Annotated in this window: 121 protein-coding genes (1 of these 121 only partly in view); 73 read left to right on the top strand and 48 right to left on the bottom strand. The window is 36.2% G+C overall.

From position 1 onward, the window contains the following. On the top strand, positions 1-536 hold the final stretch of the coding sequence (locus tag J2786_RS07535; protein WP_047429649.1) for an efflux RND transporter permease subunit. It extends 2,653 nt beyond the left edge of the window; only the last 536 of its 3,189 coding nucleotides appear in the window; the start codon falls outside the window, past its left edge; the stop codon is at positions 534-536. Between the two features lie 514 nt (positions 537-1,050). On the opposite strand, the gene J2786_RS07530 is transcribed toward J2786_RS07535, so the two are convergent. The 13 genes from J2786_RS07530 to J2786_RS07470 all read right to left on the bottom strand — a co-directional run bounded on the left by J2786_RS07530 (position 1,051) and on the right by J2786_RS07470 (position 10,121). After that, complete coding sequence (locus J2786_RS07530) at positions 1,051-1,497, bottom strand: KTSC domain-containing protein (RefSeq protein WP_047429652.1); 447 nt, start codon at positions 1,495-1,497, stop codon at positions 1,051-1,053. A 150-nt stretch (positions 1,498-1,647) separates the two neighbouring features. Then, positions 1,648-2,544, bottom strand: a complete 897-nt coding sequence (locus J2786_RS07525; protein WP_047429655.1) for a retropepsin-like aspartic protease — start codon at positions 2,542-2,544, stop codon at positions 1,648-1,650. A gap of 185 nt (positions 2,545-2,729) precedes the next feature. Next, positions 2,730-3,485: a hypothetical protein gene (locus J2786_RS07520; protein ID WP_310024488.1), complete on the bottom strand. Its 756-nt coding sequence runs from the start codon at positions 3,483-3,485 to the stop codon at positions 2,730-2,732. A 582-nt stretch (positions 3,486-4,067) separates the two neighbouring features. Next, entirely contained in the window at positions 4,068-4,745 is a 678-nt protein-coding gene (locus J2786_RS07515; RefSeq protein ID WP_047429659.1) for a DUF2306 domain-containing protein, read from the bottom strand. Positions 4,746-4,761: 16 nt separating this feature from the next. Further along, entirely contained in the window at positions 4,762-5,220 is a 459-nt protein-coding gene (locus J2786_RS07510) for a DUF2750 domain-containing protein (RefSeq protein ID WP_047429662.1), read from the bottom strand. Positions 5,221-5,285: 65 nt separating this feature from the next. After that, the gene (locus J2786_RS07505) at positions 5,286-5,660 is read right to left on the bottom strand and encodes a hypothetical protein (RefSeq protein WP_156121402.1); all 375 of its coding nucleotides are present in this window, start codon (positions 5,658-5,660) and stop codon (positions 5,286-5,288) included. A gap of 102 nt (positions 5,661-5,762) precedes the next feature. Beyond that, positions 5,763-6,344 carry a GDP-mannose pyrophosphatase NudK gene (gene nudK / locus J2786_RS07500; RefSeq protein ID WP_047429665.1) on the bottom strand — a complete coding sequence of 194 codons (582 nt, stop codon included), beginning with the start codon at positions 6,342-6,344 and terminating at the stop codon, positions 5,763-5,765. Next, the gene (locus J2786_RS07495; RefSeq protein WP_047374310.1) at positions 6,331-6,690 is read right to left on the bottom strand and encodes an NUDIX hydrolase; all 360 of its coding nucleotides are present in this window, start codon (positions 6,688-6,690) and stop codon (positions 6,331-6,333) included. The genes nudK and J2786_RS07495 overlap by 14 nt, the downstream gene beginning before the upstream one ends. A gap of 54 nt (positions 6,691-6,744) precedes the next feature. Then, positions 6,745-7,335, bottom strand: a complete 591-nt coding sequence (locus J2786_RS07490; protein WP_047429667.1) for a Crp/Fnr family transcriptional regulator — start codon at positions 7,333-7,335, stop codon at positions 6,745-6,747. Between the two features lie 4 nt (positions 7,336-7,339). Next, positions 7,340-8,248, bottom strand: a complete 909-nt coding sequence (locus J2786_RS07485) for a TIGR01777 family oxidoreductase (RefSeq protein WP_310024481.1) — start codon at positions 8,246-8,248, stop codon at positions 7,340-7,342. A gap of 22 nt (positions 8,249-8,270) precedes the next feature. Next, the gene (locus J2786_RS07480; RefSeq protein WP_047429670.1) at positions 8,271-8,615 is read right to left on the bottom strand and encodes a DUF2116 family Zn-ribbon domain-containing protein; all 345 of its coding nucleotides are present in this window, start codon (positions 8,613-8,615) and stop codon (positions 8,271-8,273) included. A 5-nt stretch (positions 8,616-8,620) separates the two neighbouring features. Next, a complete protein-coding gene (locus tag J2786_RS07475) occupies positions 8,621-9,214 on the bottom strand; it encodes an HPP family protein (RefSeq protein ID WP_047429677.1) in 594 nt (197 codons plus the stop codon). Between the two features lie 76 nt (positions 9,215-9,290). Then, complete coding sequence (locus J2786_RS07470) at positions 9,291-10,121, bottom strand: arginase family protein (RefSeq protein WP_310024477.1); 831 nt, start codon at positions 10,119-10,121, stop codon at positions 9,291-9,293. A 319-nt stretch (positions 10,122-10,440) separates the two neighbouring features. Between J2786_RS07470 and J2786_RS07465 the strand changes: the two genes are divergently transcribed. After that, entirely contained in the window at positions 10,441-11,232 is a 792-nt protein-coding gene (locus J2786_RS07465) for a phage tail-like protein (RefSeq protein ID WP_052186941.1), read from the top strand. A 173-nt stretch (positions 11,233-11,405) separates the two neighbouring features. Continuing rightward, entirely contained in the window at positions 11,406-11,576 is a 171-nt protein-coding gene (locus tag J2786_RS07460) for a hypothetical protein (RefSeq protein ID WP_156121404.1), read from the top strand. A gap of 167 nt (positions 11,577-11,743) precedes the next feature. Here J2786_RS07460 and J2786_RS07455 read toward each other — a convergent pair whose 3' ends face one another. Beyond that, positions 11,744-12,118 carry a helix-turn-helix domain-containing protein gene (locus tag J2786_RS07455; protein WP_047433211.1) on the bottom strand — a complete coding sequence of 125 codons (375 nt, stop codon included), beginning with the start codon at positions 12,116-12,118 and terminating at the stop codon, positions 11,744-11,746. A 349-nt stretch (positions 12,119-12,467) separates the two neighbouring features. On the opposite strand from J2786_RS07455, the gene J2786_RS07450 reads away from it, so the two are divergent. The 8 genes from J2786_RS07450 (at position 12,468) to J2786_RS07415 (ending at position 18,790) form a co-directional block, all read left to right on the top strand. Continuing rightward, complete coding sequence (locus J2786_RS07450) at positions 12,468-12,800, top strand: single-stranded DNA-binding protein (protein ID WP_047429680.1); 333 nt, start codon at positions 12,468-12,470, stop codon at positions 12,798-12,800. An 11-nt stretch (positions 12,801-12,811) separates the two neighbouring features. Continuing rightward, on the top strand, positions 12,812-13,267 hold the full coding sequence (locus J2786_RS07445; protein WP_310024472.1) for an HRDC domain-containing protein: 456 nt from the start codon (positions 12,812-12,814) through the stop codon (positions 13,265-13,267). Between the two features lie 120 nt (positions 13,268-13,387). Continuing rightward, complete coding sequence (gene hisS, locus J2786_RS07440) at positions 13,388-14,758, top strand: histidine--tRNA ligase (RefSeq protein ID WP_047429684.1); 1,371 nt, start codon at positions 13,388-13,390, stop codon at positions 14,756-14,758. A gap of 191 nt (positions 14,759-14,949) precedes the next feature. Further along, entirely contained in the window at positions 14,950-15,813 is an 864-nt protein-coding gene (locus J2786_RS07435) for a PH domain-containing protein (protein WP_082001936.1), read from the top strand. 11 nt (positions 15,814-15,824) lie between these two features. Then, positions 15,825-16,673, top strand: coding sequence for a PH domain-containing protein (locus J2786_RS07430; protein WP_082001937.1), 849 nt, complete (start codon positions 15,825-15,827; stop codon positions 16,671-16,673). Between the two features lie 17 nt (positions 16,674-16,690). Then, positions 16,691-17,338 (top strand): GNAT family N-acetyltransferase, encoded by a 648-nt coding sequence (locus J2786_RS07425; protein ID WP_047429697.1) that lies wholly within the window; start codon positions 16,691-16,693, stop codon positions 17,336-17,338. A gap of 63 nt (positions 17,339-17,401) precedes the next feature. Further along, positions 17,402-17,938, top strand: coding sequence for a PH domain-containing protein (locus J2786_RS07420; protein ID WP_047429698.1), 537 nt, complete (start codon positions 17,402-17,404; stop codon positions 17,936-17,938). 60 nt (positions 17,939-17,998) lie between these two features. Further along, entirely contained in the window at positions 17,999-18,790 is a 792-nt protein-coding gene (locus J2786_RS07415; RefSeq protein ID WP_310024465.1) for a class I SAM-dependent methyltransferase, read from the top strand. A 97-nt stretch (positions 18,791-18,887) separates the two neighbouring features. Here the strand turns inward: J2786_RS07415 and J2786_RS07410 are convergent, their stop codons facing one another. The 3 genes from J2786_RS07410 to J2786_RS07400 all read right to left on the bottom strand — a co-directional run bounded on the left by J2786_RS07410 (position 18,888) and on the right by J2786_RS07400 (position 21,241). Then, the gene (locus J2786_RS07410; protein WP_047429702.1) at positions 18,888-19,124 is read right to left on the bottom strand and encodes a YtxH domain-containing protein; all 237 of its coding nucleotides are present in this window, start codon (positions 19,122-19,124) and stop codon (positions 18,888-18,890) included. 99 nt (positions 19,125-19,223) lie between these two features. Beyond that, positions 19,224-20,066 (bottom strand): isoaspartyl peptidase/L-asparaginase, encoded by an 843-nt coding sequence (locus J2786_RS07405; protein ID WP_047429704.1) that lies wholly within the window; start codon positions 20,064-20,066, stop codon positions 19,224-19,226. Between the two features lie 287 nt (positions 20,067-20,353). After that, positions 20,354-21,241 carry a cyanophycinase gene (locus J2786_RS07400; protein ID WP_002979057.1) on the bottom strand — a complete coding sequence of 296 codons (888 nt, stop codon included), beginning with the start codon at positions 21,239-21,241 and terminating at the stop codon, positions 20,354-20,356. Positions 21,242-21,442: 201 nt separating this feature from the next. Here J2786_RS07400 and cphA point away from each other — a divergent pair, with 201 nt between their 5' ends. After that, on the top strand, positions 21,443-24,073 hold the full coding sequence (cphA, locus tag J2786_RS07395) for a cyanophycin synthetase (protein ID WP_047429705.1): 2,631 nt from the start codon (positions 21,443-21,445) through the stop codon (positions 24,071-24,073). A gap of 272 nt (positions 24,074-24,345) precedes the next feature. Here the strand turns inward: cphA and J2786_RS07390 are convergent, their stop codons facing one another. Next, complete coding sequence (locus J2786_RS07390) at positions 24,346-24,555, bottom strand: hypothetical protein (protein WP_142016607.1); 210 nt, start codon at positions 24,553-24,555, stop codon at positions 24,346-24,348. A gap of 21 nt (positions 24,556-24,576) precedes the next feature. Beyond that, entirely contained in the window at positions 24,577-24,705 is a 129-nt protein-coding gene (locus J2786_RS07385) for a hypothetical protein (protein ID WP_310024458.1), read from the bottom strand. A gap of 121 nt (positions 24,706-24,826) precedes the next feature. Between J2786_RS07385 and J2786_RS07380 the strand changes: the two genes are divergently transcribed. Together J2786_RS07380 and J2786_RS07375 are read left to right on the top strand one after the other, a co-directional pair. Then, positions 24,827-24,976, top strand: a complete 150-nt coding sequence (locus tag J2786_RS07380) for a bacteriocin-like protein (protein WP_167497831.1) — start codon at positions 24,827-24,829, stop codon at positions 24,974-24,976. A 191-nt stretch (positions 24,977-25,167) separates the two neighbouring features. Continuing rightward, complete coding sequence (locus J2786_RS07375; protein WP_047429708.1) at positions 25,168-25,587, top strand: N-acetylmuramoyl-L-alanine amidase; 420 nt, start codon at positions 25,168-25,170, stop codon at positions 25,585-25,587. Between the two features lie 231 nt (positions 25,588-25,818). Here J2786_RS07375 and J2786_RS07370 read toward each other — a convergent pair whose 3' ends face one another. The 9 genes from J2786_RS07370 to J2786_RS07330 all read right to left on the bottom strand — a co-directional run bounded on the left by J2786_RS07370 (position 25,819) and on the right by J2786_RS07330 (position 35,535). Then, positions 25,819-26,277, bottom strand: coding sequence for a hypothetical protein (locus J2786_RS07370; protein WP_047429711.1), 459 nt, complete (start codon positions 26,275-26,277; stop codon positions 25,819-25,821). Between the two features lie 23 nt (positions 26,278-26,300). Continuing rightward, on the bottom strand, positions 26,301-27,479 hold the full coding sequence (locus J2786_RS07365) for a hypothetical protein (protein ID WP_047429714.1): 1,179 nt from the start codon (positions 27,477-27,479) through the stop codon (positions 26,301-26,303). A gap of 225 nt (positions 27,480-27,704) precedes the next feature. Continuing rightward, entirely contained in the window at positions 27,705-28,538 is an 834-nt protein-coding gene (locus J2786_RS07360) for a type 1 glutamine amidotransferase (protein WP_047429717.1), read from the bottom strand. A gap of 33 nt (positions 28,539-28,571) precedes the next feature. Continuing rightward, positions 28,572-29,693 carry a carboxylate-amine ligase gene (locus J2786_RS07355; protein ID WP_047429720.1) on the bottom strand — a complete coding sequence of 374 codons (1,122 nt, stop codon included), beginning with the start codon at positions 29,691-29,693 and terminating at the stop codon, positions 28,572-28,574. 31 nt (positions 29,694-29,724) lie between these two features. Next, the gene (locus tag J2786_RS07350; RefSeq protein ID WP_047429723.1) at positions 29,725-30,678 is read right to left on the bottom strand and encodes an ATP-grasp domain-containing protein; all 954 of its coding nucleotides are present in this window, start codon (positions 30,676-30,678) and stop codon (positions 29,725-29,727) included. A 52-nt stretch (positions 30,679-30,730) separates the two neighbouring features. Then, the gene (locus J2786_RS07345; RefSeq protein ID WP_047429725.1) at positions 30,731-31,444 is read right to left on the bottom strand and encodes an alpha/beta hydrolase-fold protein; all 714 of its coding nucleotides are present in this window, start codon (positions 31,442-31,444) and stop codon (positions 30,731-30,733) included. Between the two features lie 110 nt (positions 31,445-31,554). After that, positions 31,555-32,769 (bottom strand): ATP-grasp domain-containing protein, encoded by a 1,215-nt coding sequence (locus J2786_RS07340; RefSeq protein WP_047429728.1) that lies wholly within the window; start codon positions 32,767-32,769, stop codon positions 31,555-31,557. Positions 32,770-32,910: 141 nt separating this feature from the next. Beyond that, on the bottom strand, positions 32,911-34,326 hold the full coding sequence (locus tag J2786_RS07335) for a leucyl aminopeptidase family protein (RefSeq protein ID WP_047429731.1): 1,416 nt from the start codon (positions 34,324-34,326) through the stop codon (positions 32,911-32,913). Between the two features lie 87 nt (positions 34,327-34,413). Further along, entirely contained in the window at positions 34,414-35,535 is a 1,122-nt protein-coding gene (locus J2786_RS07330) for an alpha/beta hydrolase (protein WP_047429734.1), read from the bottom strand. A gap of 199 nt (positions 35,536-35,734) precedes the next feature. Between J2786_RS07330 and glgB the strand changes: the two genes are divergently transcribed. From glgB to J2786_RS07310, 4 genes are read left to right on the top strand one after another with little or no spacing between them, the layout of a single operon-like run. Further along, positions 35,735-37,681, top strand: a complete 1,947-nt coding sequence (glgB, locus tag J2786_RS07325) for a 1,4-alpha-glucan branching protein GlgB (RefSeq protein WP_047429737.1) — start codon at positions 35,735-35,737, stop codon at positions 37,679-37,681. Positions 37,682-37,684: 3 nt separating this feature from the next. Then, positions 37,685-39,091: a glycogen synthase gene (locus J2786_RS07320; protein WP_047429740.1), complete on the top strand. Its 1,407-nt coding sequence runs from the start codon at positions 37,685-37,687 to the stop codon at positions 39,089-39,091. 4 nt (positions 39,092-39,095) lie between these two features. After that, on the top strand, positions 39,096-39,632 hold the full coding sequence (locus J2786_RS07315) for an FEKKY domain-containing protein (RefSeq protein WP_156121410.1): 537 nt from the start codon (positions 39,096-39,098) through the stop codon (positions 39,630-39,632). 14 nt (positions 39,633-39,646) lie between these two features. Beyond that, entirely contained in the window at positions 39,647-40,915 is a 1,269-nt protein-coding gene (locus tag J2786_RS07310; RefSeq protein ID WP_047429746.1) for a glucose-1-phosphate adenylyltransferase, read from the top strand. A 111-nt stretch (positions 40,916-41,026) separates the two neighbouring features. On the opposite strand, the gene J2786_RS07305 is transcribed toward J2786_RS07310, so the two are convergent. Then, complete coding sequence (locus tag J2786_RS07305; protein ID WP_047429749.1) at positions 41,027-42,487, bottom strand: S41 family peptidase; 1,461 nt, start codon at positions 42,485-42,487, stop codon at positions 41,027-41,029. A gap of 157 nt (positions 42,488-42,644) precedes the next feature. On the opposite strand from J2786_RS07305, the gene J2786_RS07300 reads away from it, so the two are divergent. From J2786_RS07300 to apaG, 4 genes are all read left to right on the top strand, one after another. Beyond that, positions 42,645-43,685, top strand: a complete 1,041-nt coding sequence (locus tag J2786_RS07300; protein WP_047429752.1) for an SRPBCC domain-containing protein — start codon at positions 42,645-42,647, stop codon at positions 43,683-43,685. A gap of 125 nt (positions 43,686-43,810) precedes the next feature. Then, on the top strand, positions 43,811-46,627 hold the full coding sequence (locus J2786_RS07295) for a 2-oxoglutarate dehydrogenase E1 component (RefSeq protein WP_047429755.1): 2,817 nt from the start codon (positions 43,811-43,813) through the stop codon (positions 46,625-46,627). A gap of 40 nt (positions 46,628-46,667) precedes the next feature. Then, positions 46,668-47,921, top strand: a complete 1,254-nt coding sequence (odhB, locus tag J2786_RS07290) for a 2-oxoglutarate dehydrogenase complex dihydrolipoyllysine-residue succinyltransferase (protein ID WP_142016573.1) — start codon at positions 46,668-46,670, stop codon at positions 47,919-47,921. Positions 47,922-48,001: 80 nt separating this feature from the next. Further along, positions 48,002-48,391 (top strand): Co2+/Mg2+ efflux facilitator ApaG/CorD, encoded by a 390-nt coding sequence (gene apaG / locus J2786_RS07285; RefSeq protein WP_047429760.1) that lies wholly within the window; start codon positions 48,002-48,004, stop codon positions 48,389-48,391. A 73-nt stretch (positions 48,392-48,464) separates the two neighbouring features. Here the strand turns inward: apaG and J2786_RS07280 are convergent, their stop codons facing one another. The 3 genes from J2786_RS07280 to J2786_RS07270 all read right to left on the bottom strand — a co-directional run bounded on the left by J2786_RS07280 (position 48,465) and on the right by J2786_RS07270 (position 51,103). Then, positions 48,465-49,019 carry a 3'-5' exonuclease gene (locus tag J2786_RS07280; RefSeq protein WP_047429762.1) on the bottom strand — a complete coding sequence of 185 codons (555 nt, stop codon included), beginning with the start codon at positions 49,017-49,019 and terminating at the stop codon, positions 48,465-48,467. 215 nt (positions 49,020-49,234) lie between these two features. Then, positions 49,235-50,212, bottom strand: a complete 978-nt coding sequence (locus tag J2786_RS07275; RefSeq protein WP_047429765.1) for a glycosyltransferase family 2 protein — start codon at positions 50,210-50,212, stop codon at positions 49,235-49,237. Between the two features lie 6 nt (positions 50,213-50,218). Beyond that, positions 50,219-51,103 carry a lysophospholipid acyltransferase family protein gene (locus tag J2786_RS07270; RefSeq protein ID WP_047429770.1) on the bottom strand — a complete coding sequence of 295 codons (885 nt, stop codon included), beginning with the start codon at positions 51,101-51,103 and terminating at the stop codon, positions 50,219-50,221. Positions 51,104-51,184: 81 nt separating this feature from the next. On the opposite strand from J2786_RS07270, the gene J2786_RS07265 reads away from it, so the two are divergent. Next, positions 51,185-51,757, top strand: a complete 573-nt coding sequence (locus J2786_RS07265) for a thioredoxin family protein (RefSeq protein WP_310024447.1) — start codon at positions 51,185-51,187, stop codon at positions 51,755-51,757. Positions 51,758-51,864: 107 nt separating this feature from the next. Here J2786_RS07265 and J2786_RS07260 read toward each other — a convergent pair whose 3' ends face one another. Further along, entirely contained in the window at positions 51,865-53,226 is a 1,362-nt protein-coding gene (locus J2786_RS07260) for an aldehyde dehydrogenase (protein WP_047429775.1), read from the bottom strand. A gap of 437 nt (positions 53,227-53,663) precedes the next feature. Beyond that, positions 53,664-55,226, bottom strand: a complete 1,563-nt coding sequence (locus tag J2786_RS07255) for an MFS transporter (RefSeq protein ID WP_156121412.1) — start codon at positions 55,224-55,226, stop codon at positions 53,664-53,666. 39 nt (positions 55,227-55,265) lie between these two features. Here J2786_RS07255 and J2786_RS07250 point away from each other — a divergent pair, with 39 nt between their 5' ends. Beyond that, complete coding sequence (locus J2786_RS07250) at positions 55,266-55,415, top strand: hypothetical protein (protein WP_156121414.1); 150 nt, start codon at positions 55,266-55,268, stop codon at positions 55,413-55,415. A gap of 95 nt (positions 55,416-55,510) precedes the next feature. On the opposite strand, the gene J2786_RS07245 is transcribed toward J2786_RS07250, so the two are convergent. Both J2786_RS07245 and J2786_RS07240 read right to left on the bottom strand, forming a co-directional pair. Further along, positions 55,511-56,557, bottom strand: coding sequence for an HlyD family secretion protein (locus tag J2786_RS07245; RefSeq protein ID WP_047429780.1), 1,047 nt, complete (start codon positions 56,555-56,557; stop codon positions 55,511-55,513). A 5-nt stretch (positions 56,558-56,562) separates the two neighbouring features. Next, on the bottom strand, positions 56,563-57,897 hold the full coding sequence (locus J2786_RS07240) for a TolC family protein (protein ID WP_310024441.1): 1,335 nt from the start codon (positions 57,895-57,897) through the stop codon (positions 56,563-56,565). 136 nt (positions 57,898-58,033) lie between these two features. On the opposite strand from J2786_RS07240, the gene J2786_RS07235 reads away from it, so the two are divergent. Next, a complete protein-coding gene (locus tag J2786_RS07235) occupies positions 58,034-58,837 on the top strand; it encodes a helix-turn-helix domain-containing protein (protein WP_047429785.1) in 804 nt (267 codons plus the stop codon). 296 nt (positions 58,838-59,133) lie between these two features. Here J2786_RS07235 and rplI read toward each other — a convergent pair whose 3' ends face one another. The 7 genes from rplI to J2786_RS07200 form a co-directional block, all read right to left on the bottom strand. Further along, on the bottom strand, positions 59,134-59,631 hold the full coding sequence (gene rplI / locus J2786_RS07230; protein WP_047429787.1) for a 50S ribosomal protein L9: 498 nt from the start codon (positions 59,629-59,631) through the stop codon (positions 59,134-59,136). A gap of 110 nt (positions 59,632-59,741) precedes the next feature. Continuing rightward, positions 59,742-60,044, bottom strand: coding sequence for a 30S ribosomal protein S18 (gene rpsR, locus J2786_RS07225; protein WP_002979091.1), 303 nt, complete (start codon positions 60,042-60,044; stop codon positions 59,742-59,744). Positions 60,045-60,076: 32 nt separating this feature from the next. Continuing rightward, entirely contained in the window at positions 60,077-60,418 is a 342-nt protein-coding gene (gene rpsF / locus J2786_RS07220; RefSeq protein WP_047429790.1) for a 30S ribosomal protein S6, read from the bottom strand. Between the two features lie 102 nt (positions 60,419-60,520). Continuing rightward, positions 60,521-61,906, bottom strand: coding sequence for a chloride channel protein (locus J2786_RS07215; protein WP_047429792.1), 1,386 nt, complete (start codon positions 61,904-61,906; stop codon positions 60,521-60,523). A gap of 41 nt (positions 61,907-61,947) precedes the next feature. Further along, on the bottom strand, positions 61,948-62,571 hold the full coding sequence (locus J2786_RS07210) for a hypothetical protein (RefSeq protein WP_047429795.1): 624 nt from the start codon (positions 62,569-62,571) through the stop codon (positions 61,948-61,950). A 263-nt stretch (positions 62,572-62,834) separates the two neighbouring features. Further along, positions 62,835-64,142 carry a dihydrolipoamide acetyltransferase family protein gene (locus tag J2786_RS07205; RefSeq protein ID WP_047429798.1) on the bottom strand — a complete coding sequence of 436 codons (1,308 nt, stop codon included), beginning with the start codon at positions 64,140-64,142 and terminating at the stop codon, positions 62,835-62,837. A 63-nt stretch (positions 64,143-64,205) separates the two neighbouring features. Next, positions 64,206-65,033, bottom strand: a complete 828-nt coding sequence (locus tag J2786_RS07200; RefSeq protein ID WP_047429800.1) for an SAM hydrolase/SAM-dependent halogenase family protein — start codon at positions 65,031-65,033, stop codon at positions 64,206-64,208. A 133-nt stretch (positions 65,034-65,166) separates the two neighbouring features. On the opposite strand from J2786_RS07200, the gene J2786_RS07195 reads away from it, so the two are divergent. The 6 genes from J2786_RS07195 to J2786_RS07170 all read left to right on the top strand — a co-directional run bounded on the left by J2786_RS07195 (position 65,167) and on the right by J2786_RS07170 (position 70,105). Continuing rightward, the gene (locus J2786_RS07195) at positions 65,167-66,126 is read left to right on the top strand and encodes a PhoH family protein (protein WP_002979097.1); all 960 of its coding nucleotides are present in this window, start codon (positions 65,167-65,169) and stop codon (positions 66,124-66,126) included. 119 nt (positions 66,127-66,245) lie between these two features. After that, positions 66,246-66,908, top strand: a complete 663-nt coding sequence (locus tag J2786_RS07190; RefSeq protein WP_047429803.1) for a porin family protein — start codon at positions 66,246-66,248, stop codon at positions 66,906-66,908. 132 nt (positions 66,909-67,040) lie between these two features. Next, complete coding sequence (locus J2786_RS07185; protein WP_047429806.1) at positions 67,041-67,538, top strand: hypothetical protein; 498 nt, start codon at positions 67,041-67,043, stop codon at positions 67,536-67,538. Between the two features lie 458 nt (positions 67,539-67,996). Further along, entirely contained in the window at positions 67,997-68,641 is a 645-nt protein-coding gene (locus J2786_RS07180) for an outer membrane beta-barrel protein (RefSeq protein ID WP_047429809.1), read from the top strand. Between the two features lie 75 nt (positions 68,642-68,716). Next, a complete protein-coding gene (locus J2786_RS07175) occupies positions 68,717-69,379 on the top strand; it encodes an outer membrane beta-barrel protein (protein WP_047429812.1) in 663 nt (220 codons plus the stop codon). A gap of 72 nt (positions 69,380-69,451) precedes the next feature. Continuing rightward, a complete protein-coding gene (locus J2786_RS07170) occupies positions 69,452-70,105 on the top strand; it encodes a porin family protein (protein ID WP_047429815.1) in 654 nt (217 codons plus the stop codon). Positions 70,106-70,177: 72 nt separating this feature from the next. Here J2786_RS07170 and ffh read toward each other — a convergent pair whose 3' ends face one another. After that, on the bottom strand, positions 70,178-71,539 hold the full coding sequence (gene ffh / locus J2786_RS07165) for a signal recognition particle protein (protein ID WP_034695428.1): 1,362 nt from the start codon (positions 71,537-71,539) through the stop codon (positions 70,178-70,180). A 176-nt stretch (positions 71,540-71,715) separates the two neighbouring features. Here ffh and J2786_RS07160 point away from each other — a divergent pair, with 176 nt between their 5' ends. The 31 genes from J2786_RS07160 (at position 71,716) to J2786_RS07010 (ending at position 100,406) form a co-directional block, all read left to right on the top strand. Next, a complete protein-coding gene (locus J2786_RS07160; RefSeq protein WP_047429818.1) occupies positions 71,716-72,087 on the top strand; it encodes a hypothetical protein in 372 nt (123 codons plus the stop codon). Between the two features lie 59 nt (positions 72,088-72,146). Then, complete coding sequence (atpB, locus tag J2786_RS07155; protein ID WP_047429822.1) at positions 72,147-73,244, top strand: F0F1 ATP synthase subunit A; 1,098 nt, start codon at positions 72,147-72,149, stop codon at positions 73,242-73,244. Positions 73,245-73,291: 47 nt separating this feature from the next. Further along, positions 73,292-73,486: an ATP synthase F0 subunit C gene (atpE, locus tag J2786_RS07150; protein WP_002979108.1), complete on the top strand. Its 195-nt coding sequence runs from the start codon at positions 73,292-73,294 to the stop codon at positions 73,484-73,486. A gap of 83 nt (positions 73,487-73,569) precedes the next feature. Beyond that, a complete protein-coding gene (locus J2786_RS07145) occupies positions 73,570-74,067 on the top strand; it encodes a F0F1 ATP synthase subunit B (protein ID WP_047429825.1) in 498 nt (165 codons plus the stop codon). A gap of 2 nt (positions 74,068-74,069) precedes the next feature. After that, positions 74,070-74,609 (top strand): ATP synthase F1 subunit delta, encoded by a 540-nt coding sequence (atpH, locus tag J2786_RS07140; protein WP_047429828.1) that lies wholly within the window; start codon positions 74,070-74,072, stop codon positions 74,607-74,609. A gap of 16 nt (positions 74,610-74,625) precedes the next feature. After that, a complete protein-coding gene (atpA, locus tag J2786_RS07135) occupies positions 74,626-76,203 on the top strand; it encodes a F0F1 ATP synthase subunit alpha (protein WP_047429832.1) in 1,578 nt (525 codons plus the stop codon). A 76-nt stretch (positions 76,204-76,279) separates the two neighbouring features. Then, positions 76,280-77,143: an ATP synthase F1 subunit gamma gene (gene atpG, locus J2786_RS07130; protein WP_047429835.1), complete on the top strand. Its 864-nt coding sequence runs from the start codon at positions 76,280-76,282 to the stop codon at positions 77,141-77,143. A gap of 268 nt (positions 77,144-77,411) precedes the next feature. After that, positions 77,412-78,770, top strand: a complete 1,359-nt coding sequence (locus J2786_RS07125) for a hemolysin family protein (protein WP_047429837.1) — start codon at positions 77,412-77,414, stop codon at positions 78,768-78,770. Between the two features lie 10 nt (positions 78,771-78,780). Beyond that, positions 78,781-79,086, top strand: a complete 306-nt coding sequence (locus J2786_RS07120; RefSeq protein WP_099049883.1) for an ATP-dependent Clp protease adaptor ClpS — start codon at positions 78,781-78,783, stop codon at positions 79,084-79,086. A gap of 211 nt (positions 79,087-79,297) precedes the next feature. After that, positions 79,298-79,912: a uridine kinase gene (udk, locus tag J2786_RS07115; RefSeq protein ID WP_034697618.1), complete on the top strand. Its 615-nt coding sequence runs from the start codon at positions 79,298-79,300 to the stop codon at positions 79,910-79,912. Between the two features lie 4 nt (positions 79,913-79,916). After that, entirely contained in the window at positions 79,917-80,273 is a 357-nt protein-coding gene (locus J2786_RS07110; protein ID WP_034697620.1) for an FtsB family cell division protein, read from the top strand. 102 nt (positions 80,274-80,375) lie between these two features. Next, positions 80,376-81,539, top strand: a complete 1,164-nt coding sequence (locus J2786_RS07105; RefSeq protein ID WP_047429844.1) for a methylmalonyl-CoA mutase family protein — start codon at positions 80,376-80,378, stop codon at positions 81,537-81,539. Next, complete coding sequence (locus J2786_RS07100; protein ID WP_047429847.1) at positions 81,539-81,979, top strand: DinB family protein; 441 nt, start codon at positions 81,539-81,541, stop codon at positions 81,977-81,979. The genes J2786_RS07105 and J2786_RS07100 overlap by 1 nt, the downstream gene beginning before the upstream one ends. 57 nt (positions 81,980-82,036) lie before the next feature. Further along, positions 82,037-82,420: a GxxExxY protein gene (locus tag J2786_RS07095; RefSeq protein ID WP_047429850.1), complete on the top strand. Its 384-nt coding sequence runs from the start codon at positions 82,037-82,039 to the stop codon at positions 82,418-82,420. 210 nt (positions 82,421-82,630) lie between these two features. Beyond that, on the top strand, positions 82,631-83,776 hold the full coding sequence (locus J2786_RS07090; protein WP_047429853.1) for a class I SAM-dependent methyltransferase: 1,146 nt from the start codon (positions 82,631-82,633) through the stop codon (positions 83,774-83,776). A 139-nt stretch (positions 83,777-83,915) separates the two neighbouring features. Next, positions 83,916-84,188 carry a hypothetical protein gene (locus tag J2786_RS07085; RefSeq protein WP_047429856.1) on the top strand — a complete coding sequence of 91 codons (273 nt, stop codon included), beginning with the start codon at positions 83,916-83,918 and terminating at the stop codon, positions 84,186-84,188. A 158-nt stretch (positions 84,189-84,346) separates the two neighbouring features. After that, positions 84,347-85,726 carry a dipeptidase gene (locus tag J2786_RS07080; protein ID WP_310024426.1) on the top strand — a complete coding sequence of 460 codons (1,380 nt, stop codon included), beginning with the start codon at positions 84,347-84,349 and terminating at the stop codon, positions 85,724-85,726. A 200-nt stretch (positions 85,727-85,926) separates the two neighbouring features. After that, positions 85,927-86,847: a T9SS type A sorting domain-containing protein gene (locus tag J2786_RS07075; protein WP_047429860.1), complete on the top strand. Its 921-nt coding sequence runs from the start codon at positions 85,927-85,929 to the stop codon at positions 86,845-86,847. 211 nt (positions 86,848-87,058) lie between these two features. Next, entirely contained in the window at positions 87,059-87,982 is a 924-nt protein-coding gene (locus J2786_RS07070; protein ID WP_047429862.1) for a T9SS type A sorting domain-containing protein, read from the top strand. Positions 87,983-88,062: 80 nt separating this feature from the next. Then, positions 88,063-88,767 (top strand): SDR family oxidoreductase, encoded by a 705-nt coding sequence (locus J2786_RS07065; RefSeq protein ID WP_047429864.1) that lies wholly within the window; start codon positions 88,063-88,065, stop codon positions 88,765-88,767. A gap of 202 nt (positions 88,768-88,969) precedes the next feature. After that, positions 88,970-89,716 (top strand): electron transfer flavoprotein subunit beta/FixA family protein, encoded by a 747-nt coding sequence (locus tag J2786_RS07060; RefSeq protein WP_047429867.1) that lies wholly within the window; start codon positions 88,970-88,972, stop codon positions 89,714-89,716. Positions 89,717-89,832: 116 nt separating this feature from the next. Next, positions 89,833-90,780 (top strand): electron transfer flavoprotein subunit alpha/FixB family protein, encoded by a 948-nt coding sequence (locus tag J2786_RS07055; protein WP_047429869.1) that lies wholly within the window; start codon positions 89,833-89,835, stop codon positions 90,778-90,780. A gap of 189 nt (positions 90,781-90,969) precedes the next feature. After that, positions 90,970-91,569, top strand: coding sequence for a bifunctional nuclease family protein (locus tag J2786_RS07050; protein ID WP_047429872.1), 600 nt, complete (start codon positions 90,970-90,972; stop codon positions 91,567-91,569). 22 nt (positions 91,570-91,591) lie between these two features. Further along, positions 91,592-92,974 carry a nucleoside permease gene (locus J2786_RS07045; protein WP_047429875.1) on the top strand — a complete coding sequence of 461 codons (1,383 nt, stop codon included), beginning with the start codon at positions 91,592-91,594 and terminating at the stop codon, positions 92,972-92,974. Between the two features lie 298 nt (positions 92,975-93,272). Next, positions 93,273-93,677: a hypothetical protein gene (locus tag J2786_RS07040; RefSeq protein ID WP_047429877.1), complete on the top strand. Its 405-nt coding sequence runs from the start codon at positions 93,273-93,275 to the stop codon at positions 93,675-93,677. Positions 93,678-93,679: 2 nt separating this feature from the next. Further along, complete coding sequence (locus J2786_RS07035) at positions 93,680-94,090, top strand: hypothetical protein (protein WP_047429880.1); 411 nt, start codon at positions 93,680-93,682, stop codon at positions 94,088-94,090. 57 nt (positions 94,091-94,147) lie between these two features. Further along, positions 94,148-95,326, top strand: a complete 1,179-nt coding sequence (locus J2786_RS07030) for an acetyl-CoA C-acyltransferase (protein WP_047429882.1) — start codon at positions 94,148-94,150, stop codon at positions 95,324-95,326. A gap of 290 nt (positions 95,327-95,616) precedes the next feature. Then, complete coding sequence (locus J2786_RS07025) at positions 95,617-97,107, top strand: MFS transporter (protein ID WP_047429885.1); 1,491 nt, start codon at positions 95,617-95,619, stop codon at positions 97,105-97,107. 202 nt (positions 97,108-97,309) lie between these two features. Then, positions 97,310-98,236 carry a mevalonate kinase family protein gene (locus J2786_RS07020; RefSeq protein WP_047429887.1) on the top strand — a complete coding sequence of 309 codons (927 nt, stop codon included), beginning with the start codon at positions 97,310-97,312 and terminating at the stop codon, positions 98,234-98,236. Between the two features lie 10 nt (positions 98,237-98,246). After that, entirely contained in the window at positions 98,247-99,176 is a 930-nt protein-coding gene (locus J2786_RS07015) for a UbiA family prenyltransferase (protein WP_047429889.1), read from the top strand. A gap of 63 nt (positions 99,177-99,239) precedes the next feature. Next, positions 99,240-100,406: a proline dehydrogenase family protein gene (locus J2786_RS07010; RefSeq protein WP_047429892.1), complete on the top strand. Its 1,167-nt coding sequence runs from the start codon at positions 99,240-99,242 to the stop codon at positions 100,404-100,406. A gap of 437 nt (positions 100,407-100,843) precedes the next feature. Here J2786_RS07010 and J2786_RS07005 read toward each other — a convergent pair whose 3' ends face one another. Next, positions 100,844-101,380: a helix-turn-helix domain-containing protein gene (locus tag J2786_RS07005; RefSeq protein ID WP_047429895.1), complete on the bottom strand. Its 537-nt coding sequence runs from the start codon at positions 101,378-101,380 to the stop codon at positions 100,844-100,846. Positions 101,381-102,341: 961 nt separating this feature from the next. Between J2786_RS07005 and J2786_RS07000 the strand changes: the two genes are divergently transcribed. After that, positions 102,342-103,451, top strand: a complete 1,110-nt coding sequence (locus J2786_RS07000; RefSeq protein ID WP_047429896.1) for a M14 family zinc carboxypeptidase — start codon at positions 102,342-102,344, stop codon at positions 103,449-103,451. Positions 103,452-103,656: 205 nt separating this feature from the next. Here J2786_RS07000 and J2786_RS06995 read toward each other — a convergent pair whose 3' ends face one another. Beyond that, entirely contained in the window at positions 103,657-104,154 is a 498-nt protein-coding gene (locus tag J2786_RS06995; RefSeq protein ID WP_047429898.1) for a DUF4920 domain-containing protein, read from the bottom strand. Positions 104,155-104,296: 142 nt separating this feature from the next. On the opposite strand from J2786_RS06995, the gene J2786_RS06990 reads away from it, so the two are divergent. The 6 genes from J2786_RS06990 to J2786_RS06965 all read left to right on the top strand — a co-directional run bounded on the left by J2786_RS06990 (position 104,297) and on the right by J2786_RS06965 (position 112,472). Next, positions 104,297-105,709 (top strand): APC family permease, encoded by a 1,413-nt coding sequence (locus tag J2786_RS06990; RefSeq protein WP_047429900.1) that lies wholly within the window; start codon positions 104,297-104,299, stop codon positions 105,707-105,709. Between the two features lie 152 nt (positions 105,710-105,861). Further along, positions 105,862-106,302, top strand: a complete 441-nt coding sequence (locus tag J2786_RS06985; protein ID WP_002979175.1) for a GPW/gp25 family protein — start codon at positions 105,862-105,864, stop codon at positions 106,300-106,302. A 24-nt stretch (positions 106,303-106,326) separates the two neighbouring features. After that, positions 106,327-108,210, top strand: coding sequence for a type VI secretion system baseplate subunit TssF (locus J2786_RS06980; protein WP_047429902.1), 1,884 nt, complete (start codon positions 106,327-106,329; stop codon positions 108,208-108,210). Positions 108,211-108,717: 507 nt separating this feature from the next. Then, positions 108,718-111,549 (top strand): excinuclease ABC subunit UvrA, encoded by a 2,832-nt coding sequence (gene uvrA / locus J2786_RS06975; RefSeq protein WP_047429904.1) that lies wholly within the window; start codon positions 108,718-108,720, stop codon positions 111,547-111,549. A gap of 269 nt (positions 111,550-111,818) precedes the next feature. Beyond that, a complete protein-coding gene (locus J2786_RS06970; protein WP_047429906.1) occupies positions 111,819-112,223 on the top strand; it encodes a hypothetical protein in 405 nt (134 codons plus the stop codon). Positions 112,224-112,337: 114 nt separating this feature from the next. Then, the gene (locus J2786_RS06965) at positions 112,338-112,472 is read left to right on the top strand and encodes a bacteriocin-like protein (protein WP_079241841.1); all 135 of its coding nucleotides are present in this window, start codon (positions 112,338-112,340) and stop codon (positions 112,470-112,472) included. A gap of 31 nt (positions 112,473-112,503) precedes the next feature. Here the strand turns inward: J2786_RS06965 and J2786_RS06960 are convergent, their stop codons facing one another. Continuing rightward, positions 112,504-113,049, bottom strand: a complete 546-nt coding sequence (locus J2786_RS06960; RefSeq protein WP_047429909.1) for a hypothetical protein — start codon at positions 113,047-113,049, stop codon at positions 112,504-112,506. A 119-nt stretch (positions 113,050-113,168) separates the two neighbouring features. Here J2786_RS06960 and J2786_RS06955 point away from each other — a divergent pair, with 119 nt between their 5' ends. The 4 genes from J2786_RS06955 to J2786_RS06940 all read left to right on the top strand — a co-directional run bounded on the left by J2786_RS06955 (position 113,169) and on the right by J2786_RS06940 (position 114,886). Then, positions 113,169-113,681, top strand: a complete 513-nt coding sequence (locus J2786_RS06955; protein ID WP_047429912.1) for a DUF421 domain-containing protein — start codon at positions 113,169-113,171, stop codon at positions 113,679-113,681. Between the two features lie 5 nt (positions 113,682-113,686). Then, positions 113,687-114,178 (top strand): GNAT family N-acetyltransferase, encoded by a 492-nt coding sequence (locus J2786_RS06950; RefSeq protein ID WP_047429915.1) that lies wholly within the window; start codon positions 113,687-113,689, stop codon positions 114,176-114,178. A gap of 186 nt (positions 114,179-114,364) precedes the next feature. Next, entirely contained in the window at positions 114,365-114,544 is a 180-nt protein-coding gene (locus tag J2786_RS06945; RefSeq protein ID WP_047429919.1) for a hypothetical protein, read from the top strand. Between the two features lie 114 nt (positions 114,545-114,658). Beyond that, complete coding sequence (locus J2786_RS06940; RefSeq protein ID WP_047433213.1) at positions 114,659-114,886, top strand: hypothetical protein; 228 nt, start codon at positions 114,659-114,661, stop codon at positions 114,884-114,886. Between the two features lie 42 nt (positions 114,887-114,928). On the opposite strand, the gene J2786_RS06935 is transcribed toward J2786_RS06940, so the two are convergent. Next, the gene (locus J2786_RS06935) at positions 114,929-115,243 is read right to left on the bottom strand and encodes a DUF4286 family protein (RefSeq protein WP_047429921.1); all 315 of its coding nucleotides are present in this window, start codon (positions 115,241-115,243) and stop codon (positions 114,929-114,931) included. Positions 115,244-115,343 lie beyond the last annotated feature (100 nt).

The following is a 115,343-nucleotide window of genomic DNA, read 5'->3' as shown; positions in this document are numbered from 1 at the left end:
TATATGACAGTTTTGTATATCCTTTCGTGGTATTGTTCTCAATTCCGTTAGCAATGATCGGGGTAATGGTTATCCTTGCCTTAACTGCCAACTCTTTAAACATCTTCACGATGTTAGGGATGATCATGTTGATTGGTCTGGTAGCGAAGAATGCGATCCTTATCGTTGACTTTACGAATGCCAGAAAGGCAGCAGGTGCCAATACTCACGATGCCCTGGTACAGGCGAACCACGCACGTCTTCGTCCGATCCTGATGACTACCATTGCGATGATCTTCGGTATGTTACCGATCGCATTGGCAACAGGTGCCGGAGCTGAAATGAACAAAGGTCTTGCATGGGTAGTAATTGGTGGTCTGACATCATCACTATTCCTTACATTGATCATTGTACCGGTAGTATACTCTCTATTTGACTCTGTTCTGAGAAGAATGGGTAAAGATACCAAAGTAGACTACGAAGCTGAAATGAAAGCAGATTACGTACATAGAGAACTGAATGAAGACGGATTTACTCCGAAGCATTTAGATAATTAAAAATTAAGCCTTTAATTAACCGAAAGCGCCTCAGATCTTCTGAGGCGCTTTTTTGTTGATATTTGATGATTTAAAATTGGATTATATAGGTTTTGGCTAAAGCCGTTGAATGGTTTTTATTATTTAAATGGGCTAAAGCCCATTTCTATTGATCATTAATTATATCGCAATAATTGCCGGATCATATTTGTTAAGAGAAAATAAGTTGTTTGGAAGTTGAATTATCGGTTTGTGTCATTCTGAACACAGACTGAAAGTCTGCGAACGTAGTTCATCAATGTAGTGAAGAATCTCATGGGTTTGATTACAACAGAGATTCTTCCTTCGTCAGAATGACAAACGTAAACTGTTAATTCAATAGGAGCGGGCTCTAATCCTGAGCTTAGACGAAGGAAGCCCGCTTATCTCTGTAGCATTCATTATTCGGCTTTAGCCTAAACATTAGATTCGGTTTCCAGCAATAAAAAAAGCTCCCAGTAAAACTGGAAGCTCTTCTATATTGTAGTAGAAAAAATTAATCTGCCATAGCCTCTCCGGACTTTCTGTAAACGAAGTTTCCGTAGATATGTCTTCTTGCAAAACGGCTCGGTGAATCAGCGTTGATCATTTTGATATAGGTATTTCTTGGAACTCCCATATATTCATACATATTTCCGTTCAGGTGCTGAACCGTTAAAATTGATTTCTCCAGATAAAAATCCTGAATATTAGATTTCGTAATGGTTTCAGTATATTCTTCCTTGTATTTTTCCTGTGTTTCAGGATTGATACTTACCAAAAAATGGTAGGCTTCAATCACAGATTTGCTTTTTTCTTCTGCTTCCTGCTTTCCTGCTTCATCATTAATGAATTTATCAGGATGGGTATCTTTCATTACATTTCTGTAAATCGTCTTTAATTCTCTTAATGTAACGTTTTTATCAACTCCAAGAAGTGTTCTGTGCTCACCAATTTTTTTCATATCTCTAATTCTTATTTTCGGGGTGCAAAATTACGGATTTAAATCTGATAAACCATAACTTATTCATTATTAATTTATTTGAATAATTTTTGGCCTGTATAACCGATTGTAGAAAAAAGCAGATCGAATATGTAAAATTAACTTTCACAGCTATTTAAACTCCGAATACAAGTTTTTATTCAGTTTAAAATAAATAAACCCGTTTTTGAAATCAATCACTGTATTGAACCTTTTTAAAAACTGATTACCAAAAAATCCCGCCATTTTTTCTGTAGAATCAATTCCCTCCGTAGAACCGGAAAGCGTAATCGGGAGATTATAAAGATATTTCTGAGCGAATTTTACAGCCGGGCAAAGAACCAAAGGCATTTCATACACAGAACCATCGGAACCTTGCGCTGTAGCTTTGCCAATTGTTTTCATAGTTTTTACCAGGGTATTCTTGTTAGCAAAAGGAGAAGCTATTGTAAGCACATCATCCGCTCCGCTGTCGAGTCCAAAGAATCCAGAATATTCTTTACCATTCACCAGGATACTGCTTTCTACAGCAGGGTAGTTGTCGATCATATGGAGTTTTACCTTTTCATATCCTGCCCAATCAACAAGTGGATCATTCTCTTCATAAAACCGGATCTCATTTCTATGATAATCAATTTCAATGAGTTGCCCCTTCATCAGGTCTGTTCCGAAGACCCCATCAAAATGGGCTGATTCATAAGGAATAAGTGTAAATCGTATTTCTTTTTTCTCAATATTTCCAAACTGTACTGTATTGTGGCTGCTGTAATCTACAGTATTTACTCCGTTGGAACCTTTGTTCTCAGATTTTCCATCAATTTTCAGTGGGATCTTTTTCTTTGAGTTGCTATTAATGACAGAACCATCTGCACCTGTATCAAAAAGAAACTTAATACTATCTGTTTTATTGACTTTACAATATACGTACACGGAATTGTTTTCCAGAAAAAAAGGAAGAATAGAAGTTGTTTTTTGCGCTGATATTGCGCTGCAAAATAACAATGTCAGAAACGTAAGAATGTATTTCATGGAATAGTTTTAGAAGTACGAAAGTAGAAGTATTAAGTGCTTTCACAAATAAATAATAAGCCATTAACCCACTTTTAACCGTTCCTTAACCGTTTTCTACAAACTTTACCAAATAAAAAACAGCACCCAATATGAGTACTGCTATGATATTTTTAAATAATTAAATGCTTCAATCTTTAATAAATCTATGGCTGATCACAAGTTTTCTTCAGCTTGGTGAAAATCTTATCAAAATCCTTGTAAGTGGTCTCTTCATTATCACGCTTTTGTCTGAAGCTGCTGTTGGCACAGTTGTGAAAACCCAGACCAATCATATCGATTAATGCATAATCTTCTTTTTGAGGATCATTCATTTTGGCATCAAATCTTGCCATTACACCCTTTGGGTCAGCATTATTTTTACTTTTAAGTTCAGTATATGCTCTCCATGCTGCAAACATCTTTTCTCTGTCGGGAGAGGAAATTGCATCAATCTGTTCTCTGCAGGTATCGTAATATTTGCTGTTTTTCAGCGTGAAAGGATCAGAATATGCAAGGATTTCTTCTTTATTAAGCTGGTATTCATTTTCAAAAGAATCAATGGTTTCTTCCATTAATTTTTTCCATTTCGGAAGATCTATCACTTTAAGGCTGTATAATTCTTTTTTCTTTTCGTTATACTGCTTTTCCAGCTCCTGTAAATAAGCTTCTCTGTTATTACGGATTTCTTCAAGCTGTGCAATTTTAAAAACAGGCTGGGTGTCAAATACAACCCCATTGAATTGGTACAAAAGTTTATTGATCCCGTCTATTTCTTCTTTTTTATATTTAGCCGGGTCAAAATACCCTTTATTGTCACAGTTAAAAGTCTGATAGCTGTAAGGGGTCAGATTGTTGGCTTTTGCGGGAGTTTTTTGCCCCCAAATAGTAATGGATAAGGCTAAAGCAAGCCCAATCATCATTTTTTTCATGTACATAACCTGTTGAAAGAATCCGAATTTTCTGAATTTCTATGCAAAATTAAGGCTTTAAATTCGAAATATAAAGGATTAAATAGATTTTCTCAATGGTTTTTGCAAATTTTATATGAATTTTATACTAACTACTTTATGTTTTAAAAATTATAAGCCCTTAAATCCTGAAAAAAGGATAGTAATAAACTGATACAGAGTTGTTTTTGTTAATAATAATTACTTACTTCAATAAGATTCTGATCCGGATCTCGGAAGTAAACTGATTTGATTTTTCATACAGTCCTGATTCTCTCTACAACCCATTCAATGATTTCTGCATCTCTTCCATTACCTCATGAATATTGGTCTCTGACTATTGTCCTGTACTTGATTGTTTTTTTAGATTTAAAACAATAGATTTACATCAATTAACACGAAGCCATGATATATTATTTTTTTCTTCTTTTTATTATTGCCATTTTTGGAGGAATCTCTTATCTGATTATGCGTTTTTTCAGTAAATGGACCAGAAATAGTGACTACAAAGCAATTTTTAATACTCTAATATTTATTGCAGCCTTTTTTCTGATATCATTTATCGGTATCTATATTTTCCTTTCCAGTCTTGATTTTTCCCGTTAACAAACGATCTTTTTTGAGGATCACATAAGCAATGGTCAAGTTGATTAAAAGGGCAGCCCAGACATTCAACCCATAAAAAAGTTCGTAATCATGCTGTATTTCGTTATAAAAGAGGTTCTTAATGATTCTGAAAGTAAGAGCTGTGGTGGTGACCGCATAGCTTAAGATCATATAAATCCTGTGTCTGTTCACGTTTTCTTTTCTGATAAAAAGTACAGCCGCGACAGTAAAATAAGCCCAAAGTACATCTTGAATCAGAAATCCGGTAATTCCGATAAGTCCGCCATTTGAAAAAAGTCCCAGTACAAAGCATGCGGGAGCATTGATCACAAGAATATTGTAAACATATATTTTACCAATAATTTTATGAAGATTTCTGTTTTCTGTCAGAAACCGATTTGAAAATTGCGTCAGACCCGCCAGAAGGCAAAGCGTTATAGAAAAGATGTGAATATAGAAAAAAGCCATCCAGTACGGATTACTGACTACCTGCTGCTTAAAGGCCAGAAATCCGATGTTTTTATCAAAAGAAGTATACTGGGAAATGGTTTTCAGCATCAGAATACTGAAAACAAGAACCAAAAATAAAGCACTTACTTTAATGATCTTTATTCCCAAAGACTTCATGGAGTATAATAACCAATTAATCTGCCAACACTTCTCTGATCTGGTTTTCCAAATCGTCAATGCTTTCAAACTTCTTTAGCTCCAATGATTTTCCTGAAGCTTTAAGTTCTTCAATAATATCAAGGATTAATTCTAAAGGCTCAGCTTCGTAACCCAACAGATTGCTGTCAAAATCAGTTCCCACCAACAATCCGTCAATATTCATCCCAAGGCACCAGTTTTCCACAAACTCATTGAGTGGAATAGAAGAAGGCTCATAATGATTCCACTCATTTTCTATGCATGATTTTGCTCTGGCAGTGTCCGACCAGAAACAAATGATCTGCACTTCATCACCGTTTTCATATTCTTTCTCGTTGGAGTAGGAGGTTGCATATCCTTTGCCATCTTTTAAAGCATATACTGTTTCTGACTCAGTGATTTTTTTAATAAAATCTTTGTGACGGTTTTCCACCGTAATATGATCTTGAAACATTTTTATTTAATTAAGAATTGTGAATTGATTGCTGTACCGGTAAACCGTAAATCTGATATTATGTTTTATGAAACTTTACTGCTGTTGATATGAATAATTTCCGGATTTTGACCATCTGAATCTCTTTTAGACCTACCGTAAAGTCCTATTTCAAGATCATTTGGGGACTCACTGTCCAGTTCAGAGGGATGTACATACGTATACATGCCATATCCATGCCCGGAAACCAGCCATCCTTCAGTAAGGCTTAAATGAATTACACTGAAATCTCCGGCGGGACCTCCGGCAGAAACCGGACCGAATTCTTTCATTAATTGTAATGCTTCCTCTTTTACATCTTCAATTGTACTGATGTCGTCAAAAATAATATAAGTACCATTTTCAAAAAGAACCCAATCCTGAAATTTCGGATTAATGGCAAGCTTCACATGTTCAAGCATATGTTAATAGTTTAAATAAGAGTTATAAGTTAATGTTTTTATTTCAATGGCCCATTTTCTTGTATCAATTATCATCAATCCATCATCATTTATAGGGTGATTTTACAGTATCCCTTTGATCCTCAAATGCTGCAGAAGCATAATGGTTTTTGCATCTTTGATTTCTCCGGTATCAATCATTTTCAGGCTTTCTTCAAACGATAATTCCAGGACCTCTATGTTTTCACCTTCTTCTTCGAGGCCGCCGCCATCTGTAATTTTCATTTCATCGGAATATTCTGCAATGAAGAAGTAAAGAATTTCCGTCACAGATCCAGGCGACATATAAGCTTCAAATATTTTTTCAACTTTGGAGATTTTATAGCCGGTTTCTTCTTCGGTTTCCCTTTTTATACAGTCTTCCGGATTATCATTATCCAAAAGTCCGGCACAGGCTTCTATTAGCATTCCTGTAGCATTTCCGTTGATATAAGTTGGTAATCTGAATTGCCTGGTGAGAATAACGGTGTTAGAGACTGTACTGTAAAGAAGAATTACAGCTCCGTTTCCGCGGTCATAGGCTTCTCTGCTTTGGGTTTCTGTGGTTCCGTTCTTTTTCAAAACAGAATAGGTAACTTTGTTTAAAGTATACCAGTTGTCTGAAAGGATTTCTGTCTGAAGGATTTTGATATCAGGATTTTGCATAAGGAATATCTTCTATGGTATAATAAATGGTAAGACCTCTTTCTTTGGCTATTCTTACATCTTCATCAGCTCCCTTTGATGCTCCTTCTATACGCAGCACTGCATCACATTTTTCCAGAAGGGCATGAGCTACGGGATACTGTATTTCCTGCCATGCTTCATCACCTATTTGGGTAGATCCGGCAAGGTGGATCAATGGCAATGCAACCCATTCTCCGATAATAGGGATGTGTCCCTTTCTGAAAATAGGAAGAGCAACAGCCTCAAGATTGTGAAGATTCTGCTGAATAAGCTGCGGATCATCATTTGTTCCGCTACGGTAAGGGCCTGCGATAAGTATAAACATATTTTTTTTTTGAGTAAAATAACAGAACTTTCAGAATAAAAAAAATAATATAGCTTAAGAGAAACTGTTTTTTTGTTTGGATTTTATAAGGCTTAAAAATTCAGGAGTGATCCCTAAATAAGAAGCTATTTGTTTTTGCCTGATACGTTTTACTGCTTCAGGATATTTCTGTAGAAAGTTATAATAACGTTCTTCTGCCGGTAAAGAAAGATTTTCAATCGTTCGGAGCTGTTCTCTGATGTAAGCGTTTTGCATCATGATCCGGAAAAACCGTTCAAATTTGGGGACTTTGTGATAAAGATCATCCAGATGATGTTTTTGAAGCTGCAAAACAGAGCTGTCTTCCAATGCTTCAATATTCAGCATGGCAGGCTTCTGATTGATGAAACAATACATATCAGTGATCCACCAGTCAGAAACCGCGAACATAATCGTAGATTCTTTTCCTGTGGCATCCATATGAAAAGCTCTCAAAATTCCTGTCTGAACAAAATTAATCTCTTTACAGGCTTGTTGCTGCTGTAAAATCAATTCTTTCTTAGCAACCTTTTTCTCTTTTAATAGAGAGAGAAAATAAGATTTCTCTTGATTGGTAAGTGAAATATGCCTGGAAATATTTTTTAGGATTAAAAGTTCTTCCCCCATTCTGTTATTGCTTCTTTAATAGATCTTCTAAAGCCTCATTCAGATCCGGAAACTTAAAGCGAAACCCTGCATCCTGAAGTTTCTGTGAAGAAGCTCTGGAACCTTCCAGTATAGCCGTAGCGAGCTCTCCGAAGATTAGTTTCAGGACAAATCCAGGGACATTAGGCATGAATAAAGGTTTTCCAAGTACTTTGGCAATCTTTTTTGTCAAATCTTTATTGGTGGCATGCTGTGGAGATACAGCATTATAAGCGCCGTCTATTGCTGGGTTTTTTAAAGCAAATTCATAAATAGAACAGATGTCCTCAACATGAATCCACGGCATGTACTGTTTGCCACTCCCCAGTGGAGAGCCAATATAATATTGAACAGGAGGGATCATTTTCTTTAATGCTCCGTCTTTTTCAGAAAGAACAACAGCGGTACGTATTTTGACAACTCTTTCAGCCAGATCTTGTTCCTTAAAATCGTCAGCAGCCCTTTCCCATAAAACAACCACCTCACTGAGAAAATCGTTGCCCGGAGGATCGGTTTCCGTGTAAATTTTTTCTGACGTTTCCGTACCATAAAAATTAATCCCCGAAGCTGAAATAAAAGATTTTAGCTTGATCTTGTTTTTTCTTAAAGTTGTTCGAAGAAGTTCTGCAGAATCTATACGGCTGGCAATCAGTTCTCTTTTTCTTTCCGGTGTCCAGCGCTTTTCTGAAATATTGGCACCCGCAAGATGAACGATGTGGGAAACATTGTTAAATGCGGTTTCATCAATACTTCCTGTTTTGATGTTCCACTCATATTCATGATCTTGTACTTTTTTTCGGGTCAGAAATCTGATCTCATATTCATCACCTATTTTTTTGGCCAGTTCTTTGGCAATCATGCCGCTGGCACCAGTGATCAGGACAACTTCTTTCATAGTATTATTTTTGTGGTGGTTGTTATGCCTGATTTTTTACAATCAGTACAAAATCATCTTCCAGAAGTTTATAACCGTAATCATAAATGAACTTGTATTCAGAGCCGTTTTTATAAACTTTCAGATTGGTGAAGTAATCAAAATCAAAACCTAAGCCATCCAGTCTGGATACGGGGACTTTTGTTTTACCATCGGTATTGATTTCCATCAGAATGCGGTAGTTTTTACGGAGTTTGTTATTAACATTCCGCATCAGGTTATTAGAATCCTTATTCTGCTTATTGTTATAGGCGTTCCGGCAGGCATCGTTGCAGAATTTTTTATCAGACCTTCCGATGATTTTTTCGCCACATTCCAGGCAATTCATGATCTTTATTTTAAGTGGTGTTTGTGTCTTTTTTTCAACAGTTTTTTGAACATACTGTGAGTAGGATAGCTCCTGTTGGGGGTAATATTATTAAAAAATAAGGCAACAATCAAAAGAATAATGCATCCGGAAAGAACAGGGGAGAGAACATACCAATATCCCAATTCCGGAATTTTTCCTGTAGAGCTTACCGCAATCAGCGCTGTAGCTCCACCCGGTGGATGTAAAGTCTTTGTATACTGCATCAGCACAATAGAAAATGCGACTGCCAGAGGTGCTGAAAGCCAGATGATATCCGGAACAAACTGATAGACAGTAACGCCCACCAATGCCGAGAGTACATGCCCTCCGATAAGATTTCTGGGCTGAGCCAAAGGACTTTGTATTGCTCCATAAATAAGAACACTTGATGCCCCAAAAGAACCAATCAGGAATATATTCTCCGTTTCTGTGAGTGAATGAGACTGAATAAATGCAATAATCCCAATCCCAAAAAATGCTCCCAAAAATGACCAGAAATGTTCCTTGTAATCAACGAGTGTCTCTTTATAGATTACATATTTTGAAACCCTGAATGTTCTTTTAATGCTCTTCTTCATTTACTCTTCTTTATTTTTTATAATTTGAATTAAGTTATCTACAAATGGCTGGGTATATATTCCGTTTTCATCATAATCAGGATCTAAAATGGTAATCTCTATTCCAAAAACACAAAGGGTTTCCGAACAAAGGTTCCAGCATTTCCCTGAGATCATCATAGCTGATGCCATCTTCCATTCTGCTGTCTACGGCAGGCATGATCTCATCTTTTAAAATATCGACATCAAAATGAATGAAAAATCCATCCAGACCTTTACTATTTACCATTGTCAGAAAGTCTTCAGCCGTTTTTCTGAAACCATTTTCTCTGAGCTGATAAAGATCAAAATAATGAATCCCGGAATTGATAATCTGATTAACATACTCTTCATCATCAGTTTCTGCATTTCCACAACAGTAGATGTTTTCTTCAGCCAGATAAGGTTTCAATCCATTGATATCAGTCAGTTTGTGATGTCCGGTACCCGTAATAATGGCGAGATCCATTCCCGCAGCGCCTCCGGTTTCAGAAAGTTCCGGTGGGATAAAATCTGTATGTCCGTCAAGATAAAAAAGTGCAAAATTTCCCAGGTTTTTCAGAGCAATGGCATTTCCTATGAGAATACTGCAGTCACCTCCCAGAATAATATTGAATGAATTTTTCTCGTAATGATGGAGAATACAGTCAGCCTGTTTTTTAGCATATTCAACAATCTGGCCTGCATTTCTGACCTTTGATTCTTTATCAAAATCCAAAGAATAGTCAGGGGCTTCCAGTCTGATAACATTTGTCGGATTAATTCTGCTATGAAAACCAAATTTTCTGAGCCAGTCCGGAAGTTTACGAACTCCGGGTTCTGTCTCATGTTCCTTTTTGGTAAGTCCCAAATTGAGAGGAAACTCAAAAATATTGATGCTCCTTTTCATAGATGAATTTTCACAAAGATAAGGAATTATCCGTTTGTAAATGGATAATTAGAAAAGCACTCATCACTATTACAACATATTTTATGAAAATAAGGGATTTTTATTGATGGGATCAATTTTTTAGAACATTTAAATTTTTTTTTGTAATTCTCTACATTTTGAATAATGTAATATTCATCAGTGTTTTAATGTAAATATTTACACATAAATCTATATTGTTATGTATAACAGTCTTATTTTCAGTAAATAAATTTAAAATTTATTTCACTGTATTGTGTTTTTTTGTAATTTTGATATCAAACATTCAAAAAAACAAACCATGAAAAAATCCAATTTATTACTCAGTATTCTGTGTTCTTCATTTATGCTTGGACAGGTAGGGATTAACACCACTTCTCCTCAGGGAGTTCTGGATGTCACCTCAGCTAATTCAGCAGTTGTACTCTCCAGAAATGCCAATCCTCCGGCCAACGTAACAACGCCTGCTGCGGGAATGATCATCTACGATTCTACCAATAAAACCTTAAGGTATTATAATGGAACCCAGTGGAGTACCGTAATTTCCTCCCAGACGCTTACAACGGCCAATGAAGGTGTTGTTAAGCTCAATAGTGGAGCAGGAGTGAAACCCACATTTGCATTCAAATCTTCAGGAGGGGTGCCTTTAATGACGTATCAGAATATTGTTTATCAGACACCGATGAATATTGTGACAGACTTTGCGGCTCCTCCTACCACCACATGGCCGGAAAATATTACCAACCCGGTACCCGCAGATATATATGATCCGTCAACAAACCGGTTTTTAGAAAACCCTATTGCTGGACAGGTTCATATGTGGAGGGTCATTGTGAGCTACAGTAATAAGAATAACGGTTCTGTAGCATTTGTGACTGTAAATCTTTCCAACCCACTTCCTCCTTCAACATTTTCCATAGATCAGACCGCTGTTGCTCCCAATGGGGTAACTTCAGGAGATCTGGTTTTTTATCTTGTGAGTGTTGCGGATCCTTTATCCATAGGAAGCGGATATCTTATTAAAATAAAATCTGATACCTCACTAGATGCTACTATTAACAGTATCACAAGGATTTCACAGGCAAAAGATTAACTCATTATTAAAGCTTATTTTCAAATTGACCAATGTCAGACAAGAACAAACTGATAAGGTTTGTTCTTGTTTTCAAGCTCAGTATGCAGATTTTCTGGTCTCCGGAAAACTATTCATCATGCCGTTATCCCTGATGAGTATTAAATATACCACACATTGCCAAACTTCTTGATATGGTTATGCTGGTCTGCCTTACCGGAAAAGAAAGAACTTTAAGTGAGTTTAAGATGAGCATTGAAAAAGCAGGATTAAAGTTTACCCAGCCTATTCCTATTGAAACAGAAGCAAAAGCATTGTTGAATGTGAAAAAATATAAGTTTCAATTTTTATTTTTAGTTGCATGATTAAGTAGGAGGCGCTCAACAATTTTGTTGAGCGCTTTTTTTATTTCAATCCAGATGCAAATATTCTGCTTTAATTTTGGGTATTTCCCGATTTATATATGCTGTCTCAATAATTTATTTATTTTCTCAAAATTTATAATTTGATATCATTATATTTTTGATGCTTTCTATTTTTTAAGCCTTTCGATTTCTTCTTTAAGCAAAACAATATATTCCTGCATCGTTTTTATAATTTCTATGCTTAATTCATTTGTGATATATCCCATATTATTGGCTGAAAAACCACTATTACCAACATTTGAACCAGGGCTGTCATTAAAAACAGGATTTTCAATAACAATTTTAGCTTCCTCTTCTTCGTAGATTTCTTCAACAGGAACCTCTAAATACTGGGCAAGCTTGTTCCATTCTGCCTGTGTTATAGATACAGCACCGCTTTCTTTTCTGCTATAATTGGAGACGTCAGTAGGAATCACTTCAGCCATTTGCTGTTGAGTGAAGCCTTTCATCTTTCTTACTGTACGGAGTTTTTCTTTTTGCATATCAGACATTTTTACAAATTTGCAAAAAAAAATTAAATTAAAGAGAAAAAAAACCTTGTAATACATCTATTTTTCAATGTTTTTAGAAATAGAAAATATTTTAGGATATGGGGTTTCCATCATGTAATTTTTACTTTAAAAATGATAATTAATGCTTTTAAAGCTTTATAAATATTGTTTTCTACAGAATTCTGTTTATTTTATTATTCGTTTTCAAACGACTACAAACGGATTTAAATAGTTTATAACCGACTGTGGTATCGGAACATCGCAATCTTTGCAACAGAGATTTGAGAAAAACAGTGAACGTCTCTTATCTGAATTTATTAATCTTTAAAATCTAAAAGTTATGTCACTAAGAAACAAAGTAACATTAATTGGTTACACAGGTAAAGAAGTTGAAATGGTAAACTTCGACAATGGAAATGTAAAAGCAAGTGTATCCTTAGCCACCAGTGATCACTACACGAATGCTAAAGGAGAAAAGGTAGAAGAAACACAATGGCACAACCTGATCGCCTTTGGGAAAACAGCAGAAATCTTTGAAAAGTATGTCTCTAAAGGAAAGGAAATTGCCATAGAAGGAAAAATCACTTACAGATCATATGATGATAAAGATGGGGTAAAACGGTATATCACAGAAATTCGTGTAGACGAGATTCTTTTATTAGGAGGTAAATAATAAAAACACAAATGATGAAAGTAAAAGTTTTTAAAATCAGACTTCCGGAAGAATTTCTGTACAGAGATCAGAAAATGCTGGATGATTTTCTTGAAGCCAATGAGATTATGAAAGTAGAAACAGCTTTTGTGAATGAGGAACGTTATTGGTCTGTTATATTGTATTTTGAAGAATTAAAGCTTACAAAAAGTACAGTAAAAGAACCAAAGGCAGTAAAATATTCTGCAGAAAATGATCTTTTGAATACAGATGAAGAAAAAATTCTGGACGCTCTGAAACTCTGGAGATCAGAAAAAGCCAGAGAACAAAATCTGCCCACTTATTTCATCGCCAGCAATAAAGAACTGATATCTGTGGCTAAGTATAAACCTGCTAAGAAAGAAGAATTGCTGGAAATCAAAGGATTTGGAAAACATAAGATTGAAAATTATGGTGAAGAGATTCTTGAAATCCTTGAAAGCGTATGATTTCTGAATAATTGATGCTGCAACAAGAAAAGCTGAGGAAAGACTTTCTTCAGCTTTTTATACTATGTAAAATTCCTTTCAATTCCTTACTTTTGCATTTATCAAAATGACATACAACAAATGAAGCCAAGTTTAGCAAAAGGGACGAGAGATTTTACGGCACAGGAAGTTTCCAGAAGAAAATATATCATCAGTATTTTACAGAATAATTTTGAATTATTCGGGTTTCAGCCATTGGAAACACCAAGTTTCGAAAATCTTTCTACGTTGACAGGAAAATACGGAGAAGAAGGTGACCGCTTGATTTTTAAAATTTTAAATTCAAGCATCAACGAAGCGAAAGTAGAGAAAAAAACTCAGATGCTTCATGACTTTCAAAAAGCGTTGGAAAAACCATTCAGTGCAGAGAGCCTTACTGATAAAGCGCTTCGTTATGACCTAACTGTACCTTTTGCAAGATTTGTAGCAATGAATCATGGGAAACTGACATTTCCGTTCAAACGTTCTCAGATCCAGCCGGTTTGGAGGGCAGACAGACCTCAGAAAGGAAGATACAGAGAATTTTATCAGTGCGATGCCGATGTAGTAGGAAGTGAAAGTTTACTACAGGAAGTAGAGCTGGTTCAGTTGTATCTTAAATCTTTTGCAGATCTGAAAGTTCCGGTAACCATTCATATGAACAACAGAAAGATTCTATCCGGATTGGCAGAATATGCAGGAATCACAGATAAGTTGATTGATTTTACTGTAGCACTGGACAAACTGGATAAAATTGGTAAAGACGGAGTTGTAAAAGAATTGTTGGAAAGAGAAATTTCTCAGGAATCTATTGATAAGCTGGATTTCTTGTTCAGTCAGTCAGATGATGCGTTGGAAAATCTTCTTCAGCTGAAAGAAAAATTTGCAGGAAACGAAATTGGTTTGAAAGGAGTAGAAGAGCTGGAATTTGTTCTTACACAATCTTTGAACCTTGGTGTTGATATTCAAAATCTGGTATTTAATATTACTTTGGCAAGAGGACTGGATTATTATACCGGAGCTATTTTCGAAGTGAAAGCAGATGAAGTTGCAATGGGATCCATCGGAGGTGGTGGAAGATATGATAACCTTACTGAAGTCTTTGGCGTTAAAAACATTCCTGGAATAGGAATCTCATTCGGATTAGACAGAATTTATCTTGTGATGGAAGAACTTAACCTGTTCCCTGAAGAAGCATCAGCCAAAATAGAATATCTGTTTGCTAACTTTGGAGGTGAAGGAATTACAGAAGCATTGAAACTGATCATGAAGCTGAGAACCAAAGGAATTTCAGCAGAATTATATCCTGAGAATGCAAAGATCAACAAGCAGTTTACCTATGCTGAAAAGAAAGGCATAAAGAATCTTGTTTTCCTGGGTGAAGAAGAAATTAAAAATAATACAGTTACTTTTAAAGATCTTGAAGCGGGAGAGCAGAAAACTGTTTCTTTAGAAGAGTTTTTAGGAGAATAACATTATAGATATTTAAAAAAACAAATCAACCACAAAATTACTTTTGTGGTTGTTTTGTTTGATGGGTGCTAAGATTTAAATATTTTTAACCTTTACAATCGGTTCAGAATTTGTAATTTGGATCCGATATTATAAAACAGGGTCAATGGAGGTCCCTGTATCTACAAAAAACTTTTAAACATAAAAACCAAATGAATACTATTTGCGCATTGTGCGGTACACCGCTGACGGCTACAGATATGTCCGTAGGTAAAAATAAACTTGCTGACGGTGGTTATTTGTGCGCAGCCTGTTTTACTAAAGCTATTACGATCAACAGAGATCTCATTAATAATCTTGATCAGTTTTATTTTGCAGAAATTACAGGAATGATTTTGAAAAGTAAAATTGATGCCAGTCAGAATCCGGGAGGATCTCAATCTATGGCTAACAGCCGCTACGAATATGATGCACCCACAAGACTGGATGAAATAAAAGATCAGATCGTTGCATTGAACGCAAGATTGAGTGTTCTGGCTAATGAAGAAGTGAATGAACTGGCTAATGTTCTGGATAGAGATGAAAAACTGCTGGCCATTGCAGAAGGAATAGATCTTCAAAGTAACAGAGAAGGAATCATATTTTCAACCCAGAAAAGAATTGCTTTTATTGATAAGAAATTTCTGGGTGGAGTTGTAAAAAACGAATTCCTCATTCAAGATGTCTCTTCCATTGATCTTGATGAAACCCTTTTGTACTCCATACTTAAAATCAATACTTACCGAGGTTCAGCGCAGTTTAAATTACATAATAAAAATGATGGAAGGGCATTTTCCAATGCTCAACGCAGAAGTACTACTCATACTGAAAATGAATTCATGCAAAATTCGAGTCCATTTCAGGCATTTACTCAAACCATTCCTGATCTGGTGCAGGAAAATGTCTATTCTACGGATCAGGTTGATTCAGGTGCAATTTTTGAGCAGCTGGAAAAATTGGGAAAACTGAGAGAGATTGAAGTTCTAACTGAGGAGGAATTTGCAGAACAAAAGAAAAAACTGCTTGATAAATTATAAAAGAAAAAGGAATGAGCGATAATTGTGCATTGTGCAATACAGAATTAACATCTATGGACACACTTTTGGGAGCTAATAAGCTTTCAGACGGTACTATTTTATGCAATAAATGTTTAAATAAAGTAAGCGATATCAATGATGAGCTGCTTTACAATCTTAATGCATTCAGCATTAATGATATCAATAAAATGCTGAGTACAGAAAATACTGAAGCAGCTCAGGCAGTCATGATGGTAGAAAAGACTCTTCCTGCAGCCACAGATTACGGTTCTCATCACATCTCAAAAGAGGTTTATAGGCGAAGACACCAAAAAATAAAGAATGAACTGGAAAGGCTTCATGCCAATCTCTCGGTCTTTACCAAAGGAGAAATCAAAGAACTTCCGTATCTGATTTCAGAAGATGAACAGATTATCGCAATTACAGATGCTCAGTTTGTCAACACACTGGATGCCGGAGTATTGGTAGCAACACCATTGAGGTTGATTTCTGTATCAAAAGGCATGTTTGGTGCCGCAAAGATCAATATTTATCCTAATGAAACCATAGAGCAGCTGAGCTTTGTTACCCATCCGAGATCTCCCTTCATTCAGCTGCATCTTGAAGAAAGAACAGTTGAGTTTGAATGCTACATGGATAAGGAAGATGCCGAAAAGTTCTATGATACAATAAAAAACATTTATAATAATCCAAAGGAACAATCTTTAAAACAAATTACTTCAGCAAACAAAAGTGTTTCAGTTTCATCAGAAGAAATTTTTAATCAGCTTGAAAAATTAGGAAAACTGAGAGAAAGTGGAATCTTAACCGATGCAGAATTTGCAGAGCAAAAAAAGAAACTGTTGGAGCAACTAAAATAAAATATTTAAACCCAATCATGAAGAATAAAGTATCTTCAAAAATAGTAGAGAGCTGGCTTAAAGGATGGTGCCTTTCAAGAGAAACACCTTTTCCTGTTCCCCATAAATCCGGATTCTATGTGAACGTAGGAGATGAAAAACAAAAAGAACGTTTTGTGTTTCCTGAGCTTAATGATGATTTTTTCCAACTTGCCAATTCAATTGATGAGCCCTGGATTTACCTGAAAGTATCCACTTCTCCTGATGAATTTATAGAAAAAATTCCTGAAAGATGGAAACTGCAGTCACAGGGATATATGATGACCTGTTTTCATCCGATGCAATTTCCGGAAACCAGTCTTGCAGAAGGATATCACCTTGAATTTTCTGAATATAATACCACCTTTGTGGTCAGAATTGTAGCAGAAAATGGTGAGCAGGCTTCCATAGGCCGCATCTCTCTTATAGATGATTGTGCTATTTATGACAGGATTATTACCGAGAAAAATCATCAAAGGAAAGGGCTTGCCCGTTTTTTACTGAAAGAACTGGAGACGATCGCTTTATCCAAAGGATTTTCAAATAATCTTTTAGTAGCCACGGAAGAAGGAAAACTACTGTATGAAACCTTGGGCTGGAAACTATACTGTCTGCATACTTCCATTGTGATACCATCAGAAGATTAGATATTTTTATTGAATTAAAAATTATTACTAATAAACAGTAATTTAGCCCCATAAACTAATGCTATGAGTGAAAAATCAAGACTTGACGAAATAAGAGAAGAACTTAAAAAGCTGGATATCAGCCCTACCATATTTGCCCGAAAAGAAATTCATGAATTGCCGGATATCCTTTCAGCAGATGAAAAAATTGTCTCTCTCGTAGAGGGCCGAAACAAATTAAACAACCATCATATTATTTTAGTTGCCACCGACAGAAGACTGATTTTTGTGGATAAGGAATTCATGTATGGATTGAAAGTAGAAGACTTTTCTTACAGTAAGATAAGCTCCATACAATATGAAACAGCATTTTTACTGGCTTCCATAGATATTCAGGTTACAGATGACGTTGTAGAAATTGATGGAGTAGGAAAGTATCATGCTGAACTGTTCTGCGAAAAAGTAAGAGAATTCATGTCCCGTCCGGAAACACATTTCCAGAGTAAGCCTGAACCAAGTGTGTTAGATCAGCTGGAGCAGTTGGGAAGATTAAAAGAAACGGGGGTTTTAAGTGATGAGGAGTTTCTTGAGCAAAAGAAAAAATTGATAGAGAAATTATAACCGTTGTATACTGTTAACACAGTACTTTACGGGTATAACTAACACTTTTAAACTAAAACAATGGAAAACTATTTAGAAATTAATAAAAAATCATGGAATGCCAAAGTAGAACCTCATCTGAAATCGGATTTTTATTTTGTAGATGAATTTGTAAATGGCAGAACTTCCCTGAACTCAATAGAATTAGATCTTCTTGGAGAAATAAAAGGGAAAACCATTCTGCATTTGCAGTGCCATTTCGGCCAGGATTCTATTTCCTTGTCAAGAATGGGAGCTAAGGTTACAGGAATAGACCTTTCTGACAAAGCGATTGATACTGCGAGAGAGCTTGCACAGCAGTGTAATACAAATACGGAATTTATCTGTTCAGATGTGTATAATCTGCCAAATATTCTGGATCAGAAATTTGATATCGTTTATACAAGCTATGGTACAATAGGATGGCTTCCTGACCTTGAAAAATGGGCAGATATTATCAATCATTTTCTAAAACCAGAAGGGCAATTTATTATGGCAGAATTTCACCCTGTTGTCTGGATGTTTGATGATGATTTTACGAAGGTAGCGTATAACTATTTCAATGAAAAACCTATTGTAGAAACCTACGAAGGGACGTATGCAGATCAATCTGCATCTATCGTACAGGAATATGTCATGTGGAATCACTCCTTAGCGGAAGTTCTTGATAATTTGATTAAAAAAGATTTACAGCTGAATACGTTCCGGGAGTTTGATTGGTCACATTATCCCTGTTTCAGGCATGTAGATGAATTCGAAACAGGAAAATGGAGAATTCCACAGTTTGGAAATAAAATACCTCTTGTCTATGCGCTTATAGCACAGAAAAAATAAAAAATTAAGGGTCGTATTAAAATAAAAAGTCATCGTAAGATTGATTACGATGACTTTTTTCCTATATATGAATGTTAAAAAAACTGCTCTGTGTTGGTTAGCTCAGGGAGTCCTCAGCATTTGTTTTTACTTCATCTACCTTATTCTGGACCTGGGAAGCAACATCATTGGCTTTGCTTTTAAGGTCATTTCCCCACTTATTAAGATTGTCCTTTGCAGTATTGATTTTATCTTTTACAGCTTGTTGATCTTCAGGGCTTGAATTCTTATATTTCCAATAAGCTAATGCACCTAATCCTAGTAAAGCTAATAAACCTTTTGTCTTGTTTCCCATGATTTCTATTTTTTTAAGTATTAATATTAAAATTTGTTGTTATGAATAATGTAAAATACGTGCCAAAAAAATAAATGGACTTATAAAAAAATGTTAAATTTAGGAAAACACTTCAAGTTTTTCACCATCAAAACTGGCGAAAACCATAGTAGGATACGAATCCTGATGATAGATATTTCCATCTTTATCAATAGCGATGGCACCAGCAAACCCATCTATGACTGCAAGTTCATCAAATGTCTTACTGAAAGCCTGTTTAAGGCTCATTCCATCTGTAACTCTCGTTACAATTTTTGCTGCAGTAGCATTACTGACAATATCTTCACCTACACCCGTACAGCTTACCGCACAGAAAGCATTGGCATAATTTCCAGCCACCGTCGCGGAATCTGAAATCCTCCCTGGAATTTCAAAACCCTTTCCTCCGGTAGAGGTGGCAACAGCCAGTTTTCCTTCATGATCAATGGCTACGCAGCCTACAGTTCCTTTCCCTCCATTGGCCAGTTTGGCTTCGTATTCTTTTCTTCTCTGAGGAATTTCCGTAGAAAAATTTTCAAAACCATTTTCTGTAGCATATATTTTAGCGCCATTTCCTCCTAAAACTCTGTCATCTTCATTGATGAGGTCTTTAGCAACAAAAATAGGGTTCTGCACATTTTCAATATTAATTACACCACTTAGCTTTTGAGTGTTTCCGTTCATAATGGCAGCACTCATACGGATCACACCATCACTCTGGATCTGAGAACCGATTCCTGCGTTGTATAACGGATCGTTTTCCAGTAAAGAAACAGCATAGGCAACAGTATCAAAAGCCGAATGTGTTTTAAGATAGTCGAATGCCTTCTGAGCGATTTCTTTTAACGACTCCTGTTTTGCCGTTTTTACTTCGTGGCTTTGATCGCTTTCAGAGAAAAAACCTCCGTGGATAATTACTTTCATAGGTAGATATAGGTTTCGTGTTCCGGAGTTCCGTATTTATTTAAATTAATAATACAACCGGGCATTAATGAAGAAAGATAAGCATTTTATTTAAATACTGTGTTAATACGAGTTTCGAGTTCCGGGATCTGTGATTTCGGGTTTATTGCCCTTGAAAAAGAGATCGTGGTTAATTATATACCTCGAATCCCGAACCCCGTATTGATACGAGTTCCGGGATTATTTTCTTTTACAAAACGAATCTCGGTTATTTATATATCTCGAACCCCAAAACCCCGCATCCCGCACTATTTATCCTGTGGTATCGGATTAAATTGAGAATTTTCGATCGTTAATGTTTTTGTCGTAAGATCATAATGATCATTCATAGACATCACATGTACAGTTAAATTATCAATAGAAATCGGCTCTCCAAGGTTGATATTGGTAAGGTTGGTATCTTTTATAAACCTTCCGTCTACGAGAATAACAAGTCCTGAACCTACAGCAGTCATCACATCATTATGAATGAAAAGCCCGGTATCTTCACCCAATCCGATTCCCAGCGTTCTCGGATTGTTGACTACCGCCTGGAAAAGACGCCCGATTCTTCCCCGCTGTACAAAGTGAGTATCAATAATAACATTATCGATTAACCCCAATCCCTGAGTGGTTTTGATTTCTCCTTTCAATAAGGCTTCAGAACTGCTTCCCTGATAGATCATATTTTCAGAAGCTGCGGCGGCACCTGCAGAAGTTCCGGAATAGATAAAATCCTGCTCCTGATATTTTAACAGAACCGTATCATGAAATCTTGTTCCGCCAAGAATAGAGGTCAGTCTCAGCTGATCTCCTCCGGTGAACATCATGACATCGGCAGCATTTGCTCTTGCCACCATCGCATCAGAATTAGCTTCCTCACGGTTGTGGATGTCCAGAACATTTACATTTTTAGCCCCAAGAAATTCAAATGCTTTTTTGTATTCAGAACCTACTATCTGAGGGATTTGAGAGGCAGTTGTTACAATTTCAATGACAGAATTTTCTTTTAGTTTCGATTCGTTGATAATCTTTCTTAAGATCCCACGCTCAAAAAAATTAAGATTCTTTTCTATATTCTGATCATAATCGGTTTCAGCAAAACTTCCTTTGTTTACAGCACCTCCGATAACTATTAATTTTCCAACAGGTTTCATCATTGTACAAAATTAAAAAATAATTCACATTCTTTGGCTAATTTCATGCCATCTTTAGTTGATTTTTAATGTTTTAGAAATGTTAATTAAAATTAATTTTTTTTTAATGAATCTTTAAATGTGGTATAGTTTCGTTTAGGGTTTTGCATTATCTTTGGCTATGAAAGGAGTTATTGTTAACTGTTAAAATGCCAATAGACTATGAAAATCGAAAAGATTCAGGCACTAAGAGGTCCTAACATCTGGAGCATCAGAAGAAAGAAGCTGATACAGATGAGGTTGGACTTAGAAGAAATGGAGAATTATCCTACCAATAAAATCGAAGGATTCCGGGAAAGGATTGAAAAATTAATCCCATCATTAATTACACACCGATGCTCAGAAGGAGTAGAGGGAGGTTTTTTCCATAGAGTGGAAACGGGAACCTGGATGGGACACGTCATTGAGCATATTGCTTTGGAAATACAGACTCTGGCAGGAATGGATGTAGGGTTTGGAAGAACCCGTGAAACAAAAACTCCGGGAGTATATAATGTCGTATTTAATTATATCGAAGAAAATGCAGGAATCTTTGCTGCAGAAGAAGCTGTAAAAATTGCAGAAGCACTGGTTGAAAGCAAAGACTATGATTTGAATGCGTGTATTCATAGGTTAAAAGAAATCAGGGAGCGTGTTCGTCTTGGACCTTCTACCGGAAGTATTGTAGAAGAAGCTGCGTCCAGAAGAATTCCATGGATAAGACTGGGAACAAACTCATTGGTTCAGCTTGGTTATGGAGTGAACCAACAAAGATTTCAGGCTACGATTACCGGAAAAACAAGTTCTATTGCTGTAGATATTGCCTGTAATAAAGAGCTGACCAAAAGAATGCTTCACGATGCAGCGATTCCGGTGCCCATTGGAGATCTGGTAGTGGATGAAGAAGGGTTGAACGCTGTAATCAGAAAAATAGGGTATCCTATTGTAATCAAACCGTTGGATGGAAACCATGGAAAAGGATCTTCCATTAACGTCAACGACTGGGATGCTGCTAAGGTAGGTCTTGAACATGCTCAGAAATATTCAAGAAAAGTAATTGTTGAGAAATATATCACAGGATATGATTTCCGTGTACTGGTGATCAATAATAAAATGGTGGCTGCTGCAAGGAGAGTTCCGGCTCATGTTATAGGAGATGGAGAGCTGAACCTGCAACAGCTTATTGAAAAAGAAAACAAAGATCCAAGAAGAGGTTATGGCCATGAAAATGTTCTTACCGAAATTGAAGTTGATAAAGACACTTTAGAATTACTTGATAAACTTCAATATACTTTGGAAACAATTCCTCAAAGGGGAGAAGTGGTTTATCTTAAATCAACGGCCAATCTTTCAACGGGAGGAACATCCATTGATGTCACTGATATGGTACATCCGGAAAATATCACAATGGCAGAAAGAATTTCTAAAATTATCGGATTGGATGTTTGCGGTATTGATGTGATGGCAGAGAACCTTACCCAGCCTTTAAAAGAAAGTGGTGGTGCCATTATTGAAGTCAATGCAGCACCTGGATTCAGAATGCATCTTGCCCCAAGTGAAGGCTTACCAAGAAACGTGGCTGCTCCGGTAGTTGATATGCTGTATCCTCAGGGGAAACCTTTTACCATTCCAATCATTGCGGTAACAGGAACCAATGGAAAAACCACCACAACAAGACTTATTTCTCATATTGTAAAAAGTAACGGTTACAGAGTAGGATTTACCACTTCGGACGGAATTTATATTCAAAATACCATGCTCTCAAAAGGAGATACTACAGGACCGCTTTCTGCAGAATTTATTCTGAAAGACCCTACTGTAGAATTTGCAGTGCTGGAAACAGCAAGAGGAGGAATTTTACGTTCCGGACTAGGTTTTTCTCAATGCGATATCGGGGTTCTTACCAATATTGAAGAAGATCATTTGGGAATGAATGATATTCACAGTCTGAAAGATCTTACCAAAGTAAAGCGTGTGGTACTGGATAGCGTGAAAAAGAGCGGCTGGAGTGTTTTGAATGCCGACAATGAATACTCCATGAAGATTGTGAATGACCTCGATTCAAATGTAGCTATTTTCAGTATGGATGAAAACAATCCTCATATCGTAAAATTTGCTAAAGAAGGAAAAATAACCTGTGTTTATGAAGAAGGTTTTGTAACCATCAAAAAAGGAGACTGGAAGATCAGAATAGGAAAAGCCAAAGACTTCCCGATTACGATGGAAGGAAAGGCCAGATTTATGATTGAAAACGTATTGGCAGCCAGTTTGGCAAGTTATCTTTATGGATTCGGAATTGAGGATATTTCCAATTCTTTGAGAACTTTTATTCCTAGTGCTCAGCTGACACCGGGACGACTGAACGTCTTTAAATTCAAAAACTTTAAGGTACTGATTGACTTTGCCCATAATCCTTCAGGATATGAAGCCATTGAAGATTATCTGAAAAACGTAGAATCCACCAAGAAAATCGGTATTATTTCTGGTGTTGGAGACCGAAGAGACAACGATATCAGAGAGTGCGGAAAGATTGCCGGAAGAATGTTTGATTATATTATCATCCGAAATGAAAAACACCTTCGCGGAAGAACGGAAGATGAAATCAACGGATTGATCATTGATGGGATTAATTCTACAGGCAGAGACGTTAGTTATGAGATTATTCCTAAAGAAATTGAAGCATTGAAACATGCGATAGGAATGGCAGAAGAAGGAACTTTTATCACGGCTTTAAGTGATGTTATTTCCAATGCCATTGATCTGGTTCAGGAATACCAGGCCAAGGAATTACTGGAAGACGATAAAAACCTGTAAATACATCTTTATAGAACTTATTACAATTGCAATACGGAATAGAAAACGTATTGCAATTTTTGTATCTATTGTACTGGCGCTGTCGATTTCAAAGGAGGCCAACAATTTAATTTCAATCATTACGGTTTCCCGTAGGGTTGCCAATACATTCTCTACTTATATTTACGCAGTTTGAATAAACTAAAAGTACAAGAAGTTTTTTTAATGCCTTCCCTTATGGGGAGGTTTTTGTTTTGGTACAGTACAAAATATCCTTGTGTATTGTAACAGCTTTATTTTGGCAGCGTAATTCGGGTAGTATTTAGAGGTTTAAGATAAGCGATCTTTTTCTCAGCTACCATTTTATCGAATAATTTGTTTCTCTCAAGGATGGGTAAATTAATGATTTGATCCAGTTCATTAATATCTGAACCGTTCCACCCTCCATTTTTCTTATGGTCTTCTCGTATTTTCTCTATTATTTTAGCTTCTATTTCTTCCATGTTTTCCATGGTTCAAATATACTACTTAATAAACATTTCATACACTAAAACGATCCATCCGATTGCACATGTCCAGGTAATACATCCAATCAACCTTACTTGCCAGTCCGGGCTTTGAAATAAAAGACAGTCTTTAATAAATTCTTTCATCTTTCTAAGATACTTTTATTGAATGTTTTTTGTTTACGGAAATCCGTAACGATTATTTTTTTATGTTAAATCTCTAATTGGAGAATAATATTTATATTTGACTCCTAACTAAATCAAAATCATGAAAAATTTAAAGAAAATCTCTAAGGAGAAGTTAAGAAGTATCACTGGAAAAGGAGGATGTCCTCCAGGCTGGCATGATTGTCCTTTGCCATGGAATGAAAAAGTGTGTATTCCACATGACAACGAGATGGCATGTCCGGATTTATAAAAAAAATTATCCCTCACCGTGAGGGATTTTTTGTTGCTGTTCTTCAGTTTTTATGAGTTTCATCATTTTAATACAACGCAAGAATAAACTTAAAAAGAAAGTAATCACAACAATGTAAATAGGGTGTTTTTCCTTCACTATTTTGGGAGTTACAGGTTTAATTTTGCTCAATAATAATTAAATTGAAATCTATGAGAACAATCAATTACATCGTTATACATTGTACAGCAACGCAGCCAGACGTTAAAATAGAGACTATTAAAAGGTATTGGAAAGAGAACCTGAAATGGAAAAATCCCGGGTATCACTATATGATAAAAGCTGATGGACAAATAGTCAACACTTTGCCTATTGATCAGGTATCCAATGGAGTTGCAGGATGGAATTCTCAGATTATCAATATATCATACATCGGAGGCATTGATAAAAGCAACCATCCAAAAGATACAAGAACGGAAGAGCAAAAAAAATCTATTGTCAAGCTGTTAAGAGAATTAAAATCAAAATTCCCTAATGCTAAAATTCAAGGACATAGAGATTTTCCCAATGTCCATAAAGCTTGCCCTAGCTTTGATGCGAAGAAAGAGTATGCTGGGTTATTAATAATCTGAAGTGCTGGAAGATCGTTAAAAAAGCGTTATGAAAACCTAATATACAAATAATAACTCACGTCTTACGGTTTCCCGTAGTGTACGCCTACACCATCTCCTTATATTTACAATGTTTGTGAAAACACAGCGTACATGTCAATTTTTTTATCCTCCTTTGTTGGGGGATTTTTTATGATTGATGAGGTCTTCAGGAATAAAAAATAAAACCTCCGAAATTTCGGAGGTTTGTTTCTATAAGTTTTCCCAGGATTTCTTTATGTTCTGCATTTTTTTAAGATAAAAATACAAAGGAATCAATTCTAATCTGAGCGTAAAGCTAATTGTTGGATATACAAACGGGATAATGGCCATCATAATGAGGCAAATAGCAATACCTATAACAGCATCAGCTATTGCGGTCTGTACTGCCCATTTTTGCTCAAACCAAAGTCCGTAGGCAACGATCCCTTTAAATAAAAACAAGACACAGATCAAAAGTCCTGTCATTGAATAAGGATGGTTGGCATCCATCCCATATAAAGATAAAGAGACATGAGTCATCATAGAGCCTGCTATCAAAAAAATAGCAGCGAGCGCTCCTCCGATTAAAAAGATCCACAAGAAAACTTTAATCCACGTGGGTAATAGGCTTCTTCTTCGTGTTAAAAGGTTGTTGTCAAATTCTGCGAAAGGTGTTGATCTTTCTTCCATGTAGTATTAGTTTTTATCAGTTTTTATCCGAAAAAAGCATTGGAACTACCGATCCAGATGGCATCTTTTTTATTGAAGTCTACATTCACCATTGCGGCTTTAGTCATTCTTCCGAGATTTTCCAGTAGGATAGGGCGTTCGTCGTTTTCCCGCCAAATATACAACAAACGGATCTCTGCTTTTGAAAAATCTCCGTTGATATCTTCAAAAATAGGTTCATAGAACACTTTTCTCTGCAAAATATAGTTTTCCTTATCCTGAATAGAGTCGGTAATTTCTTTCGTAGGATTCAGATTAACTCCGCTTCCGGCAAATGAAAATAATGGTTTCAATACAAAGTCTTCAAGGTTTTCATTGTCCGGAAATTCATGCAGAAAATAACTCTTTGGAACAAACTGATGTTGTAATAAAGGTAAAAGGAACTTTGAAATTTTGAAGAACCAATTCGGGTGGGTGATCCATTTGACATCCACTTCCTCACGGAAATCAAATTCTGTATGCAGATCCGGAATATTATCCAGCTCGTCAAATATAACACGGTTGTAGATTCTTTTGATTTCGGTTAGCTTACCATTATTTTCATAATACAGCTTTCGCCCTTCCTTCTTTACTTTCGTCAGGCATACGGTTTTGATACCTATTAATTTTTCTGTGAGAGCAAAATCAATAGCGGTTTTCTGTCTTTCTGGGAAAATTTCGAGAAGGATTACATTTTCAGGATTTTCATCTCCTACAATCAGTTCTTTTAAGTAGTTTTTAAAGGTTTCATGCGGCATAAGATTTCTGATCTCCGAAAGAAAAGGGTAGACTTCACAATACGTTTCCTCATATACTTTCTGAAAAGCATACAAAGAAGGAAATGCCTGAAGTTCGATAAGCTGAGGTTCTATTGTCCCGTTTTCACTTTTGCAGACTCCAAAATCTATAGTAAAAAAATGGGGCTGGCTGGTATCATTGGGAACTCTGCAGTGATCAGGAATAGCCTTTTGAAGGAGTTCTGCCGGAATTGCTTTGATCTGGCTGATAATACTTTCGCTGGCATCGAGAAGCTTATTCTCAAATTCTTTGGTCAAAAAAATCGGACTTTCTGAAACTCTGAAAGCGGGTGCTGTACCTCCTTTTTCTGCCAATATATTTTTGAGTTGATTATATTTTTCATCCGAAAACTCCTGGTTGTACTGTTTTCTGTATTTTGGGATCATATTTTTTTTCTTTTGTGATGGTAAAAAATCGGACGTTTCTGCCCAATTTGATTTTACCACAAAAGGCACAAAAGTTTTAGAATATAAAATTTTACAATACACTTTTATAAAATACCTATTTAATTGGGAAATCTTTGATTTTCAAGAAAGCTTATGTGCTCTTTCCAACAGCTTTTATGATTGTAATACCCCAATCCCTTTTGTGACTTTTGTGGTTTGTATTGATTAAGCCAAAGTTTCAGCTTCTTTCAAAATGTTTTTTTTTGCGAACTGAAGAAATCTCGGAAGAATCTGATGTCTGGTCAGAATAATTTTATCTTCATCGTCTATTCTGTCTATCGTTTCAAGATATTTTTCCATCCCGAAGTTTTCGATCATGGCTTCTTTGTTTTTTTCATCTTTCAGGTTTTCGATCAAAGATTCAGGATTGGCTTCCGGGTGAAACTGTGTTCCGAATATTTCCTCTGAAAAACGAACAGCCATTACCGCTCTCTCAAGATTGATGTGAGGACGGAATTTTTCAATGGCCATGATGGTCATTCCCAATTCTTCAAAACGGTCATGATCCGGTTCAATAAACTGATAAGCTCTGGAATCTACTGCATAAAAAGGATCCTGAAGATTTTTAAACAGGAATTCCTCCTTACCTTCATCTGTTTTATGAACAGGCATTACGCCAAAGGAATAAGATTTTCTTTTACATATATTACCAAGATTCCAATGAATACTTGCCAACTGGAATGAATGGCAGATCAGGAAAAGATATTTTTTATCTTCATGGTATTTATTATGTTCTAAAACCGAGGTTAAAAAATCAGCATATCGGTCTTCCCAGGCAAAACCTTCACGATGTGGGTTTCCTGGTCCGCCGGAAGAAATGAAAATATCAAAATCACTAATCTCTGGTATTTCATTTTTAAACCTTACGTCAAATGTCTTGATCACAACATTTTCTTCAGAGTTCTGCTGAAAAGATTCAGAAATTTCTTTAATGTTTCTAAAACCTTGATTCACATGATTGTTGTTCATGTCCAACAGCGCAATTCGAATATCTTTCATTACATCATATTTTTTGTAAAGTTACCAAAAATATTATGAAGCAGGTTCGCCATGGGTTATGCCATATTCCGTTTCAGAGATCATATAATCAACGACTTTCGTCAGATCACCTGTTTCCTTAAAGATCTGAAGTTGTCGGTCTGCACCGGTACCGTATTCCAGAATTTTCCAGGCATATTCCACTTCATGGCGGCATCCCAAATCGTCTACCACATCATCAATAAACTCTAAAAGTTCTTTCAATAAATGAGGATAAGGAACGGATTCTTCTTTCCCAAAATCGATCAGATGGGCTTCGATACCACTTTTGGAGGCACGCCATTTATTTTCGTTCAATAACAGTCTTCTGTAACTTCTGAAGCTTAGATTCTGTTGGTGAAGCTTATAAATTTTAGCAACAAGGCACTGCATAATGGCTGCAAGACATACCGTTTCATCAATTCTTAGCGGCATATCACAGATTCTGAATTCGATGGTTGGATAAAAAGGATGTACCCGCAAATCCCACCAGATTTTCTTGGCATTGTCGATGGTTCCTGTTTTCACCAGAAGATCTACATAACTGTCGAACTCTGCCAGAGAGTTGAAGTAACTCGGAATACCGGTTCTTGGGAATTTTACGAAGATTTCCTGCCTGTACGATTTAAAACCTGTATATCTTCCAATCCAGAAAGGTGAATTGGTTGAAAGAGCATACACGTGCGGAAGGAAATATCTCATCACATTCTGAATTCTTACGCCTTCTTCACGATTAGGAATTCCAATATGAACATGCAGTCCGAAAATAAGATTTTCACGAGCCACATCTCCCATATCATCAACAATTTTAATGTATCTTTCTCCCTGGGTGATATTGTTTTCAGACCAATGAGAGAATGGGTGAGTACCTCCTCCGGAAACACGCAGTCCCTGCTCATGGGCGATATTGATGAGGTGACGTCTCAAATTCGTCAATTCTGCCCTGGCTTCCTGAATATTCTGACAAATTCCCGTTTCCATTTCAATCATGGATTCGTGCATTTCATGCTTTAAATTTTCACTTAAAACCGCTTTGCCGCCTTCAATGATTTTTGAAACGTGAGAAACCAGATCTCTGCTTTCCACATCGATGATCTGATATTCTTCTTCAATTCCAATAGTAAACTGATGATGCATTTATTTTGTGTTTTTTAATTTTTTTTCAATATTATTTTATGGAATCTTTCACGAAGGTTCCCCAGGCAATATTGGGTTTCCCCTGAACATACTCTTTAGCTTTTTCTATAGCCAGTTTGGCAGCATGCTCTATAATCCATGCAAAATTTTCTTCTCCTACAGAATTCCGGTCTGCGTCAGGAGCCGGGTTGCAGAAATCGATGGCATAAGGAATACCGTCTCTTACAGCAAATTCCACGGTGTTGAAATCGTATCCTAAAGCCTGATTCATTTTAATCGTATAATCATGAATGGTCTTCAGTAATTTTTCAAGTTCTTCACCTTGTGTCTGATGAGTGGTAGCATATCTTAAATGAGGCGCATTTCTCGGCTCATAAGGCATGATGTGGACATATTTTTGGCCCAGGCAGTACACTCTGTAGTAATCATCGAAAATAATTTCCTCCTGTACCATCATCACCAGCTGCCCGGTTTCTCCCAGTTTGTTCCAAAGATCATCCGGATTTTCCACTCTGTAAACATTTTTCCAGCCGCCGCCGTCATGAGGCTTCATGTATGCGGGAAATTCTACATAATTAAAGATATATTCCCAGTCATGCGGAAATTTAAGGTTTCTGAATGATGTTTCTGAAGTATTGTCCGGTCTTTCATGGGATGGAAGCAGAACGGTTTTAGGAAGTGGAATACCCAGTTTGGACATCAGGGCATTGTTGAAAAACTTCTCATCAGCACTCCACCAGAATGGATTATTGATGACATAAGTGCCGTTAAGGGCTGCATTTTTTAAATAGGCTCTGTAAAAGGGAACGTCCTGTGAAATTCTGTCGATGATTACTGCATAGCCATAATCTGCTCCCTGTTCTAATTTATCAATAGTAACGGGTTCAGCTATGATATTTCCACCTCCCAGTTCATTTACTTTGTCTATAAATGCCCAGGGAAAAGTGTCTTCCATACCGAAAAGAATTCCTACTTTTTTTGTCATAATTTTTGTTTTTAAGGTGGGGTATATTTTTTCTATTTGTCTTTTTATTGTTTTAAGAGAAAAATGCTCCTATAAAGGTTGGGAAGACCATTCTCCATAACGGCCAGTCGTGGCCTATCCATTTTCTTTCATCATACCAGAATTCTATGCCTTTTATTCTCAGAATTTCAGCCATTTCCATATTTTTATCCTTGCAGATATCCTGATCAGAAGTACTCAATACAATATGCATATGTTTGTACTTCCAGGCTTCATCATTTCGTACAAATTCCCTCGGGCAGTTGAAGTATACAAGATCATCAGAATAGCCGTCCATAAAATTCCTTATGCTGAAGGCTCCCGAAAGGCAAAACAGATGAGAAACCACATCCGGAAATCTGAAAGCGAAATTAGCAGCATGATAGCCTCCGAAACTGGCTCCTGCTAAGGCCACACGATGGGTTTTATGAAGTTTTTGGATATAAGGAACAAATTCCTTGATCAGAAACTGTACATACCGTTCGTAGTTCCTTATTCTTTGCTGAGGGGAGATTTTTTCATCATAAAAACTCCAGCTGTCGATGGTCTGTACATTATAAAGCTTTACTTTTCCCTGCTCTATAAACCAGTTGATGCTTCCATTGAGATGAAAATCATGATTCTGGGTATACTGTCCCTGGGAAGTTGGAAACATAATGATAGGATGTCCGTAATGCCCGGTCACTTCTACCTTGAGACTTGTTCCCAATATATTTGAATAATACTCTGTATGTTCTATGTGAGGCATTTTTCCTTGTTTAGTTTATCTTTCTAAATTACATTTTAGTAGAGAATCTTGGATCAGATTATATATTATGAATTCAATAACATTTTGAATATCAATGTCACGCGTTATTTTTAAGAACTCAATTTATTACTTTTCGGAGGTAGAATATTCAGCATGTCAGTATGGATTATTTCTGCTGCAGCATCCAGTCTGTCCTGTACAACGGAGGCATCTCCGGATTTGTAAACAATTCCAACATGATAATCTATGGGTAGAAATTTGACCACCTCTTCACATTCAAAAGTACTGTAATTCGGTTCTTTATCTTTAATCAGGGCAACAATCATACCTGAATAATAGCCTGTAGGCGGAGAAACACTATAATCGTGCCCTCTTAAAAGAGCATCTTCAATTTTTGCCCATTCCCTCCAGATATTGATACCGCTTGAGGCCTCAACGAGGTCGGGAATATGAGCTCCCCCAACTCTGGATGACGTTTCAAGGAAATACCATTTTCCATCTTCTTTTCCCCGGATGAATTCTGTATGGGTAGCTCCGTTGACAAGTCCGAAATTGGAAAGAACTCTGGCATTTATTTCTTCCAATGCTTTAAACTCCTCGGAATATCTTCCTAAAGTCTTGGATCTGAAAACACCGCCTTCATGAGAAACCTGCATAGGAGGTGCAAGATATTTTGAGGCAGAAGTAAACACTATTTTCTTGTTAAAAGTAAGGCTGTCCACATGGTAAACATCTCCGGGTTTAAAACTCTCCAGTAAAAAAAGATGACGTTCTTCTCCCAAAGTTTCCAGGGCTTCATGAAGCTGTTCTTTGGAGGTGATCTTTTTGATTCCTGATGCTGATGCTTCAGACCGGGGTTTCAGTACCCATGGGGCAGGAACGCGGTCTGTAAATTCATCCACTTCATGATCATTGAATACAGCAGTAAATTCAGGGACGCTAATCCCGGAATCTTTTGCTTTCTGCCGCATAGCAAGTTTATCTCTGAAATATCGGTGGGTAGTCTGTCCCATTCCCGGAATACGGAATGTTTCCCTGATTAATGCAGCTTTTTCAACATCATAATCATCCAAAGCCACTACAGCATCTACTTTTCTGGTTTTCATCAGGTGGGAAAATCCCTGAATAAGGTGTTCCAGATTCCATACGGATGGCTTTAGCTCAGGCATATAGAATGTTTCATCAATAGCATGCCACGGCCAGTTTTTTTCTTTGAGGTTTTCGGAGGTTACAAGGATGATTTTATTGCCGAGCTTTTTCATTTCGTCCATAAAATCGTAGCCTTTGTAATAGCACGAAATACACACAATGGTTTTCTTCTCCATATAATGTTTTTTAAGAATTAGTGAATTTTCAAAAATAAAAGCATTTATATGTTATTTTATTAATATTAAAAAATAAAATATCGTGCATTTTTGAAAATTCACTAATCAATTATACAGAGTTTTTTTGTAAAAAACTAATTTTTAGTGATAATTTTCGATTAAATTCACAAGGAGTTGAACTCCAAAACCAGTGGCTGCTTTTTCTTTGGCATAACCCACACTTCCAAAGGCTACCCCTGCAATATCTAAATGTGCCCATTTAGGGTGATTTTCAATGAATTGCTCCAGGAATTTTGCGGCAATAATACAGTCTCCCACAGGCTTTAGAGAGATGTTTTTCATGTCTGCTACATCAGACTGGATATCATCTTTCCAGACGTCCCATAAAGGAAGATTCCAAACCCTCTGATTGGTCTGATCTCCGGTTTTAATCAGTTTGTTTTTAAGTTCTTCATTATTGGAGAACATCGCAGCGCAGGTGTCTCCGAACATTCTTACCGAGCTTCCTGTTAAAGTAGCCAGGTCAATAAGGAAATCGGTTTTGTAGTTTTTAGCAAGATAAGATAATCCGTCTGCAAGAATCAGCCTGCCTTCAGCATCAGTATCAAGCACTTCAATGGTTTTTTTGTTGTAGGCTGTGATGACGTCACTTGGAAGAAGCGCCTTTTCAGAAACAGCATTATCTGTAATAGGCAGAACGGCAATAATATTGACCGGAAGCTGCATTTCAGCGGCATAGATTAACGTTCCCAAAACAGCAGTAGCTCCACCCATATCAGATTTCATATAGTGCAGATTGGCAGAGCTTTTTATTGATATTCCTCCCGTATCAAACAAAATACATTTTCCTACCAATCCGAAAGTTTTGGCATTTTTTACAGTCGTTTTATATTCTAAAATAGTGAACGCTGCATCATAAGCACTGCCTTGGTTCACAGAAAGATAAGCGCCTAATCCAAGCTCTTCACATTTTTTTCTGTTAAAAGCAGAGTATTTTAAGTCATATTTTTTAGCCAGATTTTTAAGGTATGTGCTTAAGATATCCGGTTTTTTAAGATTGGCTGGTTTATTGAGCCAGTCCTGGCAGGCAGACTGTCCGTTAATCAGAGCTTCTGCTTTCTGGCTGATATGATCAAGCTTTTTCTGGCTTAAATTTTCAAAATGCAATTCAAATTTGGCATTCCAAAACGCATGTTTTTTATCAAAAGGATAGTTGTAAGTTCCTGTTAAAAGTCCTTTTACAAATTCTTCAAACTGCTTTTCATTCATGAAATCAGCAAGTGCTAATGTAGGTACAGCCTGAAGTTTTTCTTTTTGAGACTGTGAAAACCTCGCTGCCACCTGTTGGATTTCAAAATTTTGTAAGGTAGATTTTCCTAATCCAATGAAATATGTAATCCCTTCTTCATGGGCATTGACAAAGACTTCATATTTCTTTCCTGTGAAAAAAGTGGAAATGTTTTTATTGAAATTTTTACCGGTTTTTGTCCATTCTTCCTCAGTAAAGAGGTGAAAAACCTGAGTGTAATTTTTGTTTTTTTTATTGATTAGTTTCATAAATAGATGTTATATTGTCTAAATTCATTTTTACCGCTGCCTTCATTTGTTCTTGACTGCCTGAATTTTCTGCAACGGTTTATAGATTTAGTTTTTAATGCTTTGTTGTTGTGGTTTTACTTCTACAGGATTTTCTGTATTATCATAGAACAGCCATTCAATAGCTCTTGGGAATTCCTGTGACCAATAAAATTCATTGTGAGTGCCTTCAGGATTGATGTTGGTTTTAAATTCAAAATCAAAAAGTTTTTTTTCTTCCCATCTTTTCAGATATTCTTCAAAAATATGAATTCTTTTGACCATTTTAGAGCCTTCCTGACCTCCGCCGTAAAGATAAATTTTAGTTTTAAACGGAACCCGGAAATTCATCATCGGAAAGTTGTTATTCGGTTCTACCCAAAGCGAAGGCGAGAATATCAAAAGTTTGGAATACACTTCAGGGTAAAGAAATCCACTGTATATACTGATAAGCGCCCCCAATGAGCTGCCCCCGATTCCGGTATTGTCGCGGTCTTTTTTTGTTCTGTAATTTTCGTCCACAAAAGGCTTTAAAGTATCTGCAATAAAGCGGATGTATTTTTTTCCTTCAGAACCGTTGGCTACACGATCATTATCAAAAATATATTCTTTAATTCTTTCCTCGCTGCCATGTTCTATCGCAATGATGATAAGATCACCACGGCCGTATTCTGCAAGGATGGATAGTTTTTTGTCAATTTCCCAATTTCCGAAACCGCTTCCTTCATTGAACAGATTTTGTGCGTCCTGAAGGTATAAAACAGGATATCGTTTATCCGTGTTGTGATAGTCGTAGGGAAGGAGTGCCCAAACCTTACGGTAACGGTCAAGCTGTGGAATGTAAAAATTTTCGGAAATAACTTCTGCTATTGGATAATATTCTTCTTTGAACGGACCCCAGTTCAGTCTCCATTTTTCTACAGAGTCAGCTGTTTTACCTGCAGATTTTTTTACTTTGCGGTTGGGTGTGATATTGCCATACTGGTCCAGTTCTACATTTTCCCAACCTCCCTTTGTGAATTTATATTCAATATCATCAGGAAGAACCTGATCTTCAATTTCTATACAATAATTGGATGTGTCAGTTTGTTTAAGCTGAAAATTATAATCTTTAGGATTCCAGCTGTTGAAATTTCCGGTAATAAATACCGGTCTGTCGTCTATTTCTGCTGTATAAAGTTCAAACCTCATCGTTGTGTTTAATAAAATATTGATGTTAAATTTATAAAAAAAGATTGTTTTGAAATCATAAAAATGTGAGTTAAAAAATGATATATTTGATAGATAGACAAAACACGGAATGATCTTGACAATTATTTGATGAATAATTCATCGCTATTGTCAGTATTTTTCGTAGTTTCAGGGAAAATATAAATACAAACTGATCTTGATGAATTCTGTTAAGACCTACACGCTTTTCACCGATCATGATGTGTACCTTTTCAAAGAAGGTAGACATTATAAGCTGTATGGCAAATTTGGGGCGCATTCTGCTGAAAAAGATGGCGTAAAGGGCGTATATTTTTCTGTTTGGGCACCCAATGCAAAGAAAGTTTCTGTGATTGGAAACTTTAACAACTGGAATCACAAAGATCATATTTTGTTTCCAAGATGGGATGAGTCAGGGATTTGGGAAGGATTTATTGAAGGATTAACCTGGGGAACATTATACAAATATGCTATTGAAACACAAGGAGGCGAAATTCTGGAAAAAAGTGATCCTTATGCGGTAAGCTGGGAACAGAATATTCAGGCAGCTTCCCTGGTTTCTACCACATGGTATGAGTGGAATGACCAGGAGTGGATGGATAACCGATGGAAAACAAACAGGCTGGAAGCCCCGATATCCGTATATGAACTGCATTTGGGCTCCTGGGTAAGAGAAGATGATCAGCCTCAACGTTTTTTAAACTATAGAGATATTGCCAAAAAACTGGTTCCCTATATAAAAGAAATGGGATTTACCCATGTGGAATTTATGCCCGTAATGGAATATCCTTACGAACCCAGCTGGGGATATCAGATCACCGGTTTTTATGCAGCAACCTCTCGCTTTGGTTCACCGCAGGATCTGATGTTTCTTATTGATGAACTTCATAAAAATAGTATAGGCGTTATTCTGGATTGGGTTCCGTCCCATTTTCCGGGAGATGCCAATGGTCTTCATCGCTTTGACGGATCTTATCTGTACGAACACGAAGATCCGCGAAAAGGGTTTCATCCGGATTGGAAGTCCCATATTTTCAATTACGGAAGAAATGAAGTGAAATCTTTTCTGATCTCCAATGCAATGTTCTGGCTGGACCGTTATCATGCAGACGGATTGCGTGTGGATGCCGTAACCTCAATGCTTCATCTTGATTATTCAAGAAACGAAGGGGAATGGGAACCTAATATATATGGAACCAATGTAAATCTGGAGGCTAAAACTTTCCTACAGGAATTTAATACAGCTGTTTATAAAGAATTTGGAGATAATATCATCACTATAGCGGAAGAAAGTTCAGATTTTCCCATGCTTACAAAACCTGTTCATGACGGTGGCGTAGGATTTGGAATGAAATGGATGATGGGATGGATGCATGATACACTGGACTATTTCAAAGAAGATTTTGTTAACCGTAAATTCCATCATCATAAGCTGACTTTTGCTTCCATGTATATGTATAATGAAAATTATATGATGCCTTTGTCACACGATGAAGTAGTACACGGAAAAGCAAGTCTTATCTATAAAATGAAAGGCGATGAATGGCAGAAATTTGCTAATCTCCGTACCTTATATGTTTATATGTACACCCATCCCGGAGCTAAACTGCTTTTTATGGGGGATGAGTTCGGGCAGACCAGTGAATGGAATTTTACCCGAAGCCTGGACTGGCATTTGCTGAAATATCCTGTTCACAAAGGAATGCAGGATATAGTAAAAGAACTGAATCATCTGTACAGATCAGAAACTGCTTTTTATGAAAATCAGTTTGATAAACACGGTTTTGAATGGGTAGAAGCAGATGATCTGGAAAACTCGGTCTATGTATACCTCAGAAAAGGAAAAAAGAAAGATGATGTCCTGATGGTTGCTTTAAACCTGGCACCAAAAGTACTGGATTATAAAATCGGGATTCCTGCAGGTACCCACTGGGAAGTTATTTTAAATTCGGATGATGAAAAATACAGTGGAAGTGGCGTAGAGCCTGAAATCCTGGACGAGAAGTTTGAAGAATGGAGAGGGTACACCAAAACAATAACCGTGAAACTCCCGCCTCTGGCAGGAATTGTTTTACGTCAGAAGAAAGATAAAAAGTATAAATTACACAGAATTAAACATAAGAGATAAAGAATGGTTATTTATCATTTAAGTACAGAATGTTATCCCGTAGCAAAAGTAGGCGGTCTGGCAGATGTGGTGGGAGCGTTACCAAAATATCAGAATAAAATAAAAGGAGTAGAGGCAAAAGTAGTGATGCCATGGTACAACAAATCCTTTGTATATGATCATGAATTTGATCTGGTCTTTGACGGCTTTATTCATCAGGGAGCTAATATGCTGCAGGTTCAGGTATTGAAAGAGAAGACAAATGTTTTGGGATTTGAGCTATATATGGTAAGAATTCCCGGATTATTGGACAGGGACAATCCTTATGGGTACCAGGATGAAAGCTTTCAGTTTCTGGCGTTCCAGCATGGAGTATTACATTGGCTGTCTGCGATGAAAATCCGTCCTGATGTACTGCATTGCCATGATTATCATACCGGTCTGGTTCCTTTTATGGTTCAAAACTGCCATGAATTTGAATTCTTAAAAGGAGTAAAAACAGTAGGAACGATTCATAATGGCGAATATCAGGGCATGATGAGCTGGACAATGGCACAGTATATGCCTTCTTTCGATACCTACAAATGGGGACTGATGGATTGGAACGGACTGATGAATCCTCTGGCCAGTATGATCAAATGTGCCGATGCTTTTACCACCGTTTCGGAAGGATATCTTGAAGAGCTTTTTATCAGCTTCCGCGGACTCGAAAGCCTGGTTCGTCAGGAATTCGGAAAAGCATATGGAATTATTAATGGTATTGATACAGAAGTCTGGAATCCGGAAACCGATCCGATGCTGGATTTTAATTTTAACAGTACAAATGCAGTCGCTCAAAAGAAAAAAAATAAAGAAAACCTCTGTAAAGAATATGGGTTGAAACCCGAACTTCCTTTATTTGCTTTTATCGGAAGATTCGCCACAGAGAAAGGAGCAGATCTGCTGCCTGATGTGGTATGGAGAAGTATCAAGCAGAGTTATGGTGCTTTAAATATTATGATTCTTGGTTCAGGGAATACCTATATCGAGAATAAACTGAAAGAATACGACTATACGTATACCAATTTTGCATTGGATCTCGGATATAAAGAACATCTTTCCCATAAGATCTATGCATCGGCAGATTTTCTTCTGATGCCTTCAAGAGTAGAACCCTGCGGACTGAACCAAATGTACTCCATGAGATATGGAACCGTTCCCGTAGTAAGATTTACGGGCGGTCTGAGAGATACCGTGGAAGATATTTCAACCGGTGGCGCAGGACTGAACTTTACGTATCCCGGAGTAGATGACGTTGTACATGCGATGAACAGAGCAATGGCAATTTATAATCAAAAGGGAGTGATGGAAGATCTTATCCATGCCAATATGAATTTTGATTTTGCATGGGAGAAATCTGCAGAAAAATACATAGCTTTATATAATAGCTGATAGAGTGAAGATTTTCGGATTTCTTTCTGTGATGATATTGATGTTGTTTTCCTGTAAAGAAGACAGAGGAAGCTATCATGGAGGGTATTATTGGATCTATAGCTACGGTCTTCCGGCAACGGAAAGGCATGAAGCAATGGCTGGTATTTCCGAAAAATGGAAAATAAAGCATTACTCTGTCGGTGATTGTCTGGTAGAACCTGACGAGATGAAAAGAATAGACGCTCTTAATAAAAGGACTTATGCTGCAATAGAAAGAAAATATGGACAAGGCTGGAGAGAAAAGTATCGTAAAGATGTCGATGGTTTTGTCATAAAGAGCGCTGATGTAATGGATGTGCTTATTACAAATCCGTTCTTCAGGAATGAGCTTAAAAAATATAATATTGAAATCTATAACCTGGATAAAGAGGTTTTAGTACTGAATGATAAAGATGATTTTCGGGTGACTGTTTATAAAAACGAACTCCAATATGAAAACAAACAATGCTTTAAAGTAGCAGTAAACACTAAGAACAGAACAGTAAACTTAATAAAATAAAACGCAAGATATTTATGAATCGAAATGTAATCTCTATTGTTTTAGGAGGAGGCAGAGGAACAAGATTATTCCCGTTAACGTATACCAGATCAAAACCGGCTGTTCCTATTGCAGGAAAATACAGACTGGTAGATATTCCTATCTCAAACTGCTTGAATTCAGGATTGAATAAAATTCTGGTGTTAACGCAGTTTAATTCTGCTTCCCTCAATTCACATATTAAGAATTCTTATCACTTTGATATCTTCAGCAAAGGCTTCGTTGATATTCTTGCAGCCGAGCAGAATGTAGAAAATGACAGCTGGTATCAGGGAACAGCAGATGCCGTACGCCAGTCGATGAAGCACCTTGAAAAATATGATTATGACTATATTCTTATTCTTTCAGGAGATCAGTTGTATCAGATGGATTTCAGGGAAATGCTCGACTTCCATATTGAAAACGGAGGCGATCTTACCATTGCTACTATTCCGGTCAATGCAAAAGATGCCACAGGTTTTGGAATCTTAAAATCTGATGATGAAGGAAATATTACCTCTTTTCATGAAAAACCCGGTTATGATATGCTGGAAGGTATGAAATCTGAAGTTTCAGAAGAGAATAAACATACCGGAAAAGAGTTTCTGGCTTCCATGGGAATTTATATTTTCACCAAGAATATCCTTAAAAAGATGTTTGATGAAGGAGCAGGTGATGATTTCGGAAAAGATATCATTCCAAGTTCCATCGGAAAATACAAAACATTAAGCTATCAATATGAAGGCTACTGGACAGATATCGGAACCATAGAATCTTTCTACGAAGCCAATCTTGACCTTTGTCTGGACCTGCCGCAGTTTAATCTGTTTTCATCCTCTCCAATCTATACCAGAGCAAGAATGCTTCCGCCTTCAAAAATCAACGGATCATACGTCAGTAAGGCTGTTTTTGGAGATGGATGCATCATTATGGCAGATAAAATTGAAAATTCCGTGATTGGAAACAGAACCAGAATTGACAAAGGAAGTACCATCGTGAATTCCTATGTGATGGGAGCTGATTTCTACCAGAATACAAAGGAAATTGTCATCAACGACAGAGGAGGACGTCCGAATATGGGAATTGGAAAATACTGCTATATAGAAAAAGCAATCCTTGATAAAAACTGTTACATCGGAGACAATGTGAAAATCATCGGCGGAAAACATATTCCGGATGGAGATTATGGAACCTATTCTGTTCAGGATGGGATTGTGGTAGTGAAGAAAGGCGCTGTGATTGCACCGGGAACACATATAGGATAAGAATCGTGAATATAAGAGTACAAATATACATTTCTCTTTAAATCATACACTTTATAATAAGTATATAAAAAAGAAACCTAAACAGGTTTCTTTTTTTTGTTTATCATGATTTTATTTGGAAAATAAGGTCAATGAATATTCCAGTTCCGGATCTTTGTGTTCTTTTAATGCCTGTAAGAAAAATTGGGTGTTCACCGTTTGATCAGGAATTACACCCTTACAGTTGGCAACATTCTCCTTATCATCACTGTTGAAGAATATTTCTGTTCTAGGAATAGAAATAGTGGACTTGGTATGAGGAAGTCTGTACGTAAGAAACCATGCTGCAGTCGTAAAATTGCTGCAGGATCCCGTTTCCTTTCCTACAATTGAGCCTCTTTTTTCACTTTGAAATAAAGAAGCAAAATAAGTGGCCGCAGAAAAAGTACGGTTATTGATCAATAATACAGTTTTTCCGTCAAAAAATGCACCATCTCTGGGATAGCTTTTTATATACGTATTATCCAGTCTTGAGTTTCCAAAATAATAATCTCCTTTTTCTGCTTTATCAAACCGCTGTCTCATGAAATTATTCTGGTCGGCAATATCCTTATCAGAATAATAACGGTTGGTCTGGGGATCTACCAGATAATTGTTGTAGTTAATGTCAACAACCTTAGTTCCGTATTTGTATTCATTATTGAATGTTTTATCTTTAGCAATGAAAGAATACAGCAGGGGAACATTGCTGATGGCTCCTCCCGGGTTGTTGCGGATATCCAGAATAAGTTTTTTAATTTTCAGATCTTTTATTTCCTGGAAATATTTCTTTAACCTTTCATAAAAAAAGCTTTCATCATAAGAAAACGATTTTACAGATAAGTAGTAAGTATCAGAATCAATTGTATACCCATAAATTCCAGCGTTTTCTGAAATCAGATCAACCGGCAATACAGAATGCCTGCTTTCATAATAGAATCTGGGATATTTAATACCCTTCACTTTCAGGGTTTTCTGTTCCCCGTTAGATGTTTTGTATCGTAAGGAGAAATCATTCGTACGGTTTTTTAAAATAAAAGGAATATAAAAAGACACATCTATATCTTCCACTTTTATATTTCCGTCTGCGGCTTTAGGAACAGCCTGTAAAAGTTCTTTAGAACTTATACCGTTAATCTCCGTAATCTCATTGCCCACTTCAATAGCATAAGGATTTGATCCGTTCACAAATAGCTGCCCATTCTGTACATAAGTCTGCAAAGGGAAAAAATAGAGAGAACTTAAAATACTTTCAAAATAATTGGAATCTGCACTGAAAGAACTGTGTCCGTCCCCAATTATTCTCGTAGGATTGTTCATAAGAAGGCTGATATAGCCTGGATCTTTTTTAACAATATTACGGAGAGAATCTATTTTTTTGGCAATAATTTCCTTGCTGTGGAATCTGTAAGGATTTGGATGCTGTTTCTGAATGATGTCAACTGCAATATCAAAGTCTTTCAGGTATCCATCCTGTGGGATTTCAGAAATTGAGTATTGGGAAAATACAACTGATGATAACAAAACCAATGGAAATGTACATAACTTCTTCATAAAAATAAAATTAAGTCGTTCCAAAAAACAATATGCATACCATACATACCACAGATTATTTGATATTAATCATTAAATCAATATTTTTTAATGCATTATTTTTTTTCAAAACAATCTGTATATTGTTCACTCTTTTTATTTGTATTATTTTTGTGCGATGCGTATTTTTAAAATCTTAGCGGTAATCATTATTCTTTTGGGGGGAGCTTATGCTGCTTCCATGTATTATTTTGTGGATGAAAGTAAAAACTTTACGATTGAAAAAGAGATCGACTATCCCGTGGATAAGGTTTTTACCCAGTTTAATAATCTTCAGAATTTTACAAGATGGAATAATTTTTTTACCAGCTCACCGTCTATAGATATTGATTATTATACGCCTTACGAGGGGCAGGGAAGTGCGATCAGCTATGTGGATCCTAAAAATGATACTGATGGAGAAATGTTTATCAGGTATGAAAACCTTAATAAAACATTGAAATATCAGCTTTTTGAGGATGAAAACGAAAATCCGACATTGGTTGACGTTAAATTCAAACCTGTTTCCGCAGAAAAAACAAAAATTATCTGGTACGTACACACTCCGAAACTGCCTGTCTGGAAAAGAGTGGAGAACTTCTGGACGGAGGACCGTTTCGCTGAAAATATCAACAAAAGTATGGTGAATCTTAAAAACTCTTTAGGAAATAAAGTGGAAAAAGATAACCAGATGGCAGCCATCAAATATGACAGTCTGATGGTGGAAAATGAAGAAGACAAATTGTTGTTGGGAATCAATGTAAGTACATCAAATAAAAAAGATGCGCTGTACAAAAATATCGTGATGAATTATAACAAAGTCTATAACTTCGTAACGATGGATCTTGGCAAAAGAGATGATGAATTCGGATACCCGATTCTGATTACTGACGCTGATAATTACAAAGACAAAGAGGTTTCTTATTTCCTCGGAATTCCACTTTCTAAGAAAATCGGAGTTTCTGATAATAATTTCAATTTTAGGTCCGTAAATCCGTCTCAAAACTATGTAATTTACTACAAAGGGAACTACGAGGGACGAATTCGGGCAATTCAGCAGCTTATTCAGAAAGCCAAAAAAGACGAGATGCGCTTCGGAGATATCCGCCAGACCTTTATTGAACGTCCTATGGAAGGTCAGGAGGTAAATGTTAAGCTCTCATTATCAGTGTATAAGTAATTTTTTTTTAATTTATTTTTTCTTAAGTTTTTTTAACGGTTTCAGACTGTTCTAACTCGGTTTTTTTTATTAAATTTGAAGATTAATTCTACAAATAAATTTTAATAAATAGATAAACTGTAATAATGGACAGATTTTCATTCCTAAACGCAGCTCATTCTCAGTTAATTGAGGATTTATACCAACAGTACTTAAAATTCCCGGACTCTCTAGAACCATCATGGAAAGCTTTCTTTCAAGGCTTCGATTTTGCTTTGGAGAACTACGGAGATGACGATAACACCCAGTTTATTCAGGCTTCAGCCAACGCTGCCCCGGCAGTACAACAACAGATTTCTCAGGCAGTATCAAATGGAGAAGTTCCTGAGCATATCAAGAAAGAATTTAAAGTAGTAAACCTTATTGAGGCTTACAGAACAAGAGGACACCTTTTTACAAAGACTAACCCGGTTAGAGAAAGAAGACATTATACCCCTACTTTAGACATCGAAAATTTCGGTCTTTCTAAAGAAGATTTAAATACAAAATTCAATTGTGCTGTAGAAACAGGAATGAAGGAGCCTGCTACTTTGGCAGACCTTATCAAGCACCTTGAAAGCATCTATTGTGATTCTATCGGAGTAGAATACATGCACATCAACAATGTTGAGGAAAAAGATTTCATCAAAAGATGGCTTCAGGTAAACGAAAACCATCCAAGTCTTTCTGCAAACGAAAAAACAGAAATCTTATTAAAATTAAATCAGGCGGTTGCTTTTGAAAACTACCTTCACACAAAATTTGTAGGACAAAAAAGATTCTCATTAGAAGGAGGTGAAACCTTAATCCCGGCTTTAGATCAACTGATCTCAAGATCTTCTCAGTTAGGAGTAGATGAAGTGGTGTTAGGAATGGCTCACAGAGGTAGACTGAATGTTCTTACAAACATTTTCGGAAAATCTTACAAGCAGATCTTCTCAGAATTTGAAGGAAAAGAATTTGAAGAAGATGTATTCTCAGGTGACGTTAAATATCACTTAGGATCATCTAAAAAGATCAAAACAGCTTCCGGAGAAGAAGTATGTATCAACCTTACTCCGAACCCGTCTCACCTTGAAACAGTTGCTGCTTTGGTAGAAGGTATCTGCCGTGCAAAAGTAGACGACAAATACAAAGACTATTCTAAAGTATTGCCAATCATCATCCATGGTGACGGGGCTATCGCCGGACAGGGTATTGCTTACGAAGTGGCTCAGATGATGACTTTAGAAGGATACAGAACAGGAGGAACAGTTCATATCGTTGTGAATAACCAGGTTTCATTTACAACCAACTATATGGATGCAAGATCTTCAACATACTGTACAGACATTGCAAAAGTTACAGAATCTCCTGTAATGCACGTAAATGCTGACGATGCTGAAGCCGTTGTTCATGCCATCCACTTTGCTGCTGACTTTAGAGCAAAATTCGGAAAAGATGTTTATATCGACCTTTTAGGATATAGAAAATATGGTCACAACGAAGGGGACGAGCCAAGATTTACTCAGCCTAACCTTTATAAAACCATTTCAAAACACCCGAATCCAAGAGAAATTTATAAAGATAAATTATTGAAAGACAGCGTTACTTCTAACGATGTAATTGCTAAAATGGAAACGGAATTCAAAGCGCTGTTAGATAAAGATTTCGATGCTTCTAAAGAGATCGAGAAAAATGTAATGGACGTCTTCATGGCTGAAGACTGGGTAAACTATCCGATTGGTAAGAGAGGAGCAGTTCAGTTACCGGTAGATACAAAATATGACTTGGAGAAGCTGAAAGAACTGGCGATTAAAATGTCAACACTTCCGGCAGACAAAAAGTTTATCAATAAAATTACAAGACTTTTCGATAACCGTATCAAAGCGATTGAAGGAAATTCATTAGACTGGGCACTGGGAGAGTGGTTAGCTTATGCAACGCTTCTTGTAGAAGGTCACAATGTAAGAATCTCAGGAGAAGATGTGGAAAGAGGAACATTCTCTCACAGACATGCAGTGGTAAAAACTGAAGATACAGAAGAAGAGTATATCCCATTAAGACATGTTTCTGAGAACAGATTTGATGTATTCAACTCTCACCTTTCAGAATATGGTGTTCTAGGTTTCGATTACGGATATGCAATGGCGTCTCCAAATACATTAACCATCTGGGAAGCTCAGTTCGGAGATTTCGTGAACGGTGCTCAGATTATCGTTGACCAGTATTTAGCTGCTGCAGAAGAAAAATGGAAAATTCAGGACGGATTGGTAATGTTATTGCCTCACGGTTCAGAAGGACAGGGAGCTGAGCACTCTTCAGCAAGATTGGAGAGATTCCTTACTCTTTGTGCTAACGAAAACATGGTAGTAGCCAACATTACTTCACCTGCCAACTACTTCCACTTATTGAGAAGACAGTTGAAATGGGCGTTCAGAAAACCATTGATCGTAATGAGCCCTAAATCTTTATTGAGACACCCTAAAGTGGTTTCTCCACTTGAAGATTTTGCAACAGGTTCATTCCAGCCAATCCTAGACGATCCTGCAGCGGATCCTAAAAAAGTAGAAAAAGTAGTTCTTTGTTCAGGTAAACTGTACTTCGAGTTATTAGCGAAGAAAGAAGAACTGAACTGTGAAAATATTGCTTTAGTAAGATTTGAGCAGTTGTATCCTCTTCAGGCAGATGCTATAGAAGCGATCTTCAATAAGTATGAAAACAGAAAGCAATTAGTGTGGGCTCAGGAAGAACCTGAAAACATGGGGGCTTGGTCTTATATCCTGAGAAACTTCAGAGATACAGGAATCCAGGTAGTAGCTCCGGTACCAAGCGGTGCTCCGGCTCCAGGTAGCCACAAGATGTTTGAGAAAAATCAAAATGCAGTGATCAACAGAGTTTTCGACAGAGATGATGCTCCTGCAAAAAGACCCGTTACAGCTTAATTTAAAATAATAATCAATTAAAAAATAAAAAATACTCGATATGTCAGTTTTAGAAATGAAAGTTCCTTCACCGGGCGAATCAATTACAGAAGTTGAAATTGCAACTTGGCTTGTAAAAGATGGTGATTATGTAGAAAAAGATCAACCTATCGCCGAAGTGGATTCAGATAAAGCAACTCTTGAATTGCCTGCAGAACAAAGTGGAATTATCACTTTAAAAGCAGAAGAAGGTGATGTAGTACAAGTAGGTCAGGTAGTTTGTTTAATTGATATGGATGCTAAAAAACCAGAAGGTGCTGCACCTGCTGCTGAAGCTCCAAAACAGGAAGAAGCTCCGAAAGCTGCTGAACCTGCTAAACAAGAAGCTCCAAAACCAGCTGCTCCGGTAGCTGCTCCACAAACTTATGCAACAGGAGCTCCATCTCCGGCTGCTAAGAAAATCCTTGACGAAAAAGGAATGGATGCTGCTCAGGTTTCAGGAACAGGAAGAGACGGAAGAATCACTAAAACTGATGCTGAATTAGCGGCAGTTCCTGCATTAGGAGGAAGCCCTATGACTGCTACAGGTGCAAGAACTACCACTACCACTAAACTTTCAGTTTTAAGAAGAAAAATCGCTCAGAGATTGGTTTCTGTGAAGAACGAAACAGCAATGTTGACGACTTTCAACGAAGTGGATATGTCTGAAATCTTCAGATTAAGAAAACAATATAAAGAGGAATTTGCTCAAAAACACGGAGTAGGACTTGGTTTCATGTCTTTCTTTACAAAAGCAGTGACAAGAGCATTACAAATGTATCCGGATGTTAACGCTTCTATTGACGGAGATTTCAAAGTAAATTATGATTTCTGCGATATTTCAATTGCCGTTTCAGGTCCTAAAGGATTAATGGTTCCAGTATTGAGAAACGCTGAAAATATGTCTTTTGCAGGGGTTGAAGCAAACATTAAAGATCTTGCTGTAAAAGTAAGAGACGGTAAAATTACTGTTGACGAAATGACTGGTGGTACTTTCACTATTACAAACGGTGGTACTTTCGGATCAATGATGTCTACACCAATCATCAACCCTCCACAATCTGCAATCTTAGGAATGCACAACATCATCCAGAGACCGGTAGCTGTTGACGGACAGGTAGTAATCAGACCAATGATGTATGTAGCTATGTCTTATGACCACAGAATTATCGATGGTAAAGAATCTGTAGGATTCCTTGTTGCGGTAAAAGAAGGTATCGACAACCCTGTTGAAATTCTAATGGGAGGTGACGAAAGAAAAGGCCTTGGATTATAGTTTTTAATAAAATTATAACATAATATACAATCTCGCCTTAAAAAAGGCGAGATTTTTGTATTTATTAAGAAAATGCTACAATGATGTTTTCAAAAATGACTTCCAATATCAAAGTTTCAGTTATACCTGAATATGATAGTAAAAACAGTTATCCTTCCGAAAACCGTTACGTTTTTAAATACAATATCACGATAGAAAATGACGGAAGCTTTCCTATCAAAGTATTGAAAAGAAAATGGTTGATTTTTGATGTCGGATTCGGATACACAGAAATTATAGGCGACGGGGTGATCGGATTGACTCCCGAGATAGGAACCAGTGAAAATTTTGCTTATTTTTCCAATGTTATGCTTCGTTCCGGAGTAGGTAATATGAGCGGAAAATATCTGGTTAAAAACATGGAGACACAGGAAACTTTTGAAGTTGATATTCCAAAATTCAATCTGTTGTCTGAAGTGTTGAGTAATTAATAATTGATGTCCTGTAAAATGTACAGATTTTCACAGATAAAAAGAACCCGGGTTTTATTTGTTTGTAGAATTACTAAAGCCTTTTAATTTTTGCTTTCATATAATCATTTACTTCATCATTACTGGTGAGGAAGAGTTTTTCAAATGCCAGTAAAGAAATCTTGGCACATACTTCAGCATCAGCTCCTGCTCTGTGGTGGGTAAAATCAATTTTATGGTATTCCGCCAATGGTTTCAAGCCATACTTTGGAAGGTAGTTCCATGACTTCTTTGCAAGCTGTATGCTGCACAGATAGTTGAGTTGGGGAGTAAACATTCCATAATGCTGCAGACAACCTCTTAAAACAGAAGCATCAAATCCTGCATTATGAGCGATCATAAGACTGCCGTACATCATGTCCTGCGCTTCATACCATATTTCATCAAAAGTAGGTGCATCCTTCACATCTTGCGGTTGAATCCCATGAACTGCAATATTAAATTTACTGAAATAAGGAAAACTTGGTGGTTTAATCAGCCAGGTTTTTGTTTCCACAATTTGAGAATCCTGTACCACGCAAATTCCCATCTCACAAGCTGAACTTTTCTCGTGGGTAGCCGTTTCAAAATCTATTGCACAGAAATCCATTGTTTTAAAAATTATAAGTTGTTGATAGTTCCTTGGTTGTTTCTATTACTGGTTCTCTGGTTTAAAGTTTAATGTTGGAGGTTAAAGTTTAAAGTTTAAAGTGTTGAACTTAGGCTAATTGAAGTTATAAATTTTTACTCTATAAATAAGTTGTAATTTTCAACTAATCCCTAATCCCTAATCCCTGCAACCTATAACCTGTCATCTGCCACCTATCACTTTCCTCCCAAAAAATGTTTAAAAATCAGCCATTTTGATTGATAAAAATGATGTTTCTGATGTTTCTGGCGAAGTTTCCATGTTCCGGGAAGCTGAGCATAAAATCCAAAATGAGCTCTCAGAACAGCCCACAAATGTGGAAAACCTTGCTTTAAGCAAAAATAAATTCCTGCAATACCATCCAGACATAATCTGAAAAAAATTACCCGGATCAATAGAGGAAAAGGAAGATTCTTAAGCATCATAGAAAGATTATTTCTCATATTTAAATAAGTCTTCTGTGTACTCTGTTTATTGAGCGTTCCGCCCCCTACATGATAAACTTTGGATTTTCCGGTATAATAAATCTTTTTTCCAGAATTAATAAGTCTCCAGCAAAGATCAATCTCCTCCTGATGAGCGAAAAACCTGGCATCAAAACCACCCTGTTCCCAGAAGTCTTTTGCACGAATGAAAAAACAGCATCCTGATGCCCAGAAGATTTCTGCTTCGTCATTATACTGACCTTTATCTTCTTCGAGATCATCAAAAACTCTTCCCCTGCAATATGGATATCCGAGATTATCTATCAAACCACCGGCAGCACCTGCAAATTCGAAATAACTTCTGTTGTGATAAGACAAAATCTTTGGTTGTACTGCAGATATATCAGCGTTGTTTTCCAGCAATTCCAGTACAGGTTCTATCCAGTTTTCTGTAACTTCTACGTCAGAATTAAGAAGGCAGTAATATTCATGTTGAATGGATTTTAATCCTTCATTATAGCCCCCTGCGAACCCATAGTTCTGATCATTTTTAATAATATGGACTGTAGGGAAATTCTTCTGTAGAAACTCAATGGAATCATCCGTAGAAAGATTGTCTATTACAAAAATATCCGCATTCTGAGAAAATTGTACTACACCCGGAAGAAATTTCTCAAGCCAATTCCTGCCATTCCAGTTTAAGATGGCAACTGCCAGTTTTTTCTGCATGTCAACCTATTTTTTTTCGGAATCAAAATTTTTGATAGAGTCCTGATATTTCCATTTTCTGTGTGACCAAAGGTAGTTGTCAGGATATTTGTGTAAAGTATTCTCCAATAATTTATGGAATTTTCTCACTACTTCATTTTCTGTAAATTTGTCACCATCCGGATATATTCTGTGATAATTAACCTGATAATAACCGCGTTTTACCTTTTTCATCTCACAATAGATGAAAACAAGATCCATCCTTGTAGCAAGCCTGTCATAGCCTATGAAAGCAGGAGTACGCTGATTCAAAAATTCCAGTCCGTAAGTGACATGAGCGTGGTGAGGCGTTTGATCAGCTACAAACATGTAAGCTGAATCTCCGTTATTTCTAGATCTGAAAATATTCAGAATAACTTCATTGGCTTCCAGTGCTTCGTTTCCAAATTTATTCCGGACTTTTTTCATCTGATTTTCCCAAAAATCACTGTTTACCTTTCTATACACAGGGTGACAGTGTGCCTGGGGAACAATCTTTGCCAATGCATTGATCCATTCCCAATTGAAGACATGCCCTGCCAGAAGGATAATATTTTTACCTTCCTTTTTAGCTTCATGAAATAGTTCCTGATTGATGTGCTGCATTCTCACCCTGGCCTCTGTCTCAGAAATGCTGAAAGACTTGATGGTTTCTACCAGATAATCTGAAAAATTAAGGTAGAACTTCTTTCGGATTTCTTTTATTTCCTTTTCGGACTTTTCAGGGAAAGACTTTCTAAGATTTTGAGTGATAACCTCTTTTCTGTATCCTACCAGATAATAATTTAGGAAGAAGATGACATCCGAAAAAATATATAATATTTTAAGCGGAAGCTTAGAGACTAAGTATAATATTTTGATTAAGAAATTCATAAAACACGCAAATTTAGTGATAATAAAATTATGGTTCTATTTTTGCAGAGGGATATATGTTATTTTTTTTACTTTTATATTATGAAAAGATTGATAATATTCGCTTCCGTGGGATTAAGTGCTTTCGCTTTTTCGCAAGATGTAAAGAATTCGCCCGATAAAGGAAAACAAAAAACAGCGCTTATAGTGCCTGCAGAGCAGGCTAAACTAGAAGCTCAGAAAAAGGCTGCAGAAGAAAAAGCTAAGCTTCCTAAACCTTATGATCCAAAAGCTGATGCCCAGGCAGATATTAATAAACTTGTTGCTCAGGCTAAGAAAGAAGGCAAGAATGTCATGATACAGGCTGGTGGAAACTGGTGTATCTGGTGTCTGCGTTTTAATAATTACGTACAGACTACTCCTGAACTGAAGGAAATTGTAGATAAAAACTATGTCTACTATCATTTGAACTTTTCTCCTGATAACAAGAATGAAAAAGTTTTTGCCCAGTATGGCAATCCAGGTGATAAATTCGGTTATCCGGTTTTTATTATTTTAGATAAAGACGGGAAAATGATCAAAGTTCAGCAAAGTGATGTTTTAGAAGAAGGGAAAGGGTATAGTAAAGAAAAAGTAAAAGAATTCTTTACGACCTGGGCTCCTAAAAAAGGATAAAATGTAAAAACTGCTTCAGAAATGAGGCAGTTTTTTATTTCTATTGAGTTGATTTAACAGATCCGTAGTACAATTAGCATATCTGTAGAAAAAGAAGACTTTTAGGATCACATTAATTTTTTGATCCAGCTTAATTTTTTCTCAGAATATGGCGGATATTTAATGTTTGGTTCTCCCCAGGTTGCTTTTTCAAGAATTGCTTTTGGGTGTGAAAAGGTTTCGAAACCATATTTCCCATGATAATTTCCCATACCGGAACTTCCCACTCCTCCGAACGGAAGATGATCATTGCTTAAATGCATCACAGTATCATTGATACAGCCTCCTCCGAACGACAGTTTTCGGGTAAAGTTTTCTTTTTCTTCCGAATCATTGGTAAAAAGATAAGCTGCCAGCGGTTTTTCAAGTTCTGAAATGGAGTTTAGTGCAGCATTGTAATTTTTAAAACTGATGACAGGCAACAACGGACCGAAAATTTCTTCCTGCATAATGTCATCATTCCAGTCTATATGATTCAGAATAGTGGGTTCGATATAGAGTTTTTCCTCATCAAAATTTCCTCCCGAGTAGATTTTTTCTTTATTGATAAGGTGGATAAGGCGCTGGAAATTCCTTTGGTTGATAATTCTTGTGTATTGTTCAGAATCCTGACTATATTTGAATTCTTTGATGTATTTTCTCAACATTTCCAGAAACTGTTCCTGAATAGTTTCTTCCACCAACAGATAATCGGGAGCTACACAGGTTTGTCCTGCATTGAGGAATTTTCCCCACACAATTCTTTTGGCAGACACTTCGAGATTGGCATTTTTAGTGACAATTGCCGGAGATTTTCCACCCAGTTCCAGCGTTACAGGAGTTAAATGTTCTGCGGCCGCTTTATAAACAATCTTTCCAACCTTTGTACTTCCCGTAAAAAATATTTTGTCAAATTTTAATCTTAAAAGAGCTGTTGTTTCTTCAATTCCTCCTTCATACACATAAAGATATTCTGGTGGAAAGTTTTCATTGATAATAGATGCCATAGTTTTCATGGTATTTTCTGCTATTTCGCTGGGCTTAAGAATACAGCAGTTTCCGGCAGCCATTGCCGCAATAATAGGAGAAAGTGACAGCTGGTAAGGATAATTCCAGGCCCCGATGACGAGTACACAGCCAAGCGGATCAGCATAAACTTTACTGTTTCCGAGCTGATTGACAAGGTTGGTGCTTACTTTTTTAGGTTTTGAAAGTGATTTTAAGTTTTTGATATAGTAATTAATATCATTCAGAATGAAAGACAGCTCTGTGGTGAAGGTATCAAATTTTGATTTCCCAAAATCATTATGAATCGCTTCACACAGCATATCTTGATTAGCAATAATAAGATTTTTAAGCTTTTCAAGATACATTTTCCGGAAAGCAAGGTTTTTGGTTTGCTGTGTTGTGAAAAAATCTCTTTGTTTCAGTAAAATACTTTCAATTTCCATTGGTAAGCTTTTGTATTAAACGTATTGGTTTAAGCAATATTTGCTGCTGGAAAAATACGAACAATAAACCGGCCAAAGTGGATGAGAAATGGAGATAGAAAATTGAAGATAACAGTTAGAACAGAAAACTTCTTTTGAAATTTGAGAAATACTGTTTGTTTATTGAGAACTTCATTATAGCTTTAGTTAAAGAGCCCTTTAGCTATTACTTAATTTAAATGTAAGATTTGACTGAAAAATGAGAAATTCTGTTCACAAAGGCGTTGACACTTAGCAGAGTTAATTCATTATGGGCGTAGCTGAATGAAATGCCTTTTCGGACGGAAAGTATTCATATCATTTTATATTTCCTTAGCGTATTCCTGGCGTTAAAAATAAGGAAATTACCTTAATCAAATTTACTTGCTATTTAAGCTTTCTTCTCCAGCTTTCTTCCTTTACATTATATTTCGCACTGCTATTTTTACCGGATGATAAATCAACAAACAAAGAGCAGTAATGAATGCAAGCCAGAAAAGTCCGGTAAAAATTTCCATATTGGAAAGGAGAATTGACTGTGCTGTAATTTTAGCTTTAAAAGCTCCTGCTGTCATAGTTAAAGAATCATTAATCGATAGTTTGGAAATATTGGCTCCAAAGATTTGATTCCACTGATTATAGAAGACAGGATTCGTATCTGTGAGATTAGCGCTAAGAGTGTCGGAATGTTTTAAGGTTAAAAATAACATCAGATTCTGCATCAAAGCATAACCGATAGCGGTTGTCCAGAAACGGGTTGTTGTTCCTAACGCCGTGGCATTGGCAACATATTCTTCCGGTGTTCCTGAAATTAAAAAGAAAACAAGCGGCGTAAATAATAATCCCTGAGCAACTCCCTGCAGGAATAAGGGCGGACAGATTGTCGAAAGGGTAGTATCGGGATAAAAAGTATAGGTAAACCATGCGCAATCTATGGCTAACAGCAGAAATCCCGTAAAGAAAACAATCCTTGAGGAAATTCCCCGAACCAAACAGATTCCGGATAATAAAATACCCAAAAGAGTTCCAGCCACATTCCAGTACTGGATGTTTACAATATAATCCCAGGGCCATTTCCATACGGTAGCCATGATGCTGTAGACATTATTCAGTCCGGAGCGGATCAGATAAAATATGAAAAACAGAATCATTCCTGCAATCACATTTTTGGAACTGAAAACTTCAAAATGGAACAACGGTCTCTTAGAATTTCTTTGCTTAAGCATAAATAAACCTCCGGAAAGAAGGAATATAAACAGACACATGATAATGGTATCAGATTCGAACCACATCAGTCTCTTTCCATAAATAATGGCATAACCGCCGGCCTGCAGACATACCCAAAGCAAAAACCAGCTTGTAATATCCAATTGATATAAAGGTTTCTTGGGAAAGAATCTGTTTCTGTTGAAGAGAGCAATACCGATGATCAGTACAAATACATGGAAATAAACCATCATCAGAACCATATGCTGGAAATCATAATCTTCAATACTTGATTTTAGCAGGGAAGTCGTAATAGTTCCTCCGGTCAGCATAATGGTATACATAAAAAGATATGCTAAAACTTTGGCGTGTTTTGTTTTTAATTCTGCAATAATTAAAGGCAGAAAAATGGCACCTTCCAGCAAACCGAAAATCCCCTCCAAGAAGCGGATGACCAAAATAACATGATAATCATTGGTGACTGACAAAATGTAAAGAATAATTACCGAAATTGATGCCATCAGCAGAACATAATATTTCACGCTGAAATAAGCCATAAACCTCTGTAATACTAAAAGGGTAACCACAAATGTCCCGTACATCAAAATCATTAAATACTGGATGTCATCTGAATCTACATCCATAAAAGAAGATGTGAAGGCGCTGTTCGAATGTAAAAGCGACAACAACATCAGGTGGGGAAACAATGCCAGTATAAGAAGAGGCAGTTTCAGCCATTGTGGTACCCATTTATGATAAACTGTATTATGTTGCATAATTTGTAAGCATTAAGCTCAGAAAAAAGGAGAGGTCAAATGAACAAATTTGTCATTGAACCGGATTTAAAAATGCGAAAAGACAAAGGGCAAAAGGGTGTAAAAGTAAAAGGTAAAACGGCAAATATGCGTAAAGAAAAAATTTGCAGATTTGCTATGTTGCCGTTTGCCTTTTCGCTAAAAAAGTAATTTAATTTGAAAATTTGAAAATGAGAGAATTTGAAAATTAAATTAAAACAGAATATTTTATCCTCTAATACTCTCAAACACTCCCACTTTCAAACTTAAATCTTCTTCGCGCTCACCAGAACATTCATTCCGGAAAGCAGCTTTTCATTGTCTTTATTGTTGTCAAGAATAATTTTAACAGGAAATCGCTGTTCTATTTTTACGAAATTTCCGGTGGCATTGTCAGGTTTTACCAAAGAAAATTGGGACCCTGATGCAGGAGAAACGGAAAGTATTCTTCCTTTAAACTCAACATCGGGATAAGCATCCGCAGTAATAATTACTTCCTTGCTCTGATCAATCTGTCCCAGCTGTGTTTCCTTATAATTGGCGATGATCCATTTCTCTTTGCTGACCATCTGCACCAAAGCCTGACCTTCTTTAATCAACTGTCCTTCCTGAATAGTCTTTTTTCCAACCCATCCGTCATAAGGAGCAGTAATTACCGTATAAGACAGATAAAGCTTCGCATTGTTAAGACTGGCAGAACTCTGCTGGATCTGGCTTTTTACGGGAGCAACTTTGGTCTGCTGTTCACTGGCTCCGGCTCTTACTGCATTTTTCTGCTGTTCCAGCGCTAAAAGATTGGCTTTTGACTGTTCATAAGAAGCTTTTACATTTTCAAATTCCTGTTCTGTAGCGGCATCTTCTGCCAACAGGTTTTTATATCTTTTAAAATCCTGTTCCGTTCTCCAGATATCAATTCTGGTGGAAGCAATTTTAGCATCAATGATTTTCGTGTCACTTTCTTTGGTGCTGACACCGCTTTCAATGGTGCTGATGGTGGCGGCATTAGCATGAAGATTAGCTTCAGCCATGTGTACCTGATTCACAAACTCTCTGTTGTCAATGATGATTAATGTATCACCTTTATGCACAAACTGATTTTCGTTAAACTTTATCGTTTTAATGAAACCTGACACCTTACTGGATACAGGCGTAATATATTGCTCAATCTGCGCATCATTCGTTGTCACATTCTTTCTCGAAAAAAGATAAAAGCTGATCATTCCCGTGATTCCGCTGATGATCAGAATCCAGGCCAGTAAAGTAATGGACTTGTTGATTCTTTTTTCCTTTTGTGTCAGTTGTTTCTGTGCCATAGTTTTTATAAGTTTCCAATCGTATATTGGAGTTGGTAATATTTAAGTTGTCTGTTAATTTTTACGGAAATAAGATTAGATTCAGCTTCCAGATAAGTATTGTCTGCGTCTATCAGTTCAGTGATAAGACTTAGTTTGTTTGCGTATTTTGTTCTTACAATACGATAGTTTTCTTTTGCCTGATTAATTGCTTCTTCAGCAATTTTTACCTTCTGGCTGGTTTCTTCAAACTTTTTGTACGCTTCGTACACCTGATGTCTGATTTTTTCTTCGTTTTCTTCAATCTGAAGCTTGGCAAGATCAATGTTTTCTCTTGCTTCCTGCATTTTATATTTATTTTTATACAGGCTTTCAATAGGATAGGTAAGATTTACTCCTATCATCCCGAGGCGGTAAGCATAAGGTTCCGGCGGAAAGAACATCATATTCGGATACTTTAAAAAATATTCTCCGCCCGCCATAACTTTAGGCAAATAGTTTGCTTTGGTGATTTTTTGATCCAGCTCCTTCAACGAAAGATTCTTATGAGTAATTTCAACAGATTCATTCTTGTTTAAAGCCGTTTCTGTAAGCTCATCAACATACGGAATGACAGCATTGTCCGAAATAAGATCTTCCGTATTCACGTGCATTTCCTGATTTTCCGGAAGGGCAAGAATCGTTTTCAGCTTGTGCTCTGCAATCTGGATATCGTTATCGAGTTCCGTCCAGCTAATGGTATGATTGGACAACTGCAGCGAAGTTCTTAATACTTCATTTACCGTTACAACCCCATTAGCTTTCAAAGCTTTCACCTGCCTGATGTTTACGGAATCCTCCTTCATTTTATCATTAATAAGGCTCTGTTGCTCTTTTAAGTGATGGATCTGTAGAAAAGCGGTGATGATTTCCATTTTCAGCTGTCTCTCGTCCAGATGCGTTTTTAAAGTAGAAATTTCCGTATCAATAGCCGCTTTTCTCTCTGTATTCCTGATTTTTCCGCCCATGTAAACCGGGATGGAAGCAGACAATGTAAAGTCATACATTCCATTGATTACATCATACTTGGTGGCTTTATTAAATACGCCATTCTGATGCTGGAACAGGTTGGTTACCTGATTATAGCTTGTATGAAATTCAATGTCCGGAAGTTTCTCCATTTTGAGATCTTTCTCTTTGGTCACGGACATTTCCTGTTTCAGATGACTGATCTGTATGTTTTTGTTGTTTTTCGAACCAATCTCTATAGCTTGCTGTAAGCCGAGGTTCTGGTAATCTATCATCTGTGAATGTAAAAAACTGCTCAATAATAAGCACAACGCAATGCACATATACCGGCATGCGTTAAATATGATATTCATAAATTAATTAAAGTATTTTTGCTAAAATGATTTTGATGCAGCAAAGTTACGACGACAAGCATAGTACCCGATTTGTGAAAACAGAAAAAGATTTGCTCATTTACGCCAATTTGAAAATTCTTCATACCTTTATCCTATGAACAACAGCCATTTTAAAGCGGTAGAAGAAGATGATGCCGAATTCTACATCTATCATGTCCTCACAGGAAATGTCACCACGGAGATTCATTATCACAGTTCAGCACAGTTAGTCTATGCAGAAGGCGGTATCGTACATGTTTTCACAGATCAGAAACACTGGTATCTTCCTGCCAGATGCTTTATGTGGATTCCTGCCGGGACACCGCATTATATTTTTTCTACCAGTCCAAAGGTTGATTTGTATAACTTTTATTTTAAAAAGGAAGAAATTGAAAGTGGCTTTTTTGATGAAATCAATATTTATTCTGTCAATAATCTCCTCCGGGAAATGATTTTTTATACTAAAGACTGGGATGGGAAAATCACAAAAAATGATACCTCAAAATATTATTTTCTCAAAGCTCTCAAAGGAGTTTTACAGGAAAAGAAACATAAACATCTGGCATTTCCGATTCAGCATCCTTTTCCAAAAGATGAAACACTGCTGAAGATTGCAAGATATATTCATGCAAACCTTGAGAAGCCCCTTACGATTGAATCTACAGCAAAAGAATTCGGAATGAGCACAAGAACCCTTTCAAGGAAATTTAAAGAGATTCTGGGCATGAATTACATTCGTTTTCTAAGAGCTTTGAGAATTACCCGTTCTCTTGAACTGATGCTTGAAGGAAAATACAATATGTATGAAATTGCTATGATGGTAGGATACAACAGTCTCTCGTCTTTCAGTAATATCTTCAAAAAGGTAATCGGAATGGCTCCAACGGAATATCAGCATAAATTGAGAGGGGATAAGTAGTGAGTGGGAGGGTTTGAGGGTTTGAGTGTTTGAGTTTCGTCATTCGGGTTACGAGGTAGCAGGGTTTATAATGCTGGATTAGATTTTCTTGGCTGTTCTTACGTGTAATGTTTAAAAAAACTAATTTAACGAGTAATAACAGTTAAGATCCTACATTCCCCTTCTCTGAAGGGGTGGATTTTTGCAAAGCAAAAAGACGGGGTAGTTAAGAATCTATACGTCCCATATCACACAAACAAAAAACCACCTCAATAAATTGAAGTGGTCTTGTATTGTGAGAAATTCTCAGTTGCTTATTAAGCTTCTTCAGTTTTAGCTTCTTCTTTTTTAGGAGCTGCTTCAACCGGAGCATCAGATACGATGTCAAACTCGTAGTTGTACTCAACATTTCTGTGAAGTCTGATAAGAGCTGCGAATTTACCAGTTCTCTTGATTGTGTTACCAGGAATCTTGATGTATTTTTTCTCTACAGAAACACCAGCTTTTTCTAAAGCAGCAGATAGATCAGCATTGTTGATAGATCCGAATAATTTGTCACCAGCACCTACTTTTGCAGGGATTGTGATAGAAGTTTTCTTCAATTGCTCAACTACAGCGTTAGCAGCAGCGATTAATTTAGCTTCTTCTTCTTTTCTAGCTTCTAATGTAGCTTCTAAAGCAGCTTTGTTTTTAGGAGTAGCTAAAAGCGCAATTCCTTGAGGAATTAAGAAGTTTCTAGCATAACCTGGCTTTACGTTTACTGTATCAAACTCAAGTCCTAAGTTTTCTACGTCTTTTTTTAGGATAATTTCCATTGTTGTTGTCCTTTTTTAGATTTTAGGTTGTATCTAAAATCAAGTTAGAATTAATGATGTATTCAGCAACAAAAGAAGAGGAAAAACCTCTTCTTTTATTTATTTTTGTCTTATTTCAATAAGTCAGCTACGTATGGTAGTAATGCAAGGTGTCTTGCTCTTTTGATAGCAGCAGAAACTTTTCTTTGGTATTTTAAAGAAGTTCCAGTGTATCTTCTTGGTAAAATTTTACCTTGCTCGTTTACGAATTGTAATAAGAAATCAGCATCTTTGTAATCAACGTGCTTAATTCCGTATTTTTTGAATCTACAATATTTCTTTTCAGATTTTGTATTGATATCAAGCGGAGTAAGGAATTTTACTTCTGATTCTCCTCCAGCTGAGGCTTGTTTAGCCATTTCATCTATTGCCATGTCTTGTCTTTTTTAAAAAATAGGGTTAATAATTAAGCTTTAGCTGCTTTTACTTTAGTTCTTCTAGTTACAGCGTACTCAACAGCATGTTTGTCAAGTTTTGTAGTAAGGTAACGGATTACTCTCTCGTCACGCTTAAATGCTAATTCTAGATCAGCTACCACAGTACCTTCTCCTTTGAATTCAATTAGAGTATAGAACCCGTTCTTTTTCAATTGGATAGGATAAGCTAATTTTTTTAATCCCCAGTTTTCTTTAGCAACGATTTCGCAGTTCTTTTCTTTGATAAGATCTACATACTTGTTCACTGCTTCCTCTACCTGTGACTCAGATAGAACGGGAGTTAAAATGAAAACAGTTTCGTAATTGTTCATAATGTTAAATGAATTTGTTAATTATTTCGAGGTGCAAAAGTATAGAATATATTTCTTATATGCAAGAGGATTGGTGAAATAGTTAAGACTTCCTGAGAATATTTATTCACCTTTGTTATGGGTTTCAGGATTCTGTTCATTTTTGGATCTGATTTCAGCCAGAAAATTCACCTTCAAAACATCGTACAAAGAATGTCTGCTTACCAGGATTGAAGCAATGGAAGAAACCATTCCCGCCAGCATCAGGTGAAAGATCAGAGAATGCCTGTCGGTCATTTCCAGCACAATAATGGCTGAAGTAAAAGGTGCTCTTGTAATACCGGTAAGAAAAGCGACCATTCCGGCCAGAATAACGACATTGGTTTCGTTGGGGGTTAAATGGATAATTCCTGAAATAACAGAACCTATACTTGCACCCGCAGTAAGAGCCGGAGCAAAAATCCCACCGGCACCTCCTGATGTAAAGGAAAGGGCAGGCCCCAGCATTCTCAAAATAGGAACATACCAGTCTTCGTGCTTATCTTTGGTAAAAAGAACACGCTCCATAATTTCTTTTCCTGAGCCCAGTACTTCTCTGTTGATGAAATAAGCAATGGAAGCGATAATTAACGCGCAAACGATCAGAAAAATCACATTCGCTTTATCTGTTTTCAGTTTTTTCTTCTTCCAGCTATTGATTTTAAGCATGATAACAGATAACTGGCTTGCCATAATACCGGCAGTGGCTGCAACCAATATAATAGGAAACATGACCATTAAAGAAACATCATTGGTTTTCGGATATCCAAGATATAAATAAGATCCGGCCAATGTCTGAGCTGTTAAGCCTGCAATAATTACTGCCGTAAACAAAGCTGTTTTAAAGTAATTGATGTGTGTTTTTGACAATTCTTCCACAGCGAAAACAATTCCGCCAAGGGGAGTGTTGAACGCTGCAGCAAGTCCGGCCGCTGCTCCCGTCATAATCATATTTTTCTTGGAAATCTTTGGCCACCAATCAGGAAGATACTCATTCACTTTTCTGAAAACTGAACCTGCAATCTGAATAGTAGGGCCTTCACGTCCCACAGCACCTCCTCCGATAACAAGAATGACAGAAGACAGGATTTTGAAAAAAATAATTTTAATACTTAACAGATTCCGGATTTTCCTATGTTCTTTCGGATTGGCGAGCTCTACTGCGGCCATTACCTGTGGAATACCGCTTCCTTTGGCATTGGGTGCAAATTCTTTCACCAGCCACCATGATAATACAAATCCTATAGGAGCAATAATGAAAATCATCCATGCATGCCAGTCGAAAATAAAATTCATAAGATGTTCACCCCAGGCAAATACCTGTGCATACATCACCGCAAAGAAACCTGTAATAACAGATCCTATCCAAAAGGGAATGGCCTGAAGCAGATTGTGCTTCAGCTGTTCGTTCCGGATATTGTCGAAAGAATTTTTGAGGGATCTTTTGATGAGGGTGAAAATTTTCAGCATTTGCAGGTTTTGAGGGATGAAATTACGGTAAAATCTGGAATTTATATTTCATTTAGGAACTTTGAAATAATTTCAGCATTTCCTGTCGTCAGTATTTCGGGTAAACCGAAACTTAAAATAGTATTTCTTACTTCAAGTTTAAAGTTTTCATTGGGAAAAGATTGTATTGTTTCTTTTCTCTTTGAGTTTAAAAAATTCATGGCTTTATATTGATCACTTCCTAAAACATAGAAATCTTTAAAATCATGATCTTTAAAATTGATATTAAAACTAGTGAAGATTCCTGCAATCTTATCCATCAATCTTTTCTTGTTAATGGAAATATACCCAAAATCTTGTTCAAGTTTTTTTAATCCCCAAAGTTGTACAGTATCATATTTTCGTCCCAGGCGCCCGCCTCTGGAAGCCATACCGACTTTACTGACAATATAAAGGTAGAAAGGGTTGTCTTTATTGCGATCCTTTAAAGAATAGCAGATCTTCGGGATAAATATCGGATACAGATCGTGAGAACTGAATTGTTCATAAGGAGAATCTTGAATGTCAATTACCGAAATGTCATAGGAGTCTGAAAGCTGATCATAAACTTCAGTGATTAATTTTTCATCTTCCTCGGTGAAATCAGAAAATCTGGTCATGTCATGCTTTCTGTAATCAAGATCCATTATTGAATATTTATTTGCTTAAAAATAATGTTAATAAATCTAATTTACAAATAACTTCTGATATTGTAGATTTGAATTTGTTTTATTAGTGATTTGATAATAAAAAAGTCATTTGTTTGAATATTTGCAACATGTCTTTTAGGTTGTTTAATCTTTTTATATTTTATTGAGTTTAACTGATAAAACCAAAAAAAACCTCCGATTGAATCGAAGGTTTACTATTTACAATCAGCAAAAATTACTTATTGCCAATTACTCATTACTTATATTTCAGTGTTCAGATCCCAGTTTTCAAGGTAGTCGTGAACGTGCTTCAGCATCATTCCACCTAAAGATCCGTCTACTACTCTGTGGTCATAAGAGTGAGACATGAACATTAAGTTTCTGATAGCAATTACATCGCCGTCAGCTGTTTCAAGAACTGCAGGCTTCTTAACAATCGCTCCGATTGCCAAAATAGCTACCTGAGGCTGAGGAATGATCGGTGTTCCCATAAGGTTTCCGAAGCTTCCTACGTTAGAAATTGTATACGTTGCTCCCTGAGTATCTTCCGGTCTTAATTTCTTGTTTCTTGCTCTGTAAGCTAAATCGTTGATTGCTTTTGCAAGACCTGAAAGTGATAACTGATCTGCATTTTTGATGACAGGAACAATAAGGTTTCCGTCCGGAAGGGCAGTCGCCATACCAATGTTGATGTTTTTCTTTTTGATGATGTTCTCACCATTGATAGAAACATTGATCATCGGGAAATCCTGAATAGCTTTTACTACAGCTTTAACGAAAATAGGCATGAACGTCAGTTTTTCACCTTCACGTTTTTCGAATACCGCTTTGTTTTTATTTCTCCATTTTACAACGTTGGTAACGTCTGTTTCAATGAAAGAAGTAACGTGTGGAGCAATTTGTTTTGCTTTCACCATGTTTTCAGCGATGATCTTTCTCATTCTGTCCATTGGAATGATCTCATCACCTGCACTTACCGGAATGGTAGCTGCCGGAGCAGATGCTGCTTGTTGTGGAGCAGAAGTAGCCTGTACCGGAGCTGCCTGTTGAACCGGCTTGCTTCCTCTGTTAGCAACATATGCTAATATATCTTCTTTGGTAATTCTTCCTTCTAAACCGCTTCCTTTGATAGATTTCAGTTCAGTTTCAGAAATATTTTCCTGTTGTGCGATAGATTTTACAAGTGGAGACAGATAAAGGTCTCCTGAGAATTCTACGTTTGAAGCAGCCACTGTTTGTAAAGGCTCTTCAATCGCTTTTAAAGTGTCAGCATCCGGAGTAGCTGCCGGAGTTTCATTTTTTACTTCTTCTGAAGCAGTGCCTTCTCCTTCAATTTCTAAAATAGCAATGGCTTCACCTACTTTTGCAACTTCATCTTTTTGCTTTAAAATTTTTACAATTTTCCCCGAAACTGGTGTCGGTACGTCTGAATCTACTTTATCTGTTGCAATTTCTACTACGGAGTCATCCTCCTTTACGTTATCACCTTCATTGAATAACCAAGTGATAATTGTCGCTTCCATAACACCTTCTCCCATGGAAGGAAGCAATAATTTGTATTCTGCCATTTTTGATTTTTAGATTTTGACAAATATATAAAAAAAATCGGTTTTTTTAAGAAATATATAATCTTAGCTAAATTCAATATAGATATTTTCACCTACATTCAGTCCAAACAGGCTTTTAGCGCCGTTTTTCTTACTTCCTTTGTAGATGGTAAGCTCCAATAACTGACTATCATTGAAGATAGCTGCAGACTGTCCGTGGAATTCGGTCTCCCTTTTCCAGTCCGAAACCACTTCTGTGTGGCTTGAAAATATTCTTGAAAGGCTTAAATTTCTGAATTTTATAGTAAAACTGCTGTAGCCTTTACTGATGTTTTCAAAAAAATCTTTATTGATATTTGATATTATATTTCCGAAATTATCAATGTAAGTAACTTCACCAATAATCATCCCTTCCGATTCATTATAAACCGCCCGTGGGAACATCAGCTGTTTTGCTGTGCTTATTTTTCTTCCTATGACTTCAGGAAGTCCGCCATTGGCGAGATGCACTGCTGCAGGAACAAAAATGTCCGTAGATGTGAAGTTGATAACATCATCAAAACGGTTATTCAGCGTAAGCTCGTAGATGGCTTCCGGTTTTATATCAAAAAATATGAGGCTTAAAAGGCCATTGTCTGCCGCCAGGAAGTATGATCCGTCTGCTTTATAGAGGATATTCTTTCTTGATTTGCTGTAAAAACTGTCTACAGAAAGAATGTGAATGCTTCCTTTAGGAAAATATTTATAAGCATTTCTTACAATATACGAAGTTTGTATAAGGTTGAATGCCTGGATTTCGTGGGTGATATCAATAATATTAACCTCAGGGTTTAGAGACAGAATTTTGCCTTTCACAGCGGCAACTCTGTAATCTAAATTTCCGAAATCCGAAGTAAGGGTAATAATTGACATGAGCAATTTATAGAATAGTGTAGTATTGCAAAGTTATTTAAAATAAAAAGAAAGCCCGAAAGATTGTTGAAAAGAATTTGATATAAATTTGAAAAAAAGCTTTAATTTTAAAATCTAAAAATAAAAATACTGCATGTTTGAATTAACATATGATTTGGAAGATATCGATGCGAAAATCTTCTATGGAGTTAATAACCAATATTTCAACTTAATAAAATCAAGCTTTCCAACCATTAAAATTACAGGAAGAGATCATTTCATCTTTGCCATGGGAAATCAGGAAGCTTTAGACATACTGAAACAAAAACTGGATGATATTGTCAGTTTTATCTCCAAAAACAATTCAATAGGGCTGAAAGATGTTGAAAATATATTGAATATTAAAGATGAAAATGAGAAACAACTGGTATTTGACCAGGATATCATTGTAAAAGGAGTAAACGGAAAAGTAATTAAAGCTAAGACGACCAATCTTAAAAAGCTGGTAAAAGAAACGGAGAAAAAGGACATGGTTTTTGCCATTGGTCCTGCAGGTACCGGAAAAACATATACCAGTGTAGCATTGGCAGCAAGAGCTTTGAGAGATAAAGAAGTAAAAAGAATTATCCTGACAAGACCAGCTGTAGAAGCGGGAGAAAGTCTGGGATTTCTTCCTGGGGATCTTAAAGAAAAGCTTGATCCGTATTTACAGCCTTTATATGATGCGCTTCGTGATATGATTCCGCATGAGAAACTGGAAGGCTTCATGGAAAAGAAAGTCATTGAAGTAGCTCCATTGGCTTTCATGAGAGGACGTACGCTTGATGATGCGTTTGTGATTCTAGATGAAGCGCAGAATACCACTCATGCACAGATGAAAATGTTCCTTACCAGAATGGGGATGAATGCCAAGTTCATTATCACAGGTGATCCCAGTCAGATTGACCTTCCTAAAAACCAGCAGTCCGGACTGAAAGAGGCCATGAGAATCTTAAATGGAGTAAAAGAGATCGGATTTGTACATCTTACGGAAGAAGACGTGGTAAGACATCCGGTGGTAAGAAAGATTATTCTGGCTTATAACGATGAAGAGAAAAGACTAAGAAACGACTAATGGAAATGAGTAAAAGTTTCCGTTAACCTTTTATTAACCTTAAATTGGTTAGTTAAAATTTGTTAATTTGAAAAAAATAATTAGTTTTGCAGACCTTAAAATGTAAAAACTAATTAAACATGAAAAAACTTTTACTTGTTGCAGCGGTCGCTGCTATGGGAATTTGTGCCAACGCACAAGAATTTCGATTTGGTCCAAAAGCCGGTTTCGCAATGTCTACGATTAAACTGGACGATAAGCAGGATGATCTTGAGGGGAGAAAAATGTCTCCGAAATACACCTTCTATATCGGTGGGATGGCTGAGTACAAATTCAATGATAACTTTGCTGTTCAGGGGGAAGTTTTATACTCACCACTGGGAGCTAAAGAAAAAATAGATGGAGTAAATGCCGGAGGGATGTATTTTGGTGAATCAACAAAAGTGACTTTTGGAACTCTTTTGGTTCCGGTTTCTGCAAAATACTTCATTACAGAAGGTTTCTCAGTAGCAGCCGGTCTAAACGTGGGAATCATTCTTACGGCTAAACAAAAATCTGTAATTGGTTCAGACTTCCTTGATGTGGAAGTGGAAGGTGAAGGCGGTGATGTAGATATTAAAAAAGATATCAAATCATTAAACCTTGCTCCGTTCTTAGGCGTTGAATATATGTTGGAAAACGGACTTTTCTTTGATGCAAGATACAGCTTAGGGGTATCAAACCTATCTAACGACAATAGCGGAGGTACTGTAAAGAACAGTTTTGCCCAGGTGGGTGTAGGTTTCAAATTCGGAGGAAACTAATTCTTAAATTTTTTAATATCAAATAATATAATGCAGGACAAAATTTGTCCTGCTTTTCCCGTTATAGTATGATTTATTCTAATAATAAAAATAATTAGTACTTTTGCAAGGTAATTCAAAGCTACTAAAAAAATGAAAAAACTATTATTACTAGGTGCTTTTGCACTTTTAGGAGGTGCTGCTCAAGCGCAGGAAGGTTTTAAAATCGGTGGACATATTGGTGTTCCTGTATCTGATGCAAGTGATGTATCTTCGTTTACATTAGGAGTGGATGCAGCTTATATGTGGAATATTGCCAAAGGTTTCGACCTTGGGGTAACCACAGGATATTCTCATTTCTTCGGAAAAGATCACTTTGACGATTTCGGATTTGTTCCTGTAGCTGTTTCCGGGAAATATAAATTTAAAGGAGCTCCTGTTTTTGTAGGATTAGACCTTGGATATGGTATTTCTACAAAGGATGGGGTAGATGGCGGTTTCTATGCACAGCCTAAATTTGGATACCAGATGTCCAAAGGAGAGTTGTATATCGGATATCAGTCTATCAGTAACAGACGTGATTATGGTTGGTACAAACATAATTGGAACGTAGGAGCTGTAAACTTAGGATTTAATTTCTTCTTGAAATAACAAAAAGCAATTGCATATGAGAACTCCGGCCGAAGGCCGGAGTTCTTTTGTTACTTATATAAAGGCTGTACGGATTCCTGATCTTAAATTTTTAGTAGAGTGGATCTATAGCGGTTAAGAAAGTAAAAAGAATCTTAAATAATAAACAATTGTTTAAATTTTAAGAGTTAATAACTTTTAAATTAACAGTTTAGGTTAATTAATTTTAGCATTTTTCCAGAATTCATGGGGATTTAGAAAAAAAAGCAAAATTTAAAAAAACAAATATATTCAGCTCTTGTTGAAAAAAAGTGATTTTTTTATTCATAAAATTGTGAAAAACTTAATAACATCTCTTAACTAGGATTTATTTTTATAAAACATTAAATTTTAACAATGATATTAATCACATTAACAAATTTTAATATTAGTGGGGACCACTGTAAATTTGCCCTCAGAAAGTATTAAAATTTTTTAAAATGAAAAAAATATTATTAGCGGGTGCTGTTGCACTTTTCGGTTTATCAAACGCTCAGATTGCTAAAGGAACTACATATTTATCAGGATCTGTTGGTTATTCTCAAGTAGAATCTAACAACGGTAACGATAAAAAAGAAAACTTCAACGTATTACCTACAGTTGGATATTTCGTAAACACTAACTTAGCAATCGGATTAGGAGTTGGTTACCAAACTGAAAAAAACACCCTAACTACTACTCTTGGTAACACAGTAGGAGAAAGCATTACTAAGCAGCCAGCTTTTGTTGTTGCTCCATTCGTAAGAAAATACTGGACTTTATCTGACAAATTATATTTCTTCGGACAATTGGCAGTGCCAATGCAGTTCGGAAAAACTGAAACTGAAACTAACTCACAAACTACAGTAGGAAACTCTACAGTTTATACTTCTACTTCTACTGAAGCTAAATACACTAAAATTGGTGTAACTGTTAAGCCAGGTTTAGATTATTTCTTAAACAAGAACTGGTCTATCGAAGCTACTATCGGTGAGTTTGGTTATAGCAACTACAAGCCAAAAGATGGTGATGCTACAAACAACTACAACTTCGGATTGAATTTATCTTCTGTAACTTTCGGAGTTAAATATGTATTTGCAAAATAATAAACAAAGCATATAGCAAGAAAGCCCTGAGAAAATCTTAGGGCTTTTTTTCTATACAAAACTAATATAATAATCATGAAAAAAATCGTATTGATGGGTGCTGTTGCACTTTTCGGTTTATCAAATGCACAGATTGCAAAAGGAACTTCTTATCTTTCAGGTCAGGTAGGATATTATCACAGTGAAAAGGACGAATTCAACACTAACAGAAAGGATGATGTGATCAGAATCCTTCCTACAGCGGGATATTTCGTTACTAATAACCTGGCTGTGGGACTTGGTTTAGGTTATAAAAGTGCTGTTACAAAATACAGATTGGGCAATCCTGCCATCAGTAATGTATTTGAAGTTAAATATACAGATAATGCCTTTGTGGTAGCTCCATTCGTGAGAAAATACTGGACTTTATCTGATAAATTATATATCTTCGGACAGTTACAGGTTCCATTGGAGTTCGGCAAGGAAAAAATGAATGCAAACAGTAATATTAACGATGCGGATCCTTTGCTTACAGCTGCATTGAACAGAGAAAATAACTATACTAATATCGGAGTGAATATCAAACCAGGGCTGGATTATTTCGTGACTAAAAACTGGTCTATTGAAGCTACAATTGGGGAATTCGGATACAATACTTACAAAAGAGACATTGACGGGGCAAAAAGAGCTGATGATTACAAATTTGGTATCAGTTTAACTTCCGTGACTTTTGGTGTTAAATATGTATTTGCAAAATAAAAAATAAAATAGATATATTTGCCCTGAGATAGCTATCTTAGGGCTTCTTTACTATAAAACTATTTAATAATCATGAAAAAAATCTTATTAGCATCTGCCATTGCTTTATTTGCAGGGTTGAATGCACAAACTACATTCGGACTAAAAGCGGGGTATGCTTTATCAACATTAAATTCTGATGCTAACAGTGTCGATTTTGGCGGAATAGGAGCAAGCCTTGAGTCTAAATCCGGTTTTTATATCGGAGGTTTGGTTGAGCATAAACTGAACAATAAATTTGCGTTACAGGGAGAAGTGGAATATGCTAACCTGGGAGGAAAAGCAGTGGTAAAAGCTTCCGGAGTTACCGTAACGGAAAAACTGCATTTTAACAGAATTGTTATTCCTGTATCTGCAAGGTATTATGCAACTCCTGAACTGGGACTTTATGCAGGTCCGTATGTAAGTTTCAGAACCAATACAAAAGCTAAAATTGAAGTGAGTGGAGCTCAGTCGAATCCAGGCGCTATCAGCGAAGGTGAAAAATATCTTGAAAACTATTTTGATGATGGGCTGAAGTCCACAGAATTTGGTTTGTTTTTAGGGGCTGATTATAATCTGTACAAAGGATTATTCGTGGATGCACGTTACAGCTTTGGTCTTACCAATATGATCAAAAATCCTGTAGATGGAGAAAAACTAAAAATGAATTTCTTCCAGTTAGGAATAGGATACAAGTTTAAATAAACAGATCCTGATATAAAAAACAAAAAACTCTCAGAAATTCTGAGAGTTTTTTTATGAATGATTTTATCTATCTTATTTTCCAAACATTCCACCCATTCCAGGCATATTTGGCATTTTGCTCATCATCTGCATCATTTGCTTCCCTTGAGGCCCCTGCATCATCTTCATCATTTTACCCATCTGATCGAACTGTTTCATCAATTGATTCACGTCTTCGATTTTTCTACCGGCACCTTTGGCAATTCTGCCTTTTCTCTGTGTATTGATGATAGAAGGTCTTCTTCTTTCTTCAGGAGTCATAGAGTAAATGATGGCTTCAATGTGCTTAAACGCATCATCACTGATTTCTACGTCTTTGATTGCTTTTCCAACTCCGGGAATCATTCCCATCAAATCCTTCATATTACCCATCTTCTTGATCTGATTGATCTGCTTAAGGAAATCGTCAAAACCAAATTCGTTTTTGGCAATTTTTTTATGAAGTTTTTTAGCTTCTTCTTCGTCAAACTGCTCCTGAGCTCTTTCTACTAAGGAAACAACGTCTCCCATTCCCAGGATTCTGTCTGCCATTCTTTCCGGGTAGAAAAGATCCAAAGCTTCCATTTTTTCTCCTGTAGAGATAAATTTAATTGGCTTTTCAACAACAGAACGGATTGTTAATGCAGCTCCACCTCTGGTATCACCATCTAGTTTGGTTAAAACAACTCCGTCAAAGTTCAAAGCATCGTTGAATGCTTTTGCTGTATTCACGGCATCCTGACCTGTCATTGAGTCAACAACAAATAGTGTTTCATTGGGTTTAATGAAGTAATGAACAGATTTAATCTCGTTCATCATCTGCTCATCAATTGCCAAACGACCTGCCGTATCCACGATCACAACATCATGACCGTTTGATTTTGCAAAATTGATGGCGTTTTCAGCAATCGTAGAAGGGTTTGTAGAGCCTTCTTCAGTAAAAACAGGAACATTGATCTGTCCTCCCAATACTTTCAGCTGGTCAATTGCTGCAGGACGGTATACGTCACAGGCTACCAGTAAAGGTTTTTTATTTCTTTTTGTCTGTAAATAATTAGCAAGCTTTCCCGAGAAAGTTGTTTTACCAGATCCCTGAAGACCTGCAATAAGAATTACAGTAGGTTTTCCTGAAAGATTAATTCCTTCCTGAGAGCCTCCCATCAGATCTACCAGTTCATCATGAACAATTTTTGTCATCAACTGTCCCGGAGTAAGGGAAGTAAGAACGTTTTCTCCTAATGCTTTATCCTGAACTCTCTTTGTAAGATCTTTCGCAACTTTATAGTTAACGTCGGCATCTACCAACGCTCTACGGATTTCCTTTACGGTTTCCGCAACATTGATTTCAGTAATTTTTCCTCTTCCGGAAATATTGTGTAATGCCTTGTCTAATTTATCCTGTAAACTATTAAACATATTGATTGTAAATTATAGGTTTGCAAAAATAAGGAATTTTTAGCATATGCAAAGTGTTTGAATGCGTAATATTATATATATACGTAATATTATTAATAGACAAGAAAAATGATAAATATCAAATCATAGTATAATCCGATAGAAAAAGTCTATTTTTGCGATCAATTAAATATAGAATGAAAATCAATCCCAATATTCTTGTTGTCATTTTATTCTTTCTGACTTTCCTGGTACATTTTTCCCTTTGGAAATTTGTTTTTCACCTGGATGAAATTGTGATCATCAAATTTTATCTTTTTCTAAGCGTCATGTTTATGATGATGATCACGCTTGTAATTTTAATTAATAGAGTAGCACCACAATTTTTAGGATTGTCTGTTATTGGTTTGATCCTTTTAAAATTTGGTTTAATGTACTTAATCAGAAAAAAACTGAACTTTGAAGTGATTCCTGGCTATAAATTTCATTTTATTATGCCCTATTTTGTCCTGACAGCACTGCTTACATACTATGCAATCAAGCTGATTAATCATGATAAAAAACAGTAAAATAATTTATTGAAACTAGAAAAAATATCATATTTTTGCACAACGAAAAAAACCTATCAATGTTTAAGAAATTCGCAGTTTTATTCTACAGTATTTTTGTATTAAACTTAGTGTCTGCACAGCACGGTGAGGCTACTGCTGGGGCAGCTCCTGCTCAAGAGCTTTCAGAGAAAGACAAAGTAAGCAAAGAAAACAAAGAGTTCATCGATCATCACTTATTAGATGCACATGATTTCACATTGATGGTTGATAAAGAAGGTCACCATATTGGTTTCCCTCTTCCTGTTATTATATATGATAATGGTTTCCACTCTTTCATGAGTAACAAAGAAGGGTTCATGCATGGAGAGCCTACTGAAGTAGACGGTTCTTTTTATGTATTGCACCATGAGAAAATCTATAAGACTGATGCAGCTGGAACTTTAACACTTGGTGAAGATGGTCATCCTACCAATGTGAAGCCTTTAGATCTTTCTATTACAAAAAGTGTATTGATCATTTTATTAGTGTCAATCTTTATGTTTGTATTATTTGTTGGTATGGCTAAATCTTATAAGAAATCAGCAATTCCTACAGGGGTGGCAAGATTCTTAGAGCCACTAATTATCTTTGTAAGAGACGAAGTTGCTATTCCAAATATCGGACACAAGTATAAGAGATTTATGGGTTATTTATTAACGGTATTCTTCTTTATTCTTTTCCTTAACGTTCTTGGATTAATGCCTTTCGGAATCAATGTTACAGGTAATATTACAATGACATTCTTCCTTGCGATCCTTACGTATTTGATTACAACATTTTCAGCTAACAAAGATTACTGGAAACATATCTTCTGGATGCCAGGAGTACCAGTTCCAATGAAACTGATCATGCTTCCAATCGAATTATTAGGAACAATCACTAAACCATTCGCTTTGATGATCCGACTTTTTGCAAACATGACTGCAGGGCACATCGTAGTAATGAGTTTGATCGGGTTGATCTATGTATTTAAGAATTTTATCGCAGGTGTTGCATTCCCTTTCCTTACATTGGTAATTTATTTACTTGAAGTATTGGTAGCATTCCTACAGGCTTATATCTTTACAATGTTATCAGCACTGTTTATCGGAATGGCAGTAGAAGAGCACGAGCACGAACATCATGCAGCTCACTAATTGGAATTATAAATTAAAGTAAAACAAATTTTTTAAAATTATATATTATGGAAATCCCTAAAATTGTAGGTGCTGGTATCGTAGTACTAGGTGTAGGTATCGGTCTTGGTAAAATCGGAGCTGCTGCTCTTGAAGCTATCGCTAGACAACCTGAGCAATCTGGAAAAATCCAAACAGCTATGCTTATCGCAGCTGCACTTGTAGAAGGTGTTGCGTTTGCTGCTCTATTCGCAGTAAACTAATTAAATTCAAACCATTATCTGTGACGGTTGGTTACAGATAATGGTTCTTTAAAAAAAGTAATAATTATTTATACATTTATATAATGGAATTAATTCATCAGTTTTCATCAGGACTATTTATTATCCAGTCTGTTATTTTTCTAGCATTATTATTTTTGTTAGGTAAATTCGCTTGGAAGCCTATTTTAAATTCTATCAATGACAGAGAAACATCTATTGTTGACGCTCTTAATCAAGCTAAATTAGCAAGAAAAGAAATGGAAACTTTAAAAGAGGATAACGAAAGAATCATTCGTGAAGCTAAAATCGAAAGAGATGCTATCCTTAAAGAAGCCAGAGAAATTAAAGACAGAATCGTAGGAGAAGCTAAAGATGCTGCTAAAGCTGAAGGAGACAAAATGATCGAAGCTGCTAAGCAGACTATCAACGCTGAGAAAAATGCTGCAATGGCAGACATCAAAACTCAAATTGGTACTTTATCTGTAAACATTGCTGAGTCTATCCTGAAGCAAAAGCTAGACAACAGCGAAGCTCAAAACGAATTAGTTCAAAATTATTTAAACAAATCAAACCTTAACTAAGAATGCTTACATCTAAAGTAGCTAAAAGATACGCACAAGGTTTACTTGACTTCACCAACGAATCAGGGCAAACGGCTACTGTATTTTCTGAAATGAAAGATGTAGTAAAGGTAATGACTGAATCTAAAGATTTAAACAAGTTTTTCCTTACTCCTTACATCGATTCTAAAAAGAAAATAGAAGTAGCAAACGAAATATTCAAAGGTTTATCTGTTTCTTCTCAAAACCTGATCAGATTGGTCATTAAGCATGGACGTGAAAACCAATTGAAAAATATTGCTCAGGAATTTATCAACAAAGTAGAAGACCTTAGTGGTGTACAGAGAGTAACGCTTACTACAGCAACTCCGCTTTCAAAAGAGAATCTTGACCAGATTTTAAGATCTACAAATCTTGTAAATGCTGATTCAAACTTTGATCTGAAAGTAAATGTGAAACCTGAAATTCTTGGAGGATATGTTCTGAGAGTAGGTGACCAGCAGGTAGATGCGTCTGTGAAGACAAAATTGAACCAAGTTAAAAAAGATTTCCAATTAAATTAAGAAAAACAACCATACAATGGCAGAAATAAATCCGGCAGAAGTATCTGCGATCTTAAAACAGCAATTGGCCAACTTCGATACTCAATCAAACGTTGAGGAAGTAGGTACAGTTTTAACCATCGGTGATGGTATTGCTCGTGTATACGGGTTAGAAAACGTACAATACGGAGAGTTGGTGAAATTTTCTAGTGATGTAGAAGGTATTGTACTTAACCTTGAAGAAGACAACGTGGGGGTTGCTCTACTAGGTGAAAGTAAATTAGTAAAAGAAGGTGATACAGTAAGAAGAACAAACAGAATCTCTTCTATCAAAGTAGGAGAAGGTATGTTAGGAAGAGTAGTAGATACTCTTGGTAACCCAATCGATGGTAAAGGTCCTATTACTGGGGATTTATACGAAATGCCATTGGAAAGAAAGGCTCCTGGAGTTATCTTCAGACAGCCGGTAACTGAGCCTTTACAGTCTGGTATCGTTGCAATTGATGCGATGATCCCTGTAGGAAGAGGTCAGAGAGAGCTTATCATTGGTGACAGACAAACAGGTAAAACTACTGTTGCGATTGATACGATCATCAACCAAAAAGAATTCTTTGATGCTGGTAAGCCAGTATATTGTATATATGTTGCTATCGGTCAGAAAGCTTCTACTGTAGCACAAATCGTTAAAACTCTTTCTGATAAAGGAGCTTTAGCTTATACGGTAATCGTTGCAGCTAACGCATCAGATCCGGTTCCAATGCAGGTATATTCTGCAATGGCAGGAGCTTCTATCGGTGAGTTCTTCAGAGACACTGGTAGACCAGCACTTATCGTTTATGATGATTTATCTAAACAAGCTGTTGCTTACCGTGAGCTTTCTCTACTATTGAGAAGACCACCGGGCCGTGAAGCTTATCCTGGAGACGTTTTCTACCTTCACTCAAGACTATTGGAAAGAGCTGCAAAAGTAATCGCTGATGACGAAATTGCTAAGCAAATGAATGATTTGCCAGAGTCTCTTAAGCCAATCGTAAAAGGTGGTGGTTCATTAACAGCCCTTCCAATTATCGAAACTCAGGCTGGTGACGTTTCTGCATATATCCCTACAAACGTAATCTCTATTACAGACGGACAGATCTTCCTGGAGTCTGATCTATTCAACTCAGGGGTTCGTCCTGCGATCAACGTAGGTATCTCTGTATCAAGGGTAGGAGGTAACGCTCAGATCAAATCAATGAAAAAAGTTTCTGGTACATTGAAGCTAGACCAGGCTCAATATAAAGAATTGGAAGCGTTTGCTAAATTCGGTTCTGACCTTGATGCTTCTACTTTAGCAGTGATCTCTAAAGGAGAAAGAAACGTAGAAATCCTTAAGCAGCCGGTAAATGCACCACTTCCTGTAGAAAGTCAGGTAGCGATCGTATACGCTGGAACAGAAAACTTAATGAGAAACGTTCCATTGAACAAGATCAAAGAATTCCAATACGAATATATCGAGTTCCTTAAATCTAAGCACCCAGATACAATGGCTGCTATCAAGGCTGGAAAAATCGATAACGATATTACAGGTGTTCTTAAGCAGGCAGCTAACGATTTAGCTTCTAAATACAACTAAAAAATTCAATGTTTAAGGTTTAAAATATAGCGTTTTAAGCCTTAAACTTTAGACCTTAAACTTTGAACCCAAATTAATGGCAAACTTAAAAGAAATACGAGGCAGAATTACGTCAATTTCATCTACGATGCAGATTACACGTGCTATGAAGATGGTTTCCGCGGCGAAACTTAAAAAAGCACAGGATGCAATCGTAATGTTAAGACCTTATTCTGAAAAATTACAGGAGCTTATCCAGAATGTAAATTCTAGCTCTGATCCTGATCAGATTTCTGTATATGCTCAGAAAAGAGAGGTTAAAAGAGTACTATTCATCGCTGTTACTTCAAACAGAGGTCTTGCGGGAGCTTTTAACTCTTCTATCGTAAAAGAGCTTAACCTTCAGTTCCAGAACAATGCCCAGTACGAGGTTGAAGTTCTTCCTGTAGGTAAAAAAGTATATGATGCTGTAAGAAGAAACCGTACGGTATATACTAATGGAAGCTCTGTTTATGATAATCTGAATTTTGATGCAGTTGCTCATATCACTGAAGGGGTAATGACGAGCTTCAGAGAAGGTAAATTTGACGAAGTTTATGTTATCTATAACAAATTCGTTAATGCTGCTACTCAGGAAGTAACTACAGAACAGCTTCTTCCGATCTCAATGCCAGAAAATACTGAGCCACAGGTTGAAACAGATTATATCTTTGAACCTAACAGAGCTGAAATCCTGGATAACCTGATTCCAAAGTCTATCAAAACTCAGGTTTTCAAAGCCATCTTAGATTCAGTAGCATCTGAGCACGGAGCGAGAATGACTGCAATGCACAAAGCAACAGATAACGCTCAAGCTTTAAAGAATGATCTTGTAATCTTCTACAACAAAGCAAGACAGGCTGCAATTACCAACGAAATCCTGGAAATTGTTTCCGGAGCAGAAGCTTTGAAAAATTCATAAAGAATTATTCTATTATACAAATAAAAGCACCGATAATTTCGGTGCTTTTTTGTTTACAAAGGGCTGAAACAGTCAGGGGTTGTTCAAAAATCACGTTTTTATAAGAAAAGGACAGTTTGTTTCAATTGTTTTTTTTATTAGAAATTAGCAGTATTATATCGTGTTGTATTTTCTGAAGAAAATTCCTTCATCGAAATAATCTATCCCGGATTCAGGTTATTTTTATTTTGCATATCTTTGTAGCTAATAAAATTTATACAATCTCTAAATGGACTCGGACATAGTCAGGCTTTTGCTGGCCTTATTTCTTGTTTTACTAAATGGCTTCTTCGTAGCCGCAGAATTTTCAATTGTTAAAGTTCGTTACTCACAAATTCAGTTAAAGGCTGCAGAAGGAAATTCTATGGCTAAACAGGCAGAACATATCATCAAACATCTTGATGAATATCTTTCGGCTACACAATTAGGAATTACATTGGCATCCCTTGCCCTTGGTTGGGTAGGAGAAAGTGCTTTGCACCATGTGGTTGAAAGCCTCTTTCATTCGTTTAATATAGACTTGACGGAAACAACGATTACCACAATTTCAGTGGTGACCAGTTTTGTATTGATTACCATCATGCACATTGTGTTTGGTGAGCTTATTCCGAAATCAATCGCGATCAGAAAGTCTGAAGCAACTACAATGGCAACAGCTGTTCCGTTGAGAGTTTTCTATACGATTTTTAAACCGTTTATCTGGTTGATGAACTCCATGTCAAACGGATTCCTTAGACTGGTTAAAATTCACCCGGCTTCAGAGCAGGAAATTCACTCTACGGAAGAACTTCAGCTTTTGGTAAAACAAAGTGCAGACAGCGGAGAAATTGAAGAAGAAAACTATGAGATCATTAAAAATGCATTTGATTTTACAGATCACTCTGCCAAGCAGATCATGGTTCCAAGACAGAATATTACTTCTATAGACTTTGAAGAAGATATCAATGATATTATCAATAAAATTATGGACAGCGGATACTCCCGTATTCCTGTTTATATTGATTCCATTGATAATATAATCGGAATTTTCTACACAAAGGAAATTATAAGAGAATTTGTGAAAAGAAAGGGAAATCTGGACCATGAAGATCTTAAAGACTTAATGCGTGATGCCTTCTTTGTGGTGGAAAGCAAAAAAGTTTCAGACTTATTGAAGACTTTCCAGCTTAAAAAACAACATATCGCCATTGTTATCGATGAATTTGGTGGAACAGAAGGAATTATCACACTGGAAGACATTCTGGAAGAGCTTGTGGGAGAAATTCAGGATGAAGAAGATGATGAAGAAAAAATCGTTGATAAAATAGCGGATAATACCTATTGGGTACAGGCCACGCAGCCGTTGGACGAAATTAATGAATTCCTTCCTAAAAAACTTCCTCTTTCCGAAGAAAGCGAATACAACTCACTGGCCGGATTTATTCTTTATGAGCTGGAAGAAATCCCTGAAGAAAACCAGGAATTTGACCTTGAAGATTATCACTTTAAAATTCTGAAAATGAATAATAAAAGTGTAGAACTGGTGGAGCTGGTTTATCAGGAACCTAATGCTATTGATAATCTGGCGGACAAAATAGGAGAAGTTTAAAAGCATGAGAATGAATTTTTATAACAGCATAAAAGATTACGAAAATCCAAAACGTCAGTACGAAGAAGAAGTTCTCGTCTTAGATGATACGGATGAAGTTTATAAACTGGTACTGCATAACGATGATATTCATACTTTTGATTATGTAATAGACTGTCTGATCGAAATATGCAAGCATACCCTGGAACAGGCTGAACAATGTACAATCCTTGTTCATTATAAAGGCAAGTGTACCGTAAAAACAGGCTCAATGGATGTTTTGAAGCCTATGCATGAAAAATTAATTTCGCGTGAATTAACAAGCGAAATCGTATAAAATAAAAAGCCGACAAATTAATTGTCGGTTTTTTTTATGGAATTCGGAGGAGATAGTGGAGGAAGGGCAATACATCACAAAAACTGAAAGGCTTCCAGCTAATCTCTCAATCTTTAAGTGCTTTAATCTTTTAATTTCTCAACACACTTACATTGCCATATTTTATCTAAAATAGTATATTTGTACCAACTATAAAGAAACAAAAAAAACAATGCTTGTAATAGGAATTGCCGGTGGTACAGGATCCGGCAAAACTACAGTTGTTGATAAGATACTTCAGCAGCTTGATATTGAGGGAATGAATATCCTCTCTCAGGATAATTATTATCACGACAACCAAGGTCTTACACTGACGGAAAGAGAAGCTCTTAACTATGACCATCCAAAATCAATAGACTTTGACCTACTGATAAAACATGTAAAAGCTTTAAAAAATAATGAATCTATTGAACAGCCGATTTATAGCTTTGTTACCCATTCCAGAACAGGAGATCATGTTACTGTAGAACCTAAAAACGTATTGGTGGTAGAAGGAATTCTTGTTCTGACCAACAAAGAATTGCTGAAAGAATTTGATTTGAAAGTATTTGTTCATGCAGATTCTGACGAAAGACTGATCAGGAGGATCAGAAGAGATACCCAGGAAAGGGGAAGAGATCTGAGCGAAGTATTACACCGCTATCAGACTACATTGAAACCAATGCATCAGGAATTCATCGAGCCGTCTAAAAATGATGCCGATCTTATCATTCCCAATATGAAACAGAATTCCGTAGCGATTGATTTTTTAACTACCGTTATTAAAAATTCGTTGAAAAAACATTAAAAAAATGGAAGAAAACAACCTTATCAAAGACATTCAGCCGAAATCTGAAACCTTCAAACTTATCCAGAAATATGTTTTGAACAAGTATACCATTACGATCTGTCTGTTTTTGGTATGGATGATTTTTTTCGATAAAACCTCATTTCTGGTTATTAATGAACTGAATGGCGAGATTCATAAGTATGAAGATCAGCTGGATTATTATAAAAAAGAATACGAGAAAAATGATGCTTTTTATAAAAAGCTGATGAACAACAAGTCAGAAAAAGAAAAGTACGCAAGAGAGAATTATTTTATGAAAAAACCGAATGAAGAGATCTTCATTCTGGTAGTAGACAGCACAAAAGTGGCTAAAAAGTAATAAAAGTTGAATAGAATGACGTTAAGGTGAAATGTATTTTAGTTTATAAAAATTCACTTGCAAAGCAGAATCACCATTAACCATTCACAAATAAAAAAACTAATGTCAAATACAGATATACTTTCAAACTGGGAAAATCTAGTCAAAAAACAGCTTAAAACAGAGGATATTTACCCTGTTTTAGAGAAACAGAATCTGGAAGGAGTAGAGGTGAAGCCTTTTTACACAGAGGTACAGAAACCTTTGGTCAACCTGCCACGAGTTGAAGAAAGCACCCATTTGGTAGCGAGATACCATGAAAGTCTGGAAGAAGAAGTATTTGCATTTATCCTTGATCAGAATGTTGAAAACCTGGATCAGAAAACTCTTTTTGTTAATAATAAAGATCTGGCGGGGCATATCAGCCCTAAAGAAGAAGATCAGTATTTTTCACTGATTGATGTTTTTAATGAAAAAGAGGCCACTATTGATGATCAGCTGGTAAAAGAATTGCTGTCAAAAGATTTTAAAAGAAATATTTGTATAGACATTTCACTCCATCAGAATGCCGGAGCTGCTATCTACCAACAGCTTGGAATTGCCCTTGCAAAAGCTAAGGAACTGGCCGAAGTATATGGTGCTGAAGTCTTAAATAAACTGATTTTCAGAATAGCAGTAGGAGGAAGTTATTTCTTTGAAATGGCTAAACTGAGAGCTTTTAAAATCGTTTTTAACCAACTTTCCAAAGAATATGGACAGGATGAAGTTCCTTACATCTTTGCTGAAACTTCGCTGCGAAATAAAGCCGTTTCTGATAACGAAAACAACCTTATCCGTTCTACCCTGGAACTTGCTTCTGCAATGATCGGTGGGGCAGACGCTGTTTTCTCCAACAATTATCTTGTTGACAGAAGTACAGATAATTCGGAAGAAATCTCTTTCAAACAACAGATTGTTCTGGCATACGAAAGTATTATCAACGTATTTGAAGATGCATCGAATGGAAGTTACTATGTAGAAGATATTACCCGTCAGTTTGCAGAAAAAGCATGGGCTTTATTTATTGAAATAGAAGAAGCAGGAGGATATCTTGAACTATTGAAACAAGGTGTTATTCAGAAAAAGATCTATGATCACGCTATTGAAGAGCAGCAGTGGATCGAAGAAGGGAAAATAAAGCTTATCGGAGTGAATTTATACCCTAAACTAGACGTTAAAAAGTCTGTTGCTGATCTCTATGACGAAAAAGAAATAAAAGCGGTACGCTGGGCGGAAATGTTTGAGTAATGAAAGAAAAACTGATAGATTTATTTGAATATACCTATCATTTCAACGCTGAGATGATTAAAGTTATTTCTGAAAACAGAGAGCTTATTGACGATAAAACGATCAGTTTAATAAATCATACCCTTAATGCACAACAGATCTGGAATGCCCGGATATTAGGAGAGGAAACCTTTGAAGTATGGCAGATCAATCCCTTCGAATCCCTGGAGGAGATTAATCATAAGAATTTTCTTAAAAGTATTGACATTATCAGTAATCTTGATTTGGATAAAAGAATAGAATATCAGAATTCAAGAGCGACAAAGTTTGAAAACACTATTTTTGAAATGCTTTTTCATGCCGTCAATCACTCCACCTATCACAGAGGACAAATCAATTCTTTGCTTAAGCAAAACGGTATAACTCCGGTAGCGGCTGATTATATTTCTTATAAGAGATAATTTGATCATTTCTAACAAGATTTTGTGTAGATTTATGAAACACAAAATGCAAATGTTATGAAAGAAAATGAGATAAGTTTTTATATCAGAAAATCTATATTTTCTGTTTATAATGAACTTGGACCAGGTTTATTGGAAAAAGTTTATGAGAAGGTTTTGGCTTGCGAATTGGAAAATAATGGTTTAAAAGTGAAGACTCAGGTTCCGATGAAGGTTAAATTCAGGGATATTATTATTGATTCTGGTTTTGTTGCCGATATAGTTGTTGAAGATAAAATTATTATAGAAGTAAAAGCCGTAACGGAAATAGCAAATATTCATCATCAACAGTTGTTAACCTATTTAAAGTTAACAGGATTGAAATTAGGAATTTTGGTGAACTTTAATACTGATTTTATCAGTAAAAGTATTTTTCGGAAAGTAAGAGGGAATTTAGAATAATATTCCAAAATGGACCATAGATGGCACAGATTTTCCAGATGATTGCACATATTTTTTTTAACTTTCAATGATAATGTGTATTCTTATACGTAAAATGAAACATTAAGCATCTATGGAGATTTTTTTATGCGGTTAAGAATGAATAAATTCAAATATTTAAAATTACGTAAATAAATAAAACATAAACATCTGTGAAAATCTGTGTCATCTGTGGTTAAATTACTAAACAAAGACATTCAAGACTATATCAATGCAAATCTGAATACAGATTTACATACATTATTATTAAAAAAATCGCCATTTCCAGAAGCTTCTATGCATGAAATTGTACAGCAGATCAAAGGAAAACAGGTGGCGGTAAGGAAATTTCCGTTTCTCTTAAAAGAAGGCATTCTCTTCCCACCACAGCTTAATCTGGAACAGTCTTCTTCAGAAAAAACAGCTCTTTATAAATCAGAATTTCTAAAAGGAAATACATTCATTGATCTGACAAGCGGTTTTGGTATCGATGCTTATTATCTCTCTCAAAATTTTGAGAATGTCACTTTAATAGAGCAAAATACAGAGCTTTTAAAGGTTGTTGAAAATAACTGGGGTATTTTAGGTCGAAAGGCAAGATTTATCAATGCTAAGCTTGAAGATTTTCTGAACGGGAATCAGGAACACTTTGATGTTATTTATCTTGATCCGGCGAGAAGAGACGAACAAAAAAACAAAGTTTTTCTTTTGGAAGATCTGTCCCCCGATATTCTTGAAATTCATGAACAATTACAGTCTATTTCCAATCTGGTAGTCATTAAACTTTCCCCGCTTATTGATCTTAAATATCTTGTGTCGGTGCTGCCTGGTATTTCAAGAATAGATATTATTGCTCTGAAAAATGATGTGAAAGAAGTTGTAGTATTTCTTTCCAACGAAAATACTAACAAGATTATCTGTAATTGTGTGAACCTTGAGAGCAATGAATCTGTCTTTAGCTTTACATTTGGGGAAGAAGAAACTGCTCATTCCGAATATTCTGAACCTGAAAGATATCTATATATCCCCAATCATTCCATTTTGAAGGCTGGAGTCTTCAATTTGATTTCCCAGAAATTCGGATTAAAAAAACTTCATCCCAACAGTCATCTTTATACTTCTGACGAAAGAATAGAAAGCTTCCCGGGGAGAATTTTTGAAATGGAATCTGTTGATTCTAAAAGTATTAAAAAGAAAAGTCAGTTTAATATTATAACAAAAAATTATCCTCTAAAACCTGATGAAATCAAAAAGAAATATGGTTTAAAAGATGGAGGAGATCAATATCTTATTTTTACCCAATCCAAAAAAGGGAAAATAATATTAAAATCAGTATAAAAATGTTGCCGAAAAAAGCAGGATTTCTTACTTTTGGGCAATCAAAAATTTAAGCATGAAATCGCTTGCTGTCTGGAAGGTCGTCATTGACTAAAATAGTGCGGTTTCATATTACCTTTTAAAAAAAATAATTTTACATATGAAAAAATTAGTTATATGTTTAGCGATTGCAACGGTAGCGGTAAGCTGTAAGAAAGTTCCTCAAGGAGGAAACAGAGGTACTTTGAAACTTGAAGAAGGAGTAGAAAGATATTCTGACGACCCTCAGGGAGAAGCTCACGGACATGAAGCTGGAGCTGCAGAACATAAAGAGGAGGCTCATGCAACACCAGAAGCTGCTGCTCCAAAAACAGACAGTACTGCGGCTGCAAAACCTGCCGAAGCTGATAAAGCACCAAAAGCTGAACACTAATTAGAAGTACAAAATATATAAGTGCCCTGTTTCTGCAGGGCATTTTTTTATTAAAAAAGAAGGCTATAAGATTCATTAGCACAACGTTGGGAAAATCCTTCCTTTTTGTTTGTCCCTGCCGGGCATTTTTTTTAATTTTAACAAAATAAATTTTTACAATGCAAGAGACATTAAATTACATTAACGAAAACAAACAGCGTTTCGTGGATGAATTATTTGAGTTATTGAGAATTCCTTCTATTTCTGCAGATCCCGCGTATAAAGATGACGTTTTGAAATGTGCAGATGTAGTGGCGGCATACCTTAAAAATGCAGGAGCTGATAATGTGGAAGTTTGCCAGACAAAAGGATATCCAATTGTTTTCGGAGAGAAAATTTTAGATAAAAGCTTACCTACTGTATTGGTGTACGGACACTATGATGTTCAGCCGGCAGACCCGTTGGAATTATGGACAAAGCCACCATTCGAGCCTTATATTGAGAAAACTGAATTACATCCTGAAGGTGCCATTTTTGCCAGAGGTTCTGCTGATGATAAAGGACAGTTCTTCATGCATTTGAAAGCTTTTGAAGCAATGATGAAGACCAATGCTCTTCCTTGCAACGTAAAATTTATCTTAGAAGGAGAAGAAGAAGTAGGATCTGTAAGCTTGGGAGACTGGGTCAATGAAAATAAAGAGAAATTAGCTTGTGACTGTATTTTAATTTCTGATACTCATATCTATAGCAACGAACAACCAACGGTAACAACAGGTTTAAGAGGTTTAAGTTATGTGGAAGTAGAAGTGGAAGGTCCAAACAGAGACTTGCATTCAGGTCTTTATGGTGGAGCAGTGCCAAACCCTATTCACGTTCTTTCAAGAATGATCGCTAATCTGATCGATGAAAACGGTCATATCACTATTGACGGGTTCTACGACAATGTTGAAACTGTTTCAGATGCTGAAAGAGCTGAAATGAACAAATTAAAAGACAATCCGGAAGAATTCAAAAAATCAATCGGACTAAGCAATATCGAAGGTGAAAAAGGATATACCACTTTAGAAAGAACATCTATCCGTCCTACTTTAGACTGCAACGGAATCTGGGGCGGTTATACAGGAGAAGGAGCAAAAACAGTAATTCCTTCAAAAGCTTTTGCTAAAATTTCGATGCGTCTGGTTCCTTATCAGACTCCTCAGGAAATTACAGAGAAGTTCACAAAATATTTTGAAAAGATTGCTCCGGATACCGTAAAAATTAAAGTAACCCCTCACCACGGAGGTATGCCTTACGTTTTACCAACGGATACGAAAGAATTTGCTGCTGCAAAACAGGCAATGGAATCTGCTTTTGGAAAAGAAGTTCTTCCTTACAGAGGAGGAGGAAGTATTCCGATTACAGCCATGTTTGAGCAGGTTTTAGGCGCTAAATCCGTATTAATGGGCTTTGGGTTGGATTCTGATGCGATCCACTCTCCAAACGAACATTACGGATTATTCAATTTCTATAAAGGAATTGAAAGTATTCCTTTGTTCTTTGAGAATTATTCAAAGTAATTAATCGAAAATATAATATCATAAGGTATTTCTGCAAAGAAATACCTTATTTTTTGTTCTATTATCAACTGTTAGCAGAGCCTTTTTCAAGAATTTTAAAATTAAATCCACTGAAAATAAAAGGGTTAATTTTTTATTTGCAATAAGTTATTTCACTATTCATTGAAAGTTTATATTTTTAATACAAAACTTGATTTACTATGAAAAAATACTACTCAATTGCATTTTTGCTATCGTCAATATGTTTTTTCGCCCAACAGTCTGTTTCCTTTGAACCTATTGAGGGATTCAACGTTGGAGATATCAATGGACAGGCCGGCTGGATCAGTACTCCCACCGGAGGGGTACCGGAAAATGTTACCCATCAAACCATCAGTTTTGATAAAGCAAGCGACGGAAGCCGTTCCCTGAGAATTGTTAAAGAAAATACGTATGGAACGCAGGCTGAGCCAATCATCGGAGGTTTTTATAATCTGCCGGCTCCTCTTTCCTACAATAATTTTTCTGTATCATTCGATATCAATATGTCGCAGCTCAACGGTTCTGACTTTGGTTTTCAGGGAGTAAATAATATTGATGACCAGTTTGTAGTAAGGGTGGATTTTGGAAAAACCGGATGGATAAAGATTCTGGATATGTTATCCGGCACACAGAATCTTATTTCTACACCCTCAGCCTGGCTGGCGAACATGTGGTATCGGTTAAAAATTGTGGGAAGCGCTACGGATGTCCGGTATTACCTTAATGATCTGCTGATCTACACAGGAACAGCAGCAAATTCCCTGAATATAAATCAGCTTCGTTTTGTTCATAATAATTCGCTGGGATCAGCGTATATTGATCATATTAAAATTAATAGCGAGCTGGGAACAATGGGGGTTCAGGAATCCGGTGTAAATCCTGAAAAAATATCTCTCTATCCTAATCCTGCAAATGATTTTATCAATATTAATACGGCTGCCAAAGTAAAAAGTATAGAGCTCTATGACGAAACAGGTAAGCTTATAAAGACTGAAATAAACCATAATAAAATAGAGGTAAAAGGCTTACCCAAAGGAATATACATGATAAATATAAAAACTGAAGTAAGAAATTTTACTGAAAAAGTGATCATCAGATAAATTATTTCATACCTCTGAAAACATGTACTCTTTTTAGTATTTTGATGAATTTGTGGATGATTTTTCGGAATTGATGTTTTTCCTTAGATTTAATATCTTTATTGGTTTTGATTAAAAATATTATGTTAATTTTATAATAAGTGTAAAATATTCATACATTTTGCTTTTTAGATTTAAAACATATATATTTGTTCGAAACTAAAAAAATATCATGAAGAAACTTTACATTTTCGCAATTTCGTTGATTTCAATATCATCTTTTGCTCAGCAGACTATTTCTTTTGAAGCCAGTGAAGGGTATACAGCAGGAAACATTAATGGACAGCAGGGCTGGGTTACCACTAATAATGGAGCAACACCCCCAGTATATCTGACAAGCCAATTGGTATCAGCTGAAATGGCAAGCCAGGGTTCAAACAGTTTTAAAATAACAACAGATGCACCTTACGGACCGCAGCAGAGTCCTGTAATGGGTGGTTTCTATACCTTTGCCACCCCATTAACGTATAATAGCTTTACCCAATCATTTGATGTAAGACTGACTCAAAAAAGTACATCGAGTTCAGATTTTGTTTTTAGAACAGTAAGTACAACAGGAGCAGGGGGAATCGTTACTTATATTGATTTCTCTTATGATGGATCCATTCTGCTTGCTACAGCAGGCTCAAATAATTTGGTCAATACCAATCAAACCTGGAATGCCAATACATGGTACAGGGTAAAAATAGTTTCCACAGCTACGGGAATCCAGTATTATCTTAATGATACTCTGATTTATACGGGCCAGCCATTCAGTAACAATAATATTAACAGAATGGATTTTGTACATGATAATTACGGAGGTTCTGCCTATATCGATAATATCAAAATTAATAATGAAGCTGCACTGTCTACAAAAGATGCAGTTAAAAATGACGTAAAACTGTCTATCTATCCAAATCCGGCTACTGATATTATAAAAATCACAACACCAAATAAAATCAAACATGTTGAAGTATATGATATGTCTGGAAAGAAAGTGGATGTAACGTTAAACGGAGATCAGGTAAATGTTCGAAACCTGGCGGCCGGAGCTTACTTACTGAATATAGAAACAGAAGGAAGAAACTTTACAGAGAAGTTCATCAAAAAATAATTACTGATAAATCTTAGGATCAGCAAAACGCTCCAATTGGAGCGTTTTTGTTATTTTAGAGAATTAAAAATTTTAATCATATGTCAGATCAGAAAACAGCTTATATAACAGGAGGAACCAAAGGAATAGGTTTCGGGATTGCGAAAATTTTACTTGAAAATGGAATTGCTGTAGCATTTTCAGGAAGAAAACGGGATGATGTAATGAAGGCGGAAGAAGAACTTAAGCAATATTCAGAAAATGTTTTGGGGATTGTTTCTGATGTAAGAAGCCTGGAAAGTGAACAGGAAGCTGTGAAATACACCGTTGAAAAATTCGGAAGACTGGATTATATCATTGCTAATGCAGGATTAGGTATTTTTAAGCCCGTAGATGAACTGACGGCAGAAGAATGGAATGATATGATTGAAACCAATCTTACAGGCGTTTTTTATACCTTAAAAGCTTCGGTGGAAGAACTGAAAAAGACCGAAGGGTATTATATTACAATTTCCAGTCTTGCAGGAGCTAATTTCTTTGAAAACGGAACAGGATACAATGCTTCAAAATTCGGCGTTGTAGGTTTCACACAGGCAGCCATGATCGATTTAAGGAAATACAATATTAAATCTACTGTGATTATGCCAGGATCTGTAGCTACTCATTTTAACGGAAATATTCCGTCTGAAAAAGACAGTTGGAAGATTCAGCCCGAAGATATGGGGAATCTTGTACTGGATATTTTAAAGATGAATCCAAGAGTTTTGCCAAGTAAAATAGAGTTTAGGGCAACAAAACCAGCTTAGTAACTACATCTAATGTATTGAATAATAATTTAATAAGTATTATGCATGCATAATATATTTTTTATTTATATTAGCAAAAATTAATTCAAACAAAATCTCTGCATAAACAGTCATGATTTTATGCGCCAAAAGGGAAAAAATAAAATAGTACACGTGAAACCTTAAGGTTACATATGACCCATAAAAAAATTAAGAACAACATATGAAAATATTAGTTTGCATTAGTAGTGTTCCGGATACTACTTCCAAAATTAACTTTACAGCAGATAAGTCTGCTTTCGACAAAAACGGAATTCAGTGGGTAATTAATCCTCTAGACGAATTTGCGTTGACAAAAGCGGTTAAACTTCAGGAATCTCAGGGAGCAACAGTAACAGTAATCAACGTAGGTGATGCTGCTACAGAACCTGTAATCAGAAAAGCTTTGGCCATTGGTGCTAACGATGCGGTAAGAGTAAATCTTGATCCAAAAGACAGCTATTCTACAGCAAAAGAAATTGCAGCTGTAGCTCAAAACGGAGGATATGATCTTATCCTTTGCGGAAAAGAATCTATCGATTATAACGGAGGTTCTGTTCCGGGAATGGTTGCTCAGTTATTAAACCAGCCTTTCGTGAACGCTTCAGTAGGATTAGACGTAAACGGAAGCGAAGCTACTGCAGTAAGAGAAATTGAAGGGGGAAAAGAAACTATTTCAGTAAAATTACCGGCAGTTATTGCAGGTCAGAAAGGATTAGTAGATGAGAAGGATCTTATCATCCCGAATATGAGAGGAATTATGTCTGCAAGAACAAAACCTTTGCAGGTAGTAGAACCTTCTTCTTCAGAAGTAAAAGTTCAGGGAGTATCTTATGACAGCGTTCCGCCAAGAGCTGCTGTGAAAATGGTTTCTCCTGATAATCTGGATGAATTGGTAAGATTACTTCACGAAGAAGCTAAAGTAATTTAATAAGAACCAAGTAAAAAGTAAAAAGATTCAGGATGGTACTGATGGGATTTAGTTCATTACTATTCAATACATTAATAACCTGTAATCCTGAACGTTAAACCTTAAACAACTTAGAAATGGCAGTATTCGTATACGCAGAAAATATAAACGGAGTTTACAAAAAAGCAGCTTTCGAAGCAGTTTCTTATGCTAAAGCTATCGCTGACAAAGCAGGAGATACCGTTACGGCAATCTCTGTAAACCCAACAGATTCTTCAGATTTATTATACAAATATGGAGCATCAAACGTCATCAATATCAAAGACGAAGGTCTTAAAAATTTCTCAGCAAAAGCATTTGCACAGGCTGTAAGTGAAGTGGCAGATGGAAATATCATTGTTTTCCCTCACACTACTGATGCTTCTTCTATTGCACCGATGCTTGCTGTAATGAAGAACTATTCTTTAATTACTAATGCATTGGAAGCTCCTGAAAGCCTTTCTCCTTTCCAGGTAAAAAGAAGAGCATTCTCAGGAAAAGGTTTCATGCATGCAAAAGCAGAAGGAAACGGAGTAATCGTTACTGTTTCTCAAAACGCTTTCGGTGTTAAAGAAAATGCAGTATCAGGTTCAGAAGAAGTGAAAAACTTATCTGTAGCTAATGAAGACACTAAAGTGATCTCCCACGAGCAGAGTTCAGGTAAATTAGACCTTAAAGAAGCTGAAGTTGTTGTTTCTGCCGGTAGAGGAATGAAAGGGCCAGAAAACTGGGGAATGATCGAAGATTTAGCAAACGTTTTAGGAGCAGCTACAGCATGTTCTAAGCCTGTTTCTGATATCGGATGGAGACCTCACACAGAGCACGTAGGACAGACAGGTAAAGCTATTTCTCCGAATCTTTACATTGCAGTAGGGATTTCAGGAGCAATTCAGCACCTTGCCGGAGTAAACTCTTCAAAAACAATCGTAGTAATCAACAGTGATCCTGAAGCACCGTTCTTCAAATCTGCTGACTATGGAGTAGTAGGAGATGCTTTCCAGATTATTCCTGCACTAACTGAGAAAATTAAAGCAATTAAAGGATAAGAAAGTGAATTGTGAATAGTCAATTCGCTTTGCTTGTCAATTTTTAAATAAATAATTTACTTGCGAAGCAAAATTCACTATTGACGTTTGACAATCATCAACAATACAGATAAAAGCTCGGCTTTCCGGGCTTTTATTTTTGCGTAAAAAAGTGAAAACACAATAAAAAATTAATCTATATTTGTAGCTATGGATTATAAGCAGCTAATTATTCGCGGAATATCGTACAGCCAGACCCAGTCGGGGGCTTACGCATTGTTACTGGAGCATGAAGAAACACATATAAAATTACCTGTTGTTATAGGAAATTTCGAAGCCCAGTCTATCTCTCTCGGATTGGAAAAAGATATTCATCCACCGCGTCCTCTTACTCATGATTTATTTACAAAATTTATAGTTTCTGCCAATTTTGAGCTGATTTCTGTCATCATCTATCAGATCGTAGACGGAGTATTCTTTTCAAATATCAACTTTAAAAATAAAGTAACAGAAGAAGAACTGATCCTTGATGCCAGAACTTCCGATGCTGTTGCAATGGCCGTAAGATTTGATGCGCCAATATTTACAACGCAGCAGGTTTTAAATGAAGCCGGAATTTTATTGGAACTGGAAGATGTTTCAAAAGAAGAACAATCATTCTCAGAAACTGTACAAACAGAAGATAACTTAAAATCTCTTTCTATGGAAGAGCTTCAGAAATTATTGGACGAAGCCGTTAAAGAAGAAGACTATGATACCGCCCTTGAAATCCAGGAAGAAATCAAGAGAAGGAAAAAGAAAATTGACTAAAGAGATACTTTTTATATAAACTATGAATTTAAAATTACGCCTGACCATCCTCAGTTTTCTCCAATTTTTCGTTTGGGGAGCTTGGCTGATTACGATGGCAAACTTCTGGTTTGGCACAAAACATTGGGATGGAACTCAGTTTGGAGCTGTGTTCGGAACAATGGGAATTGCTTCTATATTTATGCCAACCATTACCGGAATTATTGCTGACCGCTGGGTAAATGCGGAACGCATATTTTCAGTATTACACATCCTCTATGGGGTTATTCTTTTTATTTTACCTCATTCTGCAGACCCGAATTCCTTCTTTTCAGTAATGCTTTTGGCCATGTGTTTCTACATGCCTACCATTGCACTTGCTAATTCAATTTCTTATACGATCCTGAAAAATAACAATCTGGATGTGGTGAAAGACTTTCCACCGATTCGTGTATGGGGAACTATTGGTTTTATTGTTGCGATGTGGATTACAAACCTTAGTGGGAATAAAGAAACAGAAGGTCAGTTTTACATCGGAGGTGTTGTAGCAATTTTCTTAGGGATTTATGCCCTTACACTTCCAAAATGTCCCCCACAAAAACTTATTGACAAACACTCACCATTATCCGAGCAGCTAGGCCTGAATGCATTTAAGCTTTTTGGAAACTATAAAATGGCATTATTCTTTATGTTTTCAATGCTTTTGGGAGCTGCACTTCAACTTACCAATGCATATGGTGACGTATTTTTAAGTGAATTTGCTCATTTTCCTAAATATGCAGACTCATTTGTAGTAAAGAGATCTACCATCATTATGTCAATTTCCCAGGTTTCAGAAACCCTGTTTATTTTGGCAATTCCTTTCTTCCTGAAGAAATTTGGAATTAAAAAAGTAATGCTGATATCGATGCTGGCTTGGGTTTTAAGATTCGGATTCTTTGCTTATGGGGTGCCGGACGGATTTGGACTTTCATTAATCATTCTTTCATGTATTGTGTACGGAATGGCTTTCGATTTCTTTAATATCTCAGGATCCCTTTTCGTGGAAACGACTACCGACAAAAAGATCCGTTCTTCGGCTCAGGGATTATTTATGATGATGACCAACGGTTTTGGAGCAGTTTTCGGAAGTTATGCCGCAGGATGGGCTATTGATAAATTCTTTACCCACAAGTTTTCTACGGCTTCAGATCTTTCTGCTTACCTGCAGACAACCCCTGATAATCCTACTTTCCTGAACATTTTAAAGAAAAGCTTCAATGCAGCTGTCAATTCAGACGGAACTCTTTCCTCTGTGGTGATGGTAAAAGACTGGCAGCAGATATGGCTTTCTTTTGCAATCTATGCATTAATACTGGCGGTTTTCTTTGCCGTACTGTTTAAACATAAACATAACCCGGAAGATGTTTCGTCAGTGAAACACTAATTGAAACTTATATTTATTAAGATATTAAATTGCATTTTTGAAAAAAAATGCAATTTTTTTATTTTCAGATATCCTTTTATACAATAAAGCTTTGCAGAAGAAAAATATGGACTTCTATCATGATAGAAACGGTAAGTAGTTATTTTTAATTTGATAATAAATCCTGTTTTTATTTGTAAAATAGCTAAAAATACTGAATTTTTTTTGTAGCTAACAAGTGTTCGGGTACGGAATTTCTATTTTTAAAACACACTATTTAAAACTGTGTTTTTTTTTGTATTTTGGCACTTTAGTAAATATGAAAAATATTCAGTTATTAGGATTACTGTTAGTAATTATAGGTAGTTTTCTACCCTTGGTACATGTGCCTGTAATAGGGAACTGGAACTATTGGAAGCTTGATCATTATCTGGCTATAGCATGCTGGATTTTTTCTGCTTGTGCCGTTTTTGGAATTGTAAATAACAGTGCCAAAATCGTAAGGTTTTTTGGTATTCTGCTTATTCTTTTATTCGGATTTACCTTGGTTGCTGTAAAAATGCAGTCGCTGCAATACTTTAGTTTTTTACCATTCAAATCCTGGCAGGAAACTTTTGCAGGAATTGTTAAACTGAAATGGGGTTGGGCTGTAGAATTTCTAGGCGCTTTTCTGATGGTTTTTGCAGGAGGAAATAAAAAAGTTAAAAACAGAACACAAATATAAACATGAACTCCTTAACACTTTTTTCAGCAGGAATTTTGTTGACAGCAGCTACACAGATTCAAGCTCAGGCAACGGAACAGAAAAAACCGGATAATCCGCCTAAATGTACAAATATAAAAGAAGGAACGTTTGTAAGGCCCAATTACCCGGAAGCAATATGGTACATGACCATTAAAGATAATGTTCAAACCGAATATTTCAATAATGGAAAAGACTTTATAAAATCTACATTGGTCTTTGTGGATGACTGCAATTATAAAGCAATCGTGTTGGAGAAATCCGATAAAAACGATCCCGCACAGATAGGGGATGTCTTCAATAATAAAATAGTAGCTACTCAGGATAATATTCTGAAAGTGAATACCAAAATTGAAGGAACTCAATTTGATATAGTATACGTAAAAGTAAAATAAATTCTAACTATAAAAACGGAATCTTTATTCCGTTTCAGCTAAATAAAAATTATATACATGAAAGAAGTATTCATTGTTTCCGCAGTAAGAACACCTATGGGGAGTTTTATGGGAAGCTTATCAACAGTTCCGGCTACAAAACTGGGAGCAACTGCTGTAAAAGGAGCATTAGATAAAATCGGTTTGGATCCTAACCAAGTTCAGGAAATCTATATGGGAAATGTTCTTCAGGCAGGAGAAGGCCAGGCGCCGGCTCGTCAGGTTGCTTTAGGAGCAGGTCTTTCAATCAATACGCCTTCTACTACAGTCAATAAAGTTTGTGCTTCAGGAATGAAGGCCGTAACAATGGCAGCTCAGGCTATTAAAGCTGGTGATGCAGAAGTAATTGTTGCAGGAGGTATGGAAAACATGTCTTTAGTTCCTCATTATTACAATGCAAGAGTGGCTACAAAATTAGGCGATATCAAAATGCTTGATGGAATGGTACTTGATGGTCTTACAGACGTGTACAATAAAGTACATATGGGAGTATGCGCAGAAAAATGTGCAGTAGACTATAATATTACAAGAGAAGATCAGGATAACTTCGCTGTAGAATCTTACAAAAGATCTGCAAAAGCTTGGAGCGAAGGTAAATTCAACGAAGAAATTGTGCCGGTTTCTATTCCTCAGAGAAAAGGAGAGCCCGTAATATTTGCTGAAGATGAAGAATATAAAGCGGTAAACTTTGACAGAATTTCAACGCTACCTACCGTATTCAAAAAAGAAGAAGGAACAGTGACAGCTGCAAACGCATCTACTCTGAACGATGGAGCTTCTGCATTGATCCTTGTTTCTAAAGAAAAAATGGAAGAACTTGGATTGAAACCTCTTGCAAAAATCGTTTCTTATGCTGACGCAGCACATGAGCCTGAAAACTTTACAACAGCTCCGGCAAAAGCATTACCTATCGCTCTTAAAAAAGCAGGATTAGAAGTTTCAGATATTGATTTCTTCGAATTCAACGAAGCTTTCTCAGTAGTAGGATTAGCTAACAACAAAATCTTAGGATTAGATGCTGCTAAAGTAAACGTAAACGGAGGTGCTGTAGCATTAGGTCACCCACTGGGAAGTTCAGGATCAAGAATTATCGTTACACTAATCAACGTATTGAAGCAAAATAACGCTAAATATGGAGCTGCCGCTATCTGTAACGGTGGTGGTGGTGCTTCTGCAATTGTGATTGAAAACCTATAATTGACACATACAACCACACTGTGTGTGGTAAGCTAAAAAACCGGGGTCAAAGACACCGGTTTTTTATTTACAGAACGGAATGATACGATCTGACAACCTTACATTCAGGTTAGTCAATACATCATTTACCAACATACATGGATGATTTTCAGCCCTTGGAAAGTATAAAATAGCATTAAAACTTTGCTGAATTATTTCAATACCTTACCATTATTATTTTCAAAATAATATTAAAAACCGTAGAATATTCCGTAGTTTTTCTATTTTTGTGCTACTAATATATATTTGAAATGTCTGAAACTGAGAATCGACAGCCTAAAAACATAAAGAATAATCCGAAAATTATGAAAGCCTGGGCTGTATATGACTGGGCAAATTCTGTTTATTCCCTGGTGATTACCTCTACCATTTTTCCCATTTATTACTCTATCCTTACCACCGCTTACGAGAAAAAAGAATACGTAGCAGAAACCAAAACATGGATTGATGTTCCGGTAAGGCATATGATCAAAATTTTTGGAGAAGAATATCAGCCTGATGCTGTTTACGGGTATTCTCTTACCATATCATTCTTTGTTGTAGTATTGCTGTCTCCGTTTTTATCTTCATTAGCTGATACCATCGGAAACAAAAAATCTTTCCTGCAGTTCTTTTGCTATCTGGGTGCAACATCTTGTATGGGGTTAGCTATGTTTACAGGAATGCATAATGTATTTTTAGGACTTTTATTCAGTATTACGGCCAGTGTTGGTTTCTGGGGAAGTTTAGTTTTTTACAACTCATTCCTTCCGGATATCGCTACACCGGACAGGCAGGATGCGCTTTCTGCAAGAGGATATGTCTATGGATATATTGGTTCGGTAGTTTTAGTAGTAATTTGTCTTGTGTTGATTCAGGTTTTTGCCAAAGGAGCAGCTCAGCAGCTACTGTTTACAAGAATCAGTTTCCTGTTAACGGGAGCATGGTGGTTTGGTTTTTCTCAATATACATTCAAGCACCTTCCTCAGTTTGGAGATGTGAAAGATAAACTTCCTAAAGATTTAGTGCTGTTGAACTATAAGAATATCTTCAAAAAACATGAAGAGCAGGGAGGCTTTTTCGAAGTATTTAAAGACAATCTGAGCTTCTATAAAGATATTGCAAAAGAAAGTTTTCACGAACTGTTTAAAGTAGGAGGAGAGCTTTTCAAAGATAAAAATCTGAAATTCTTCCTGTCAAGTTTCTTCTTTTACAGTGTAGGAATGCAGACCATTTTCCTTATGGCTACGTTATTTGGCAAGAGTGAAATTAACCTTGCTCAGGATAAACTGATCGGAACCCTTTTGGTGATTCAGATCGAAGCAATCATTGGAGCTGTTATTTTTTCAAGATTATCCAAGAGAATCGGTAACAAAAACGTTATTTCAATCGCCATCATCCTTTGGATTGTAGCGTGTCTCTGGGCTTATTTCCTGAACAAAGAAAACCCGACGGTAGAATACCAGTTTTATGGAGTTGCTGCAGTAGTAGGTCTGGTAATGGGTGGTCTTCAGGCCATGTCCAGATCTACCTATTCAAAATTACTTCCGGAAAATTCAATGGAGAACACAACTTACTTCAGTTTCTATGATGTATTGGAGAAAATTGCCATTATTATCGGAACATTTATCTTTGCTACATTGATCGAGCATTTCAATAATATGCGTATTGCGGCACTGTCCATGACCATATTTTTTGCCGCAGGATTGATTTTAATAAGATTCCTGAAGGTTAAAATGAGAAAAGACAGAGAAACATTATAAAATTAAAAGACGTTATTTTTTAACGTCTTTTTTTTATCTGGGTAATTCATTGAATTTTATCTATGAAATTATATTTATTTATCATATTTTTTTCGTATTTTTAATAGAAGAACTGAAGAAAGTAAAATAGAAGACAATTCGGCCTGAGTTTTGCTTATATTCAGCGGAATAATTTTTAACTTTGCAAAAGATTAATGTCAATATGACCAACCCTTTATTTTATGCAAAAATAATCCTGTTTGGAGAATACGGAATGATTGAAGATTCCCAGGGGCTTGTTGTACCTTACAGCTTCTATAAAGGAACTTTGAAATTTTCAGATTTAAGTTCTGAATTTGAACTTAATTCCAACAGACATCTGCAGAAATATTCTGAATTTCTTACAGCACTCGATCTTTCCGACGATTTTAAGCTGCATATCGATAGCTTCAAAAAAGATATTTCAAACGGCCTTTTCTTTGATTCCAATATTCCACAGGGATATGGAGTGGGAAGTTCAGGAGCTTTGGTGGCTGCTATTTTTGAAAAATATTCAATCAGCAAACTGAACCCTGAAAATATTTCAAAAGATAATCTTAAAAAATTAAAAGCTGTTTTTGGCGAAATGGAAAGTTATTTCCATGGAAAAAGTTCAGGAATGGATCCACTGATCTGTTATATGAATCTGCCAATCCTTATCGAAAATAAAGAAAATTTAGACAGGGTAAATATTCCGGAAGGGGAAGAAGGAAAAGGAGCCATTTTTCTGATTGATTCGGGAATGACCGGAGAGACAGGACCTATGATCCAGATTTTCTTCGAAAAAATGAAAACAGAAGGTTTCCGTAAAACCCTGAAAGAAGAGTTTATCCGTTACAACAACGCTTGTATCGAATCTTTCCTTAAAAAAGACATGAATCCATTCTTCAGAAATCTTAAAAAGCTTTCTCACTGGGCTTATGAACATTTCCGCCCTATGATCCCTGAAAGTATTTTTAATATCTGGAAAAAAGGACTGGATTCCAACGCTTATTATCTGAAACTGTGTGGTAGCGGTGGAGGTGGCTATATCTTAGGATTTACCAAAGATTACGCAAAAGCTGAAAAAATGCTTGAAGGCTTCCAAAAAGAAGTGATTTACAGATTTTAAACAGATTGGAATGAATTCTGAAAAAGAACCTTTCCAATCCAAAAACTATGTATCAAAATCTTTATTTTACAGATTTTCACAATTCGTGGGCTTTCTCCTCGGAGCACGTTTTTTTGTAGCTGCTCTCCTGACATTTGCTCTCTATGTTTCTACTTTTTTCCTGTTCAACCAGGATGAATCTTTCAGAAAATTTGTCTTCGATTTCAAAGTACATGGGATTATTTTTTGTACTGTTCTTACCATTCTGGCAGGCGGTATTATCAATCAATTCTATGACCTGGAGAAAGATCATTTGGTAAAACCTTTCAGAACTAGGCTACAGAGGTTCATCAAACAGAAATATTTTCTCTACGCCTACCTGGCTCTCAGTGCTATTTCTTTAGGCGTAGCCTGGATGATTTCCCACAATGTATTTGTTTTTTTTGTAGTCTATCAGTTCTTTATGTGGTTTTACAGCCATAAACTGAGCAGAATACTGATCCTGAACAATCTTACTTTTGTCAGTCTTACTTTATATCCATTTTTTGGAATGATGGTGTACTACGAAACCTTTTCCAAAAAGGTTTTCCTGATGGCTGTTTTTCTATTCCTTATCCTGCTATGTATTGATATTGTAAAAGATACTCTCACCAGAAGTGTGGATAAAACATTCGGATATACTACCATTCCCAACTATTTTAAAAGCAGAAATACAAAAATTATTCTGACTTCTTTACTCATCGTTACCATGGTAGTTTCAATGAAGATTATTACAAAAACCGGTATTACCGGATTTATGGCCTATTATTTTGCCGGAGGGCTTTTTGTCATGATCGTATGCATTTATCTCCTGTTAAATGCTTCCCGAAGAAGTAACTTGTTTACATTGAATATATTACGTTTCTGGGTTTTCATTGGAATCATCGCAATGCTTTTAAATGGAATAGAGCATAAATTGTAAAAAAAATCTTTAAATAAACTGAGGTTATTATTACCTTTGCGTAACTAAATTTAATAAATAGGAATGCCCATTTTTAATGATACTAAAATTGCATTTGCAGACAAGTCTGATGCACAATTGAGAAAGGCTTACTGGATGTTTAAAATGATTGAACAGCCCGCTCTTACAAGCCTTGGAACATCTGTTCTGAATTTCACAGTACACAATAACTTTCCTTTCGTAACCGGAATTGTAAAAAATACCTTATTTGCACAGTTCTGTGGTGGTGAAACCCGTGAAGAAAGTATGAAAGTGGTGAAACAGCTGTTCAAAAGAGGAGTTGGAAGTATTTTTGATTATTCCATTGAAGGGAAAGAAGATGAGGAAACCTTTGATGCGGTTTGCAAAGAAATTAAGGACATTGTAAGATTCTCAGTAGGAAATCCGGCAATTCCTTTTATTGTTTTTAAACCTACCGCTTTCGGAAGAATTGATCTTTATGAAGCCGTTGGAAAAGGAGCAGAACTTACTACCAGCCAGAAAGAAGAATGGGAAAGAGTCGTAAAAAGATTTGATGAAGTTTGCAGTCTTTGCCATGAACATGATAAAAAAGTAATGGTAGATGCTGAAGAAACCTGGATGCAGGATGCAGCAGACCATCTTTGCGAAGAGATGATGGAGAAATATAACCAGCAGAAGCCTATCGTTTGGAATACCATTCAGATGTACAGAACGGGAAGGTTGGAGTATATGGAAGCCCATCTTCAGAGAGCAAGAGAGAAAAATTACTTCATCGGGTACAAAATTGTACGTGGTGCTTACATGGAAAAAGAAAGAGCTAGAGCAGCAGAAAAAGGGTATGCAGACCCGATTCAGCCAACCAAGGAGGCTTCAGATAAAAACTATAATGCTGGAATTGACTTTGTGATGGATCATTTGGATAAGGTTTCAGCGTTCTTCGGAACCCATAACGAAATCTCTTCTGAACTGATTATGGATAAAATGAAAGCAAAATCTCTGGAAAACGGTAATCCACACGTTTATTTCGGACAGCTTTACGGGATGAGTGATAATATCACCTTCTATCTGTCAGATAAAGGCTATAATGTGGCTAAATATCTTCCATACGGACCTGTAAAGGATGTTGTACCTTATTTGACGAGAAGAGCGCAGGAAAACACCTCTGTAGCCGGACAAACCGGAAGAGAGCTTGGACTGATCAAAAAAGAATTGGAAAGAAGAAAGAAATAATAATATTGTTCTCAATATATTTATTAGACCTGCAGTTTTGTAGGTCTTTTTTTATGAAACTTAAAGGTTAGGAATTTTATAACGAATTAGTAATAATCTGGGCAATGATCTTATGTCTTAATTATATTGTAAAATAATTTGATTTTTATTGCTGATTTGATTTTAAATATTTATATTTGATAGAGCCATAAAAAAACATATAACGATATCTTCAATTACTTATTATACTTCTGTCTTTAGACAGTGCCTCTCCAATACACTAATCACCTTATCTATAGCCTAAAATTATAACAATATAAATAGGGGATCAGATGATCTGAAATATAAAATACCATCAGCTGATATCCGTCACAATATTTAAAAATAAAATAAAGCAATAGCTTTAGTTTTCTTCTTCAAATATTTTTTTAACCTGATCATTTCTTTGGTCAGGTTTTTTAAGGCTCAAAACTTTCGAATTTTCCGTTTTCGTAGAACAGAACAATACGTTTTATTTTACTTTGCTGATTACCAAATAGTTGACCCAATAAATGGTCGCCGGAATTTTCTAATCGCTGAGAATCCGATATTTTTTCCGGAGCTTTATTCTGGGCCGGTATAACCGATTCTCCAGGACTTGATATTGAAGTTTCTGTTTCCGTTTCATCACTCCCGAATTCATCATCATCATTCATCATGTTAAAAAGATCGGGTAGTGGAGTCGTTTTTATTTTCTCTTCTTCGGTATGCTCTTCGTTAATTTCTGATTCGGCCACCTGTGATTTCAGCATCTCACCTTCTCCGGTAACCAGCCAGTCCCACAGAAGTTCCGGGAAACGGGATTTTATTTTTATGATAAATTCTAGAGACGGTTTATTTCTTCCTGATGTAATATGTGAAATAGACGAACGCTGTACATCTATCTCATCTGCAAACTCAGAGGGAGTAAGTTGAGAATACTCTATAATTTTGGAAATTCTTTCATTTAAACTCATAAAAATAAGTCATTAATTATTTTACAAATGTAACTCTAATAATTTACAAATGCAAAATACAAATGTAAATAAATGAAAATATTCTCTGTATACATTTGTAACTTAATTTTAATTATTTTTAAATCAATAACTTATATATTAATTACAATTGTATTTACTTATTATACTAATCTATCATTACAACCTTCAGCAGGTTATTTGTATCTATTAAAAGACCTGTACTTTTCCAAAATACTGGTTTAAAAATGTAAATTCAGTCCATTTATTTTGTCCGTTAAATATCTTTAAAAACAGAGTATACATTATTAAACTGCTTATATCGTTTTCGGTAATAAGATTATCAATAAATACCTCATAAAACGCATATAAAAACACTTTTAATAGAGTTACACAGGTAAATTACTGATGTAAATACACGATTTTAAGCCTATATTCGGTTAAATCGAAGGTAAAATAGAGTTCCTGTTAAGCAACTCATCTTATTAAAGAGTAAAGCTCTTAAAAAATGTGCTGTTCGAACAATTTTTCGAAGCCAATTTAGTTTTTTACTCATTTTACATATGTATACAACTATAAACAGCTTGGTTTTCCACAATTTTTATGTTTAATAAAATAGTCCTCAAATAGTAAAATCCGCCTTTTTATACACTTAAAGTACTATTACAAATACTATTGAGATGAATTCCATAAAGTATTGACTTTTAGTATTTTAAATAGTATGCATTAAATTATTCGCAATCCACAATTTTATCCACAGACAATTTGTCTTTCACTACTGTTTAACAATGTTACAAGTGTTAACTTGTTTTCATAACTCGAAAATTGGCTAATTTAAACCTTGTAAACAATTTTAAAATCAGATGGCAAATGTAAATTTGTGAATTTTGCTGATATTTACAAATGTTAATTTAAGTTTTTGACTAAAAATGGCTAAATTTGATTCTTGTAAACTATTCCTACAATGAATTTTGAACAGATCTATTCCCAAAACCCCGATTTCTCAAATCGCTATATTTCTCCTGAAAAATTATTTTCTTATCTACAGGACAATCTCAGCGATTATATTCAGGAGATCGGAACCTCCTATTTAGATAAACCTATTTATCAGTTAAGTATCGGAACCGGAAATATTCAGGTACTGGCCTGGTCACAAATGCACGGCAATGAATCCAATGCTACCCATGCTATGCTTGACCTTTTAGTGAGTCTTGATAAAGCTCCTGAAATGAAAGAGGATTTGTTCAGTAAAATACAGCTTGATTTTATATTCATGCTGAATCCGGACGGATCTGAAAGATGGACCAGATTGAATGCAGCCGATATTGATCTGAACAGAGATTTTCATAACGAAGCAAGCAAAGAGATTAAATTCCTCAAAAAAGCAGCGGCTTCGAAAAAATATGATTACGCTTTAAACCTTCATGAGCAGAGAACCATTTTTACGACTGATGGTGTTCATCCTGCTACGCTTTCATTTTTGGCTCCTTCCGAAAACATAGAACGTACGGTTACTGAAAACAGAAAAAAATGTATGGCTGTAATCGGAAGTGTATACAACCATTTAAAAGAAATGATCCCCAACCAGATCGGTAGATATTCTGATGAATTTTATCCTACTTCTACCGGAGATAACTTTATCAAAGCAGGAATGCCCACTATTTTATTTGAAGGCGGGCACTTTGTAGAAGATTATACCAGAGCAGGAACCAGAAAATATTATACAATTGCTCTTTATTATGCATTGAAAGCAATCAGTGAGCTGAACTCCGATATTACAGGATGGGAAACTTACCTTGAAATTCCAGAGAATCAGGAAACACATTATGATATTATTTACAGAAATGTAAAGTTGAATACAGAGCATGAATGTATCCTGGATATTGCAGTTCAGTACAGGGAGATCAAAGAAGAAGGAAAAAATGATATATCATTTATTCCTTTTGTAATGGAAGCTGGTGATGTAAAACAAAAGAAAGGCTGGCTGGAAATAGACTGTACCGGAAAGAAATTTATTTCTGCAACTAAATATCCGAAACTGGATGCGGTTGTGGATTTTAAAATAGAAGATTAAAAGGATTTAAATAATCTCCTCATAAAAAGTTTCGGCAGGCCTTCAGGCCTGCCGAAACTTTTTATAACTAATTTCCAAAATTCAAATGGCTGTCCACTCAATGATAATGTTATTCAATAGGAATGGGCTTTAGCCCATTTACTTTAATGAATATTCATCCGGCTTTAGCCAAAACTTAATTTTAGAATATCGATTCCTCTAAAGATTAGTTAACCACTTTAATTCCATTCGCTACAAATCTGATTTCCTCTTTTGGCTCAGTGATAGCGTCAATTTCAGACTGAGGTTTTTTAGCATCTTCTGCATAATGCTTCTGCTCATTTACAGAAATTACTTTTCTTTCTGCATTACCATCCAATACTACATTTTTTCCTTTTAATGCTGTAGGTACGAAGAAAGCATAATCCTTCATTTTTACAAAAAACTTAGAATTATCTTCTGTCTGGATCGTAAGCCAGCAGCCTTTTTTGTCACATACATCAGTTACTTTTCCTTTAATAGATACATTCTCAACTTTTTTGTTGTCTTTTTTAAGCTGCTTATTCAATTTATCTACGGTGATCGCTTTGGATTCAGCAGATGAAGTTACCTGACTTCCATACGTATCACCTACCAAAGCTTTCCCCTCTGGTGGACCAGATTGAGCAAATGCTAATGAAGAACCTGTTAAAGCGGCTGCAAATAATAAAACTTTAAATTTCATGTTTAATATTTTTCTCAAAAATACTAATTAAAATTGAATCATAAAGGAATAAAAAATGACAAAAAACAGGTGTTTTAACGAATTTTCAACAAATTTGAAAATCAAAGGCAGATTTGATTATATTTGACCCCTATACTTGACTATGCAAAAAAAACTGAAACTATGGGATGCTATCATGCTTGTGATGGGATCTATGATCGGAAGCGGGATCTTTATTGTAAGTGCTGATATGATGCGAAACCTGGGATCAGGTTTTTGGCTGATTGTAGTATGGGTGATCACAGGAGTGATGACTGTAGCAGCAGCCATAAGCTATGGAGAACTTTCCGCGCTGTTTCCAAAAGCCGGAGGGCAATATACTTACCTGAAAGAGATCTTTGGTAAAAGAATGGGATTTCTTTACGGATGGGGATTGTTTACTGTAATACAAACCGGCACAATTGCTGCCGTAGCAATGGCCTTTGGTAAATTTACAGCGTATCTGATCCCATCATTAAACGATGCCGCTCCTATTTTTCAGAGTGGAGAATTTAAAATTACATGGATACAGATTCTGGCGATTGCTGTCATTGTTTTGCTTACCTATATCAATACGAGAGGAGTGGAAAGCGGTAAAATTCTTCAGAATATCTTTACAGGTTCCAAAATTATTGCATTACTAGGTCTTATTGCTGCCGGATTTATATTGGTAGACATTTCTCATTTAGCAGAAAACTTCAGCTGGGGAACAGATTCTTTCAATAACCTTAAAAAAGATTTGAGTGGTAATTTCCTTAAAGAAGGTTGGGAGTCCATCGGAGGAATGACACTTTTAGGTGGAATTGCTGCTGCAATGGTAGGTTCTGTTTTCAGTTCTGTTGCCTGGGAAAGTGTGACATTTGTTTCCGGTGAGATTGAAAATCCTAAGAAGAATGTCGTAAAATCAATGATTTACGGTACTTCTGCCGTCATGATCCTTTATATTGCTGTAAACTATGTCTACTTAAATGCACTGGACAGAGACGGAATTGCATTTGCAGCCAATGATAGAGTGGCAGTAGCAGCATCTCAGAATATTTTTGGAAGTGCGGGAACTGTCATCATTGCTTTATTGGTAATGATTTCAACATTTGGATGTAATAACGGATTGATTCTGGCTGGCGCAAGAGTTTTCCAGACGATGGCAAAAGACGGAATGTTTTTTAAATCTGCAGTAAGAAACAATAAAAATGAAGTTCCGGAAAATGCATTATGGATGCAGGGGATCTGGGCTTCAATCCTTTGCCTGAGTGGACAGTACGGAAATTTATTAGATATGATCTCTTTCGTAATTGTTCTGTTCTATATGATTACCGTTTTTGGAGTTATTTATTTAAGAATGAAACAGCCAGACCTGGAAAGACCTTATAAGACATGGCTGTATCCGGTAACACCTGTTATTTATCTTATCATCGGAACTTGCTTCTGTATCTTATTGCTTATTTACAAGCAGCAGTATACATGGCCAGGTTTTGTTCTGGTATTGCTGGGACTTCCGGTATACTATTTCATCAACAGAAAAAAAGAAAATGCTTAAAATAAAAATATAACAGATTAAAGGGCTTTCAATTCAGTTTGAAGGCCCTTATTTTTCAATAATATTTAAAGTATTGTAACTATTATTTGTCGAAAATGTGTAATTTGGTATTTCGTTTTTAAAACAGGACCATGAAGTAAAAACAATAAGTTATGGATACACCAAATTACAGAATGCCTTTCGTACCGTCTACTTTAATGACCGAAGGCGGAAGTATCGATACCTGCGATATGGGGGAAAGTATTGCCCACAATATTATGCTGCTGATCACCACCAAAAAAGGGGAGAACAGATATGATGAAAACTATGGAAATGATGTCTGGAACCTTGAATTCGATAATGGAGTTACAAGTGCCATCTGGGAAAGCGTTTTTATCAAAAGCTTAAGAAGACAGATTCAGGAATATGAACCCAGAATCGTAAACCCGCAGATTGATGCTCATATACAGTTTGTAGAGCACAGCTACGATACTAAAGAACACACCGAAATTAAAAAGAAAGTAAGAATTGCCATCAATGCAAAAATGGAGGAAACTGGAGAACGGTTCAGCTTCTCAACAGAACTGTTTCTGAGTCCGATGTCTATTGATTAATATTTTTAACAGCGAAAGAAAATTATGAATTTAGATCAGAATATTTATTCCAAAGAATCTGTAAAAGCAAGAATGCTGCAGAATGCAACAAAGGTATGGGGATTAAGAAGCCCACAGTCTCTGGATCCTTTTGTAAAACTGTTGATAGATGCATTCAGTACAGAAGTTTTTAAAGCGAATAATGAAATACAGACGGTGAATGCCCGTATATTGGAAAAACTGGCAAAACTTCTTACACCGTCCATATATACACATCCTATTCCGGCTCATTCCGTTGCTTTTACACAGCCTTATGAGTCTTCCGAGGTTTTATTGGAACACACGGAATTCTTCTTCCGTAAACAGATGACTTCCACGGTGAAATCAGAATCAGACAAACAGCTGAATATTCCTTTTACTCCGGTAGGAAATGTAAGAATCAATAAAGTTCACACTTCTATCATGTTTGTAGGAAATACCTGCTACAGCATCGATGACAGATTCAATAAAATCCCTATTGCAAGATTTCAGGGGAAACCCGAGGATTACAGAAAAATTACCATTGGAGTGGATGTAAGCAAATACGTAAGTGAAAACTTTCCGAAATATCTGAGCATATTCTGCTCCAATCCGGCTTTTGAACATCTTGATTTCGTCTATAAATTATTACCGTACATTACGGTGTCAAGTAATGGTAACCCTCTGTTTGTAAGAGAAGGATTAAGCTATCTTACAGAAAGTCAAAACGATGGTTATGAGCAGATGTTCAAAGAGCAATCTATCAGAAATAAAGTGATTGAGGATATTAAAAGTATCTATCGTCATAAATTTATTGAAGTAACAGGAACTTCTCAAAGTCTGTTCTCAGAACCTGGACAGCTACCGCAGAATCTTGATTTTCTTGCAGGAAAAGAAGAAATTACTAAATTCCTGGATAATAAAAGCTACCTGTGGCTTACGTTTGAGTTTCCACCGCAATTTTCGGCAGAAATTCTTGACAATTTCTCATTTGTGCTGAATGCCTTCCCAATCTACAACAGAGGTTGGAAAAAAACCGAGTACAGCTTGGATATTATGGGGAATAACATTCCTTTGGTAACAGACGAAGGAGAGCATTTCCTTTATGTGGATGAGGTACAGGATGGTGACGGAAGAAAATATACTGAAATTCCTTTCACACCAGCCGATGATCTTAAAAAAGGGTTATACACTGTAAGAAAAGGAGGAATGGAGCGCTTCACCAGCAGAAATGCAGTCGACATGATTGCCAATGTTCTGGAACTGACTAGAGACGAAATTGCCGCCTTTTCCCTTTTGAACAGAGATAATGTAAAAGGAGTTCTCAGCGAAATGTCTGACAAAATGAAAACCATGGTGCAGAAGGTAAACAATGCCAAAAGGAATATCAGACAGGAACTGAATTACGTGATCATGGAACCTGTAGAAAAAACAGACCACACCTATGCTTCTTTTTGGGTAACGCACTGTACGCTGGCTAATCATATGCGACCAGGGACTGAACTTTCCAATCAGTTGAAGTCTCAGACGGTAGTATTGCTTACTGAAACATTAGGAGGAGCTGAAGAGCAAAAAGGAACTGACAGCATTCAGGCTTATAAATATGCACTGACAACCAGAGATAAGATCATTTCTTTGGAAGACGTTAAAAATTATTGCCGCATGATTCTGAAAGATGAGGTAAGGGAAGTAAGAGTAAGAAGAGGCACAATGATCAGTAATAAACCAAAAGAAGGATTCGTAAGAACGGTTGAGGTAGAAATCATTCCCCAGAACTATTCTTTCTATGGAAGAGCCTATTGGGAAAATATGGCCAATATCATCAGAAACCAGATTATTGCCAAAGCCATCGACGGTATTGAATATATTGTAAGAATTACCAATGAAGATGTTGATTTTCAGGATATGTAATTCTTCAAAGATCATTAAATCAGTTTAAAATATAAATGTCTTTATTAATATGCATTTTTAAACCATATCAATAGGAACGGGCTTTAACCCGTTTTAAAAATAGATAGAACTTCTGTTGGCTTCAGCCAAAACTTATGAATATAACGCAAAGCTCACAAAGTTCTTATTGATAGCCTTAAAATGTTCGCAAGGGCGTTTCACTCAGCAAAGAAAATATGAGCAATCTCTATGCAAATTTATAAATGCAAGTTAATGAGCTGTATGAATTATTAATTTGGATTCATTCAATAGGAACGGGCTTTAGCCCGTTTTTTTATTTTAAAACATACCTATTGGCTTCAGCCAAAACATAATCACCCGGAACCACAATCCAACAATTTCGAATTTAATCCTTTAACAAAACCTGAGATTTTTTTATGAAACTTTTATCCCTTTTATATTCAAAAAAAGTCTATAAAATTTCGTATTTTTGCACGTTGTGATTTTCAGGCAAAGTCACTCCGAATTATGAGCAAATCAACAGAATATATAGAAGTTTACGGAGCACGTGAACACAACCTTAAAAATATTAATGTTAAAATTCCACGCAATGAATTGGTCGTTATTACCGGCCTTTCCGGAAGTGGAAAATCGTCATTGGCTTTCGATACTATTTTTGCAGAAGGCCAGCGTCGTTATATCGAAACATTCTCAGCCTATGCCCGTCAGTTTTTAGGTGGATTGGAGCGTCCCGATGTAGATAAAATTGAAGGACTTTCTCCGGTTATTGCTATCGAGCAGAAAACAACCAATAAAAACCCACGTTCTACGGTAGGAACAGTTACCGAGCTGTACGATTTTCTACGTCTTTTGTACGCAAGAGTTTCCGATGCTTACTCTTTGTCTACAGGGCAGAAGCTGGTGAGCTACACCGAAGATCAGATCCTGGAAACCATCAAAGAAAATTATAAAAAAGAGAAAATCATGCTTTTGGCACCAGTGGTGCGTTCCAGAAAGGGACATTATCATGAGCTCTTTGTTCAGATGGCTAAAAAAGGCTACGGACAGGCAAGAATTGATGGTGAGCTGCAGGATATTGAGTATGATTTAAAACTTGACCGTTATAAAACCCACGATATCGATATTGTGATAGACCGTTGGATTATCGGAGAGAATGCTTCAGAAGGCAGAATGGAAAAATCATTGCGTACAGCAATGGAAATGGGAGAAGGCATTATCGGAATTCAGAAACTGGGAAGTACAGATATCGAATACTTTTCCAAAAACCTGATGGATGCTGAAACAGGGCACTCTCTGGCGCTGCCTGAACCGAATACATTCTCATTCAACTCTCCAAAAGGAAGCTGTCCGAACTGTAAAGGTCTTGGAACCATTAAAAAAATCAATACCGATTATTTCATAGATAATCCAAAGTTATCCATTAATCAGGGAGGATTATTGCCGTTGGAAGATATTAAGTCTAACAAATGGATCCTGTCACAGATCAAAAATATTCTTGAGATCTTTGGATTGGGATTAACCACTCCTTTGCAGGATATTCCGGAAGAAGCCCTGGATTATATCTACAACGGATGTCATAAAGAATTCAATAAAGACCTGAAATATGCAGGAATTACCAAGAAAATAAAGATTGGTTTCGATGGTTTGATTGCTTTCATGGAAGAAATTATCGATGAAAGAGAATCCTACGAAGCTATTTTATTGGAAAGACATTTCACTACAGAAGAAACCTGCCCGGAATGTCATGGAACCCGTCTTCAGCCTTCAAGCTTAAGTTTTAAAATTGACGGAAAAAATATTGCGGAAGTCAATGGTTTAAGCTTAGCAGATTTAAAAGACTGGTTAGCTGACGTTAAAGATAAATTTTCAGAAAAAAATAAAATCATTGCTCACGAAATCTTAAAAGAAATCGAAACCAGACTTCAGTTCCTGCTGGATGTTGGATTGGATTATTTAAGTCTGAGCAGAAGTTCAAAAACCCTTTCGGGAGGAGAATCACAGAGAATTCGTCTGGCAACACAGATCGGATCACAATTGGTCAATGTATTGTATATCCTTGATGAGCCAAGTATCGGGCTTCACCAGAGAGATAACGAAAGGCTGATCCATTCCCTGAAAAACCTGAGAGACATTGGAAACTCTGTATTGGTAGTAGAACATGATAAAGACATGATTCTTGAAGCCGATGAGGTGCTGGATATTGGTCCAAGAGCCGGAAAATTCGGTGGAGAAATCCTTTGGCAGGGAAAACCAAAAGACCTGTTGAAAGCAGATACCATCACGGCTCAATATATCAATGGAAAAAGAAAAATTGCAATTCCGGAAGAAAGAAGAGCAGGAAGCGGTAAAAATATTGTTTTAAAAGGAGCTACAGGGAACAATCTTAAAAATGTAACCCTGGATATTCCTCTTGGAAAACTGGTTGTAGTAACCGGAATTTCAGGAAGTGGAAAATCTTCTTTGATTAACGGAACATTGTATCCGATCCTCAACAAACATTTCTACAGAGCGGTTCAGGAACCATTACCATACAAAAAGATTGAAGGGTTAGAGAATATTGATAAAATTGTGGACGTAGACCAGACTCCAATCGGAAGAACGCCACGTTCTAATCCTGCAACCTATACCGGAATGTTTACTGATATCAGAAACCTTTTTGCTGAACTTCCAGAAAGTAAGATCCGTGGATATAAGCCGGGAAGATTCTCTTTCAATGTAAAAGGCGGAAGATGTGAAACCTGTCAGGGTGGAGGATTGAAAGTAATCGAAATGAATTTCCTTCCGGATGTATACGTACACTGCGAAACCTGCAACGGAAAACGTTTCAACAGAGAAACCCTGGAAGTCCGTTACAAAGGAAAATCAATCTCTGACGTATTGGATATGACCATTGATGAGGCTGTAGATTTCTTCCAGCCAATTCCTAAGATTTTTGCAAAAGTGAAAACATTACAGGATGTAGGTTTGGGATATATTACCCTTGGGCAGCAATCGACAACCCTTTCCGGAGGTGAAGCGCAACGAATCAAGTTAGCAACCGAATTATCAAAAAGACAAACCGGAAATACCCTTTATATCCTTGATGAACCAACAACAGGATTGCATTTCGAAGACGTAAAAATCCTGATGGATGCCATCAATCAATTGGTAGAACTTGGAAACTCGTTCATCATCATCGAGCATAATATGGATGTCATCAAATTAGCAGACCATATCATCGACGTTGGACCGGAAGGAGGAAAGCATGGTGGACAGATTGTAGCACAGGGAACTCCTGAGGAAATTGTGAAGTCTAAGAAAAGTTTGACTGGGAAGTTCTTGAAGAGGGAACTGGAATAAGTATTCATAAAAGGATAGAGCATTTTTAAAATAAAAAATCGAGATAATGATTGGCTAAACTCATCAGGTTTAGCCTTTTTTATGCTTAAAATTACCCTCCAATATTAAATTTTCAATTATTTTTAAAATTTATAACACTGATAATCAGTTAATTAATCTTGAATGTTAACTCAATGTTAACTGAATGTAAAATTAATATGAATTATTTTTAATAACTTTGGTTAAGAGATACAAAAATAGGTTAGTATAATATTTAAAACCAGTTAGTTATGAAAAATAGAATTCAAATATTGATAGCTTCACTTTTCGTTTGCGGATTTGCTGCTGTTTTGAACACTGCTAAAGCTCAAACTACAGATCATAATACCATTCAGGAAATTCAGTTGAACAGGAGTGAAACTTTTAACGATATCAGAAATAAATTAGAAGCCAATTTTGACCTTACCAACCCTGATTACAAGCAGGGAACCGTAAACTCTGTGGTGAAATTTGATATTGCAAAAAATGGGAAGATCGTTAATGTACATTCCACTGGTGATTGTAAAACTGTAAGTAAAGAAATTGAAACAGTATTAAGTGATCTTGATTACAAAGTAGACCGCAAAAAACTGACTGATAATATGGTTGCGTATACTTACGTAATGCCTGTAACAGTAGAGATTCACAGCAGATAGTATTTATTGCATATTATTCAATAATGTGTGAATAATGAAAACTTATCAGTTCAAGTTGTAATAAACCATAGAGTATAAGATTTTAATTTTGGGCTACCATAAAATTAAAACTATATGAAAAATTTAAAGAAGCTGACAAAGTCAGATTTGAAGTCAGTGTACGGAGGAGCACCTGTAAAATACTGTACGTTTTGCGAGTGGGCAAATAAAGTAATTTGCAGCGACGTTCCAATCGTTCAGTGCCCGTAAAAAAATAAAGCCGCTTGTAAAAGCGGCTTTTCTATTGTTGTGTACTTTGAACAAATTCTGTTAACCTTGCTTTAAGATTTTTAGAATTTCCTATTGTATCAAAAGTAATATTATCAACTCTCCATCCTTTATCTGTATTGGTGAGATTTACTGTATCCATCCATGTTACCTTAGGGGAAGCCATATTGTATTCAAAAGCTACCAATGCCTCAGCAGCTTTATCCTGTATTTTGACAGATTTGATCTTATAATCTGTAAATCCTTCATACAGGCTGGAAAACATAGCGCCTTCAAAAATTAAAGGTTTTTCATCAGGATGATCACTATTCTTTACCTTTTCAATATCAACCTTTGATGCACTTATTGCCTCGTCTAAAACTTTTTTTAAATTCTGAGAAAATAAAGTATCCGGAATGGGTTGGTTATAAATAGCTTCGTTAGATTTTCCATATTGCGTATAAAGCTCATTAACTTTTTCGGTGATGGCCGCCTCCGAAGACGCAGCAGACTGAGGCTCGCTCTTCTTGCAGGATACAAAGAACAGGAATATTCCTAAACAGAGAAATAATTTTTTCATGAGACATTAATTTTGTGGTATTTGTCAGAACTTCAGGCTCAAAATGTATACCAAAATCTGTCCATAAAATATTTTTTACAAATCACAAAAATCGATACATTTGAGTAGATAAAAAAATTGTGGATCCTATTCTTAACGTTGCTGTCCGTTCCCTCTGCGTTTACCTTTTTATGGTAATTGCCATCCGTTTATTTGGTAAAAATCAGCTTTCTCAGCTCAATGCAGGAGACGTAGTATTACTGCTGTTAATTTCAAATGCCGTTCAAAACGCAATGGTAGGCCCTGACACCTCTCTCCAGGGCGGAATTATTGCGGCATTGGTTTTGTTTGTTGCTAATTTTATTTTGAAAAGGATTATGTTTTCCAGTCGCTCCTTTCAGACTTTCATGGAAGATGAACCTGTTATTTTGATCAGAGATGGGATTGCAGATCAGGCAGCCCTGAATCGCGTAAAGATTACGGAAAGTGAATTGGAAGAAGCGATAAGAGAACATGGAATTGAAAACATAAATAATGTAAAGCTTTCCGTTCTTGAAGTGGATGGAAATATCAGTGTCGTTTCTCAGGATGAGAAGAGTAAACAGACTCATTATTCAAGGATTAAAAGAAAAATTAAAAGAAAATACAATTAAATACGATGAATTACGAACTAAGAGAAATGCTTCCCAGTGATGAAGCCAGGGTTCTTGAAATTTTCCGTCAGGGAATAGACGGTGGAATTTCCACTTTTGAAACAGAAGTTCCAACTGCTGAAGCCTGGAGTATGGGATATTTCAACGACTGCCGCTGGGTTTTGGAAAATGAGCATAATGAAGTTGTAGGATGGTGTGCCTTAAAACCCGTCAGCAAAAGAGAATGTTATAAAGGAGTTGCAGAAGTAAGCATTTATTTTGATAATGAATACCAGGGAAAGGGATTGGGTTCCGTATTGCTTAAAAAATTGATTTTGGACAGCGAGGATCATGGATTCTGGACATTGCAGACCAATATCTTCTCTGAAAATGAAACTTCTATCAAATTTCACCAGAAAAACGGTTTCAGAATAGTAGGCGTTCGTAAAAAAATCGGAAAGCTCAACGGAGAATGGAAAGATCTTATCCTTATGGAAAAAAGAAGCGAAAACGTCTAGAGAATTATAAATGATGAATAGGTATGATAAGCACACTGATCTCCATTCCAAAATTCACTATTGACTTGCGAAGCAAAATTGACCATTGACAATAAAAGGCTGTATATTGAAACCTTAAACTTTAAATTTTGAACTTTGAATTTTTGGCATTACCATTGTTATATTAAAAGTGAAAAAGTAGAAATAATGAAAAATTTAATTAAAGTTACAGGAGTCCTTATTGTGATGTTTATGCTGTCATCATGTGTAGTTCATGACAATGGACATCGTGTGAAAACAGTTCCGCCAGGGCAGGCTAAGAAAGTGTTTGGTGGAAGTGCAAAGGATTATGCTCCCGGGCAGGTGAAAAAAAGAAGCGGTAATTAACAATATTCAAAATAAAAAATTAGCAGTCAGTTTTAACATACATTAGCTTAATTTCAATTTCTTTTGGCATTAACATTGATATATTTCGCTAACGAAATTGAAAAAGTGAAAATAATGAAAAGTATGTTTAAAATGGCTGGGGTAGCTGTGGTAGTAATAATGCTGTCTTCTTGTGTGGTACACGATCATCATGGAAGAAGAATGCCTCCGGGCCATGCAAAAAGGTATTATGGCGGAAGTGCGAGGTACTACGCACCAGGCCAGGTAAAGAAAGTGTATATTTATGACGATCGCGGGCATCATCACAAAGGTAAGGGCCGTGGTCATGGACATCACAGATAAAAAGAAGAGCACTGATTTTTTCAGTGCTTTTTTTATGATCAGTTATAATCTCGATTTTTTGGGATTAAGGAAGGTATTGAAAACCATTACTTCCTGCCCGAACTTCTTCTCGATTCTTTCGGAAATATTCAAAAGTTCGCTTTGAATAAAATCTTCCCTTACTTCATTATTATCAAAAATTAAAAGGAGATTATAATTTTTACCTTCTTCAATAAAGTCACTGTGCACTTCAGAAAGAATATATTTGTTGACATCCAGCAGGTTTTCAGTCATTAAAACCAGTGTTTCATCAATATAATTTTCCCATTCTTCCAGGTTATCTTTCGTGCAGTGGAAAGTTATACTTAATACGCTCATATTTTTATGAATTTTTAAGATTTTTTTGGATAAATTCTACAGCAAAAATCGGCATTTTTTTCGTAAATTAGCCCGTTAATAAAAATTGGAAATAAATAAT

This window comes from Chryseobacterium vietnamense (assembly GCF_031454475.1).
Classification (GTDB): domain Bacteria; phylum Bacteroidota; class Bacteroidia; order Flavobacteriales; family Weeksellaceae; genus Chryseobacterium; species Chryseobacterium vietnamense.
Note: the sequence above shows the minus strand (reverse complement) of the source record. Positions and strands in the feature narration are given on the sequence as shown.

Bases quoted from the DNA above. Each gene is read 5' to 3' on its own strand.
- ffh (WP_034695428.1), bottom strand. From the start codon at position 71,539: ATGTTTAATAGTTTACAGGATAAATTAGACAAGGCATTACACAATATT.
- atpB (WP_047429822.1), top strand. From the start codon at position 72,147: ATGTTTAAGAAATTCGCAGTTTTATTCTACAGTATTTTTGTATTAAAC.
- rplI (WP_047429787.1), bottom strand. From the start codon at position 59,631: ATGGAAATTATCCTAAAAAAAGACGTAGAAAACTTAGGACTTGAGTTT.
- J2786_RS07490 (WP_047429667.1), bottom strand. From the start codon at position 7,335: ATGGGGGAAGAACTTTTAATCCTAAAAAATATTTCCAGGCATATTTCA.
- J2786_RS07510 (WP_047429662.1), bottom strand. From the start codon at position 5,220: ATGTTTCAAGATCATATTACGGTGGAAAACCGTCACAAAGATTTTATT.
- J2786_RS07370 (WP_047429711.1), bottom strand. From the start codon at position 26,277: ATGGAAGAAAGATCAACACCTTTCGCAGAATTTGACAACAACCTTTTA.
- atpH (WP_047429828.1), top strand. From the start codon at position 74,070: ATGCTTACATCTAAAGTAGCTAAAAGATACGCACAAGGTTTACTTGAC.
- J2786_RS07015 (WP_047429889.1), top strand. From the start codon at position 98,247: ATGAATTCTGAAAAAGAACCTTTCCAATCCAAAAACTATGTATCAAAA.
- J2786_RS07425 (WP_047429697.1), top strand. From the start codon at position 16,691: ATGAAGAATAAAGTATCTTCAAAAATAGTAGAGAGCTGGCTTAAAGGA.
- J2786_RS07075 (WP_047429860.1), top strand. From the start codon at position 85,927: ATGAAAAAATACTACTCAATTGCATTTTTGCTATCGTCAATATGTTTT.
- J2786_RS07435 (WP_082001936.1), top strand. From the start codon at position 14,950: ATGAATACTATTTGCGCATTGTGCGGTACACCGCTGACGGCTACAGAT.
- J2786_RS06950 (WP_047429915.1), top strand. From the start codon at position 113,687: ATGAATTACGAACTAAGAGAAATGCTTCCCAGTGATGAAGCCAGGGTT.
- J2786_RS07400 (WP_002979057.1), bottom strand. From the start codon at position 21,241: ATGAAACCTGTTGGAAAATTAATAGTTATCGGAGGTGCTGTAAACAAA.
- J2786_RS07495 (WP_047374310.1), bottom strand. From the start codon at position 6,690: ATGTTTATACTTATCGCAGGCCCTTACCGTAGCGGAACAAATGATGAT.
- J2786_RS07320 (WP_047429740.1), top strand. From the start codon at position 37,685: ATGGTTATTTATCATTTAAGTACAGAATGTTATCCCGTAGCAAAAGTA.
- J2786_RS07450 (WP_047429680.1), top strand. From the start codon at position 12,468: ATGTCACTAAGAAACAAAGTAACATTAATTGGTTACACAGGTAAAGAA.
- J2786_RS07520 (WP_310024488.1), bottom strand. From the start codon at position 3,485: ATGATGATTGGGCTTGCTTTAGCCTTATCCATTACTATTTGGGGGCAA.
- J2786_RS07430 (WP_082001937.1), top strand. From the start codon at position 15,825: ATGAGCGATAATTGTGCATTGTGCAATACAGAATTAACATCTATGGAC.
- J2786_RS07465 (WP_052186941.1), top strand. From the start codon at position 10,441: ATGAAAAAATCCAATTTATTACTCAGTATTCTGTGTTCTTCATTTATG.
- J2786_RS07445 (WP_310024472.1), top strand. From the start codon at position 12,812: ATGATGAAAGTAAAAGTTTTTAAAATCAGACTTCCGGAAGAATTTCTG.
- J2786_RS07280 (WP_047429762.1), bottom strand. From the start codon at position 49,019: ATGGATTTCTGTGCAATAGATTTTGAAACGGCTACCCACGAGAAAAGT.
- J2786_RS07195 (WP_002979097.1), top strand. From the start codon at position 65,167: ATGTTTGAATTAACATATGATTTGGAAGATATCGATGCGAAAATCTTC.
- J2786_RS07005 (WP_047429895.1), bottom strand. From the start codon at position 101,380: ATGAGTTTAAATGAAAGAATTTCCAAAATTATAGAGTATTCTCAACTT.
- J2786_RS07455 (WP_047433211.1), bottom strand. From the start codon at position 12,118: ATGCAAAAAGAAAAACTCCGTACAGTAAGAAAGATGAAAGGCTTCACT.
- J2786_RS07190 (WP_047429803.1), top strand. From the start codon at position 66,246: ATGAAAAAACTTTTACTTGTTGCAGCGGTCGCTGCTATGGGAATTTGT.
- J2786_RS07050 (WP_047429872.1), top strand. From the start codon at position 90,970: ATGGATTATAAGCAGCTAATTATTCGCGGAATATCGTACAGCCAGACC.
- atpG (WP_047429835.1), top strand. From the start codon at position 76,280: ATGGCAAACTTAAAAGAAATACGAGGCAGAATTACGTCAATTTCATCT.
- J2786_RS06940 (WP_047433213.1), top strand. From the start codon at position 114,659: ATGAAAAGTATGTTTAAAATGGCTGGGGTAGCTGTGGTAGTAATAATG.
- J2786_RS07025 (WP_047429885.1), top strand. From the start codon at position 95,617: ATGTCTGAAACTGAGAATCGACAGCCTAAAAACATAAAGAATAATCCG.
- J2786_RS07475 (WP_047429677.1), bottom strand. From the start codon at position 9,214: ATGAAGAAGAGCATTAAAAGAACATTCAGGGTTTCAAAATATGTAATC.
- J2786_RS07210 (WP_047429795.1), bottom strand. From the start codon at position 62,571: ATGGATCTTGATTACAGAAAGCATGACATGACCAGATTTTCTGATTTC.
- J2786_RS07460 (WP_156121404.1), top strand. From the start codon at position 11,406: ATGGTTATGCTGGTCTGCCTTACCGGAAAAGAAAGAACTTTAAGTGAG.
- J2786_RS07200 (WP_047429800.1), bottom strand. From the start codon at position 65,033: ATGTCAATTATTACCCTTACTTCGGATTTCGGAAATTTAGATTACAGA.
- J2786_RS07120 (WP_099049883.1), top strand. From the start codon at position 78,781: ATGAATTTTTATAACAGCATAAAAGATTACGAAAATCCAAAACGTCAG.
- J2786_RS07345 (WP_047429725.1), bottom strand. From the start codon at position 31,444: ATGCCTCACATAGAACATACAGAGTATTATTCAAATATATTGGGAACA.
- J2786_RS07080 (WP_310024426.1), top strand. From the start codon at position 84,347: ATGCAAGAGACATTAAATTACATTAACGAAAACAAACAGCGTTTCGTG.
- J2786_RS07215 (WP_047429792.1), bottom strand. From the start codon at position 61,906: ATGCTGAAAATTTTCACCCTCATCAAAAGATCCCTCAAAAATTCTTTC.
- J2786_RS07270 (WP_047429770.1), bottom strand. From the start codon at position 51,103: ATGAATTTCTTAATCAAAATATTATACTTAGTCTCTAAGCTTCCGCTT.
- J2786_RS07030 (WP_047429882.1), top strand. From the start codon at position 94,148: ATGAAAGAAGTATTCATTGTTTCCGCAGTAAGAACACCTATGGGGAGT.
- J2786_RS07260 (WP_047429775.1), bottom strand. From the start codon at position 53,226: ATGGAAATTGAAAGTATTTTACTGAAACAAAGAGATTTTTTCACAACA.
- J2786_RS07485 (WP_310024481.1), bottom strand. From the start codon at position 8,248: ATGAAAGAAGTTGTCCTGATCACTGGTGCCAGCGGCATGATTGCCAAA.
- J2786_RS07235 (WP_047429785.1), top strand. From the start codon at position 58,034: ATGAACAACAGCCATTTTAAAGCGGTAGAAGAAGATGATGCCGAATTC.
- J2786_RS07525 (WP_047429655.1), bottom strand. From the start codon at position 2,544: ATGAAATACATTCTTACGTTTCTGACATTGTTATTTTGCAGCGCAATA.
- J2786_RS07410 (WP_047429702.1), bottom strand. From the start codon at position 19,124: ATGGGAAACAAGACAAAAGGTTTATTAGCTTTACTAGGATTAGGTGCA.
- cphA (WP_047429705.1), top strand. From the start codon at position 21,443: ATGAAAATCGAAAAGATTCAGGCACTAAGAGGTCCTAACATCTGGAGC.
- J2786_RS07060 (WP_047429867.1), top strand. From the start codon at position 88,970: ATGAAAATATTAGTTTGCATTAGTAGTGTTCCGGATACTACTTCCAAA.
- J2786_RS07010 (WP_047429892.1), top strand. From the start codon at position 99,240: ATGCCCATTTTTAATGATACTAAAATTGCATTTGCAGACAAGTCTGAT.
- J2786_RS07110 (WP_034697620.1), top strand. From the start codon at position 79,917: ATGGAAGAAAACAACCTTATCAAAGACATTCAGCCGAAATCTGAAACC.
- uvrA (WP_047429904.1), top strand. From the start codon at position 108,718: ATGAGCAAATCAACAGAATATATAGAAGTTTACGGAGCACGTGAACAC.
- J2786_RS07105 (WP_047429844.1), top strand. From the start codon at position 80,376: ATGTCAAATACAGATATACTTTCAAACTGGGAAAATCTAGTCAAAAAA.
- J2786_RS07530 (WP_047429652.1), bottom strand. From the start codon at position 1,497: ATGAAAAAAATTGGTGAGCACAGAACACTTCTTGGAGTTGATAAAAAC.
- J2786_RS06935 (WP_047429921.1), bottom strand. From the start codon at position 115,243: ATGAGCGTATTAAGTATAACTTTCCACTGCACGAAAGATAACCTGGAA.
- atpA (WP_047429832.1), top strand. From the start codon at position 74,626: ATGGCAGAAATAAATCCGGCAGAAGTATCTGCGATCTTAAAACAGCAA.
- J2786_RS07335 (WP_047429731.1), bottom strand. From the start codon at position 34,326: ATGAAACTAATCAATAAAAAAAACAAAAATTACACTCAGGTTTTTCAC.
- J2786_RS07470 (WP_310024477.1), bottom strand. From the start codon at position 10,121: ATGAAAAGGAGCATCAATATTTTTGAGTTTCCTCTCAATTTGGGACTT.
- J2786_RS07360 (WP_047429717.1), bottom strand. From the start codon at position 28,538: ATGAAAGATATTCGAATTGCGCTGTTGGACATGAACAACAATCATGTG.
- J2786_RS07415 (WP_310024465.1), top strand. From the start codon at position 17,999: ATGGAAAACTATTTAGAAATTAATAAAAAATCATGGAATGCCAAAGTA.
- J2786_RS07330 (WP_047429734.1), bottom strand. From the start codon at position 35,535: ATGAGGTTTGAACTTTATACAGCAGAAATAGACGACAGACCGGTATTT.
- J2786_RS07125 (WP_047429837.1), top strand. From the start codon at position 77,412: ATGGACTCGGACATAGTCAGGCTTTTGCTGGCCTTATTTCTTGTTTTA.
- J2786_RS07420 (WP_047429698.1), top strand. From the start codon at position 17,402: ATGAGTGAAAAATCAAGACTTGACGAAATAAGAGAAGAACTTAAAAAG.
- rpsR (WP_002979091.1), bottom strand. From the start codon at position 60,044: ATGGCAATAGATGAAATGGCTAAACAAGCCTCAGCTGGAGGAGAATCA.
- J2786_RS07185 (WP_047429806.1), top strand. From the start codon at position 67,041: ATGAAAAAACTATTATTACTAGGTGCTTTTGCACTTTTAGGAGGTGCT.
- J2786_RS07085 (WP_047429856.1), top strand. From the start codon at position 83,916: ATGAAAAAATTAGTTATATGTTTAGCGATTGCAACGGTAGCGGTAAGC.
- J2786_RS06970 (WP_047429906.1), top strand. From the start codon at position 111,819: ATGAAAAATAGAATTCAAATATTGATAGCTTCACTTTTCGTTTGCGGA.
- apaG (WP_047429760.1), top strand. From the start codon at position 48,002: ATGATGTTTTCAAAAATGACTTCCAATATCAAAGTTTCAGTTATACCT.
- rpsF (WP_047429790.1), bottom strand. From the start codon at position 60,418: ATGAACAATTACGAAACTGTTTTCATTTTAACTCCCGTTCTATCTGAG.
- J2786_RS07505 (WP_156121402.1), bottom strand. From the start codon at position 5,660: ATGCTTGAACATGTGAAGCTTGCCATTAATCCGAAATTTCAGGATTGG.
- J2786_RS07265 (WP_310024447.1), top strand. From the start codon at position 51,185: ATGAAAAGATTGATAATATTCGCTTCCGTGGGATTAAGTGCTTTCGCT.
- hisS (WP_047429684.1), top strand. From the start codon at position 13,388: ATGAAGCCAAGTTTAGCAAAAGGGACGAGAGATTTTACGGCACAGGAA.
- J2786_RS07300 (WP_047429752.1), top strand. From the start codon at position 42,645: ATGCGTATTTTTAAAATCTTAGCGGTAATCATTATTCTTTTGGGGGGA.
- J2786_RS06945 (WP_047429919.1), top strand. From the start codon at position 114,365: ATGAAAAATTTAATTAAAGTTACAGGAGTCCTTATTGTGATGTTTATG.
- J2786_RS07515 (WP_047429659.1), bottom strand. From the start codon at position 4,745: ATGAAGTCTTTGGGAATAAAGATCATTAAAGTAAGTGCTTTATTTTTG.
- J2786_RS07385 (WP_310024458.1), bottom strand. From the start codon at position 24,705: ATGAAAGAATTTATTAAAGACTGTCTTTTATTTCAAAGCCCGGACTGG.
- J2786_RS07070 (WP_047429862.1), top strand. From the start codon at position 87,059: ATGAAGAAACTTTACATTTTCGCAATTTCGTTGATTTCAATATCATCT.
- J2786_RS07065 (WP_047429864.1), top strand. From the start codon at position 88,063: ATGTCAGATCAGAAAACAGCTTATATAACAGGAGGAACCAAAGGAATA.
- J2786_RS07255 (WP_156121412.1), bottom strand. From the start codon at position 55,226: ATGCAACATAATACAGTTTATCATAAATGGGTACCACAATGGCTGAAA.
- J2786_RS07355 (WP_047429720.1), bottom strand. From the start codon at position 29,693: ATGCATCATCAGTTTACTATTGGAATTGAAGAAGAATATCAGATCATC.
- J2786_RS06980 (WP_047429902.1), top strand. From the start codon at position 106,327: ATGAATTTAGATCAGAATATTTATTCCAAAGAATCTGTAAAAGCAAGA.
- J2786_RS07375 (WP_047429708.1), top strand. From the start codon at position 25,168: ATGAGAACAATCAATTACATCGTTATACATTGTACAGCAACGCAGCCA.
- J2786_RS07020 (WP_047429887.1), top strand. From the start codon at position 97,310: ATGACCAACCCTTTATTTTATGCAAAAATAATCCTGTTTGGAGAATAC.
- J2786_RS07365 (WP_047429714.1), bottom strand. From the start codon at position 27,479: ATGATCCCAAAATACAGAAAACAGTACAACCAGGAGTTTTCGGATGAA.
- J2786_RS07480 (WP_047429670.1), bottom strand. From the start codon at position 8,615: ATGAATTGCCTGGAATGTGGCGAAAAAATCATCGGAAGGTCTGATAAA.
- J2786_RS07160 (WP_047429818.1), top strand. From the start codon at position 71,716: ATGAAAATCAATCCCAATATTCTTGTTGTCATTTTATTCTTTCTGACT.
- glgB (WP_047429737.1), top strand. From the start codon at position 35,735: ATGAATTCTGTTAAGACCTACACGCTTTTCACCGATCATGATGTGTAC.
- atpE (WP_002979108.1), top strand. From the start codon at position 73,292: ATGGAAATCCCTAAAATTGTAGGTGCTGGTATCGTAGTACTAGGTGTA.
- J2786_RS07405 (WP_047429704.1), bottom strand. From the start codon at position 20,066: ATGAAAGTAATTATCCACGGAGGTTTTTTCTCTGAAAGCGATCAAAGC.
- J2786_RS07040 (WP_047429877.1), top strand. From the start codon at position 93,273: ATGAAAAATATTCAGTTATTAGGATTACTGTTAGTAATTATAGGTAGT.
- J2786_RS07295 (WP_047429755.1), top strand. From the start codon at position 43,811: ATGGACAGATTTTCATTCCTAAACGCAGCTCATTCTCAGTTAATTGAG.
- J2786_RS07240 (WP_310024441.1), bottom strand. From the start codon at position 57,897: ATGAATATCATATTTAACGCATGCCGGTATATGTGCATTGCGTTGTGC.
- J2786_RS07180 (WP_047429809.1), top strand. From the start codon at position 67,997: ATGAAAAAAATATTATTAGCGGGTGCTGTTGCACTTTTCGGTTTATCA.
- J2786_RS06960 (WP_047429909.1), bottom strand. From the start codon at position 113,049: ATGAAAAAATTATTTCTCTGTTTAGGAATATTCCTGTTCTTTGTATCC.
- J2786_RS07250 (WP_156121414.1), top strand. From the start codon at position 55,266: ATGAACAAATTTGTCATTGAACCGGATTTAAAAATGCGAAAAGACAAA.
- J2786_RS06990 (WP_047429900.1), top strand. From the start codon at position 104,297: ATGCAAAAAAAACTGAAACTATGGGATGCTATCATGCTTGTGATGGGA.
- J2786_RS06985 (WP_002979175.1), top strand. From the start codon at position 105,862: ATGGATACACCAAATTACAGAATGCCTTTCGTACCGTCTACTTTAATG.
- J2786_RS07390 (WP_142016607.1), bottom strand. From the start codon at position 24,555: ATGGAAGAAATAGAAGCTAAAATAATAGAGAAAATACGAGAAGACCAT.
- odhB (WP_142016573.1), top strand. From the start codon at position 46,668: ATGTCAGTTTTAGAAATGAAAGTTCCTTCACCGGGCGAATCAATTACA.
- J2786_RS07205 (WP_047429798.1), bottom strand. From the start codon at position 64,142: ATGGCAGAATACAAATTATTGCTTCCTTCCATGGGAGAAGGTGTTATG.
- J2786_RS06995 (WP_047429898.1), bottom strand. From the start codon at position 104,154: ATGAAATTTAAAGTTTTATTATTTGCAGCCGCTTTAACAGGTTCTTCA.
- J2786_RS07340 (WP_047429728.1), bottom strand. From the start codon at position 32,769: ATGGAGAAGAAAACCATTGTGTGTATTTCGTGCTATTACAAAGGCTAC.
- udk (WP_034697618.1), top strand. From the start codon at position 79,298: ATGCTTGTAATAGGAATTGCCGGTGGTACAGGATCCGGCAAAACTACA.
- J2786_RS07035 (WP_047429880.1), top strand. From the start codon at position 93,680: ATGAACTCCTTAACACTTTTTTCAGCAGGAATTTTGTTGACAGCAGCT.
- J2786_RS07175 (WP_047429812.1), top strand. From the start codon at position 68,717: ATGAAAAAAATCGTATTGATGGGTGCTGTTGCACTTTTCGGTTTATCA.
- J2786_RS07145 (WP_047429825.1), top strand. From the start codon at position 73,570: ATGGAATTAATTCATCAGTTTTCATCAGGACTATTTATTATCCAGTCT.
- J2786_RS07350 (WP_047429723.1), bottom strand. From the start codon at position 30,678: ATGACAAAAAAAGTAGGAATTCTTTTCGGTATGGAAGACACTTTTCCC.
- J2786_RS07055 (WP_047429869.1), top strand. From the start codon at position 89,833: ATGGCAGTATTCGTATACGCAGAAAATATAAACGGAGTTTACAAAAAA.
- nudK (WP_047429665.1), bottom strand. From the start codon at position 6,344: ATGCAAAATCCTGATATCAAAATCCTTCAGACAGAAATCCTTTCAGAC.
- J2786_RS07095 (WP_047429850.1), top strand. From the start codon at position 82,037: ATGAAAGAAAATGAGATAAGTTTTTATATCAGAAAATCTATATTTTCT.
- J2786_RS07000 (WP_047429896.1), top strand. From the start codon at position 102,342: ATGAATTTTGAACAGATCTATTCCCAAAACCCCGATTTCTCAAATCGC.
- J2786_RS07305 (WP_047429749.1), bottom strand. From the start codon at position 42,487: ATGAAGAAGTTATGTACATTTCCATTGGTTTTGTTATCATCAGTTGTA.
- J2786_RS07170 (WP_047429815.1), top strand. From the start codon at position 69,452: ATGAAAAAAATCTTATTAGCATCTGCCATTGCTTTATTTGCAGGGTTG.
- J2786_RS07045 (WP_047429875.1), top strand. From the start codon at position 91,592: ATGAATTTAAAATTACGCCTGACCATCCTCAGTTTTCTCCAATTTTTC.
- J2786_RS06965 (WP_079241841.1), top strand. From the start codon at position 112,338: ATGAAAAATTTAAAGAAGCTGACAAAGTCAGATTTGAAGTCAGTGTAC.
- J2786_RS07275 (WP_047429765.1), bottom strand. From the start codon at position 50,212: ATGCAGAAAAAACTGGCAGTTGCCATCTTAAACTGGAATGGCAGGAAT.
- J2786_RS07380 (WP_167497831.1), top strand. From the start codon at position 24,827: ATGAAAAATTTAAAGAAAATCTCTAAGGAGAAGTTAAGAAGTATCACT.
- J2786_RS07100 (WP_047429847.1), top strand. From the start codon at position 81,539: ATGAAAGAAAAACTGATAGATTTATTTGAATATACCTATCATTTCAAC.
- J2786_RS07310 (WP_047429746.1), top strand. From the start codon at position 39,647: ATGAATCGAAATGTAATCTCTATTGTTTTAGGAGGAGGCAGAGGAACA.
- J2786_RS07245 (WP_047429780.1), bottom strand. From the start codon at position 56,557: ATGGCACAGAAACAACTGACACAAAAGGAAAAAAGAATCAACAAGTCC.